This is a genomic window from Pseudomonas sp. G1002 (genome assembly GCF_013385455.1).
In the GTDB taxonomy this organism is placed as follows: domain Bacteria; phylum Pseudomonadota; class Gammaproteobacteria; order Pseudomonadales; family Pseudomonadaceae; genus Aquipseudomonas.
Genome location: NZ_JACAPY010000038.1, coordinates 112,799 through 200,852 on the forward strand (window position 1 = coordinate 112,799; position 88,054 = coordinate 200,852).

Sequence of the window (88,054 nt, forward strand, 5' to 3'; positions counted from 1 at the left end):
TTGCTGGCGATTTTCTTCGGCCTCGGTACCGCGTCCTACACCTGCGTGCTGGCCTGGCTGGCGCCGTACTACGTGGAACAAGGCTGGAGTGAACAGAACGCCGGCCTGTTGCTGGGCTTTTTGACGGCCATGGAAGTGGTCTCCGGCCTGATTACCCCGGCCATCGCCAACCGCCGGAGGGACAAGCGGGGTGTGGTCGCGGTGCTGCTGGTGCTGATCATCGCCGGCTTCTGCGGGCTGATCCTGAGCCCGCAATACCTGAGCCTGCTGTGGCCGTGTTTGCTCGGCCTGGGGATTGGCGGCTTGTTTCCGATGAGCCTGATCCTGTCCCTCGACCACCTCGACAACCCGCGCCGCGCCGGTGGCCTGACGGCCTTTGTGCAGGGCATCGGCTACCTGATCGCCGGGTTGTCGCCGTTGATTGCCGGGATGATCCGCGACCAGCTGGGCAGCTTCGAGTGGGCCTGGTGGTCACTGACGGCCGTGGTGGTGGTGATGCTGCTGATCGTACTGCGCTTCGATCCCCGGCATTACGCGCGGCATATTCGCTGAGGTCGTGTTGTAAACATTATTTGTCCCACCTCAAACAGAGAAAGGTCCGACAGAGCTTTCTATTGGTACGAGCGTTCCGTTAACATTTTGTATTGTCTTGTACCGAGTTCGGTACAAAGCGCTTGCGGACGGAACGGATGCTAAACAGCAACTTGCTTAGAAAGCTCGATATGCAGGACCTGATGGTGTTTGTCGCTGTTTACGACCAAAGCAGCGTCACCGAGGTTTCCGAAACCCTGTTCGTCAGCCAGTCCACCGTGAGCTACAGCCTGAAGAAGCTGCGCACCAGCTTCGAAGACGAGTTGTTTATCAACACCCGGGCGGGCATGCGTCCTACGTACAAAGCCGCCACCATGTACGGGCATGTGCAGAAAATCCTCGAAAGCATCAACCTGTGCCATGCCGGCAGCCAAACGTTCGACCCCACCCAGAAGGCTGTGACCTTCAACGTCTGCGCCCCCGAATACTTCGAACAGTTGATCCTGCCGCGCCTGCTGAAAAACTTCGACCGCGCCGACCTGCCGGTGATCGTCAACGTGCAGAAGCTCGAAACCGAGGTCCCGGCCGACGCCTTGCGCGACGGGCGTCTGGACCTGGTGATTTGCTTCGGGCCGCACTTTCATCGCGAGCACAAGGACATCAAGACCCAGATGCTGCTGGAGGACGACCTGGTGTGCGTGTTCGACAAACACTCGGCGCCCCGGGAACCGGCGTTCAGCCTGCAATCCTTCGTCGCCCGGCGCCATGTGTTCCCCACGCCCTGGAGTTCCGACACCAACATGATCGACGGCTGGCTGGCGCGCCAGTCCCACAAACGCCAGGTGATCGCCCGCGCCAACAGCTACAGCGCGGCGCTGAAGATGATCACCGGCACTGACTTTATCGTCACCTTGCCCCGTCGAGTGCTGAAGCTGCTGGCAGACACGACCGTGTTCGGCCATTGCGAAGCGCCGAACGGTTTGCCGGGGTTTACCCTGGATATGCAGTGGAATGAACACAGCGCGCAGGACAGCGCCAACACGTGGTTCAGGGAGCAGGTGGTGAAGGTGTGTGCGGATCAGGGATTATTATGACCCCCTGTGGCGAGGGAGCTTGCTCCCGCTGGGCTGCGTAGCGGCCCCAAGAATTTTGGGAGCGCTTCGCACTGGAGCGCCAGCCCCGGTCCAGCGGGAGCAAGCTCCCTCGCCTCAGAGTATTGCCCGTCAGCCGATGGTGACTTTGCTGTAGGACTCGCGATCCATATCGACCAGCAAGACACTGAGCTGCACCTGCAGGTCTGCAGGCCAATCGCCTAGGTCCTGCAGCGCCGCCAACAGGCTTTCCGACAATTGCTTCTTGACCTGCGGTGAACGCCCGCTAAGCAGCGACAGCTTGACCGCGATAAAAGCGCGCGGGCTGATGGACGTGCCAACCTGGAATGTCTCCACCTTCAGCGCGCGGCTTTTGATATCGAACTCGGAACCGAACTGCCCGGACGCCATCAGCACGTTGTTGAGCCGCAACAAGGTTTTCTCAACGGCCAGCTCTGTGAGATTGGCGGTGTATTCCAGATGCAGATGCGGCATGAAAGGCTCCGAGTTGTTGTAGGAAAAGAGTCATACATATAGCACGGGGCCGGGCGGAATCAGACCGCTTTCAGTGTGAAACTTCGGTCAGGCTGTGCAGCGAGCGATTTTCCCAGATCGCCACGATCACCAACACCGCCGACGTCAACGCCCCCAGTACCAACGCCGAAAACACCTGCTGCAATCCCAGCGGCAGCAATACCAGCAGCATCAGCAAGCCGCCCAGGTGCGAAAACGGTGGCAACGGCCGGTCGCTCATCACCCACTTGAACAGCGCACTGCCCAGCAGGAACAACCACGGGCCGGCGATGATCGCCACCACGCCCGCCTGGCTGGCATGCCCCGGATGCACCAGCACCAGTTCGTCGGCCACGGCGCTGACGATAATCCCGGCGACGATCAATACATGCAGGTAGGTGTAGGCGATCCGCGCCTGACGGCCCGGGTCGGCAGAGCTGGCAATGCGATGGTGGGCGCGCTCGGCGCCGCTGTCGAAATAGATCCACCACAGGGCGATGCTGCCCACCACTGCCACCAGGAATGCCGCCAGCCCGTCCACGCTCCAGGGCAGTTCGGCGAAGGTCGCGCCGGTCACCAGCAACGACTCACCGAGGGCGATGATCACAAACAGGCCGCAGCGTTCGGCCATGTGGTTGCCTTCCACATTCCAGTCCGCAAGCGTCGAGGGCCCAAGCCCGGGCACCCAGAAATACACCGACGGGGAAATCAACTCGATCAACAGCGCCAGGGCCCAGAAGGCTAAACGCTGCTCGCCTTCGAGCAGCGCACCGGTGATCCAGAACACCCCGGAAAACAGCATCCACGCCAGGATCCGCTGGAAATTGCGGGTCATGTTCAGCGACTCGCCGCGCACCGCCCACAACGCAAACAGCGTGCGTCCTACCTGCATGAACACATAGGCGCCGGCGAACAACAGCCCGCGATCGGTAAACGCCTTGGGGATCGACGAGGACAGCAACAGGCCCGCCACCATCAAACCGAACAGGCCGATGCGGATCGGGATTTTTTCCGGGTCCAGCCAGTTGGTGACCCACGAAGTGAAGATCCACACCCACCACACCGCGACCATCATCAACGCCACCTGCACGGCACCGCCGATGGACAAGTGGGCGAGCAGCGAATGGGACAACTGGGTCACGGCAAACACGAACACCAGGTCGAAAAACAGCTCGACCATGCCAACCTTGCCGCTGTCATGACTGCCGCGCCCACGCAGCAAGGAACGGGATGGGGCCATGCCTGGATCTCCCTGAAGGTTTTATCTCAAGATTTGGGTGCGACCACCGGCAGCATGTCCCGCTCGCTCATGAACGCCTCCAGCCGCGAACGCATCCAGCGCTCCGCCGGATCGGTGTCAACGTGGCTGAGCCAGACCATCGACAAGTCCAGGGTCGGGGTTTCGAACGGGAACGGTTCACAGAACAGATTGCCTCCGGCGGCCATGGCCTGGGCGGTGTAATCCGGCAGGCTGGCGATCATGTCGGTGCCGGCGAGCAGCGCCGGCAATGCGCTGTATTGCGGCACCGAGAGCACCACGTGGCGCTTGCGACCGATTTCCGCCAGCCACTCATCGGCAAACCCGGACACGTTGGCGGTGTGGGACACCAGCACATGGGGCCGTGCGCAATATTCGTCGAGGGTCAGGGGTTTGTCCGAGGCATCCGCCCGCAGCAGGCACGGGCGGATATGCCGCAATAATTTGCGCTTGGCATTGGCCGGCAGGCCGCGGGTCTGGGTGATGCCGACGGTGATATCCCCGGAACCCAGCAGGTCAGGGATGCGCCAGTAATCCACATGCTGCACCACGAACACCACCTGCGGCGCTTCCTGGCGCAAGGCGCGCAGCAGCGGCGGCAGCAGGCCGAACTCGACGTCATCGGACAGGCCGATGCGAAAGGTCATGGTGCTGATGGACGGGTCGAAATCGTGGGTCAGGCTCAGGGCCGACGACAAGGAGTCGAGGGCCGGCGACAGGTGCTTGATGATTTCCTCGGCCCGCGCGGTAGGTTCCATCCGATGGCCGACACGAATGAACAGCGGGTCATTGAACAACGTACGCAGGCGGTTGAGGGCCGAACTGATGGTGGGTTGCCCGAGAAACAGCTTCTCCGCCACCCGGGTCACGTTGCGTTCGAGCATCAAGGTTTCAAAGACCACCATCAAATTGATGTCGGCCTTGCGTAATTCATTGCGATTCATCGGCGACCGCCCCACTGCCCTGGATAAGTCGCAGTTTAGAAACACCCGGGGCCCTGCGTCTATGCGCACACTGTTCAACACGGGCCTTTGGGACTATAAAGCAGCTTCCAAGGCTTGCGAGAACACCATCGTGCTGGTCATTTCTGCCTTGAGCATCCTGGTTGCCGGGATTTTGCTCTGGGCCATCAAATTCATCGCTCATCCCACCGCCAGGACACTGTTACGGGTATTTGTCGGTTTGTGCCTGGCGGCAGTCGTGGCTTACCTGGTGCTGGCTTCGGGGTTTCCTACCTCGTTGCTGGTGTGACCGGGCTCCTGCTCCTGCCCCTGACGCAAACGCAAGGCGGCCAACGCGGCCACCACCAGCACCACGGCAATCACTTTCAAGCCATTCGTGGCATTGCCGGTGCTCATCTCGATCGCGCCCATCACCGACGGCCCGACAAACCCGCCGAGCAATCCGCAGGCATTGACGAAGCCCAGCCCGCCCGCCAGCGCCACGCCCTTGAGGCGCGAGGCCGGGTAGAGAAAGATGATCGACTGCACCACAAAGAACATCACCGCCGACACACAAAAGCCCAGCAGGCTGAACACCGGCCCCGACACCGAGGCAATCCCCAGCCCCAACGCCATGGTCAGCAAACCGGTAATCAACAGCCGCCGGGCACGGGTGGGCGTGGTCGCAAAGCGCGGCAGCAACACAGCGCCGGCCGCTGCGGCAATCCACGGCAATGAGGTCAGCAAGCCGACGCTCATGGTGCTCAATTCACCGTATTTGCTGATGATGCTCGGCAGGAAAAAGATCACGGTGTAGATGGTGATCTGATGGCAAAAATACACAAAGATCGCCAGCAGGATCTGCGGTGTCAGCCAGTTCTTCAGGGAATGCCCGCCCTCGCCTGCGCCCTCTTCGGTCTCCATCGCGATGCGCTGTTCAATCCCGCGCGCCTCTTCGGCCGAGAGCCATGGCGCCTTGCTCGGACGGTCCGGCAACTTGCACCACACCACCCAGGCAAACGCGACTGCCGGCAGCCCTTCGAGCAGGAACATCCACTGCCAGCCGTGCCAGCCGAGCAGCCCGTCCATGCGCATCAACGCCGCGCCCACCGGGCCACCGATGATGTTGGCAAAACACACGCCGAGCAGGAAATACCCGGTAGCCCGCGCCCGTTGCTCGCGGTTGAACCAGTAGGTGAGGTACAGCATCACCCCGGGAAACAGGCCGGCTTCGGCAATGCCCAGCAGCAGGCGCAGGATATAGAACGAGGTCTCACCCTGGACGAACGCCATGGCCGCCGAAATCAGGCCCCAGGTCACCATGATCCGGGCTATCCAGAACCGCGCGCCGACCTTGTGCATGATCAGGTTGCTGGGGATTTCCGACAGCGCATAGGTCAGGAAAAACAGCCCGGCGCCCAGGCCATAGGCCGCTGCTGAAATCCCCAGGTCAACGTCCAGGTGGTGCTTGGCCAAGGCGATGTTGGTGCGGTCCAGGAAGCTCAGCACGTAGGCGATGATCAGCAGGGGCATCAGCTTGACGAACATCAGTTTGTTCAACTCCCGTGGTTCACGGGCGGTGTTGGCAGTCTTCATCGGGCAATTCCTCTTGGCGCCCCGCCAGCGCAACGGCTGGGGGACGCATCGGTGTTGTTCTAGGGTTCGAGTTGCGCAACCAGCGCCGGCGGGCGATGGGAAAACAGTTGCAGCAGCGCCCCGCCCAGGGCACAGCCGGCCATCACGAAGAAGCACACCGTGTAGCCGTGCAAGGTGGTCCAGCCGCCGCCCATGGCAATCAGGCTGCCCATCAGCACCGGCGCCAGGCCGCCACCGATAAACATCGCGGTGGTGATGATGCCGTTGGCGGTGGAGGTCGCCGACGGCTCGGCCGAGTCGCAGGCCACCGCGTAGTAGATCGGCCACACTGCGTTGGCCACCAGGCCGAACAGCAGTTGCACGACGATGATCAGGGTCAGGGTGTTGGCGAAGTAGAACGCACCGACACTGGCGGCCATCCACACCCCGCAGATGATCAGGGTGACGCGCCGGCCAATGATGTCCGACAGCGACGGCCACACCAGTTGCCCGAGAATCCCGGTCAAGGTGAACACCACGCTCATCCCCGCCGACTCGGCCAGGGACAGCCCGGCGATGTTGTACAGGTAGGCCGGCAGCACGATGTTGACGCCCATGTACACGACTTGGGTCAGCATCGTATTACCCGCCGTCAGGGCGATATTGCGGTTGCGCGACGTGGCGATAAAGGTGCGCCAGGCGTGGCCCTTCACTTGGCTGGCCGGTGCGTTGTCCGGCGGGGTCATGCCCTTGGCGGCGATGTCGACGTACAGCGCGGTGATGCGTTCGGCGGTGGAATAGCGCGCCCAGAAAATCATCAGCGGCAACGCCACCACGAACGCGAAGAAGAACACGTAGCGCCAGTTGTCTTCACCGAAGGTGCTGATGACAAAGCTGGCGACGATGCCACTGAGCATGGCGCCGATCGGGTAACCGGTGTGGTGCGCGCCAAGGGCAAAACCACGACGCTCCACCGGCCACCATTCGGCGGTGTTGCTCACGCCCACCGGCTCGCCCCAGCCTGCGCCGAGGTTGACACCGACCCGCAGCGCGATAAAGGTCGCGAGGTTGCCGCTCAGGGCCTTGAACCCGGAGAGGAACGAAATAGCCGTGTAGCCCAGCACCAGCGGCACCTGGAACCGCGCACGTTTCCAGCCACCGCCGTAGCGGTCACTCCACATGGAGCCGGGGATATCCAGCAGGGCCAGGGCCAGCATGATCACCGTGGCCATGGTGCCCCACTGGTCGGCCGACAAATCGAAATGCTTGGAGATGGTCGGCCCCAGGCGCAGCACGATCTCACGGTCGTAGGCGTTGAGGATCCAGATCATCCAGCACACCAGCAGCGACACCCAGGAGTGCCGGTGAATACTGCGCAGCGAGGCTTTTTTCAAGGTTGCCATGGGTTTCTCCAGGCGCGCGAGGGCGCGCACTGACACAAGGTTGCGAAAGGAAAGTGCCTTGTTGAAAAAAACGCGCTAGCTGGCGAACCGTCGCTCGGCTATTCCTTGCACGCCCAGCCCGGTGATCGCAAAAAGCGCCCCGCGCTGCTGACCGTCGGCCGGGAAACGCGGCAACGGTGGCTTGGCCATGGAGGTGACAAACAGGGTGTCCAGGTTCGGCCCGCCAAAGGTCAGGCTGGTGACCTTTTTCACCGGCATCTGGATGATCCGGTCGACTTGGCCGTCGGGTGTGTAGCGCACCAGTTTTCCGGCGTAGACCAGCGCCTGCCACAGGCAGCCTTCGGCATCCACGGTGCAGCCGTCGGCAGCGCCACCGCCGCTGGTATCGACCTTGGCGAAGGTGCGTCGATTGCTCACCGCGCCGCTGGCTGGGTCGTAGTCATAGGCCCAGATCTCGCCGGACCAGGTGTCGCAAAAGTAGAACGTATCGCCCGCCGGGCTCCAGCACGGGCCGTTGGACACGATGATGCCTTCGTCCAGGGTGTGCAGGCTCAGGTCCGCGTCGAGGCGGTAGAGTTTGGCGCTGGCGCTGTCTTCGAGGGTGTCCATGGAGCCGAAGACAAAGCGCCCCTGGCGGTCGACCTTGCCGTCGTTGAGGCGGTTGTTGGGCAGCGCGGGTTCCGGGTCGACCACCAGGGCCAGTTCGCCGCTGTTGAGGTCGAGGAGGTGCACGCCGTTTTGCAGGGCGACGATGGCTTGCTCGCCGCTATGGCGCAGGGCCATGGAGCCGATTTTCTGGCCCACATCCCAGGCCCGCAGTTCGCGGCCATCCTCGGTGCAGCGCAGGATTCGGCCGTCGGCGCTGTCGATCCAGTACAACCGTTGTTGTTCGACGTCCCACACCGGGCCTTCGCCCAGGGTGGTCTTCACGTCCACAAGCACTTCGATACGCATGGTGTTATCCCCTTTTTTGTTGTTGTGCGGGATGGGCATGGCCGCGCCGTGACGCGGCCGGTTTGTCACTTAGAAATTGACCTGGTCGCGCCCCTTGAGCCCGAGGATTTCCCGCGCTTCATCCGGCGTGGCGACCTGATGGCCGAGGGCTTCGATCACTGCGCGAATGCGCCGTACCTGGTCGGCGTTGGACGCGGCCAGTTTGCCCGGGCCATCCCACAGCGAATCCTCCAGGCCGACCCGGGCGTTGCTGCCCATGGACAGGCCCATGGTGGCCAGCGGAATCTGCCCACGGCCGGCGCCGAGGATCGACCACACGTAGTCGTCGCCAAACAGGCGGTCGGCGGTGCGGCGCATATGGGCCAGGTCTTCCGGGTGCCCGCCGATGCCGCCGCGCAAACCGAATACCGACTGGATAAACAACGGTGGTTTCAGCAGGCCGCGCTCCAGGAAATGGGCGGCGGTGTACAGGTGGCCGATGTCGTAGCACTCGATTTCAAAACGGGTGCGGTTCTCGGCGCAGGAATTGAGGATGTGGGTAATGTCGCGGAAGGTATTGCGAAAGATCCGGTCGTCGCTTTCTTCCAGGTACGGACGCTCCCAGTCATGCTTGAACTCGGTGAAGCGGTTGAGCATTTCGTACAGGCCGAAGTTCATCGAGCCCATGTTCAGCGAGGCCAGTTCCGGCTTGAACTGCATCACCGGTTGCAGACGTTCTTCGACGCCCATGGTCGGTGCGCCGCCGGTGGTGATATTGATCACCACGTCGCTGGCGGCCTTGATGTGCGGCAGGAATTCGGCGAACAGTGCGGGGTCCTGGCTGGGACGGCCATCGATGGGATCACGGGCATGCAGGTGGACAATGGCGGCGCCGGCTTCGGCGGCACCGATGGCGGCGTCGGCAATTTCCTGCGCGGTGATCGGCAAATGCGGCGACATCGACGGCGTATGGATGGCACCGGTGACGGCGCAGGTGATGATCACAGGACGATTTTTGGACATGACGATTCTCCGACTTTTATTCTTATGAAAAAAATCCCGGGTGTAACTTGTGTGTTCTTCCCTGGCTAAACGCTGACGCGGCCTACAGGTACTCGACGTTACCGTCGACACTGATCGCCTGGCCGGTGACATTGCGGGCGGCGGGCGAGCAGAGAAACAAGGCCATGGCCGCGACGTCTTCGGCGGTGACCATGCGCTTGAGGGAGATCTTGTTCAGGTATTCCTGGCGCATCTCGGCTTCCGGCACACCGACCTGTTCGGCACGGGCGCGGATCACGCCGTCCATGCGCGGGCCTTCAACGATGCCGGGCAGCAAGGCGTTGACGCGGATGTCGCTTTCGCCCAGCTCCGAGGCCAGGGATTTCATCAGGCCGACGATGGCCCATTTGGTCGCCGCATACGGCGTGCGCCAGGCGTAGCCGAGGCGCCCGGCGACCGAGGCGATATGCAGCAGATGGCCGTGGGACGATTCCTTGAGCATCGGCACCGCGTGGTGGGCAAAGCGGTATTGCGCCGTCAGGTTGATATTGATCGTGGCTTGCCACTCGGCATCGCTGATGGCGTCGATGCCGCCGGTGGGCCCGGCAATCCCGGCGTTGTTGACCAGTACATCCAGCCCGCCGAATTGCTCGCGCTGCACCTGGAACACCGCCTCGATCTGCGTGGCATCGCTCACGTCGGCACGGGTGGCGACAGTGCCCGGGTACTTGTCGCGAAACGCCGCCAGGGCCGGTTCGCTGACATCACACACATGCACCTTGGCACCCGCCTCCAGATAGGCCGCCGCCAACACTTCACCGATGCCGGCAGCCCCGCCGGAAATCAACACACGTAACCCAGGATAGGGCTGCAGCCGCTGTAGGACACTCATGCACGTTTACCTCCTGAAACAGACGACCGCGAACGGTCGTTCTTGACGAGCAGGCGCGCCAGGGAATCGGCGGCCTGCATGATGTCATCGGTCACGGCCGCGCGGGCACCGGCGCCATCGCGGGCGGCCAGGGCTTCGACGATGCGCGTATGCGCCTCCATCGAGCGTTGCAAGTGAGCTTTATCGGGGGCGACCAGGGCAAAACACGGGCCCATGTGCAGCCAGAAGTTTTCCACGGCGGCCATGGTCAATTCGGCCTGGGCGACGGCATAGATCCGACGGTGAAAGGCGAAGTTGGTCCACAGGTAGCGGGAAACGTCGACTTCGTCGGCGGCCTGTTGCATCTGTTGGCAGAGGTCGGAGATTTCGTCGAGGTCGGCTTTTTCCAGGAGCAATACGGCCTTTTCTGCCAGCAAACCTTCCAGGGCGACCCGCGCATCGCGGATTTCCCGCAGGCGTTCGACCGTCATCATGCGTACCCGCAGACGAGAGGTTTCGGTGACTTCAAAGGCGTTTTCGGCGCTGAGGCGCTGGAGGGCTTCGCGCACTGGCATGGGGCTGGAGCCGAGGGCTTCGGCGAGGCCGCGGATGGTGAGTTTCTGGCCGGGCTGGAAACGACCACTCATCAAGGCTTCGCGGATCTGGCGATAGACCTGGTCTTGCAAGGTATCGCGGGACACCTGGCGCAAGGTCGGAAGGAGTAGCGGGCCATCTGTCATGAGTCAAAACCTGTGTTGTCGTTCTTATGGCTCCAATATGTGATCACAAATCAAATATGTCAAATAGTTTCCCGTTGACGGTATGGCTTCAGTCGCCGTCGACTGTATTAATCAGGGATCTATGGCGAGCGGGATACCGGCGACACCACCCTCTGCTTCGCAGGGCGGGATGAACTTCAAGGGCGGCGTGGGGAGGCGCAAAGGTTGTTTCTAGTGTGCGGTGCCCAGATGGCACGCTGGTGGAGTTGGGAATGCCGATTCAGTAAATCGTAATGTGGCGAGGGAGCTTGCTCCCGCTGGACCGGGCTGGCGCTTCAGTGCGAAGCGCTCCCAAAAATCTTGGGGCCGCTTCGCAGCCCAGCGGGAGCAAGCTCCCTCGGCACAGCAAGCTCCCTCGCCACAGTGAATTGCCTGCATCAGGGCTTGAGCGGTCGCTCCTGGTCACGCTCCGACAGCTCGGTGCCATCGTCCGGATGCTTCCAGGTCTGCGGCTTTTCTTCCTCGCGAAGCTTCCTCGCCCGCTCCTGCTCCAACTCTTCGCGCTGCTTCTGTTCGTTGCTCATCCCCACCTCCCATCCGTAAGAATTGGACACACTGGGCAAGCATAGATGAGGGAGCGGTTTTGTGTGCATCCGGCAATTGATAACCACGACGCATCAATACATGTAAACAACTCACTTATCATTTCCAAATGTGTCAGCCACTATCCGCGGTCTTAAGCGAAACAAGCACTTTAAAAAGAACGCTGGAGACACAAGAAAATGCAAAACCCTTCACGGCCTGACTCTGCCCGCTCCAAAGTCGGCGCGGTCTTTCGCGTCACCTCCGGCAACTTTCTCGAACAGTTCGACTTCTTTCTGTTCGGTTTCTATGCCACCTATATCGCCGCCGCCTTCTTCCCTGCCGCTAATGAATTTGCGTCATTAATGATGACCTTCGCCGTGTTCGGCGCGGGCTTTTTGATGCGTCCGCTGGGGGCTATCATCCTCGGCGCGTACATCGATGATGTGGGCCGTCGCAAAGGCTTGATCGTGACCCTGGCGATCATGGCCAGTGGCACCCTGCTGATCGTGCTGGTGCCCGGCTATCACACCATTGGTTTGTGGGCACCGCTGCTGGTGCTGATGGGCCGGCTGTTGCAAGGTTTCTCGGCCGGTGCCGAACTGGGCGGCGTGTCGGTGTACCTGGCCGAAATGGCCACCCCGGGCCGCAAGGGTTTCTATACCAGTTGGCAATCGGGTAGCCAGCAGATCTCCATCGTGGTCGCGGCCGCCCTGGGTTATGGCCTGAACCAGTGGATGGAACCAGCCGTGGTTGCCGATTGGGGCTGGCGCATTCCGTTCGCCATCGGCTGCGTGATCATCCCGTTCATCTTCGTCCTGCGCCGCAACCTGCAGGAAACCGAAGAGTTCGCCAACCGCAAGCATCGCCCGACCATGCGCGAAGTGCTGGCCACCCTGGTGAAGAACTGGACCATCGTGATCGGCGGCATGATGATGGTGGCGATGACCACCACGGCCTTCTACCTGATCACCGTGTACGCACCCACCTTCGGCAAAACCGTACTCAACCTGACCACCGCCGACGCCCTGCTGGTGACCCTGCTGGTGGCCGTGTCGAACTTCATCTGGCTGCCCATCGGTGGCACCCTCAGTGACCGTTTTGGCCGCAAGCCGGTGCTGATCGCCATGACTGCTTTGACCGTGCTGACCGCTTACCCGGCACTTTCCTACGTGGTCAATGCGCCAAGCTTCGCGCACATGCTGGAAACCCTGCTGTGGTTCTCCTTCCTCTACGGCATGTACAACGGTGCCATGATCCCGGCCCTGACCGAGATCATGCCGGTGGAAGTGCGTGTGGCCGGCTTCTCCCTGGCCTATAGCCTGGCGACCGCGATCTTCGGCGGTTTTACCCCGGCGATTTCCACCTGGTTCATCCACGAGACGGGCGACAAGGCATCGCCCGCCTACTGGCTGATGTTCGCCGCGCTGTGCGCCCTGTGCGCGACGTTCGCGCTGTATCGCCGCGCCAGCGCCCGTCTGCAAGTTGCCTGAGGAGTCGCACTGATGAACCCCATGCTGAAAACACTGGCGGCACTGGCGATCGGTTCCCTGGCGATGGTCGCCCACGCCGAAGAGCTGAAAGTCATGACCTCCGGCGGCTTCACCGCTGCCTACAAGGTGCTGGGTGCGCAATACGCCACCCAGAGCGGCGACACCCTCGACACCATCCTCGGCCCGTCGATGGGCAAGGCGCCGGAAGCGATTCCCAACCGCCTGGCCCGTGGCGAACACGCCGACGTGGTGATCATGGTCGGCTACGCATTGGATGAGCTGATCAAGCAAGGCAAGGTCGACAAGGCGTCCCGCGTTGAACTGGCGGACTCGCGCATCGGCCTGGTGGTCAAGGAAGGCGCGGCCAAGCCCTCGATTGCCACCGATGCCGAACTGAAGACCGTACTGACCAACGCCAAATCCGTCGCGTACTCGGACAGCGCCAGCGGCGTCTACGTCGAAAAGGAACTGTTCAAGAAGCTCGGCATGCCGTCCAAGGGCACCATGATCGAACGCATCCCGGTGGCCTCACAGGTGGCCAAGGGTGATTACGAAGTGGGCTTGCAACAGGTGTCCGAACTGCTGCCGATTCCAGGCGTGACCTACGTCGGAAAGATCCCCGAAGACGTGCAGTCCGTCACCCGTTTTGCCGCCGGCATTCCGGTAAATGCGCAGCACCCGGCGCAGGCGAAAAAGCTTCTGCAATTCCTCGCCTCGCCCCAGGCGCAACCCGTGGTGCAATCCACCGGCCTGGATTCGGTCTCACACTGACCGGAACGGCATCTCCCGCGTCAACCGCTCCAGTTCCAGTGCCGCCGGCGTCAACGTACGCCCGCGGCGCTTGATCAATCCCACGTTGCGCACCACCTCCGGCTCCACCAGCGGCACGCTCGTCAGAATCGGATGTTCGCCGCCCGGCATCGCAATCGACGGCACCATCGCCACCCCAAGCCCCGCCTCCACCAGCCCGATCATGGTCGTCACGTGATGGGTTTCGCAGATGCTTGGTTTCTTCACCCGCACGCCGCGCAGGGCCTGGTCCAGCAGGAAGCGGTTGCCTGAGGTCTTGTCCACGGTGATGTAGTCGTGCTCGTACGCCTCGGCCCACGTCACACTGGCGCGGTCCGCCAGCGGATGCTCCCGGCGACAGGCCAGTACATAACGCTCCTGCAACAGCAGCTCGAACTCCACCCCGTCTGCCAGGCTGCCGCTGAAACTCACGCCGAAATCCGCCTCGCCACTTTCCACCGCCGCACACACCTCGCCCGCACTCGCGTCCAGGACCCGCAGGCGAATCTTCGGATAGAGCTTGTGGAATTCGGAGATCACGTGGGGCATGAAGTAGTACGCGGTGGACGGCACACAGGCGATGGTGACATTGCCCATGCGGGTCGAGGCGACGTTGCTGATGCCCATCAGGGCGATGTCCAGGTCATCGAGCATGCGCTCGACTTGCGGCAGGAACGCGCGGCCGACCATGGTCAGGCTGACCCGGCGCGTGGTGCGTTCGAAGAGTTTGACGTCGAGGGCGGATTCGAGCTTCTCGATACGCCGGCTGAGGGCCGGCTGGGAGATACGGATGGCTTCGGCCGCCGCACGGAAACTGCCCTTATCTACGACGGCGCGGAAGGCCTGGAGGTCGTTGAGGTCGAAGTTGATGATCACGGGGGCAGCCATTGGTTGAGCAGATGTGGCGGGCATTATCGTATGGAGGCTGGCGGGATGCTATTGGCGCGGGCCACAGAATCGGGATCAGCCAATAACCCTACGGAAAATATGCGGTCATACATATCAGCAGGGAATTTGCGTGGGTTGGAAACGAGACTTCTGAAAAGCGTCAATACTGACAGCTCTTAGGTACCACCTCACAGGTCTAACATGGGAAAAATAGTTGTCAGCACAACACTGCTGATTTGTCTTACTGGATGCGTAGGGATCCATCTAGCCCTTCCCGATGATAAAGATGCTCACACCAACACCCGACCACAACCTACCAAACGTGAATGGTGCGGAATGACTGTATGGGCTGTAGTTCCACTCCCACTGAAATTGCCTATGTGCAACTCGCCTCCTGCCAAATCCCCGCTGTATGCCTGCGGTCCCTTTATGTTTCTCGCACCACTCATGCATGGGTATAAAGGAAATTCTTTATGCGGGAAAATTCCTACTTAGAGCCTCTTGCAGGATGACGACGACAATCAACCGCAGCGGCAATCTTTTCCACTCACGAATACAGACTGGTAACGCAATCAATGGATGAAACAATAAAAAGGACTTCCAGCCCTGCGCCTCTCTATCGAGCGCTTCGAGCGGGGTTGTGGCTCCTGGGTTTGCTCTGCCTTGCAGCTTTGGGCTTCTTCGCCTGGCAAAGCTTCTACCCGGTCAGTGCAGCCGAAGACTGGAGTGTTCATGTCGTCCACCGAGACGTAGCAAAGGCCGCATCACTGATGCCGATGCCCGACGGTTCGCTGATGGTGAGCCAGGAATTGAGCGATGGGCTTGGCAGTATCGTACGCATCTTGCCCGACGGAAAACGCGAGCTGGTTGTAGGAAAACTATCCAAGCCCGATGGCATGGTCGCCACTCAGGGCGGTTGGGTGTTCAGCCAGGAAGTGGACGGCGCGCCGGTCAGCTTCCTCAAGGACGGCGTCGTCACCGAGCTGTTCAGGGGAGAAAGCGTGCAAGGGCTGTGGGACGACGGCGAGTACCTGTATGCCATCGAAGACCGCAAGGTCGGGGCGCGGATTCTGCGCTATCACTGGAGCGACAGGACCTTGAGCGTCGTGCGTGACCAACTCAGCGAAGGCGAGTCGATTGTTCGCTGCACGGATGGGCGCATGCTCTACACAGAAAAGAAGAAGGGCGTGGTGCGAGAGCTGACCATCGACGGTAGCGACCCGGTGGTACTGAGCCATTTGAACAAACCCACCTTCCTGATGTGCGATGAACGCGGGTTATGGATCAACGAGGATTCAACCCACCGTGCGCGTTTGTTGCTGATCGACAAGCACGGGCGCCAGCAGACGATCCTGTCTTTCCTGAAGGCGCCACAGTCGATTGTGCGTACGACGAAGGGAACGTACCTGGTGGCCGAAGGTGGCCGTGACCGGATCCTGGAACTGGTGCCATCCGTGGCACGAGTAGACCCGGTTACAGCTGAAACCGCGCCACCGCCTCATTGAGCGACACGGCCAAGCGCGCCAGCTCTTGGCTCGACCCGTTGATCTGCCCCGCTCCCGAAGACGACTGCGCAGACAGGTCACGAATATTGACGATGTTGCGATCCACTTCCTTGGCCACCTGCGCCTGCTCCTCGGCGGCGCTGGCGATGACCAGGTTGCGCTGGTGAATCTGGTCGATGGAGTCGGTGATCTGGCTCAAGGCTCCACCGGCGCCTTCGGCCAGGATCAAGGTTTCGCTGGCCCGCTGGGTGCTCGATTGCATTGAGGTCAGTGCCTCGCTGGAGCCACTGCGCATCGCGGTGACCATCTGGTCGATTTCCAGGGTCGATTGCTGGGTGCGATGGGCCAGCGCACGCACTTCGTCGGCCACCACGGCAAAGCCACGCCCGGACTCACCGGCACGCGCCGCCTCGATGGCGGCGTTCAGGGCCAACAGGTTGGTCTGCTCGGCGATGGAGCGAATCACATCGAGCACCTTGCCGATGTCCCGCGATTGATCGGCGAGGTTTTGCACCAGGCTCGAGGTTTCACCGATGTTGGTACTCAACGCCTGAATCGCGCTGACCGTCTCGCCGACGCGCTGCTGGCCATCGCGGGCCGTTTCATTGGAGAGCCGGGTGGATTCGGAAGTGGAGACTGCATTACGTGCCACCTCATCGGCGGCCGAAGTCATCTCGTTGACCGCGGTGGCGGCTTGCTCGATTTCAGCGGTCTGCTTTTGCAGGCTGCGGCTGCTCTGGTCGGTGATGCCGTTGAGGTCGGTGGCCGATGCGGCCATCTGCCCGGCCGACTGGCGAATCAGCTGCAAGGTACTGCGCAGGCTGCCTTGCATGGTCTGCAACGCCACCAGCAGGCGCGTCACTTCGTCATCGCCGGTCACTTCAACGGTTTGCGTCAGGTCGCCTTGGGCGACGTTTTCTGCGGCGCGCACCGCGTGGCTCAGCGGACCAACGATGCTGCGCGTCAGCAACCAGGCCAGGGCCACGGTGCTCAACGCCGCCAGCAGCACGAAGCCGAAGACCATCGTGCGCGAGCGGCTGTACTGCAACTCGGCCGTCTGGCCCTGCAGGTTTATCTGGGCGTTGTAATAGTCGGCCAGGGCATTGAGCTGATTGCCGGAACCGTCGACCACGGTCTTCATGTCCACCAGCAGCAACTTGTTCAGCTCGGCGGTCTGCTGCTTGTCGGCGAGGATGAATGACTGAGTGAGACCTTGCTGATACTGACGCAGGGAGACCTGGAACTGATCATAAAGATTGCGTACCTCGGGGGTATCAATCACCGCATTCAGGTCGGCCAGTTTCTTCGTCAGATCCTGGCTGCGGGTGTCCATCTGGCTACGGTATTGCGAGAGGCTCGCGGGATTGGGATCAAGGGCCATGCGTAGGGAAATGGTGCGGATACGCAGCATGATTTCGCGAATGTCCGAGACCAGGCGCATCTTCGGCACCAGGCCACTTTCAACCTGCACGGCGCTTTCGCGGATGCTTGCCATGTTCGAGAGCGCAAAGAACCCCAACAGCGCCACGAGCAAGGCAATCAAGGCAAAACCGAGACCCGCACGGCGGGCGATGGACAGGCTGCGGAGCGACATGGCGATTGTTCTCATTATGGGCATACGACATCGTATGACAGAGTTTCGGCCAGTCAGGGCGGGACTTTAGGGGTGTCGACCAGAAGTTAAGAGATATAAATTATCGACGTGAAAGGCCCACGGGGCGGACGCGCCTTGAATGTATTTCCAAGGCAGTCCGGGGCGCTTTATTCAGCGGGTTACATCGACCACGCCTGCGCACTTGCAAAAAACGCCTGAGCATTACTGTCCAGCGTTTCCAGGTGATACCCGCCCTCCTGCACGATCACACACGGCAACCCCAATCCACGAATGCACTCCCCCAGCCGCGCAAATCCTTCCCGCGTCACTGCCACTTTGCTCTGTGGGTCCAGCTCGTAGATATCGAACCCCAGCGACAACACCAGCACGTCCGCCGAGAAGTCCTTCACTGCCTTCAATGCCAGTTCCAGCTTTTGGAAAAACACCGCCTCACTCGCGCCATGCGCCATCGGCAGGTTGAGGTTGAAGCCTTCACCCGCAGCAGCGCCGCGCTCTTCGGCAAAGCCTGCAACACCCGGATAGAAGTTGGTCGGGTCGCCGTGAATCGACACGTACAGCACGTCATCACGCTCGTAGAAAATCTCCTGGATGCCTTGCCCGTGGTGCATGTCGGTGTCGAGTACGGCGACGCGCTCGAAGCCAGCGCGCAACGCCTGCGCCGCAACCGCCGCGTTGTTGATATAGCAGAACCCACCGGCTGCATCAAAACGCGCGTGGTGGCCTGGCGGGCGGCATAGCGCGTAGGCCGCGGGTGCGCCGTCGAGGATGTCCCGGGCGGCAGCGACGGCGCTTTGGGCGGACCAATAGGCCGAGCGCCAGGTGAGTTCGCCAATCGGGCAACTGCCGTCGGCGAGGTAGCGCGCCGCCTGGGCAAGGATGCCGCGCAGGGCGTTGGGCTCGCGCACGAAGATGTTGGACATGACTTCGTCGCCCCAGTCTTCGGGGATTTCTTTCCAGCGCTGGTGGGCTTCCTGGAGGAAGGCCAGGTAGGCCGCACCGTGCACAGCCAGCAGTGGATCAAGGCCCTGGTCGTGGGGTTGCTGGATGTCGAAGCCCAGGTTTTGCGCGGCCAGCAGCAGATTGCGGGCGCGCTCCGGGACTTCCTGCGGGGTACGCATCTGGCCACGGGAGTAGTAGCTGCGAGGATGGTGCAGGAGTTGTTCGGGGTGGAAATAAGTACGCATGGGATTTCTCCTGATGGGCACACATCTGCGATTGAACACCGGACCTGTAGGAGCTGGCTTGCCTGCGATTGCGGTGGCTCAGATACAAATTTGTTGCCTGAACCACCGCTATCGCAGGCAAGCCAGCTCCTACATTTTGATCGTGTTCAACCTTGCAGAAATGTTTCGTTAATTAGCCTGGCCGGCACGTTTCAACACGGCATTGAGCAATACATCGGTACCCTGGCGAACGTCCTCGGGCAGCACATCTTCGGCTTCGTTATGACTCAAGCCTCCCACGCACGGAATGAACACCATCGCCGTGGGGCAGAACCGCGCCAGGTGGATGGCGTCATGGCCAGCACCGCTGACAATCGATTGCTGGGCATAACCCAACGCATCCACGGCGGACTGCACACAGGTGACACACTCGGCATCAAACGGTGTCGCCGGGCTGATCCAGTGCGGGCTGACGGTGACGCTCAGACCACGTTGGGCAGCGATATCCTGCAAGCGGGTGCGCACCTGTTGCTCCATGGCTTCTATGTCGGCGTCGCGGTGATGGCGCAGGTCGACGGTAAAATTCAGCAAGCCGGGAATGGTGTTGCGCGACGACTTGGCGATGCTCAATTCACCCACGGTCGTGAGGCCCTCAGGCGCAAAATCAGCCGCCAGGCTTTCCAGCGACTGGATCATCTGCGCGGCGCCGTACAAGGCGTCCTTGCGCAGTGGCATCGGCGTGGTCCCGGCATGGGCGGCCATGCCTTCCACGCGCACGTCGAGCCAGCGAATCGCCTGCCCACCGGTGACCACGCCAATGCTCTTGGCATTGTCTTCCAGAATAGGACCTTGCTCGATGTGCGCTTCAAAATACGCATCCACCGCGCCACCCAAGGGGCGCTGGCCGTTGTAGCCGGTGCTGCGCAACGCATCCGCCACGCTGACACCGGCGACATCCCGGGTGGCCAGCGCGTTATCCAACGCCAAGGTGCCGGTGAACACCGCCGAGCCGAGCATGGCCGGGGTAAACCGGGCGCCCTCCTCGTTGGTCCATACCGCGATTTCCAGTGGTTTGCGGGTCTTGATGCCGTGGTCGTCGAGGCTGCGGATCACTTCCAGTCCGGCCAGCACACCATAGACGCCATCAAAACGCCCGCCTTCCGGCTGGGTGTCGAGGTGGCTGCCCATCATCACCGGCGCAGCTTCAGGGTCGGTGCCAGCCCGGCGGGCGAACAGGTTGCCGATGGCATCGACGCTCAGGGTCAGCCCGGCATCTTCACACCAGCGGCTGAACAGTGCGCGGCCCGCCTGGTCTTCGGCGCTCAACGCCAGGCGGCAACTGCCACCGCGGGCCGTGGCGCCGATTTCGGCCATGGCCATCAGGCTGGCCCACAGGCGCTCGCCATCAATCTTCAACATACACATTCTCCGATCAAACGCTTCAAGCCATTTCAAGACGGTGGGCGGTGGCGTGACGCCGGGACAACGCAAGTACGCACAGCAGCGAAACCGCCGCGATCGCGCTGTAGAACACAGCCATCGGCCACCACTGGCCCTGGTATTCATGGGCCAGCCAGGTGCCGATCAACGGCGTGAGGCCACCGGCCAGTGCGCCGCACACTTGGTAGGCCAGGGAGATGGCGGTGTAGCGCACGCGGGTTTCGAACAAGCCGCTGACGAAGCCTGCAATCACCGCATAAAACGAGGCCATGCACACCACGGCCAGGGCGATGCCGAGGATGATCAATGGCGCCTGGCCGCTGCTGACAAGCACGAACATCGGATAAGGCGAGGCCATCGCAAGCACGCTCATCGCACACAGAAAGCGTGTGGCACCGACCTTCTCCGCCACCCAGGCCGCCAGCGGCTGGACACAGAACTGGATGATGGCCACGACAAACAGGCATTCCAGAATCAACGAGCGCGGCAGGTTAAGTTGCTGGGTGGTGTAGGCAATCATGAAGGTATTGGTGAAATACACCCCGGCAATCCCCAGGGTGTTGGCGCCGATGCACAGCAGCAGCGGGCGCCAGGCCGTTTTCAGCACTTCGATCACCGGGGCCTGATCCTGGGTGATGGCCCGGGCCTTTTCTGCTTTGGCTTTGTCTTCCAGGAACTCAGGCGATTCGTTGACGCCCAGGCGGATTGCCAGACCGACGATCAACAACAAGGCACTGGCCAGGAACGGCACGCGCCAGCCCCAACTGAGCAGGTCGGCCTCCGGCAAACGGGTTACCGCACTGAAGGCCAGCAACGACAGGATCAAACCCGCCGGGCTGCCCAACTGTGCAAAGGAGGCAAAGAAATTGCGACGGCCTTTGGGTGCATGTTCGCCGGCCATCAGCACCGCCCCGCCCCACTCGCCGCCAACGGCGATGCCCTGCACGATGCGCAGCAGCACCAGCAACACCGGCGCCGCGACGCCGATCTGCGCGTAGGTCGGCAACAGGCCGATACATACGGTGACCACGCCCATCATCACCAGCGTGATCACCAGGGATTTCTTGCGACCGATACGGTCACCGATATGCCCAAACACAATGCCGCCCAATGGCCGGGCGAAAAAGCCCACGGCAAAGGTGCCGAACGCGGCCATGGTGCTGAACAGTTTGTCGTCGGAAGGGAAGAACAATTGACCGAACACCAGCGCGGCGGCGGTGGCGTAGATGTAAAAGTCGTACCACTCGATCATGGTGCCGATGAAAGCGGCGGCCGCGGCACGGCGCGGCTGCGGCGAAGCGGAAGGCTTCATGGGGCTGGCTCCTTTGGTTATTTTTTTGGCAGGAGAAAGGTCTGGCGCACGCGCTCTGATGGCGCTGGTTGAGGGTGATTTTTCGTCTCGGCCCTATGATTAGTCAATTTTCTATTTATTATTCCGATTATAAATCCTGCTTATTATCGAGCTGTCGACATGCCTGAAAATCGCCGCGATGTTCATCCGCTGCTCAATGACCGCCTGGACTGGAACCTGTTGCGCACCTTCCGGGTGATCGGCCAGGAGTTGAGCATCAGTCGCGCCGCCGCCCGCCTGCACCTCACCCAGCCGGCCATCAGCCAGGCGCTCAAGCGCCTGGAAGAACAGCTCGACTGCCAGTTGATCGCCCGGCGCGGCCCGCGCTTCGTGCTGACCGAAGCCGGCGAGCAGATTTTCGCGATCGCCGGCGAGATGTATGGCCAGGTCTCGCAGATGAGCAACGCCCTGCAAAAGCCTGGCGACGAGGTGCTTGGCAAAGTGCGGTTGCTGATGATCAGCCGGATCAGTTCGGACACCTTTGATGACTTCCTGGCGGACTTCCATCGCCAGCATCCCCGGGTCGACCTGGACGTTGAGGTGATGCGCAGCTCTGACATCGTCGCCGCCCTGCTGGAGAAAACCGCGACGCTGGGCCTGAGCCTCAATCGCCGGCCGCAACCACGGCTGGAGCAGCACCTGTTCCTGCGTCAGCGTTATGCATTTTTTTGCGGGCGGCATCACCCGTTGTTCGGACGCACCGGGCTGGCGGAGGGAGATTTGCAGTCGGAGAACTTCGTGAGTTTTACCAGCGACCAGATCGGCGGAATGCTCTCGCCGTTGACGATCTTTCGCGACCAGCAGGGCTTCAGCGGGCGCATCGTGGCGTCGTCCTCCAGCCTGGAGGAAGTTCGGCGGTTGGTGATTGCCGGGTTTGGCCTGGGCTGCCTGCCGATTCATGTGGTGGCCGAGGATGTGAAGCATGGGTTGCTCTGGCGCTTGCCGCCAGACGAAGGGATTACCGACGTGGATATCCACCTGCTGTGGAACCGTGAGCAGAAGATGAGCCGGGCGGAGACGGTGTTTATCGAAAGCCTGTCGGCACGGTTGGCCGCAGAATAAAGGGCGTGATATGCAAGTCACTTGGCGGCCTCTTGCTAGTGTATGAGAGAGGCCCGTCGACCATCATTCGTTCACAAGTTACTCCCGCAGTCTCAAACGAAGAGGTGTTCGAATGTCCAGGATATGGTTTATCACCGGCAGTTCCCGCGGCCTCGGCCGCTCGATTACCGTAGCCGCCCTGCGCGCCGGTGATCGTGTGGTTGCCACCGCGCGCAATCCCAAGCAGTTGGATGACCTGGTGGCCGAATACGGCGAGGCGATTTATCCGGTCACGCTGGACGTGACCAATAACCAGCAGGTGCTGGAAGCGGTGGATGCCGCGGTGAAACATTTTGGTCGCCTGGATGTGGTGGTCAATAACGCCGGCTACGGTGACCTGGCGTCGGTGGAAGATGTGACGCTGGAGGATTTTTCCGCGCAGATCAGCACCAACTTCTATGGTGTGGTGCACGTGAGCAAGGCGGTGGTGCCGGTGCTGCGCGCCCAGGGCCGTGGGCATATCTTCCAGGTATCGTCGTTGGGTGGCCGCATCGGCATGGCCGGCCTGGCCGCGTATCAGAGTGCGAAATGGGCAGTCGGTGGATTTTCCACAGTACTGGCACAGGAAGTCACACCACTGGGCATCCAGATGACCGTGCTGGAGCCGGGCGGCATGCGCACGGACTGGTCGGGCAGTTCCATGACGATTCCGGCCATCAGTGAGCCCTACCAACAAACGGTCGGCGCCCTGGTTGAATTGCTCAACTCCCCCGGCATCCTGCCGACGGGTCCGGACCGGGTTGCCGAAATCGTGCTGGAGCTGGCACTGAACAAAGACGCCCCGCTACGCTTGCTGATCGGCAGCGATGCCGTGCAATACGCCGCCCGTGCAGCCGCAGATTTGGCCGAGTCGGATAAGAAGTGGCATGACCTCAGCGTGTCAGCCTCGGATTAATCTCACGCTTTTGAAAAAGGTGCCGCATGCCTGACGTGACCCAACCCCGTTTCAACATACCGGATGTGTTCTGGCTGGCGCTGCAGAGCGTCGGGCTGGAGCCGTCGGTGGTGTTGCGTCAGGCACGCTTGCCCATGACCCTGCATATCCGCGAACGGCGAGACCGGCGGCAGGTGACGACGCTGGAGTTCTTTCGCTTGTGGGAGGCGGTGCGCATACTTAATCCTGATCCGGCTGTCGGGATATTACTGGTGACGCGGCTGGATATCACCGCGCTTCCACCCTCCAGCTTTGCCGCTTTTATCGCCCGGGATTATCGCGATGGCCTGCACCGCCTCGCCCGCTTCAAGCAATTGTGCACACCCGAGCGCCTGCTGGTTTGCGAGGATGGCCGTGCCTGTACGGTGACCATCGACTGGTTGCACACGCCAGAATTACCGCCTGCGCTGCTGGTGGATGCGGCGTTTGCGACGTTTGTTGAATTGGGGCGACGGGGAGCACGGACGCAGATCACTCCCCTGCAGGTCGAACTGGTTCGCCCGGACGATGGCAGCCGTGCACTGGCCGAGTTTTTCGGTTGCTCCGTGCGTTTTGGTGCCGGGCGCAACGCGCTGATACTGGACGCCGCCGATCTGGACCGACCTTTTCCGGGGTACAACCCGCAAATGCTCGAAATGCTGAACCCGGGCCTGGTGACAGCGCTTGCGGAGGCCTCGACACCGGCCAGCATCAGCCATCAGGTCAAGATCACCCTCAAGCGCTTCCTGGCCAGTGGCCGCCCCGAGATGGTCGAGGTAGCGCGGGAGCTGGGCATGAGCGAACGCACGTTGCAACGGCGCATTACCGAGGCAGGCACCAGTTTCAGGCAACTGATGCTGGAAACCCGCCAGGACGTGGTGCGGCATCTGCTCACCGAGCCGTCGATTGAGATAGACGAGATCGCGTGCCTGGTGGGCTATGAAGATACCAACTCGTTTTATCGTGCGTTTCGTTCCTGGGAGGGGACGACGCCGGCTCGGTGGCGGGCGTTGCAGACGCCCTCATCGTCTCATTGAAGCTATGCCGACAAAGCCTTCTCGGCACTGCGCGCCATGATCTGCAAATCCTCGAACGGGTTTCTGCCAATCAACATGAACGCATGGGACGGGCTGGACCAAAACACCACGTTCATGCCCCGGCGCTGTTCGGTGGCCATGGCCACCGCACCTTTTTTCGCCGCCGTAATGCACAGCGCCAGCGGGCCGTGGCGCGCGTCGAGGTAGGTCAGTTGGCCGATCAGTACGCCGTCATAATCGAGGATTTGTGCGCGGCGAAATTCGGCGCCAGGCAGGTGTACTGCATCCGGGTTCAACGGCAGGCCGAGCTGGGTCCCGACCGAACTCAGCTGGGCGATATGGGAGTCGGGATCGGCGCTGAGGTTTTCCAGGGTCTGGGGCGTATACAGCGCCATGTATTCGGCAACCGAGGCACGCCAGCCCGAACCGGGCTCAGGCCGGGGCCAGGTCATGAACAAGCGATCAGCGACCACACCGGCCACCGCAAAGCTTGCTGCTACCGCGAGAAATTTGCGTCGACTCAGGGTGGGTGTTTGTGCCGGCGGCAAGGCATCGAGCATCACCTGCAAACGCTCTGTAGGGGCTTGATCGAGAACCGAATCGAAGGCTGATTTGAACGGCAAGTGGCCGCGCTTGAGCAGCTCCAAGCGGGCGGTCACGGCAGGATCGATCCCCAGCAGGTTATCGATAACCTGACGCTGCTGAGGGTCTAACTCACCGTCCAGGTAAGCCACCAGCAGTTCATCCGACGGTGGTGTATTTTGAGTCATCGTCGTTCTCCGCTCGATTTATCCAACAAGCCGCTTGAGTGCGCAGTTTCAGCCAGCTTCATGCGCGCAGCGGCCAACCGGCTCATCACCGTTCCTACGGGAATATGCAGGACTTCGGCAATTTCCTTGTATGAGAGGCCTTCGACGTAGGCCAGAAAAACAGTCTCCCGCTGCGCTTCGGGCAATGCATTGACGCGCTTGATCACCTGTGCGGCCAGGACCTGGTCCTGAGCCAGGGCTTCACCGTCGAACGACAACGCCTGCTCGGCGTCGACAAACCCCTGCCCTTGCCGTACTCGCTGGGCGCGCAATTCGTTAAGCCAGATCGAATGCATGATCGTCAGCAACCAGCGGTCCAGCCGCGTGCCAGCCACGAACTGGCCTGCACGCTCCAACGCCCGCACGCAGGTGGCTTGCACCAGGTCATCAGCCACATGCTTTTGTCGCGACAGCACCAGCCCGTATCGCCATAAACGTGGCAACAGCTGGCTCAACTCTCGGCGCAACTCAGCGTCTGTGGTGATGGCGCTCTCCCCGCTGTTCGCTCACAGCTTCAAGCCTGAGGCGCGGCGGCGATGGCTTCAGCCAGGTCTTCGTACTCTTCGCAGGTGGTGCTGCACAACGCCTTGATCTTCACCAGTTGCTCCTGGGCCAGGTCCACACGGCCCTTGATGACGTAGGCCTCCCCCAGGTACTCACGGACTTGTGCGTAGTTGGGGTCCAGTGCCACGGACTTCAGGTAGTAGCTGATGCCTTCATCGGTGCGCCCCAGTTTGCGGGTGGCGTAGCCGCGGTAGTTCAGGGCCTTGGCGGTGTTCGGGTTGTGCAGGGTGTCGAGCAGTGACAGGGCTTCTTCGTAACGCCCGTCCTTGGCCAGGCGGTAGGCGTAGTCGGTGCGGTCGGCGTCCGACGTGGCCTTGCTGGTTTGCAGCACGCACTTGCCGGTCTTGGTATCCCAGACCTGGCCTTTGGGGCAGTTGGGCTTGGGCGGCGCCGATTCGTCACCGGAGGCATGGGCCTGGCCGGCCAATAGCGCGGCGGCCATACAGGCGCCGAAGAACAAAGCGGTGCGGTAACCAACGGCGTGCTCGGGACGATTATTCATGGCATTCATGCTCCGTAACGATAGGGAAAGTACAGCAGCAAACTCAGTAGGGAAGATCGCCACGAGGGGCCGGCAGCATGCGGCGCAACGTGCTGTCGCGCTGGATGTAGTGATGCCACAGCGCGGCGCAGGCATGCAGCCCGGCGAGTACGATGATCGCCCAGGCGACATTGTTGTGCAGGCCACCCAGGGTGCCTCGCAATTCGTGATCGACCACAAAAGGCGCTGGCACCGGGAACAGTCCGAAAAAGTTGAAGGGCTCGCCCTGGGCCCAGCGGAACAGGAAGCCCAGGGTCACCTGCGTCAGTAACAACAGGTATAGACAGCCGTGGGCGATTTTGGCGGCCACGTTAAGCGCAGGGTGATTGTCGGCCTTTGGGTGATTGCCGCCGAACACACGCCAGAGGATACGTGCAGCGATCAGCACCGCCATGGCGATGCCCAGGGAGATATGGACCGATTGCAGGCCCTTGCGCAGTGGCGTGCCTTTTTCCAGGTTTTCCCAGACGTGGGCGCTGGCGAACATGAAGATCACCAGGGCGGCGGTCAGCCAGTGGAAGGTGCGGGTCAGGCGGTCGTAGCGGTCGGCGGGATTGTTCATGGGCGTTTCCTGAGTGGTCTGTGTGGTGAACACCGCAGCAGGAAAACTTATTCAGAGGGATGGAAAATTTACAGATTAGACTTGTTTATTTTCCAACCCCGCATCCTTGGTCAAAATATGCGAACTAAATGCTAGAAACTCATCCAGGTGTTTTGTAATGATCGCTACAGTAATCGGCAATTGAAGCGTCTGGTACTCGTGAACAGCAATGTTACGGAACCCGACCATGTTCTTCAGGTTGGTCAGCAACGCAGGATTGACCCAACCGCCCTGACATAACAACTCAAACACGTCACGAGCTCCTTGTGGAACACCCAGGCGCTCACGACGAATCAAGTGTTGGCCCATGTCCAGCGCTGCCTCACAGGCACGCTGAATATTAAAAATCGCCGCATCCTGGCGCGTGAAATCTGTGGCGAAGCTGGTGGGATCTTTATCGTATTCCTGACGGGCGCGAGCAACGCACCGCTCAATGCTGGCTGCTTTATTGATGAGAACATCATCGACCATAAACTTTCCCTTCCTTCTGGATATCCGCCAACAACTCAGCCCTTGCCGTGTCCAGCGCGGTTTTTTCGCTCAGGACGTAGCTCTCGAATAGACCCGCCTGGACGTTCCCGGACCAGAGCCGACGCCCAGTGGTCAATACTTGGTATTGCATTACCGTTGAGGCTGCGCGCAAATCAAGCAAGTCGACGGGAACTCCAACGATATCGGCCAACTCCCCAGAAAGCTGCCATAGCAATAAAGGCTCGACCACTCCCGCAGAAAGGACCGCAACATCCAGATCACTCTCACTACCTGCCTCATCCGTCACTTGGCTACCGAACACATACACAGCCAATAGCTCGGGAACTTCAGCCTGCAAATGCGCCAGTACTTTTTTAAAATTCATGACCGATGTCCGAAGCGCCAATTAACGAAGACCGTAGCAGAATTCATTATGCAGTTTCTGACTGAAAGCAAAAAACCCCCGACAACATTGAAGTTATCGGGGGTTTTTCATTTTTCAATAATGGCGGAGAGATAGGGATTCGAACCCTAGGTACCGGTGAAGGTACAACGGATTTCGAATCCGTCCCATTCGGCCACTCTGGCATCTCTCCAACGGCGCGCATCATAACAGCCTGTTTCCTGGAAGCAAAGCGCAAAAGCGATTTTTTTCCGTGCTATCAGATGCTTGCGTCGATTACAGCGGTACGCCGAGACGGTTGGCGACTTCTTCGTAGGCTTCGATAACGTCACCGAGGCCCTGGCGGAAGCGGTCTTTATCCATCTTCTTGCGGGTGTCTTTGTCCCACAGGCGGCAGCCGTCCGGGCTGAATTCGTCGCCCAGGACGATGGAGCCGTCGTGGAACACGCCGAATTCGAGTTTGAAGTCCACCAGCAGCAGGCCGGCGTCGTCGAACAGTTTGCTCAGGACGTCGTTGACCTTCAGCGACAGCTCCTTCATGCGAGCCAGTTGCTCAGCGGTGCCCCAACCAAATGCCACCACATGGGATTCGTTGATGAACGGGTCACCCTTGGCGTCGTCTTTCAGGAACAGTTCGAAGGTGTAGGGATTGAGCTTGAGGCCCTCCTCCACGCCCAAACGCTTCACCAGGCTGCCGGCCGCATAGTTACGCACGACGCACTCGACCGGGATCATGTCGAGTTTTTTCACCAGGCATTCGTTGTCGCCCAGCAGTTTGTCGAATTGGGTCGGAATGCCGGCCGCTTCGAGTTTCTGCATGATGAAGGCGTTGAACTTGTTGTTCACCATGCCTTTGCGGTCGAGCTGTTCGATGCGCTTGCCGTCGAACGCCGAGGTGTCGTTACGAAACAGCAGGATCAAGCGGTTGGCGTCGTCGGTCTTGTAAACCGATTTGGCTTTGCCGCGGTAGAGTTCTTCACGTTTTTCCATGATGGGCTCCGCTTGCTAAGTAGGTGGGCTAGGCGATGTGTCGCCAGTCGAGCCCTGAATCTTGATCGGCCAGTTGCAGCCAGTCCGGGTCGCACCCAAGGGTGTCGACAAAACATTGCCGGGCCAGCTGCGGCAGGTTGTTCTTGCTGCTCAGGTGGGCCAGGACCAGGTGTTGCAGGTCTTGCCAGCCCAACTCATACACCAGGTACGCCGCCTGGTGGTTGTTCAAATGTCCAAACTGCCCGCCGACCCGCTGCTTGAGAAAGGCCGGGTAGTGGCCACGCGCAAGCAGGTCACGGCAGTGGTTGGACTCGATCATCAATGCGTCGAGGTCCCGGTAACCGTCCAGCACCTTGGCGCAGTACGAACCCAGGTCAGTGAGCAGGCCAAAACGCCGTTCACCGTCACTGAATACGTATTGCGTCGGTTCCTGGGCATCGTGGGCCACTTCAATCACATCGATGCTCAAGGCACCGATCTGCAATTGTTCGCCACCGGCCAGCAAACCTGCGGGCTCAATCGGTTTGCGCATCCCGCGCAAGGTGCCGCGACTCAGGTACACCGGAAGATTGTAGCGCCGAGACAGCAAACCCACGCCATGCACGTGGTCGGCATGTTCGTGGGTCACCAGAATCGCGCTCAGCTGCGTGGGGTGAACCCCCAGGCGCAGCAGGCGCCGCTCGGTTTCCCGCAGGGAGAAACCACAATCCACCAGGACGTACGTGTCGTCGTGGGCTACAAGCGTGCCGTTCCCTTGGCTACCGCTGCCGAGAACGGCAAAACGCATCGGATCAGCCCAGGTTGTCCTGAATCACGCCCAACACTTTGCGCGCCACTTCTGCCGGCGCCACGGTGTTGATGTTTTTCTCGACGGTGACTTGCACGCTTTCGCCTACCTTGCTCAAACGAACCTGGTAACGCTCGGCGCGGGTCTCGATCTCTTCCTTGGTCGGCTTGCTGCCGAACAACTTGCTGAAGAAACCTGGCTCGTCGTCTTTCTTCTCGGCTTTTTCGGCCAGGTTGATGTAGTACAGGCCCAGGCTGCGGTTGATGTCTTCAACGCGCCATTCGCCGTGCTCCAGCGCGCGGCCGACACTCGACCAGGCGCGGTCCAGGTCTTCACCCAGGTTGAGCACCACGTTGCCGCTGCCGTCTTCGCTGAGGCTGACGCGGCTAGGTGTGTCAAAGCTACCGGCGGCGAGCAGGGAGACGGAGCCGCCCTTCTCGGAAATACGGCTCATGCTGGCGAGCATTTCGTCGACCAGGGCAGCGTCCACGCCGGTGTTGACCGAGCGTGGGGTGAAGTCGACGTTGGCGGTGCTGCCGGCAGGACGCTCGGCGCTGACTACGTAGACTTCACTGGTGTTGCGTTGCACGCCTGGCTCGATACGCACGCGGATGCGGGCTTCGCTGTCATTGGCTACACCACCGGCCTGCAGGCGCTTGGCCATGGATGCCGACAGTTCGCTGGTGTGCTGCCACGCGGTGGTGAATTCACCGGTCTGCGGGCGTTGTTCGTCAATGCGGAAACCGTTGTCCTGGAAGAACTGGACCGCCACCGGCCAGACTTCGGCAGGTGGGCGCTGGGCCATGACCCAACGGGTGTCGCCGCTCTTCTGCAGGCTGTAGTCGCTGGCGTCGGCCACGGCCGACAACGGCTGTGGACGCGGCACTTCGTATTCACCCTTGACGGTGTCGTCGGCCACGTTGCGCGGAATCGGCAGCAACGGGTCAAGGCGCTTGGCGACATTGACGTCCGACGGCAATTTCATCGGGGCGGTTTGTTGGGCTTCCAGGTAATCGCTACCGCGGTCGCGGAAGTAGCCTTCCGGGCCCCAGATCCAACCGCAGCCACTGGTGCTGGAGATAATCAAGGCAAGTGCGGAAAGTCCGGCCAATCGCTTCATGCGTAGTGCTTCCTCAATTAAACCAGGACGCCGGACTGGCGCAGGGCCTGTCGCAGCGGTTCGTGACAGGCTTCGCTGAGCCAGGTGAGCGGCAGACGGATACCGTCCGGCATCAGGCCCATCTCATGCAGCGCCCATTTCACGGGGATAGGGTTGGATTCGATAAACAGGGTTTTGTTGAGCGGTGCCAGTTGTTCGTGGATCGCCCGGGCCTTGACCGCATCACCGGCAATGGCCGCGGCACACAGCTCGCTCATGGCGCGCGGTGCGACGTTGGCAGTCACCGAGATGTTGCCTTTACCGCCCAGCAGGATCAGCTCGACCGCCGTGGCGTCGTCACCGGAATACACCAGGAAGTCGCTGCTGACGCCGGCCAGGATGTCCTTGGCGCGCTGCAGGTCACCGGTGGCTTCCTTGATACCGATGATGTTCGGTACGGTGGACAGGCGGATCACGGTCTCGGCCTTCATGTCGCAGGCGGTGCGACCGGGTACGTTGTAGAGGATCTGCGGGATATCGACCGCTTCGGCAACGGCGCGGAAGTGCAGGTACAGGCCTTCCTGGGTCGGCTTGTTGTAGTACGGCGTCACCAGCAGGCAGGCATCGGCGCCGGCTTTCTTGGCGTTGCTGGTCAATTCGATCGCTTCGCGGGTCGAATTGGCGCCCGTGCCGGCGATGACAGCAATGCGCCCTGCAACGCGCTTGACCACGAACTCGATCACTTCGATGTGTTCTTCCACATCCAGTGTGGCCGATTCACCTGTGGTGCCGACCGCCACGATGGCGTTGGTGCCCTCTTGCAGGTGGAAGTCCACCAGTTTGCCCAGGCTGTCCCAGTCGAGATTACCTTGTGCATCCATGGGTGTGACCAGTGCCACCATACTGCCCGCAATCATGCAACCGCTCCTGCCGGAAAAAGAGAGCGGTAATGGTACTGGCGCCAAGATGCTTGTACAAGCGAAGTACCGCCTGAGGATGCGTTCTGGATCAACTTAGTTCGCGGCAGCGCCATCATTCTGCCAAAGCGGGGTTTGATGAAGCTGATTACGTAATGAAAACGCCACCTCCTAGCCCTTGGCGATGGTTTTCGCTACCCTTCATCCTTTGATTGATACCGCTTGCATCGTATCGACCGCTCATCGCTTTAGGAAGGCTGCATGTCCACCCCCACAGTCCGCGAACAATTCCTTGTCATCAGTGCCCTTGGCGCCAACCCCATGGAGCTGACTAACGTCCTGTGCCGCGCCAGCCATGAAAACCGCTGCGCCGTCGTGACCTCCCGCCTGACCCGCCATGGCGAGTGCAGTGCGCTGGTCCTGCAGATTTCCGGGACCTGGGATGCCCTGGCCCGCCTTGAAACCGGTTTACCGGGTTTGGCGAAGAAGCATGACTTCACGGTCAACGTGGTGCGCAGCGCCGCTCTGGAGAACCGTCCACAGGCCCTGCCCTACGTGGCCTATGTCAGTTCGGCCTACCGCTCGGACATCGTCAACGAGCTGTGCCAGTTCTTTATCGACCACAACGTCGAGCTGGAAAACCTGACCTGCGACACCTATCAGGCTCCGCAGACCGGCGGCACCATGCTCAACGCGACCTTTACCGTGACCTTGCCGGCCGGCGTGCAGATCAGTTGGCTGCGCGACCAGTTCCTGGATTTCGCCGATGCCCTGAACCTCGACGCACTGATCGAGCCTTGGCGCCCACAGAACCCTATGTAAGGAAGTCTTCATGTCTGTAGTGATCGACCAACCGGTAGCCGACTTCGAAGCCCAGGCCACCAGCGGGCAAACCTTCAGCCTCGCCGGGCTCAAGGGCAAGCAAGTGGTGATCTACTTCTACCCGAAAGACAGCACCCCGGGCTGCACCACTGAAGGCCAGGGCTTCCGTGACCAGCATGCTGCGTTCAAGGCGGCCAACACCGAGGTGTTTGGCGTGTCCCGGGACAGCGTGAAGTCCCACGAGAACTTCAAGGCCAAGCAGGAATTCCCCTTTGAGCTGATCAGCGACAAGGACGAAGCGGTTTGCCAGCTGTTTGATGTGATCAAGCTGAAGAAGCTGTATGGCAAGGAATACCTGGGTGTTGATCGCAGCACCTTCCTGATCGACAAGAATGGCGTACTGCGCCAGGAATGGCGCGGTGTGAAAGTGCCAGGCCATGTGGATGCAGTGCTCGAAGCGGCACAGGCGCTGAACCAGGCTTGATTCACCTGCTGGCTTTGAAATAGCTATCGCAGCCAAGCCAGCTCCCACCTGTGATCATTGTTCGACAGGACAACTCAGTCAATGTGGGAGCCGGGCTTGCCCGCGATGAGGCCTGCACCGGCACCACAAATATCAGAGTAACGGCGCCACCACCGGCTCCTGCCGAGGCCAGGCATCCAGCACCGCCTTGAACAGCGTCGCCAGGGGAATCGCAAAGAACACCCCCCAGAAGCCCCACAACCCGCCAAACAACAACACCGCACAGATGATCGCCACCGGATGCAGGTTCACCGCCTCGGAGAACAGCAGCGGCACCAGCACGTTGCCGTCCAGCACCTGGATGATGCCGTACACCGCCATCAGGTAGATGAACTGATCACTCCAGCCCCACTGGAACAGCGCGATCAACATCACCGGCACCGTCACCACCACCGCGCCAACATATGGCACCACCACTGAAACACCCACCAGCAGCGCCAACAGGGCAGCGTAGTTAAGCCCCAGCGCGACAAAACCGATGTAAGTGACGCCACCGCAGATAAAAATCTCGATAACCTTGCCGCGGATGTAGTTGGCAATCTGCCGGTTCATTTCCTCGGCGACCCGGGTAATCAGCGCACGCTCACGGGGCAGATAGCCACGCACCCAGCGACCGATCATCTCGCGGTCCTTGAGGAAGAAAAACACCAGGATCGGCACCAGTACCAGGTAGATCATGATGTTGACCAGCAGCGGCAAGCTCGAAAGGGAAAAGGTCAGCGCCCACTGTCCGAACTTTCCGATTTCGCCGCGAGCCACCTCAATGGCCTGCAGGACCTGCTCGTCCGACACCAGGTGCGGATAGCGCTCAGGCAACAGCAGCAGCAATGACTGCCACTTGGCGAGCATGCCCGGTAGCTCGTTGAACAAGGTGATCAACTGGTGCCACAGCAAAGGCACCACGATCACGATAAATACCAGCAACAGCCCCATGAACAAGGCAAACACCAGACCCACCGCTGCCCCACCCGGCAAGCGCAGACGCTCCAGGATGGAGACCAGGCCTTGCATCAGGTATGCCAGCACCATCCCCGCCAGTACCGGCGCCAGCATGCCGCCCAAAGTGAGCACGGCCGTAAAGGCAAGAAACAGCAGGACGGCCAGCACCACGGCTTCTTCGTCGGAGAAGTAGCGCTGAATCCAGTCACGTAACACTTTGAACATCAATAAACCTCAGGCGATAAGGACAGCATATTCAAGCGATTCAGGCCTTGCGCAACCAGTAACGATAGACGCCCGCTTCGTCTTCTTCATGCAGCAGGGTGTGGCCGGCCAGCTTGGCAAACGTACGAAAGTCCCGCTGGGAGCCAGCGTCCGTGGCGATCACCTTGAGCACCGCGCCGCTGGCCAGCCGATTGAGCTCCAGCTTGGCCTTGAGCAAGGGCAGCGGGCAGTTAAGGCCACTGGCATCCAGTTCGGCATCGAAGGCTACAGCGTCGGTCATGGTCTAACTCCGGGTGGGCGTCGAGGGCGCTTAGAATATCTGGTCCGAAGCTCAGTGTCCGGCTACAGTAAGCTCTTTGTCGAAAGGCTTTGTGCATGACTTTTTTGCGCCCTACCCTGCTGACGCTGGCTTGCCTGCTTGCCTCTCCAGGCTTCGCCGACGACCTGCCGTCACTTGGCGACGCCAGTTCTGCCATTGTCTCGCCAAAACAGGAATACGATCTGGGTCGGGCATGGCTGGCCTACCTGCGTGGCCAGGTCTCGCAACTCAACGACCCGCAGCTCAAGGATTACGTCGAATCCAGCGTTTATAAGCTGGTGGAAACCAGCCAGGTCAATGACCGGCGCCTGGAATTCATTCTGATCAACAGCCCGCAGTTGAACGCCTTTGCCGCACCGGGTGGCATCGTCGGGGTCAACGGCGGCCTGTTCCTCAACGCCCAGACCGAAGGCGAATATGCCTCGGTACTGGCCCACGAATTGGCTCACTTGTCCCAACGTCACTTCGCACGAGGCGTGGAAGCACAGCAGCGCATGCAGATCCCGATGATGGCTGCGCTGCTCGGCGGCATCATCGCTGCCGCCGCTGGCGCAGGCGATGCGGGCATTGCCGCGATCGCCGGCAGCCAGGCCGCCGCGATCCAGGAGCAACGGCGCTTTTCCCGGCAAAACGAGCAAGAGGCTGACCGCATCGGCATTCTCAACCTGGAGAAAGCCGGCTACGACCCACGGTCCATGCCAACCATGTTCGAGCGCTTGATGCGCCAGTACCGTTTCGATGCCAAGCCGCCTGAATTCCTGCTGACTCACCCGGTAACCGAATCGCGGATCGCCGACACCCGCAACCGTGCGGAGCAAGCCAAGCTGGGTGGCATTGAGGACAGCCTGCGCTATCAACTGATCCGTGCTCGGGTGCAACTGTATTACGAAGACACCCCGGGGCTGGCCGCCAAACGTTTCCAGGCCCAGCTGGATGAAAATCCGAAGAACGATATCGCGCGTTATGGCCTCGCCATCGCTCAGATCAAGGGTGCCCAGTTCAACCTGGCCCGGGAAAACCTCAAGCCGCTGCTGGCCAAGGCGCCCAACGACATCACCTACAACCTGGCGCAGATCGAGCTGGACATGACCAACAATCGCCTGCCGGATGCCCAGCAGCGTACGGACCGAATGTTGACGCAATATCCAGGCAACTATCCGCTGAACCAGGTTCGTGTGGATCTGCTGCTCAAGCAGAACCGCAACGCTGACGCGGAAAAAGCCCTGGAAGGATTGTTGAAGTCTCGCCCGGACGATCCGGACGTCTGGTACCAGGTTGCGGAAACCCGTGGGTTGTCGGGCAATATCATCGGCCTGCATCAGGCCCGGGCCGAGTACTTCGCGCTGGTGGGAGATTTCAAGCAGGCCATCCAGCAATTGGATTTCGCCAAGCGTCGCGCCGGCAGCAACTTCCCGCTTTCGTCACGTATCGACGCACGCCAGCGTGAACTGATCGACCAGGAACGCATGATCAAAGACATGATGGGCTAAACCTTTCAGCCACAAAAAAGCCCCGCTCTCGAACATCGAGAGCGGGGCTTTTTATTGGACTAGCGGATTACTCGGCCAGTTTGAAGGTAATGAAGCTGGCACGCCCCTGACGCAGGACGCGCATCGACACCGAACGGTTCTTCGGCAGCGCCTTGGCGATGTCGGTGAACTCTTTGGTGGAGTTGATAGCCTGGTTGTTCAGGTGGGTGATGACATCACCTGGTTGCAGGCCGATCAGGGAGGCAGGACCGTCCTGGACTTCCTTGATCACTACACCGCTCTTGAGGTCGAAGCTCTTTTTCTGTTCGTCGGTCAACTCGACTACAGCAATGCCCAGGCGATTGCTGCTGCGCTCGGCACCTGGCTTGCTGTTGCCCAGCGCATCCAGCGCCGCGCCTTCTTCCGGGATCGCACCGACGGTCAGTTCGACGTTCTGGCGCTTGCCGTCACGAATCACTTCCAGCTTGGCCTTGCTACCGGCCTTGAGCGCGCCCACCAGGTGTGGCAAGTCCGCAGACATGACGATCGGCTGGCCGTTCATGCTCAGGATCACGTCACCGACTTGCAGGCCACCTTTGGCAGCAGGGCCATCGTCCTGGATCTGCGCGACCAGGGCACCGGCCGGCTTGTCGAGACCGAAGGATTCAGCCAGGTCCTTGTTCACTTCCTGGATCACCACCCCCAGCCAGCCGCGGCTGACTTTGCCACCGGTTTTCAGCTGGTTCGAAACGTCCATGGCCACGTCGATCGGAATCGCGAACGAAACGCCCATGAAACCACCGGAGCGGGTGTAGATCTGCGAGTTGATGCCAACGACTTCACCCGCCAGGTTGAACAACGGACCGCCGGAGTTGCCCGGGTTGATCGGCACGTCGGTCTGGATGAACGGCACGTAGTTTTCGTTCGGCAGGCTGCGACCGATGGCGCTGACGATACCCTGGGTCACAGTATGGTCAAAACCAAACGGCGAACCGATGGCGACGACCCATTGGCCGGCTTTCAGGTCCTGGGATTTGCCCAGTTTCAGCACCGGCAGGTCCTTGCCTTCGATTTTCAGCAGGGCAACGTCGGAACGTGGGTCGGTGCCCACCAGCTTGGCTTTCAGCTCACTGCGGTCCGCCAGGCGCACCAGGATCTCGTCGGCGTCGGCAATCACGTGGTTGTTGGTGAGGATGTAGCCGTCAGGCGAGATGATGAAGCCCGAGCCCAGGGACTGGGCCTCACGCTGGCCGCCACCACCGCCACGCGGCGTGCGCGGCTGGGGCATGCCGCGTTCGAAGAACTCCCGCAGCATCGGCGGCAGGCCTTCCAGGTCGGGCATCTGCTGGTTGGAGACCTTACGATCCGGCAGCTTCTGCGTAGTACTGATGTTCACCACGGCAGGCGACGCCTGCTCCACCAGCTGGGTGAAGTCAGGCAGCTCGGCCGCTTGCGCGGTAACGGCCTGACCCAGCACCAGCACCGTGGCGACTATGGATAGGTAAGACTTCAAACGTGGTATCGACATACAGCTCCCGTTACGACGAGCAGGGTTGAGCGACAGGGTTCAATAAACGCCGAAAAACTGCGACCGACATTTTTGTTCCGCGAACAAAACAAGGCCAGGGCCGTTAAGCCCTGACCTATAAAAAACATAGGGGATATTAGCAAGTGAAAAAAATGATCCAGACATTTCATGCTCTCGGCAGAGGCAGGCATCGACTATCTCCTGCGCAACATTGAAATATCAGGATGAACATAGGATTAACAACTCAAGGCTTGGCGGGCACGGTGCCACTGCGTAGTGACAGCGCAATTCGCTCGGCGGTGCCAATCGGGATCTCGCCGACGACGGTCACCATCACCTCGCCTTCCAGGGTATTCAACCGCCGTGAAACGGCGACTGTCGGGCCCAACTGGGTGCGGGTCTCGTTTACGGTCGCACCGTTAAGCGGCTCCAGGAATACCGAAAAACGCGCCAGACCATCGTCATACATCAGACTGCTGACGGTTACCTTGGTGTGGGAGTCTTTATGGGCACTGCTGTTGACCAGCTGAAAGCCTGGTGGCAACCAGTCGAGGCGCCAATCCTGAGGGATCTCGACCTCCGGGGCCTTGGCGTTGGTCACCGCCACCGGCGTGCATTCGCCACTGGGCTGCAAATCACGATCGTCAGGCACCGATGTATTGAGCTGGGTGAACTGGAAACGCTCCAGCAACTGGCCCTGGTCGTTAAGCAACAATGACTTCAATGGCAGCGCAGTTTCACGATCCAGATGCAGCTCAAAACCATAACGGTATTGATCGCGGGGGGTCACGGAGACGATCACCGCATTCCGACCGGCCACGCGCGATTTGCCGATGACGGCAAGATCGTAGAACGCTTTGAGTTTTTGCGGATCAAGGGTACGCGCAGAGGTATTGGGGGAGCCCCCAAGCCCGGCAACCAGCGTGCCGCTCACGCATTGGGTACGGCCATCGACGCGCAGAACTTCCTGGGCAGAACCATCGAGCTGCAAAAGCCGCTCACGGACCTGACCATTCTGGACACGATGCCAGATGTCATGGGTAGAAAAACTACCGTTACGCTCGTAGATGAAGGTGCCCTGAAAGCTTTGCTGCTGCTCCGCCCGCCCAAGACGCGTCAGCCAGTCTTGGGCTTCATCGGCATGGGCGGGGACTGCAAACCAGCCACTGAGCAAAAGCGCAAGGAGCGGTATGGCGCGCATAAAGCTCCTTGGCGGACTAGCGGTTTTCCAGGCTTGCAGCGCGAGCGTAAGGCAGAGCGCTTTCAGTGCCTTTCAAGGCCGATTCCTGTGCGTGTTGGCGCAGGTAGCCTGGAAGACGCTGATCCTGCCAGCCGGATTGCCCTTGAAGTACACCGTTGGCCATAGGCCCGGTGGTATCGGAGCTTTCCTTGTAGCCGGCCAGTACGGCTGGACCCTTGACCTGCGGGCCGGCCATGACCGGTTGCTGGGTCTGTTGGGCCAGTTCGGCACCGGCGATTTCGTCCTGGTTGTACAGGCGGACACCTGCCAATACAGCGACGGTCACCGAAGCAGCGACTGCCAGACGGCCCAGGCTACGCCAAGGACCGCGAGCAGCTTTTGCCGGAACGGCTTCATCAGCCAGTGCAGCAGAAACGGCCGCAGCAATATCCAGACGAGGGATTAGAAGATCCTTGTGCATCACCGCCCGAGCGACTTGGTAACGAGACCAGGTATCACGGGTTTCGGCATCATCAAATGCATTAAGCACTCGACGAAGTTCCAGTTCATCCGCTTCGTTATCCATCACTGCGGACAGCGATTCCTGCAGGGCATCACGACTCATGGCGGTTCCTCTCTTGGCTGTCGCCGCTGTCTCAGTTTTCCTGCAACAACGGTTGCAGGGCTTTATCGATGGCTTCCCGAGCCCGGAAGATCCGGGAGCGTACGGTACCCACCGGACATTGCATGACGCTCGCAATGTCTTCGTAACTCAGACCATCGAATTCACGTAAAGTTAACGCCGTACGCAAATCTTCTGGCAGTTGTTGAATAGTGCGATGGACGGTTCCTTCGATCTCGTCGCGCAGCAATGCACGCTCCGGCGACTCGAGATCCTTGAGGCCGTGATCACCATCATAAAATTCAGCATCTTCCGAACTAACATCACTATCCGGCGGGCGGCGACCGCGAGAAACCAGATAGTTCTTCGCCGTGTTAATGGCGATGCGATACAGCCACGTGTAAAACGCACTGTCACCGCGGAAATTACCGAGTGCACGGTACGCCTTGATAAAGGCTTCCTGTGCAACGTCCTGCGCTTCATGGGTGTCGTGCACAAACCGCACGATCAACCCGAGAATTTTGTGCTGGTATTTCAGCACTAGCAGATCAAATGCCCGCTTGTCGCCGCGTTGAACGCGCTCGACCAGCTGCTGATCCTCTTCCTGGGTTAGCATGAACACTCCTCGTTGTACTTGAAGGAGGCTTGCATAACTAATCGATCAGGCTTGCAAACATAGACTCGGACTTTTCGCAAAAGTTCTCCCCCTCCAAGCAAGTTTCCGGCGCGCACTGATTTGGCACACACGAAAAACGCAGCGCGGGCAATGCCGGCTGCGCGAATAATCTGTCGCCAGTTTCCTGACGCGCCTGACACAGACGCGGCTCAGCAAATCCAGCGTGTTCCCAGCTTTCGGGCATCCTGCTATTGAGTCGGGGCCTATGCAAAAAGTTCCCATCCCAATCGCTGTCCGTTTCATGAAAGCCGTGCAGTTCGTTGCCCGTAGTCTCACAATGCCACGAATGCCCGGCTATTGTGCCGCTCCCCCCCTCTATATACTAGTGGGCCGTGTCACCCTTTGATTCGCCGATCCAGGCGTCCTGTTTGCGCCCCCTACGGATCGCTTTTTGCGGAATCCTTCAAATGAGCCAACAGTTTCAACACGATGTCCTGGTGATTGGCAGCGGCGCCGCGGGCTTGAGCCTTGCACTGACCCTGCCGGGCCACCTGCGCATAGCCGTACTGAGCAAGGGCGACCTCGCCAATGGCTCGACGTTCTGGGCCCAGGGCGGTGTCGCCGCGGTGCTCGATGACACCGACACCGTGCAATCCCACGTCGAAGACACCCTGAATGCCGGCGGCGGCCTGTGCAATGAAGAAGCGGTGCGCTTCACCGTCGAGCATAGCCGCGAAGCCATCCAGTGGCTGATCGACCAGGGCGTGCCCTTCACCCGCGACGAACATTCCGGTACCGACGACGGCGGCTTCGAGTTCCACCTGACCCGCGAAGGCGGCCACAGCCATCGGCGGATCATCCATGCCGCCGACGCCACCGGCGCCGCGATCTTCAAGACCCTGCTCGCCCAGGCCCGGCAACGCCCCAACATCGAACTGCTGGAACAGCGGGTCGCCGTCGACCTGATCACCGAAAAGCGCCTTGGCCTGCCGGGCGAACGCTGCCTCGGCGCCTACGTGCTCAACCGGGCCAGCGGCGAAGTCGACACCTACGGCGCGCGCTTCACCATTCTCGCCTCGGGCGGCGCAGCGAAGGTCTATCTCTATACCAGCAACCCCGACGGCGCCTGCGGTGACGGCATTGCCATGGCCTGGCGTTCGGGCTGCCGGGTGGCGAACCTGGAATTCAACCAGTTCCACCCCACTTGCCTGTATCACCCGCAGGCCAAGAGCTTCCTGATCACCGAAGCCCTGCGCGGCGAAGGCGCACACCTGAAGCTGCCCAACGGCGAACGTTTCATGCAGCGCTTCGACCCACGAGCAGAACTGGCCCCGCGGGACATCGTCGCCCGGGCCATCGACCATGAAATGAAGCGCCTGGGCATCGACTGCGTCTACCTGGACATCAGCCACAAGCCCGAAGCCTTCATCAAGACCCATTTCCCGACGGTCTACGAGCGCTGCCTGGCGTTCAATATCGACATCACCAAGGGCCCGATCCCGGTCGTCCCGGCGGCGCACTACACCTGCGGCGGCGTGATGGTCGACCAGAACGGCCGCACCGACGTGCCCGGCCTGTACGCCATTGGCGAAACCAGCTTCACCGGCCTGCACGGCGCCAACCGCATGGCCAGCAATTCGTTGCTGGAGTGTTTCGTGTACGCCCGCTCCGCCGCCGCCGACATCCTTGAACAGCTGCCGCGCATCCCGGTGCCGGCCGCCCTGCCCCGCTGGGACGCCAGCCAGGTGACCGATTCGGACGAAGACGTGATCATCGCCCACAACTGGGACGAGTTGCGGCGCTTCATGTGGGACTACGTGGGCATCGTGCGCACCAACAAGCGCCTGGCGCGGGCGCAGCACCGGGTTCGACTGTTGCTGGATGAGATCGACGAATTCTACAGCAACTATAAAGTCAGCCGCGACCTGATCGAGCTGCGCAACCTGGCCCAGGTGGCGGAACTGATGATCCGCTCGGCCATGGAGCGCAAGGAAAGCCGGGGATTGCATTACACCCTCGACTACCCGCAAATGCTGCCCGAAGCGCGCGACACTATTCTGGTGCCAACCACCTACGGCGGCTGAACTTCAAGCGCACCCGCAGGCGCCGATGCACATCGGTAGCCTGCGAATCCCGTGGCACGCAGATCGAACGCACCCGCCAGTCACCCTGCACCCGAAAGCGCAGCACCACGATCAACGGCAACGCCAGGCTGTCGGGGCGCAGTTGCACGCTGTGCCAGCCACGCGCGGCGCTCCACAACTGCCAGCCATCCTCGTCGCGACGCAGGCCACGGATCGACGAACGGTGAGTCAGCAGGATATGACGCGGCAATACCCAACCGGCATGGGCCAGGCACAACAAGGCGCCAAAGGCTCCGAACCACGGGGACACATCGAGAAACCACAGCGCACCCAGTGCGAACGCCTGGGCGAAAAGATAAGCCGCCAGCAACTGCCCGGAGGCGTGCCAGCGGCATTCGAACGTATTACTTGGGCTGGACACGATCCAGAATCATCCGAACCATGCGCTGCAGCTCCGGGTCTTCCGATTCGGCGCGTTCCATGAACCAGCCGAACATGTCCTGATCCTCGCATTCCAGCAGCTTGCGGTAGCAGTCGCGGTCGACGTCGTTGAGGTGCGGATAGACCTCCCTGACGAACGGTACCAGCAACACGTCCAGTTCAAGCATGCCGCGTCGGCTGTGCCAGTAGAGGCGATTGAGTTCTACATCTTCGACCATGGAGCGCTCCTCAAATAGAGCGCAAGTATACAGGCCGAAGCTGCCTGGAACAGTCGGCTTTGGTCGGCCATACGGAAACTATCCATTTGCCGGGCGCCCCTCTATGATGCACTCATGACTTTTTAACCTGCGATGACCCATGGCTGACTCTGCTTTTTTCTGCCCCCTGTCCCACGAAGGCGTTCTCGCCGTCCGCGGTTCCGACGCTGCCAAGTTCCTCCAGGGACAACTGACCTGCAACCTTAACTACCTGAGTGACACCCAGGCCAGCCTGGGCGCGCGCTGCACCCAGAAAGGGCGCATGCAGTCGAGCTTCCGCATCCTGCTGCAAGGCGATGGCGTGTTGCTGGCCATGGCCACCGAACTGCTGGAGCCACAACTGGCGGACCTGAAAAAGTACGCCGTGTTCTCCAAATCCAAACTCACCGACGAAAGCGCTGCCTGGGCGCGTTTCGGTGTGTCGGATGCCGATCAGGTACTGGCCGGCCTCGGCCTCCAACTACCCGCCGAGACCGACAGCGTGGTGCGCAGCGACGACCTGATCGCCATCCGCGTATCGCCGGGCCGTGCCGAACTCTGGGCCCCCGCCGCCCAAGCTCAAACCCTGCACAGCCAACTCGCCGCACAATTGAACGAAGGTGAACTGAACCAATGGCTGCTGGGCCAGATCCGTGCCGGTATCGGCCAGGTCATGCCCCAGACCCGCGAACTGTTCATCCCGCAGATGCTCAACCTGCAAGCCGTCGGCGGCGTCAGCTTCAAGAAAGGCTGCTACACCGGCCAGGAAATCGTCGCGCGCATGCAGTATTTGGGCAAACTCAAGCGTCGCCTGTATCGCCTGAGCCTGAATGCCGGCGAGCTGCCTGAGCCCGGCACCCCACTGTTTTCCCCGAATCACAACAGCGCCATCGGCGAGGTGGTGCTTGCCGCCCGTGCCGATCAGGCGATTGAACTTCTAGCGGTGCTGCAAGCCGAAGCAGCAGAGAGTGGCGATGTGCATGTAGGCACGCTGGAAGGCCCGGGCCTTCAGTTGCTCGACCTGCCCTACCAACTGGACCGGGATCGCGAGATCCAGCGCTGATCGTCGTACCTTTTTGCTACACCCTAGAGATCTTGAATGAACAAGCTGGCGGAAAAAGTCCAACAGGCGTTGGTTGTGGCCATCGATAACGATGACCTGGTTCTGCCAACGCTGCCTGAAGTGGCCCTGAACATTCGCCAGGCCGCCGAAGACCCGGACATCAGCATCAGCCACCTGAGCAAAGTGATCGGCCGTGACACTGCCTTGTCGGCACGGCTGATCAAAGTGGTCAACAGCCCGCTGTTGCGCGCGACCCAGGAAGTCACCGACCTGCACACCGCCATCACCCGCCTGGGCACCAACTACAGCAGCAACCTGGCGATCGGCCTGGTGATGGAACAGATCTTCCACGCCCGTTCCGAGGTGGTCGAACAGAAGATGCGCGATGTCTGGCGGCGCAGCCTGGAAGTGGCCGGCGTGAGCTATGCGTTGTGCCGCAACCACAGCCAGTTGAAGCCTGACCAGGCGGCGCTGGGTGGGCTGGTGCACCAGATTGGCGTGCTGCCGATCCTGACCTACGCCGAAGATCACTATGAACTGCTGTCCGATCCGGTCAGCCTCGATCACGTGATTGAAAGCATCCACCCGTTGCTGGGGGACAAGCTGCTGCGGCGCTGGGACTTCCCGGAAATGCTGGTGAACCTGCCGGCGCAGTACATGAACCTTGAGCGCGACTCCGAGCGCCTGGACTATATCGACCTGGTGCAGGTCGCCGTGTTGTATTGCCACCGCGACACTGACCACCCGCTGGCCAGCGTGCCGATATTGACGGTACCTGCGATCAAGAAGCTGCGACTCGACCCCTACAGCGACACCTTGCGCGCCGAGCTGGATGAAGCACGGTCGATGTTCTACTGATTACCCCGCGATAAAACTGACCCGCACTTTCAACCCCGCCAACTCTCCGTCATGCAAGCTGATCTGCGCCAGGTGTGCCCGGCAGATCTCGCCAACAATCGCCAACCCCAAGCCCGCCCCCAAGCCCTGCTGGCTGCGCCGATAGAAGCGCTCGAACACTCGGTCCCGCTCATCCAGCGGGATGCCCGGGCCGTCATCTTCCACCTCAAGTACCGCCGGCGCCGTGACCCGCAAGATCACGTTGCCGCCCGGGGGCGTGTGGGCCAGGGCGTTGTCCACCAGGTTGCTCAACAACTCGTTCAACAAGGTGGGCTCGCCCCGCAGCCACACCGGTTCATCCGCCTCCAGCGCCAGGGCCACGCCACGCGCATGGGCCAGCGGCGCCATGGCCATGCCCAGCTCGCGAGCCAACTGGCTCAGGTCCAGCAACTGGGCCCCGCCTTCGGCAATCGCCCGGGCGCCGTTTTCGATGCGCGCCAGCGAGAGCAATTGATTGGCCAGGTGAGTCAGGCGATCAGTGCCCTGGGCTGCGGTTTCCAGGGTGGTGCGCCAGGTAGCCGGATCTTCGGCACGCAGGCCAAGCTCCAAGCGTGCCTTGAGCGCTGCCAACGGAGTGCGCAGCTCATGGGCGGCATCGGCAATAAACTGTGCCTGGCGCTCGAACTGCCCGCGCAGGCGTTCGGTGAAATGGTTGAGCGCATGTACCAGCGGGCCCAATTCATGCTGCACCTCCACCAGCGGCAATGGCCGCAGGTCATCGGGCTGACGCTCTTCCACGGCCGTGCGCAAGCGCTCCAACGGCCGCAGCGCCGCACTCACGGCAAAGAACACCAACAACAAAGCACCGATGGCCAGCATCCCCAGGCGTAGCAAGGTATCGGCCATCAGGCTGCGCGCCATCGCCACCCGCGCCTCGTCGGTTTCGGCCACGCGGATTTCCGCCATGCCGTTCATGTTCGGTTCGGAGACTGCCTTGAGCAGGCTGACCACTCTCACGTTCTGGCCTTGATACCTGGCGTTATAAAAGCGCGCCAGCGCCGGATAGTCATCGGTGCGTGGAGTACCCGGCGGCGGGCCTGGCAGGTTTTCGTAGCCGGAAATCAGCTTCTGGTGAATATCGTTGACCTGGTAGTAGATCCGCCCGGCGCTGTCGTAGGCGAACGTATCCAGGGCGACGTAGGGCACATCGGCACTCAAGGTGCCGTCGCGGTGGGACAGGCCGGCCGCAATGGTCCGCGCCGAGGCCAACAGCGTGCGGTCGTAAGCCGTGTCCGCCGCCTCGCGCCCATTCCAGTAAGCGCTCAAGCCGCTGGCAATCATCAACACCACCAGCAACAGCGCCAGGTTCCACAGCAGGCGCCAGCGCAGGCTGCTGGGCTTATGCATCGCGGGCTTCCAGCAGGTACCCCAGGCCACGGAAAGTGACGATGGCCACAGGCTGGCCATCGAGTTTCTTGCGCAGGCGGTGCACGTAGATTTCGATGGCATCGGGGCTGGCCTCTTCATCCAGGCCAAACACCTGGGAAGCCAGTTGCTCCTTGCTCATGACCCGGCCCGGGCGCGCGATCAGCGCCTCAAGCACCGCCTGCTCGCGGGAGGTCAGGGTCAGCAGTTCACCACCCAGGGTGAAGCGCCGCGTATCCAGGTCGTAAATCAGCACGCCACACGCCTGTTGCCGCTCACCGCCCAGCACGCTACGGCGCAGCAGCGCCTTGACCCGGGCCTCCAGCTCCGTCAGTTCGAACGGCTTGGCCAGGTAGTCATCCGCGCCCAGGTTGAGGCCATGCACGCGGTCCTTCACATCGCTGCGTGCGGTCAACATCAACACCGGCAGATTTTTTCCACGGGCCCGCAGGCGCGCCAACACTTCAAAACCGTCCATGCGCGGCAGGCCCACATCGAGAATCGCCACCGCGTATTCCTCGCTGCTCAAGGCCAGGTCCGCCGCCACTCCGTCGTGCAACACGTCGACGGTCAAACCCGTGCTCTTGAGCGCCTGGGCGACACTTTCGGCTAGCTGCAAATGGTCTTCGACCAGAAGGACACGCATGGGTTTTTACCTCGTTCGGGGGTGGTCGGCGCCACGCTTTGCCGGGGAGTTTACAGGCGCGGCCTGCGCTGTGAAGCCCGAAAACATTGAAAGGCGACTGAAAGGTTAGTGAAAGCTTCGCCCTTTAGCATCCAGCCACGGTGGGTTTCGCCTGCCGAGCTATTTCACCCATAGCGCCCGAAAAACGCCTCGAAGCGTTTTCGCCAAAATAAGAACAATAACGGAGTACACCCACGATGCTGCGCACACAGCCGCCTGCTCGTTCTTCTCGTATCACCCAGACCGCCCTTGCCAGTGCCGCCGCCCTCGCCGGCTTTTCGCCCGCAGGCCAGGCCGCCTTTTTCGAGGACAGCACCGCCACCCTCGAAACCCGCAACATGTACTTCAACCGCGACTTTCGCGACGGCACCAGCGCACAACAATCCAAGCGCGACGAGTGGGCCCAGGGCTTCATGCTCAACCTGCAGTCGGGCTATACCGACGGTACCGTCGGCTTCGGCGTGGATGCGCTGGGCATGCTCGGGGTCAAGCTCGACTCCAGCCCCGACCGCACCGGCACCGGGCTGTTGCCGACCCACGACGACGGCCGCGCCGCCAACGAATATTCCAAACTCGGCCTGACCGGCAAAGTGAAGATCTCCGCCACCGAGCTGAAGATCGGCGCGCTGATCCCCGAATTGCCGATCCTCAAGCCCAACGACGGGCGCATCCTGCCGCAGACGTTTGAAGGCGGCCTGCTCAGTTCCAGGGAATTCAAGAACCTGGTGTTCACCGGCGGCCGCCTGAACAAGGCCAAGGACCGCGACGACACCAACTACGAAGACATCGGCCTCAACAACAAGAACAGCCGCTTCCTCAGCGGCGCCACCGGCAAGCATTTCGACTTCGGCGGCGTGGACTATAAATTCGCCGACAAGATCACCGGCAGCTACCACTTCGCCCAACTCGACGACGTGTACCGCCAGCATTTCCTCGGCCTCGTGGCCTCGCGCCCGATGGGCCCCGGCACCTTCGGCGCCGACCTGCGCCTGGCCGTCAGTGACGACACCGGCGCGGCGCGCGGCGGCAAGATCGACAACACCTCCCTCAACGGCCTCTTCAGCTATGCCCTCAATGGCCATAAGCTCAGCGCCGGTTACCAGCACATGTCCGGCGACAGCGCCTTTCCCTACGTGGACGGTAGCGATCCTTACCTTGTCAACTTCGTGCAGATCAACGACTTTGCCGGCGCCGAAGAACGCTCCTGGCAGGCTCGCTACGACTACGACTTCGCCAAGCTGGGGATTCCCGGCCTGAGTTTCATGAGCCGTTACCTGTCGGGTGACAACATCAAGCTCAAGAACGGCGAGACCGGCAAGGAGTGGGAACGCAACAGCGAGATCCGCTACGTGGTGCAAAGCGGCACGTTCAAGGACGTGGCCGTGCGTCTGCGCAATGCCACCTACCGTTCCAACTATTCGGCCCGTGATGCGGATGAAGTGCGCCTGCTGGTGAGCTACAGCGTCGCACTCTGGTAACAGCAACCTCATAACAACAATGATGGAGATGAACATGACCCTTTCACTGCGTAAATTTGCCCTGACGGCCAGCTGCATGCTGTTCGCCAGCCAACTGCTGGCCGCCGAGCCCAAGCGCCCGGAATGCATCGCCCCGGCGTCCCCCGGCGGTGGTTTCGACCTGACCTGCAAACTGGCGCAGAGCGCGCTGGTCAACGAGAAACTGTTGAGCAAGCCGATGCGCGTGACCTACATGCCCGGCGGCGTGGGCGCGGTGGCCTACAACGCCGTCGTGGCGCAGCGTCCGGCCGACGCTGGCACGCTGGTGGCGTGGTCCAGCGGCTCGCTGTTGAACCTGGCCCAGGGCAAATTTGGCCGCTTCGATGAAAGCGCCGTGCGCTGGCTCGCGGCCGTCGGCACCAGCTACGGCGCCATCGCGGTGAAAAACGATTCGCCCTACAAAAACCTCGACGATCTGGTCAAGGCCCTGAAGAAAGATCCGGGCAGCGTGGTCATCGGTTCCGGCGGCACCGTCGGCAGCCAGGACTGGATGCAAACCGCCCTGATCGCCAAGGCCGCCGGCATCAACCCGCGTGACCTGCGTTACGTGGCACTGGAAGGCGGCGGCGAGATCGCCACCGCCCTGCTCGGCGGCCATATCCAGGTAGGCAGTACCGACATCTCCGACTCCATGCCGCACATCCTCAGTGGTGACATGCGCCTGCTGGCGGTGTTCTCCGACGAACGCCTGGACGAGCCGGAAATGAAGAACATCCCGACCGCCAAGGAACAAGGCTACGACATCGTCTGGCCGGTGGTGCGTGGCTTCTACCTCGGGCCAAAAGTCAGCGACGAAGACTATGCCTGGTGGAAAGACGCCTTCGACAAACTGCTGGCTTCCGAAGAGTTCGCCAAGCTGCGTGACCAGCGCGAGCTGTTCCCGTTCGCCATGACCGGCCCGGAGCTGGACACCTACGTGAAGAAACAGGTGGCTGACTACAAAGTGCTGGCCAAAGAGTTCGGCCTGATCCAGTAATCGCCCCTCTGTGGGAGCGGGCTTGCTCGCGAAAAACTTCAACGATGACGCGTGCTGCCTGTATAAACGCGACGTCCTGGCGTTCTTCGTGAGCAAGCTCGCGCCTACAAGAGTCTCCAAGGAGTTTTCCATGCTCTTACAACGCATTTTCGCCTCAGTGATGTTGCTGGTCTGTGCCGGCCTCGCACTGATGGCCTGGCCATATCAGGCGTCGTTTTCCTACGAGCCGGTAGGGCCTCGGGCCTACCCGCTGCTGATGCTCGGGCTGATGGGCCTGGGCCTGATCTACATGCTGTTTCGTCCACAGCCCACCAAGCACACAGAAGAAGAGCCCGCGCTGGACCGCCAGACCCTGATCAAGATCGGCATCTGCGTCGGGTTGCTGCTGGTGTTTGCCGGCACCTTCGAACCCTTGGGTTTCATCCTCAGCAGCATGCTGATCGGCATTCCGATGGCGCGCCTGTATGGCGGCCGCTGGATGCCCAGCGTGGTGATCGTGACCTTGATGAGCATCGGTCTTTACCTGCTGTTCGACAAGGCCATGGATGTACCGCTGCCGCTCGGCCTGCTTGAAGTTCTGGAGAACTGATATGGATACGTTCAGCTATTTGGGCCAGGGCTTCGGCGTTGCACTGACCCCTTACAACCTGATCACCGCACTGTGCGGCACCTTGATCGGCACCGTGGTCGGCCTGTTGCCGGGCCTTGGGCCGATCAACGGCGTAGCGCTGTTGATCCCCATCGCATTTGCCCTGGGGCTGCCGCCTGAGTCGGCCTTGATCCTGTTGGCGGCCGTGTACCTGGGCTGCGAATACGGCGGGCGCATCAGCTCGATCCTGTTGAACATCCCGGGTGAAGCTTCCACCGTGATGACCACCCTCGACGGCTACCCGATGGCTCGCAAAGGCCTGGCGGGCGTGGCGTTGTCGCTGTCGGCGTGGAGTTCGTTCATCGGTGCGTTTATCGCCACCTGCGGCATGGTGCTGTTCGCCCCGCTGCTGGCCAAATGGGCGATTGCCTTCGGCCCGGCGGAATATTTCGTACTGATGGTGTTTGCCATCGTCTGCCTGGGCGGCATGGCCGGTGACAAGCCGCTGAAGACCCTTGTCGCGGCCTTGATCGGCCTGTTTCTGTCAGCAGTGGGTATCGATGCCAACAGCGGCGTTTACCGATTCACCGGCGATAACATCCACCTGACCGACGGCATCCAGTTCGTGGTGCTTGTATTGGGCCTGTTCTCCATCAGCGAGATCCTGTTGCTGCTGGAAAAAACCCACCGTGGCCAGGAAGCCGTGAAAGCCACCGGACGCATGATGTTCAACCTGAAGGAAGCTTCTGCGGTATTCGTCGTGAATATTCGCTGCGGCCTGCTGGGTTTCATCATGGGTGTCTTGCCGGGCGCGGGTGCCACACTGGCCTCGGCCGTGGCCTACATGACCGAAAAACGCCTGGCCGGTGCCAGCGGTAAATTCGGCCAGGGCGACATGCGCGGCCTGGCGGCTCCGGAAACCGCGATCGGCGCTTCCGCCTGCGGCGCCCTGGTGCCGATGCTGACCCTCGGCGTACCCGGCTCGGGCACCACGGCGGTGATGATCGGCGCCCTGTCGCTGTACAACATCACCCCCGGCCCGCTGCTGTTCCAACAGCAACCGGACATCGTCTGGGGCCTGATCGCCTCGTTGTTTATCGCCAACATCATGCTGGTGATCCTCAACATCCCGATGATCCGCATCTTCACCCGCATCCTTGCCGTGCCGAACTGGGCACTGGTGCCGGTGATCGCCATCATCACTGCGATCGGTGTGTACGCGGTTCACGCCACCACCTTCGACCTGTTCCTGATGGTCGGCATCGGCATCTTCGGCTACATCCTGCGCAAGCTGGATTTCCCGCTGTCGCCGGTGCTGCTGGGCTTTATCCTCGGCGGGTTGATGGAGCAGAACCTGCGTCGTGCGCTGTCGATTTCCAACGGCGAATTGCAGATCCTCTGGTCGAGCCCGATCACCTTCGGCGTGTGGGTACTGACGGCCTTGATGCTGTTGTTCCCGCTCCTGCGCATCTGGCGCAAGCGTTCCCTGCAGCGTCGTGCCGTGGCCGATGTCTGAAGCCACGTTCAGAAACTGGTGGGCAACACCGCTGGTCGGTCTGCTGGGCGGGTATCTCGCCAGCCAGATCGGCTGGCCACTGCCGTACATGGTCGGCTCGTTGCTGGCGATCATCCTGGTGCGCTGCCTGACACCCTGGCAGCTCGCGGAAATTCCCGGCGGCCGCAAATGCGGCCAATGGGTGGTGGGCATCGGCATCGGCCTGCACTTCACCCCGGTGGTGATCGAGCAGGTGATGAGCCACTTCGGCCTGATCTTCTTCGGCGCGCTGGTCACCAGCCTCTCCAGCATCGTGGGTGTGTGGTTGATGCGCCGCAGCGGTGAAGACCGTGCCACGGCGTTTTTCTCGAGCATGCCGGGTGGGTCGGGGGAGATGGTCAACCTCGGCGCACGCAATGGCGCAGTGCTCAGCCGCGTCGCGGCGGGCCAGAGTTTGCGGGTATTGGTGGTGGTGCTCTGTGTGCCGGCGGCGTTCAAGTATTTGCTGGGGGAAGGTGCCCCGCAGTTTCATCCGGCGACGGTGGATTGGACCTGGCTGGCGCTGCTGTTTCCCGTCGGTGCACTGGTGGCCTGGGGCTGGCAACGCTTGCGTCAGCCAAACCCCTGGCTGTTCGGGCCGCTGCTGGTCAGTGCCGCCGCCAGCATTACCTGGGACTTGCACATCGGGCTGCCCGACGGAGGCAGCCAGATCGGCCAGTGGCTGATCGGCAGCGGCCTGGGCTGCCACTTCAACCGGCAGTTCTTCCGGCGCGCGCCGTTGTTCATGGGACGTACGTTGATCGGAACGGCGTTGACCATGTTGATTGCGACGCTGGCGGCTGTGGGCTTGAGTGCACTCACACATCTGGACCTGCGTTCGCTGACACTGGGCATGATGCCAGGCGGAATTGCGGAAATGAGCCTGACGGCGGAAACCCTGCAATTGTCGGTGCCATTGGTGACGGCGATGCAGGTGATGCGTTTGTTGTTTGTGCTGTTTCTGGCGGAGCCGTTGTTTCGGCACTGGAACCGGCAGCCAGACAAAATCTGAAGCCTAAGAGGCATTCAATTGTAGGAGCTGTCGAGCTTTAGCGAGACAGCTCCTACATTGGAGCTATGTCAAACCGGCGGCAATCGCCACTCGATCGGCGTCTCGCCATTCTGCTCAAGAAACTTGTTGGTGCGGCTGAAATGCCCGCAGCCAATAAACCCTCTATAGGCCGACAACGGCGACGGATGCACCGACGTCAGCACCAGGTGCTTGGTGGCGTCGATCAGCTTCTGCTTGCCCTGCGCATGGGCGCCCCACAGCAAGAACACCAGGTGCGGCTGATGCTCGCTCACCACTTCAATAATCCGATCGGTAAAGAACTGCCAGCCCTTGCCCGCATGGGCGTTGGCATTCGCGCGCTCCACGGTCATGGTGGTGTTGATCATCAGCACGCCCTGGTCGGCCCAGCTTTGCAGGTAGCCGTGGTTGGGAATGTCGATGTTCAGGTCACGCTTGAGTTCTTTGTAGATATTGACCAGCGACGGCGGTGCCGGCACGCCCGGTTGCACCGAGAAGCACAAGCCGTGGGCCTGGCCCGGGCCGTGATACGGGTCCTGGCCGAGGATCACCACCTTGACCTTGTCCAGGGGCGTTGAGTTGAGTGCGTTGAAGATCATCGGGCCGGGTGGGTAGATCTCCTTGCCTGCCGCGTGCTCCTGGCGCAGGAATTCCCGCAACTGGGCCATGTACGGCTGGTCGAACTCGTCACGCAGGGCGTGTTTCCAGCTGGGTTCGAGTTTGATACGGTCGTCGGTGGTCATGGTTACGCTGTCTAGTCAAAAGAATGAGGCGAACCCTAGGAAAGCCGACCTTGCTTGTCAATTGATCTGACGCAGATACCGCACTTTCCTGCGAAGCGATCATACTGAACCTTCACTTTCTCGATTGAGGTCATGATGAACCTGCACTTCGAAGAGCTGATTGGCACCGGCGGCGCCCGCGTTGGCATCGCCAGCCTGGACGCGGAAAAATCCCTCAATGCCTTGTCGTTGCCGATGATCCTGGCCCTGAGCGAACGCCTGGACGCCTGGGCCAAAGACCCGCAAATCGTCTGCGTGCTGCTGCGCGGCAATGGCCCCAAGGCTTTTTGCGCCGGTGGCGAAGTGCGCAGCCTGGCCCAGGCCTGCCGTGAACATCCCGGCGAAGTACCGGCGCTGGCCGCGCAATTTTTCGCCGCGGAGTACCGCCTCGACTACCGCCTGCACACCTATCCCAAACCGCTGATCTGCTGGGGCCACGGCTATGTGCTGGGCGGTGGCATGGGCTTGCTGCAAAGCGCCGCCGTGCGCATCGTCACTCCGAGCAGCCGCCTGGCCATGCCGGAAATCAGCATCGGCCTGTACCCGGACGTGGGCGCCAGTTGGTTCCTGTCTCGCCTGCCCGGCAAGTTGGGGTTGTTCCTCGGCCTGACCGGCGCCCATATGAATGGCCGCGACGCCCTGGACCTGGGCCTGGCTGACCGTTTCCTGCTGGATGAACAACAAGACGAACTGCTTGAAGGCCTGCTGCAACTGAACTGGCAGGAACAGACCGACATGCAGCTCAACAGCCTGCTCAAGGCCCTGGCCCAGGAAGCCGCCGGCCAGTTGCCCGAAGCCCAATGGCTGCCGCGCCGTGGGCAGATCGACGAGTGGCTGGACGTGGGGGATGTGCGCTGTGCGTGGCGAGCCTTGAGCCAGTTACGCGATCACACCGACCCGCTGCTCCGCCGCGCAGGCAAGACCCTGAGCGAAGGCTGCCCGCTGACCGCGCACCTGGTGTGGGAACAGATCCAGCGAGCGCGGCACCTGTCCCTGGCCCAGGTGTTCCAGATGGAATACACCTTGAGCCTGAACTGCTGCCGTCACCCGGAATTCAGCGAAGGTGTGCGGGCGCGGTTGATCGACAAGGACCAGCAGCCACACTGGCACTGGCCGGACATCAACTTGATCCCCGAGGCCGTGGTGCAGGCGCACTTCCACAAGGTCTGGGAAGGGCGGCATCCGCTGGCGGACCTGTCTGACTATTGAGCGCCCGTCGGCGCTTTTTTGCCCTCGAACGTGAAGGCACAATTATCGGGTTGGTGGTCGTCGCACTGGAAAATCTGTTGCCCGAAAGCATCGGTGCCCGGTACCCAATGCGTGGTATCTGCCAGCGACATCGCCCCCCCGGCTTGGGCCGTGCCGTACCTCAGGGTGACTGTCTTACCCCTCAGGGTTTTATAAATGCACTTTTCCAGATAGCCATGCTTGCGCTCGTCCTGCTCGCTAGGAGTAAAAAGCGCGCCGACAAAGGTTTCCACGAATTCCCCGTCGCTCATTGCCTGGCTTATCCATGGCGAGTCGCTGTCAGTTCCCTGAAAGTGACCGTCAACGTAGCGTACAGCACTCGGGTAAGGACAGGATTGCGCTGCTGCCAACGTACTGACGCCAAGAAAAGCAAAAAATAACAGGTAGAGCGGGCTGACGTTCATGTCATGGGTTCCATCAGTCGATGCTGGAAGCGATACGCCAAACAGGCGACTGCTCCCAATTAACTACAGGCGTAACCCAGAGGATAGCTGTCAAATATGACAGTGCCGACCAACGGTAAACAAAAACGGCGCCTGAGCGCCGTTTTTCCAATTATTCCTATCAGCGATGACCGCCGCCACGGCCTCCACCCTGACCACCACCCTGGCCATGTCCGCCACCATTACCCCAGTGACTGTTGCCCCAACCCTGGTTTGGGTAAGGCCGATAACCCGCGCGCGGCCCCGCAGGATAATAGCGCGGCGCCGGCTGGTAATAACGCGGCGACGGGTAATAACGCTGCGGTGGCGGGTAGTAACCCTGGCGGTAATGGTAATACGGGCCGCCGCCGTAGTAATACGCCGGCGCGGGCGCCGTGTAGACCTCGGAACCGTAGTAGGCCTGGCCGCCACCGTAATAAGGCGCGCACGCAGAAAGGGTCAAGCCGAGCAAAGCGATGAGAAGCAGTCGACGATACATGGCGGCCTCCTGGACCGCGGAAGAGCACACCCAGCGACGCTGGGGGGCGGCAAACAGCTTTCACTGCCTGACGAAATATCTGACATCAAAAACGGAATCTGGTGCGATTTAGACATAGATTGATACATCTGCCGGTCGCCTCATTGCAGTGCAACCCCGCACCACCACGACGCATATTCACCGCACGTTTCGCCCTCTTCCTCGCGCCAACCCGCGCCATTACTGCACCCGTGCCACTTGGCACGACTCTCGCTTTACCTCTCCCGTGCAGGAGTCATCACAGGTTCGCGGCACCACAATTTGCAATGGCTGACTAGGGTTCCGGCTCGCTAAGGCGAGTGGCTGGTCCGAGAGTCGGCGACCTCCAGTTGAGGTTACACGGCGGGATAAAAGCCCGGGAGACAAGCCACCGTTCACGGTGCCGCGTTGCTCCTGCTCGCCCTTGATCAACTGGAGAAGCATCCATGCCCTCGATACGTTTACCCGCCCTGCTCGCCGCCGCCTTCGCCGCCGTGGTGAGTTTTTCCGCCCAAGCCGCCCCCAAAGACCATTTCAGCGTGTGCTGGACGATCTATGCCGGCTGGATGCCGTGGGAATACGCCGGCAGCCAAGGCATCCTCGACAAGTGGGCCAAGAAGTACGGCATCAAGATCGACATGGTGCAGCTCAATGACTACGTCGAATCCATCAACCAGTACACCGCCGGCCAGTTCGACGGCTGCACCATGACCAACATGGACGCCCTGACCATTCCCGCCGCCGGCGGCGTGGACAGCACCGCGCTGGTGGTCAGCGACTTCTCCAATGGCAACGATGGCGTGGTCATCAAAGGTGAAGGCAAGACCGTCGCCGACCTCAAGGGCATGAACGTCAACCTGGTGGAACTTTCCGTGTCCCACTACCTGCTGGCCCGCGCCCTGGAGTCGGCCAACCTCAGCGAAAAAGACCTGAAAGTGGTCAACACCTCCGACGCCGACATCGCCGCCGCCTTCAACACCGACCAGGTCAAGGCCGTCACCACCTGGAACCCGATGCTCTCGGAGATCAAGGCCAAGCCCGGCGTCACCGAAGTGTTCGACTCCAGCAAAGTGCCCGGCGAAATCATGGACATGATGGTGGTCAACACCCAGACCCTCAAGGACAACCCCAAGCTGGGCAAAGCGTTGACCGGCGCCTGGTTTGAAGTGGTGGCGCTGATGAACGCGAAAAACGCCGTCAGCACCGACGCCCTGGAACACATGGCCAAGGCCTCCGGCACCGACCTCAAGGGCTTCCAGTCGCAACTGGACACCACCAAGCTGTTCGCCACGCCCAAGGAAGCCCTGGCCTTTGCCACCAGCGCGCAGTTGCCCGCCACCATGGACAAAGTCGCCGAGTTCTCGTTTAAACACGGCCTGCTGGGTGAAGGTGCCAAGGACACCAACGCCGTGGGCATGAGCTTCGCCAATGGCGTGACCCGCGGTGACACCGCCAACCTCAAGCTGCATTTCGACCCCAGCTACGTACAGATGGCCGCCGACGGCACGCTGTAAGAGGACCCGGCCATGCGCCTGATCAACCGTCACCCGGAACGCTCCAGTCGCCTGCTGTTGGTGCTGCTGCCCTTCGCCCTGCTGCTGTTCGCCTACTTCGTGGGCTCGGCCGAGCGCCTGGCAGACAACCCCAACGACAAGCTGCTGCCCAGCGCCGCACAAATGGGCGACGCAGTGAAACGCCTGGCCTTCAGCGCCGACACTCGCACCGGTGAATACGTGCTGTGGCAAGACAGCGCCTCAAGCCTGCGCCGCCTGGCGATCGGCCTGGGCATCAGCGCCCTCGCCGGCCTGTGCCTGGGCATTGCAGCCGGCACCTTGCCGCTGTTTGGCGCACCGTTGTCGCCGTTACTGACGGTGCTGTCGATGGTGCCGCCGCTGGCGATCCTGCCGATCCTGTTCATCGTGTTCGGGCTGGGGGAATTGTCGAAAGTGATGCTGATCGTGATCGGTATCACCCCGGCCCTGGCGCGGGACCTGGAACAGCGGGCACGGGAAATTCCCGTGGAGTTGCTGGTGAAGGCACAGACCCTCGGCGCCTCCACCTGGACCCTGATGCTGCGGGTGGTGCTGCCGCAATTGCTGCCACGTTTGCTGATCTCCCTGCGCTTGATGCTCGGCTCGGCGTGGCTGTTCTTGATTGCAGCCGAAGCCATCGCCTCCACCGACGGTTTGGGTTACCGGATCTTCCTGGTGCGCCGCTACCTGGCGATGGACGTGATCCTGCCCTACGTGGTGTGGATCACCCTGCTGGCCTGGCTGATGGACTGGGGCCTCAAGGCCCTGACGCGGCGCGCGTTCCCCTGGTACGAAGGAGCGCGGGCATGAGTTTTATCAGCGTCAACAATGTGTGGCAGCGCTATGGCGACCAGGTGGTATTGGAGCGCCTGAACCTGCACGTGGCCGAAGGCGAATTCTGCACCCTGGTCGGCACCTCCGGTTGCGGCAAATCGACCTTCCTGCGCCTGCTGCTGGGGCAGGAGACCGCCAGCCATGGCGAGATCCTGCTGGACGGTAAACCGCTCGCCGCCGAACCCGATGCCAGCCGTGGCGTGGTGTTCCAGCGCTACTCGGTGTTCCCGCATCTGACGGTGCTGGACAACGTTGCGCTGGGCCTTGAGTTGCCGCGTTCAGCGTTGCTCGGCCGCCTGTTCGGCAGCGCGAAAAAACAGGCCCGGGAACAGGCCGCAGCGCTGCTGCATAAAGTCGGTTTGGGCCATGCCCTGGACAAGTACCCGGCGCAGCTTTCCGGCGGTATGCAGCAGCGGCTGGCCATCGCCCAGGCGCTGATCATGAAGCCCCGCGTGTTGCTGCTGGACGAACCCTTCGGCGCCCTCGACCCGGGCATTCGCAAAGACATGCACCTGCTGTTGCTGGAGCTGTGGCGCGAAACCAGGCTGACGGTGTTCATGGTCACCCACGACCTCAGCGAAGGCTTCAGCCTCGGCACCCGCTTGCTGGTGTTCGACAAGGTGCGCCTCGACCCACACGCCCCCGGCGCCTACGGCGCCCGCATCACCTACGACATCCCTTTGAACAGCGAGCGCCGCAAGGCGATCGCCGCCGAACTTGGAGCCACTTCCAAATGACCGACTCAACTCAATTGTTCAAACCCTTCGCCGAGGAAATGCTCCCCGGCGGCGGCCACCGTTCCTTTGTGCTCAAGCGCGGCCAACTGCTGCGCCTCACCGACATTCGCGGCGGCGCCAACGTCAGCTTGACCCTGCTCAATGCCAATGAAAAAACCGAGCGCCTGAACCTGCCCGACAGCCTCAAATGCCAACACACCGCCAAGCTCACCAACGGCCATTGCCTGTACTCGGACATGGGCCGCGTGCTGGCTGCCATCACCGCCGACACCTGCGGCTGGAGTGACAGTATCGGCGGCGTGTCATGCGCCTCCGAGGTCGCGGAAAAATATGGCAAAGGCCGCTATCAAGAGCTGCGCAACGGCTTCTACCGCAACGGCACCGACAACCTGCTGGTGGAACTGGGCAAGTGGGGCCTGGGGCTGTCCGACCTGCTGATGACCCTCAACCTGTTCAGCAAAGTCACGGTAGATGAAGCTGGCAGCCTGCACTTTGTCCCCGGTCACTCCAAGGCCGGCGACTACATCGAACTCTACGCACCGATGGACACACTGGTGGTGCTCACCGCGCTGCAACATCCCATGGACCCCAACCCCGAGTACGCGCCGCAGCCGCTGAAACTCAGCTGGATGAACGCCGACCCAAGCGTCGCCGAACACTGCCGTACCTCGCGCCCGGAAAACGAGCGCGGCTTTATCAACACCGACCGTCTGTTCGCCTGAGGACCTGCCATGTCTATCGCACTCGCCAAACAACCGGACGCGGCCGTGTACCGCGCGACCATTCCCGCCGGCGAACCCTGGCTGATGGAAGTCAAGGCCGGCCAGACCCTGCGCATCCTCGACCTTGAGGGCAACCAGGCGGTCGACACGCTGTTCTACAGCCTGAAAAACCCCAGGGAACGCTACGACGTGCAGCGCACCCTGCGTCGGCAAAACAGCGTGTACCTGAGCACCGGCAGCGTGCTGTATTCCAACCTCGGCCAGCCGATGCTGACCATCGTCGACGACACCTGCGGACGCCACGACACCCTTGGCGGCGCCTGCGCCCAAGAGAGCAACACCGTGCGCTACGCCCTGGAAAAACGCTACATGCACAGCTGCCGTGACAACTATCTGCGGGCCTGTGCCCACGATGGCCGGCTGGGTAAAAGCGACATCGGGCCGAACATCAATTTCTTCATGAACGTGCCGGTGACCGCCGATGGCGGGTTGACCTTCGAGGACGGGATTTCCGCCCCCGGCAAGTACGTCGACCTGCGGGCCGAGATGGACGTGATCGTACTGATCTCCAACTGCCCGCAACTGAACAACCCGTGCAACGGCTACAACCCAACCCCTGCGGAGTTACTGGTATGGAACTGAAGATCAAGCGGTTGCGCCAGTGGTTGTTCGCCCTGTGCCAGGCCCGGGCCGGGCAGTGCCTGCGAAAACGCTGAAGATCAACTGTGGAGATGACCGGTAGGAGCTGGCTTGCCTGCGATAGCGGTGGATCAGCCGACATATGGGGTGACTGATCCACCGCCATCGCGGGCAAGCCCGGCTCCCACAGTTGATCTCCATTGGTGTTGAAATTTGCGCTGCGGACGACCGCAGCGCCATCCACATTTGCGGGACGACCCGCATCCCAGGACAAGGCCGAGCACTCATCGGCCTGCGGGGTTTTGCCATGTTCGAAAAACTGTTGATCGCCAACCGTGGCGCCATTGCCTGCCGCATCCTGCGCACCTTGCGTGAGCTTTCGGTCAAGGGCGTGGCGGTGTATTCCGAAGCCGATGCCGCCAGCCTGCATATCCAGCAAGCGGATGAGGCCTACAGCCTGGGCGAAGGCGCGGCGGCCGGCACCTATTTGTCGGTGGAGAAAATCCTCGCCACGGCCAAGGCCTGTGGCGCCACCGCGATTCATCCCGGCTATGGCTTTCTATCGGAAAACGCCGCCTTCGCCGAAGCCTGCGAAACAGCAGGCATCGCCTTCGTCGGCCCGACGCCGGAGCAGCTGCGGGTGTTCGGCCTCAAGCACACCGCGCGCGCGTTGGCCAGGCAGCACAACATCCCGCTGCTGGAAGGCACCGAGCTGCTCAACAGCCTCGACGCCGCACTACTGGCCGGGGAAACCGTGGGCTATCCGATCATGCTTAAAAGCACCGCCGGTGGTGGCGGGATCGGCATGCGCGTGTGCCAAAGCGCCGATGAATTGCGCGACTGTTTCGAGGCGGTGAAACGCCTGGGCCAGAACAATTTCAGCGATGCCGGTGTGTTTATCGAGAAGTACATCCAGCACGCCCGGCACCTGGAAGTGCAGGTGTTTGGTGACGGCGGCGGCGAGGTGATCGCCCTCGGCGTGCGCGACTGTTCGGTGCAGCGGCGCAACCAGAAAGTGCTTGAAGAAACCCCGGCGCCGAACCTGCCCGACGGCATGGCGGATGAGCTGTGCCGTGCCGCCATCACCCTGGCCAAGGCAGTGAATTACCGCAGCGCCGGCACCGTGGAATTTATCTTTGATAGCGCCGATGGCCGCTTCTATTTTCTGGAAGTGAACACCCGGTTGCAGGTGGAACATGGCGTCACCGAGCAAGTGTGGGGCGTGGACCTGGTGCGCTGGATGGTGCAATTGGCCGCCGGGGAAATGCCGCCATTGCGGGAACTGCAACTGAAGCCTCACGGCCACGCGATTCAGGCACGCCTGTACGCCGAAGATCCGGGCCGGGAGTTTCAGCCAAGCCCGGGGCTTTTGACGTATGTGGACTTCCCGGTCGCTGAAGGCCTGCGCATCGACACGTGGGTGGAGGCCGGTTGCGAGATTCCGCCCTACTTCGACCCGATGATCGCCAAGCTCATCACCTGGGCGCTGACCCGCGAACAGGCACGCCTGGATTTGCATCAAGCCCTGAGCAACAGCCAACTGTACGGCCTGGAAACCAACCGCGATTATCTGCGCCAGATTCTGCTCGCTACACCGTTCGCCAGTGGCCATCCGTGGACGCGCTGCCTTGAAGATTTGGTGTACCACGCCAACACGTTTGAAGTGCTCAGCGCCGGCACGCAAACCAGTGTGCAGGACTATCCGGGGCGCCTCGGTTACTGGGCCGTAGGCGTGCCGCCGTCGGGGCCGATGGACAGTCGCGCGCTGCGCCTGGGCAATCGCCTGCTGGGCAATGCCGAGGGCACCGCTGCGCTGGAAATCACCATGAGCGGGCCGTTGCTGCGCTTCAATTGTGCGGCGGTGGTGGCGGTGACCGGTGCAGACATTGTGCTGCGCTTGAATGATGAAGCGGTACCGATGAACACCGCGTTGCTGATCCCGGCGGGCGCAACCTTGAGCCTGGGCACCATCGCCGGGGCCGGTGCTCGCAGCTACCTTTGCGTGCGCGGCGGGCTGCAGGTTCCGGATTATCTGGGAAGCAAAAGTACCTTCACCCTTGGCCAGTTTGGTGGGCATGGCGGGCGGGCTTTGCGGGCGGGTGATGTGTTGCACTTACTGCCGTTGGAGGATGTCAGTTGCGGCAATACGCTAGTGCCTGAACCGCTTGGCGAGGTGCGAACACTGCGGGTGATCTACGGCCCCCACGGCGCGCCGGAATACTTCAAGCCCGAGTACATCGAGACGTTCTTTGCCACCCAGTGGGAAGTGCATTTCAACTCCAGCCGCACGGGTGTGAGGTTGATCGGGCCGAAGCCTCTGTGGGCGCGTACGGATGGCGGTGAGGCGGGGTTGCATCCGTCGAATATTCACGACAATCCGTATGCGATCGGTGCGGTGGATTTTACCGGGGACATGCCGGTGATCCTCGGCCCCGACGGCCCGAGCCTGGGTGGGTTTGTATGCCCGGTGACGGTGATCGAGGCGGACTTGTGGCAGTTGGGCCAGCTCAAGGCGGGTGACAAAATCTGCTTCACCCCCGTCGACATCAAGACTGCCCGCGACCTCGCCTTGAAATGGGATCGTTCCCACGCTCTGCGTGGGAATGCCGCCTGGGACGCTCCGCGTCCCGCTGTCGACGCAATGACGCAGAGCGTCACAGGATGCATTCCCACGCAGAGCGTGGGAATGATCAGGTCGCCTGTTGTTCTGGACATCGGCCAGGCCGACACCCGCCTGGTCGCCCGCCTCGCCGGCGACACCCACCTGCTCCTGGAAATCGGCGCTCCGGAACTCGACCTGGTGCTGCGCTTTCGCGCCCACGCCCTGATGCAAGCCCTCGAAGCACAAGCCCTGCACGGCGTCATCGACCTGACACCCGGCATCCGCTCCCTGCAAATCCACTACCAGCCCGAACAACTTACCCTCGCCGACCTCCTGGCGCTGATCACCGCCGAATGGCACGCCGTCTGCGCCAGCCAAAACCTGCAAGTGCCGTCGCGCATCGTCCACCTGCCACTGTCCTGGGACGACCCGGCCTGCCAACTGGCGATCGAAAAATACATGACCACCGTGCGCAAGGATGCCCCGTGGTGCCCGAGCAACCTGGAGTTCATCCGCCGCATCAACGACCTGGCCAACCTCGACGAAGTGCGCCACACCGTGTTCGATGCCAGCTACCTGGTGATGGGCCTGGGCGACGTCTACCTCGGCGCGCCCGTGGCCACGCCGCTGGACCCGCGTCACCGCCTGGTCACCACCAAGTACAACCCGGCACGCACCTGGACCGCCGAAAACTCCGTGGGCATCGGTGGCGCCTACCTGTGCGTGTACGGCATGGAAGGCCCCGGCGGTTATCAGTTCGTCGGGCGTACCTTGCAGATGTGGAACCGCTACCGGGAAGTCGCCGCGTTCGATGGCAAACCGTGGTTGCTGCGCTTCTTCGACCAGATCCGCTTTTACCCGGTGAGCGCCGATGAGCTGGTGCAGATTCGCCGGGATTTCCCCCTTGGGCGGTTTGAACTGAGCATCGAACACAGCCAGTTGAACCTGACGGATTACCAGGCCTTTCTCGCGCAGGAAGCCGAAAGCATCGGCGCGTTTCGCGGGCAACAGCAGCGCGCGTTCAACGCCGAACGCGAACGCTGGATCGCCAGCGGCCAGGCGCATTTCGACAGCGAGGAACTCGCCGCACCACAGGGCGCAGACACGCCCTTGCAGGCCAACGAATACAGCATCGACAGCCACATCGCCGGCAATCTCTGGCAAGTGCAGGTGAGCGCTGGCGAACGCGTGGCGGCGGGGGATGTGCTGGTGATCCTGGAGTCGATGAAAATGGAAATCCCGGTAGTCGCACCGTTCGCCGGTACCGTGCGGGAAATTCCGGTGCAGCCCGGCAGCGGCATTGGCGCAGGCCAACGGGTGGTGGTGCTGGAGCGTGATTTGCAATAACGCGGCGGGGCTGTATCGTGCAAGGCACACCGGGTTTCACCGGGACCTTGTCCGATACAGCCTGAACCGACCGATGACCACGCCAACCCTCTGCCCCGCCTGCGGCGCCCGCAACGATTGCGTCCTGGCCGACCCGCGCACTGCCGACCAGGCGTGCTGGTGCTATTCCGTCAGCATCGACCCCGCAGTGCTCGAAGCCTTGCCGGCGGAACTGCGCAATAAAGCCTGCCTGTGCCCGCGTTGTGCTCAGGTGGACGAACAACTGCGCGGCAACGAGCGGTCGTAATGCGCGTAGATCGTTTCCTCAGCAACCTGCCCCGTTTCAACCGTAAACAGGTTCGCCTGTTGCTGGTGGAGCGGCGGATCAGCGTCGACGGCCAGGCCACCAGCGATCCGCACCACCCGGTAAGCGAGTTCAGCCGTGTGTTGCTGGATGACGAAGTGCTGCAAGCCGGCAAACCCGCGCGTTACTTCATGCTGCACAAACCCCAGGGCTGCGTCAGCGCCACGTCCGACCCGCAACACCCCACGGTGCTCGACCTGCTGGATGAACCTGACAAGCACGAGCTGCACATCGCCGGTCGTCTGGATTTCAACACCACCGGCCTGATGCTGATCACCAACGACGGCCAGTGGTCGCGCCGCCTGACCCAGCCGCAAACCAAACTGCCCAAGGTCTACTACGTCGAGACCGAGCAGGACATCGGCCCGCAATACGCGGCCACCTTCGCCGCCGGCCTGTACTTCGCCTTTGAAGACCTCACCACCCAACCGGCGGAACTGGAACTATTGGGCCCCAGAACGGCGCGCCTGAGCATCATTGAAGGGCGTTATCACCAGGTGAAGCGCATGTTCGGGCACTTCGACAACAAAGTGATGCGCCTGCACCGCGAACGCATGGGACCGCTGGAGTTGGACGCAGCCCTTGCGCCAGGCCATTACCGGGCGCTTACAGAGGCTGAAATCCAACAGGTCTGATGACCGTTCAGCCGATGATGGCAAAAACCCACGCCATCGACTGGCGAACTGGCATCCCTGATGCTTGAATCTACCCAGCCAGCCGCAATCTGACTGGCGAGTCACCCCTACCTACAAGAAACACTTTGCCCGTCCGCACGCTTGACCTGCGGGCCTCTCACGGCAAATTGCCCGCCATAACAACACCCGTCGGCCAGCCAGTACCGGATCGACATGGGCCCTCACTTCCAGGCGTATGCCTACCTGTCACAAAGCTCGTGCAGAGTGATCTGCGCGCATTACCCGCTTGCCAGGAGTCTTACGACATGAGGCCAGAAATCGCTGTGCTGGATATACAGGGTCAGTATCGGGTTTACACGGAGTTCTATCGCGCGGACGCAGCAGCCAAGACCATCATCCTGGTCAACGGCTCAATGGCCACCACTGCGTCTTTCGCCCAGACCGTGAAAAGCCTGCACCCGACGTTCAACGTGGTTTTGTATGACCAGCCCTACGCTGGCCGCTCCAAAATCCACAACCGCCACGAGCATATGCTGACGAAAGAAGTCGAGGGCCAGATCCTTCTGGAACTCATCGACCACTTCGCCGCCGAACACGTGCTGTCCTTTTCCTGGGGCGGCGCCGCGACCCTCGTCGCCCTCGCCCACCGCCCGCGCCGTGTGGAAAAGGCCGTGATCAGCTCGTTCTCCCCGGTGATCAACGCCCCGATGCGCGACTACCTGGAGCGCGGTGTCGACTACCTCGGCAACCTCGACCGCGACCGCGTGGGCCACCTGGTCAACAGCACCATCGGCAAACACCTGCCGTCGCTGTTCAAACGCTTCAATCACAAACACGTGAGCAGCCTGGCCGAGCACGAGTATGGGCAGATGCACTTTCACATCAGCCACGTGCTCAACAGCGACCGGCTGTGCTACCTCAAGGCCGCTAAGCAGATTGATATACCGGTGTTGTTCTTGAACGGCGAATGGGACGAGTACACCAGTGCCCAGGATGCCAAGCTGTTTGGGCAACATATTGCGAAAAGCAGCTTCGGCACGATTCAGGCGACCGGGCACTTTCTGGATATGGAGCACAAGGCCGCGTGCCGGGATAGCCGGGAGGCGTTGATGGGCTTTTTAAGACCGGAGCAGCAGCCAAGCCGGTTGCGGTACCACGCGTCACAGCCACAGCATGCGTTTGCCGTATGAGCGGTGGGGTTGTGGGCGGGCCGGATTTCCCAGGGGGGCCGCCTGCCCACGATCGACCGTTGGCACGTAAAACACAGAATTTTCGAAGAAAAACTTCAAATCCGCGAGCACATCTGGTACAAAGTCAGCCGCTCTGAGCGGGTATAGTTTAGTGGTAGAACGAAAGCTTCCCAAGCTTTAGATGAGGGTTCGATTCCCTCTACCCGCTCCACTCAGATTTTGCTCCTGCGTCAGGCTGGTTTTGACGGGGGATGTGTAAAAAAACCGGTCCTTGGTGTCCGGTTTTTTTATGGGTGGCGTTTAAGTCCGCTGCGGCCTACTGATAGCTGACGTCCAGGGCGTTGTACGCCACAATCGCGGCCCCGCCGTCCTGCTCAGCGGTCTGGTTGTAATTCCCGGCCTTGAAATACAGATTGATGCCCTGCCAACCCGATGGCGGAATATCGAACTCCCGGCTGGCCTGCCTGCCATTCGCCGCAGCCGAAACCAGCAGCACCATGCCGCCCTCGGAGCCCTTGACCTCAATCTTGTAATTGAGCTTGTCATTAACCTTCAGCCCCGTCAGCAAGACTGTCCGTTGCTCCTTCTGCCCGTAGCGTGTCTTGGTCCCGGCGACGATCGAGCCATCTTCCCAGCGAAGCTTCAGCAGCTCCGAACCTCCCGCCTTGTCGCCATGTATCTGGGCAAAAATGATCGATTTTGTGCTTGGATTTTGCACCACATAAAGCTCGCCGGACTGGGTATTATCAAACACCCCACCTGCGGTGAACTCTCTTTTTGCCCGCAGCTCAACACGGGGGTAGTGACTGTTGGGCGTCGCGTCAAGACCCGAGGGTGTGTTGAATACCAGCGCTCCTTCAGGCACGCCTTGATGGCATCCCGATGTGCGATAACAGTTTGTGTAGAAATAGGCGTTCTGAAGATTTTCGCCGATCGCGATTTCTTCTGCCTGACCTTGCGCATTGAAATCCTGAAGCACGTAGGCACGGCTCAGGTTGGACAGGTTGTCGCCTGGGGGTTTTGTGGCATCCAGGGCAAAGGCATTTCCACCGTTAAAAATCGCTCCGATGGCCACTACCGACACCGCGATAACTCTAGCGCCAAACACTTTAAATGCGTGCATCACCGTCACCAATTATTCGTCAAAGCCCCAACTCCAACGCCAGCAGATCCGATAGCTGTTGCGGGTGTCGAATCAATGTAATGCGCCTTACTGCCGAAAGAGAAAAAAATATTGGAGGGCTGCCCTTCCCTTGGTATGTGCGGCCTGGAAGGGAAAGCCTTTTACAGAATCAAGAAACCCGATCCACTCGGTCCTGCACGGCTTCTACCAGTAAAAGCCCCAGTTCAATCATTTGCTGAATCGCCAAGGCCAGACTGCGATGCTTATCTGGCAGGTTATCGGCAAATTCGTTGGTCATTGCGCCAGCGCCGGCAATGGTTTCGTAAGCGTTGGCGAGCAATGCATCGGTGCCGATTTCGGGACGTACGCTGAAGATTCTTACGGGTGAGTTATACGAGTCAGTACACATCTGTTGATCCTCAAGAAGGACCACCACCCAGTACTACGGAGATAGGGTGGCAGCTGTACGCAGGTTAGTAGACCGGGAAGTTTCAGAACCGGCGCGCCCGAAGACGCCCTGCGCACAGCTACCATTAGGCACAGGCAATAAGATGCCTGACCGATAGAACAGCCGTACGCCAAAACTTCACCGGGCTACTAAACCCGACCGCTGATGGGCAGCGGCTGACGAACCTTAAAGAGGTTGCCCAAGGCGTACAACCGGGACGATTCTGATGGTTGTGTAGGCAATGGAGCAAGGTTCAAATATTCAGGCCAATCCGCGCTTCAGCCTTCAGTTCCCTCCAACTGCGCAAGATCCGCAAGCAACCCCGGCCCCACCGGTTCCCATCCCAACTTCTTGCGCGTGATCGCACTGGATGCAGGCATATCGTGAGCGGTAAACCTTGCCAACCAACCAAAAAAACCCTGAGCCTCTTGCGCCGAAATGGATTTAACCGGCAACCCTAGCCGCGTCCCCAACACCTCGGCAATCTCCCGTTGCGACACACCCTCCTCCGCCACCGCGTGATACCTCGTGCCCGGCTCGGCCTTTTCAATCGCCAGCCTGTAGAGCCGAGCCACATCCAGAATATGTGCCGCCGGCCAACGGTTTTTCCCGTCGGCGATGTAAGCGCAAACGCCCTTCTCGCGATACAACTCGATCACCGGGCTAACCAGCCCCTGCCTGACGGTGTCGTGTACTTGAGGCAAACGCATCACCGACACATTCACCCCCGTCGCGGCTACAGCGTTAGCTGCTTCTTCCGACGCTGCACGAGGAATCTGCGCTGAGGTAACCACCGCACCATCCTCCGTCGCCAACTGCCCCGGCACGGTGCTCGCAATTCCGACACCGGAGGTAATGATCAGCGGTCGATCCGACCCGGCAAGTGCCTCTCCCAGCGCCTGGATAACCCGGCGGTCGTCCTCGCAGTTCGCGACGAATTTCGAGAAGTCGTGATTGAACGCCAGGTGAATCACGCCATCCGCCTGGGTAACACCAGACTTGAGGCTTCCCAGGTCCTCAAGCGACCCACGATGTACCTGAGCCCCGGCGGCCTCCAGCGCTGCCACCTTGTCATCCGAGCGGCACAACCCCAGCACCTGATGGCCCGCCGAGATCAGTTCCTTGACGACAGCCGACCCGATAAATCCGCTGGCACCCGTTATAAATATGCGCATGAACCGTATCTCCGTGTGTATTCAGAGACTAATCTGTGCGCTTGCCCTATACGGGTAAAGTAGTGAAGTTATCAGGGTATAGAGGCTAACAGGCTATGAGCGCAAACCAGTTGGGCAGCTATCTGAAAGACCGACGTACCCGGCTTGATCCGGCGGCATTCGGCTTCTCATCGGCACGACGGCGTACGCCAGGTTTGCGCCGCGAAGAGGTGGCCCAACGCGCGAACATCAGCCCTACCTGGTACACCTGGCTCGAACAGGGCCGTGGCGGCGCGCCGTCGGTGGAAGTGCTGGAGCGGATTGCCCATGCGCTGATGTTGACCGATATCGAACGCGAGCATCTGTTCCTGCTGGCCTTCGGACGCCCACCCGAAGTGCGCTACCAGCAAAACGAAACGGTGACGCCACGCCTGCAACGGGTACTGGATGCCTTGAACCCCAGCGCCGCGATCCTGCGTACGGCGACCTGGGATGTGGTGGCCTGGAACCAGGCGGCGACGGTGATGTTGATGGACTACGGATCCCAGGCGCCGGAACAGCGAAATATCCTGCGGTTCATGTTCCTTGATCCCAATTCCCGCGCGGCCCAATACGACTGGGAAAGCGTGGCGCGGTTTGTGCTGGGGGCTTTCAGGATTGATACGGCGCGCTCAGGCGCGGCGGAGCAGGTGCAGCCGCTGGTGGATGAACTGTGTCGACGCAGCCCTGAATTTAAGGCGATGTGGAGCGAAAACGATGTTCAGGGCGCCCATGGTGATCGCATCAAGCGGATACGCCATTCGGTGTTGGGGCCGATCGAATTTGAGTATTCAGTGTTTGCGGTCGATGGGCGCAAGGATCTGAATATGGTGGTGTACAACCCGGCGACGCCGGAGGATGCGCAGCGGATCGCATCCTTGATGGATTAGGCGCCAGCAACTGCAAGAGACTTCGACACTGCAATCGCTCGCAACAAGAGACCATTTGAATCCTTAGCCTTACTCACATCATTCTCCTGCGCCTAACCGCGCCGCGCGCACGTGCTCATGCCTATTGCCAGCCAGTATCCATATGGATACAGTGAGAACCCGTGAACTATCATGTCCAGCAAACGCAGACCTTCATTACCTGGCATTCAGCAATACGTGATTTACGCGCAAAAATCGCCATCGCCCGGCGCATCGATCGCGCATCTGCTGGCAATCTGGGCGATATAAAGACGGTAGGCAATGGGGTCTCGGAAATGCGCGTAGATATCGGTCTGGGTTATCGAGTGTATTTCACGCAGCGAGGAAGAACCGTCATCGTCTTGCTGGCCGGTGGCGACAAATCCTCACAAGACGCCGACATCCGGCGAGCAAAAAAACTGGCAAAGGAAGTTTGATCATGAGCCAAACACTGACGACATTTGATATGGCGGCACTGCTCGACAGTGATGAAGCCATCAGCGAATACCTTTCTCAAGTTCTGGCCGACGGCGATAACGAGGAGTTCCTCAGGGCCGTCGGGTACGTGGCCAAAGCTCGCGGGATGGCGCGGGTCGCGACCGATACCGGCATGGGCCGTGAGAGTCTGTACAAGGCATTTGCCCCTGGAGCAAAGCCCCGCTTCGAAACGGTACTCAAGGTGCTTCACGCACTGGGTATCGATCTGCAAGCACAGCCGGGGCATGTCGCCAATCATTCGATTATTTGAGTGAGCAGCCCTGCTGCACCACCCACGCCAACGGCAACGTCAGCAACAACATCCCCGCCAGCACCATCACCGCCACCGGCACGCCCATCAAGTCCCCCAGCCCGCCAAACAGAACCGGCGCCAACGCGCCACCTCCGATGGTGCCGGTGTAGAACACGGCAAACGCCTGCTCTCGTTTACCTGCGCCAGCGAGATCCGGCACCGCGCCGTACAGCACCGAAGAGGTGCCATTCAACGCCAGCCCCAACACCGGCAATATCACCATCAACCCGCTCAACGGCAGGTACACCGCCGCGACGATCAACAGCGCCGTGACGGTTTCCGTCAGCCACACGGTTTTCATCATGCCGATGCGTGCGCCGAGGTAGCCGCAGAGCAATTTGCCGAAGGCGCCGCCGATAAACAGCATGGTCAGCGCGAGACCGATGCCCGCAGTGCCGGCGCCTTTAGCTTGCAGAAGAAAGGGCAGAAACGTGAGAAAGCCCATGCGCACGGCACTGTCGAGTGTGCCCGTGACGATCAGCGCACGCAGGCCGCTGACGGAGCCGCTTCCTACCAGTGTCCTGGCGGTTTTCCCGGAAGCAGACGCCGCTGCCTGCGTTGGGATCAGCCACCACAGCAACCCCGCCGCGGCCAATCCCAGCACTCCAAGAAGCGTGACGCTCGCGCGCCAGCTGATGACGGTCAGCAACAGGCCGACCAGCCCGGGAACCAGGGTTTTGCCAATGTCCCCGGAGAAGTTGTATTGAGACAGCGCTTCCTTGACCCCACCACCGCTCTCGTAGGTGTCGGTGATCATCGAAGAAGCCAGCGGATGCTGGGTACTCGCCCCCAGCCCGCCCAACAGCAGCGCCAGCAACAACATGCCCAACCCGGTCGCCTGCCCCACCAACAGATAGGCAACACCGGCAAGCGCCGTGCCGCCCACCAGCATCGGCGTGCGTCCCCAGCGTTTGGCGGCACGACTGGCCATCAACTGAAACACCGCCATCATCCCGGAATAGGCACCGCGCAGCAGGCCGACCTGGGCGTAGGTCATGCCGAACTGCGCTTGCCAGATCGGCAGCAGCACGTAGATCACATCGGTCAGGCCATCGTGAATCGCGTGGGCGCTGCAGCCGGCGATCAACGAGCGGCGACGGGCGGAAGTCTCGGGTACCGGCAGGGCAACGGCATCGCTCATGAGGTCTTGCTCAGTTCAGGTTGGAGGGGCTTCCAGCCCGCCAGGGCGATCAGCAACGACAGTAGCTGGAAACCGATGATCAGCGCCACACACCCCACCCAACCCCAACGCCCCCAGATCAGCGCCGGGACGATGGCGCCGAAGCTGCCGCCCAGGTAATAGCAGGTGAGGTACAGGCCCACGGCGCCGGCCTTGTTGTGGCGGGCGGTGGCAGTGGTAAAGGCGCTGGCCGCGGCCTGGGCGAGGAACACGCCCGTGGAGCTGAGGGCCAGGCCCAATACGATGCACCACAGGGATGGCAGCAAGGTCAGGCCCGAGCCACAAACGCCAAGCACCGCAGCCGCCGTCAGCAGTTCGCATTGCGGGCGGGATTTGCTCAGGCGCCCGGCAACGGGAATGACCACCAGGGCCAGCAGGAACACCATATAGATCGTGCCCAGCGCCGCCGGGCCAAGGTCGAACGGGGCTTGGCTGAGGTAAAGGCCAGCGTAGGTAAACGTCGCCACTTGGGAGAACAGCACGCAAAATCCTACGGCGTAGGCTGCCAGCAACGGCGTGCCGAGCACATCGGCCCAGGTGGTTGAAGGTCGCGCAATTCGGGGTGGATTGCCCGGCAGCAGGAACTGGATAAACCCGCCCACCATCAGGCTCAACACTGCCAACAGCTCGAAGGCTTCACGCCAGCCGACGTACTCGGTCATTACACCGGTGACGAAGCGCCCGGCAAACCCGCCGAGCACGGTGCCGGCCACATAGAGGCTGGTGACTTCGGTGACGGTGCCGCCGCGCCAGCGATCACCGATGTAGGCCACGCTGGTGGCGAACACCACGGGGATCAGCATGCCTTCGATAAAGCGCCACACCAGCAGTTCGGCAAAGCTGCTGGCATAGGCAGTCATCAGCGCCGGCAACGCCAGCAACAGCGCGGCCGCCGAGATCACCGTGCGTTGCTCAAAACGCCCGGTCAGGCGGCTGACAAAGGGCGCGGTCAGCGCTACCGCCAAGGTGGTGACGGTAATGCTCCAACCGGCCGCCCTGGCGCTCACTTCAAAGTTGGCGGCAAGGGTCTGCAAAATGCTCTGGGTGGCGTAGAGGTTGAGAAACGCCGCGCAGCCACACAGGAACAGGGCAAGACGGGCACAATGCAAGCGCGGTTTCATGAAACCTCTCGTTTTATTATCTGAGGCCTTTATAGAATGACCCGCACACCCGAGACCAATACCGATTTCGAACCGATCAATACCCTGGGGCCAGGATGCTCGACCTACGCAAGCTGCGTTACTTTCTGACCGTCGCCGAAGAATTGCACTTCGGCCGAGCGGCCATTCGCCTGCACCTGGCCCAGCCGCCGTTGACCCGGCAGATTTCCGCGCTGGAGACTGAGCTGGGATTTCGCCTGTTCGACCGCACCAGTCGCACGGTTTCGCTCACTCCCCAGGGGCGCGCGTTCCTGCCCTACGCACGGGCGGTGCTGGAGCAGGTCGACCTCGCTGAAGTCATCGCGGGCAAACTGGCGGCGGGTGCCGCCGGGCAACTGGCGCTGGGTTACGTCAGTTCGATAGCCCTGTCGGACTTGTTCAGCCAGGCGATTCAAGCCTTCGCCCAACGCTTTCCCGATGTGCAACTGACGCTGGTGGAATGCGCCTCCGGCAGCCTGGGCGCACAGGTGGCTGATGGCCGCCTGGATATCGGCTTGAGCCGGTTACTGCCCCAGGACGGTCAGACTGAGGTGCAAGCGTTGTCGTTGGGTGAGGAGCGGCTGGTGGCGGCGGTGTCCAGCGACAGCCCGTTGGCCAACCAGGCCGAGGTCAGCCTGGCGCAGTTGAGTGGGTACCCGTTGATTCTGTTCCCAGCCGATTATGGCTCGGGGCTTAACCAGTCCATTGAGCAGCTTTATCGGCACAAAGGTTTGCCACTGAGGGCCGGGCCGTCGGGACGGCAAATTACCTCGATCATTGCACTGGTGGCGGCGGGACAAGGTGTGGCGCTGGTGCCGGAATGTACGCAGAGTTTGATGAACAAAGGCGTGACGTATCGGCCGTTGGTGGACGCGGAAGCGTATGCACGGCTGCTCGTTCTTACGCGCAGCGGCGCAAGCAGCTTGATGGTCACGGCATTTCTCACGGTAATTGATGAGTTGCTGCAGGCTCGTCAGAAAGCCTGATTGTTCTCTCGAAAAACCTCGCAATACCTCCGTCGGGCACCGTCCCCATGCGCTCATACACTGCATACAGCCCCTACAGAAACACCGGTCATCGACCGCTGGTAGGTAGAGTGTTGATAATTTATTTTCAGTAGTTATAGTCTCCACCAACACACACCACAAGGAGGTGCTGTGGACAGCCGATATTTGATAGGTCACATCGTTGCGGATGGCTGGTATCTGGTGCGAATCAGAGGCAGCCATCATCATTTCAAGCACCCGACAAAGCCGGGGCTCGTGACGATTCCCCATCCTAAAAAGGACCTGCTGGACAAGACCGCAAAGAGCATTTTGAAACAAGCTCTGCTCAGCTAACACGTTCGTGGAGGACAACAAACATGCTGTACCCAATCGCAATTTCAACCGGTGACGAGGACCATGCCTGGGGTGTGGAAGTCCCGGACATTCCCGGTTGCTTCTCAGCTGGAGATGATCTGGACGACGCCATGGCCATGGCCCGCGAAGCGATCGAAGGCCACTTCGAGATCCTCGCAGAAGACGGTGCGCCCATTCCTACAGCACAGAAAGTCACCCTCCATGCCGCCAACCCGCAATATGCCGGCTGCACGTGGGCGGTGGTGGATATTGATGTGACCAAGTACCTGGGCAAGGCACAGAAACTCAATATCACGTTGCCCGGCTATCTGCTGAACCGCATTGACGAATACGTCCTGCATCATCCGGAAGAAAAAAGCCGTTCGGGCTTTCTTGCGTCTGCTGCCCTCAAGGTATTGCAACAAGACCGGTAACAGCACTTCAAGGAACCGCGCAATGCTCCCTCCCTCACACCGCACGCCCAGCCCCGTACTGCGCAAGGTACTGGGCTGGGTGCTGATCGCTCCTCTGCTGCTCTCGTTCCTCAGGCTGCCCTTTGCGCTGGGACTCGTGTTGGTGCTGGCGTCCATCACCGCCTCCGTTTATGGCGCCCGGTTTGCCCAACTGCATGCCAGTCGGCGTGTAACCGTATTTGCCGTGATCATCACGCTGCTCAACATCGCTTCATTTTTTGTCATTGGCACGGCATCGGTACTCAAGGCGCTGTACTGGTTCTCGTGGTTTTATTGGTATCCGTATTACGCCGATTGGGTTTACTGGAACTTCTAAGTCGTTCGCGAATTCGACCGCAAGAAACGTAGTTCCACCCTGGGTCGGCCCATCTACAGTAGAGCCATACCCACTCAAGGAGCCCGACCATGTCCTACGAATACAAATACATGCCCTCCCCCGTCGGCCAACTGACCCTCGTGGCCCGTGACGGAAAACTCACCGCCATCCTCTGGGAAAAAGAGCGGCCCAATCGCGTTCGCCTGGGTGCCCTGCAAGAAGCCAGCAACAGCCCGGTACTGCTGGAGACCGAGCGACAGTTGAAGGAGTACTTCGCCGGTGCCCGCAACCGTTTCGAGCTGGAACTGGACTTCGCCGGCACCGACTTCCAGAAGAAAGTCTGGCAGGCGCTGTTGACCATCCCGTTCGGAGAGACCCGCAGCTACAGCCAGATCGCTGCGCAGATAGGCAACCCCAAGGCCGTGCGTGCCGTCGGCGCCGCCAACGGGCGCAATCCGATTTCGATTGTTGCGCCGTGCCATCGGGTGATTGGTGCGTCGGGTGGCTTGACCGGGTTCGCCGGCGGGCTTGAGGCCAAGCAGTATCTGCTGGCGCTGGAGGATCACGGCTGACCCCCAGCAGGAAAACGTACAACTTTGTTCAGATCCTCAATTGTAAAAAGAAATTTCAGAGCGCGCCTGCGGTCAGTATTTTCATCACCCACCCTTATAGGAAAACGGTCATGAAATTCTCCGCCATCTCACAATCCCTGTCCCGTTGGGCAGGCAGCGCCCGCACGTTCTACGCGGCGGTGGGATTGATCCTCCTGTGGAGTCTGAGCGGGCCTTATTTCCACTACAACGACACGTGGCAGCTGATCATCAACACCTCCACCACCATCATCACCTTCCTGATGGTGTTCCTGATCCAGAACACGCAAAACCGCGACAACGACATTTTGCATATCAAGATTGACGAGTTGCTGCGCGCCACCAAGGATGCACAAAACGCCGTATTGAGCCTGGACGGCCTGGACCGCAAGGAACTGGAGAAACTGCGCAAGGAATACAAGACCATCGGCGACAGTGAAACCATCACTGTGACGACGCTGGTTACCGAAACAACGGATGACAATGGTCGGTCCAAGACAGACCTGAACCAGGCATAAAAAAACGGCGGCTGGATCACTCCAGCCACCGTTTTTCATGGGGTACTCAAGGCAATCAACCGTCGCCCTGGTGACCCTTACCGTACGTCGACGCCAGCGCCCGGGCTTTCTCCAGGCGCTCTTCCAACTTGGGCAAGGTCTCATCCACCAAAGCCTTTATTTCCGGGATATCGGACTCGGCGCCCTCCTGCTTGAACAAGGCGATCGCGTCTTCGTTGGCCTTGATCTGCTGGGCGGTGTAGGCGGCGTCAAAGGAGTCGCCGTCATTGAGCTCGGGCATCAGCGATTCGGCCTTGTCGACAATCTTGTCCCGTGGGGCCACCGGCAAGTCGAGCTTCTTGGCGATGGCCGCCAGGTGCTGATTGGCCAGGGTGCGTTCATTGATGACTTCGATGGTGTAGTCCTTGATCTCCTGGGACGAAGTCTTGGCGTGTGCCATGCGGCTGGTCTCGATATCGGCCATGCCCTTGGCCGAAGCCTGCTCGATGAAATCGGCAGGCGACTGGGCGAAAGCATTGCTGGCGCCGAGGCCCAGCAGCATCGCGAAACTGGCGGTGCGTAACCGGATAGCCATGCGGCTCATGATGGGTTCCTCCAGGTAATAAACAGGTGCAGGGAAACGAGCCCCGCTCTGAATCTGAATTTTCAGGGCGGTAAAGGTTTAGAAAAAACTTGTTAGTGCGACGAACGGTCGTCAGGGCTTACTGAGGAGCAGTCCTGACGAACGGGACACAACGATGCAACGGTGACAATGTAGTATGTTGTATTACACATCACTACATCGAGGCACTTATGTCGGTCATGTCATTACGTCTACCTGAAGACATCTCCGAAACACTCGCCAGCCTTGCCAAGGCCACCGGGCGCAGCAAATCGTTCCTCGCCGTCGATGCGTTACGCGAATACCTGACGCGTGAAGCATGGCAAATCGAGGAAATTCAAAAGGCGTTGAAAGAAGCCGATGCGGGTGACTTTGCAACTGCCGCCGAAGTAGACGCAGTGGCAAACAAATGGCGTGCCAATGCGCGTTGAGTGGCTGAAGGCAGCACTCAAAAATCTTGATGATGAAGCAGCTTTCATCGCTCAGGAAAACCCCAAAGCGGCTTATGAGTTTGTTCAGGCCATCCGGACGGGGCTTGAGCATGTTGCTGAGTTTCCGGCGATGGGTCGAGAAGGACGCGTTCCTGGTACACGTGAGTGGGTGATGCCACGCTGGCCCTATCTCGTGCCATATCGTATTCGCGAGGGACGGTTACAGGTTCTTCGAATATTTCACACACGGCGCCAACCACCGAACAGTTGGTAACGCCGATCAACCCTGTATCACAACCTGCACCTGCCCATTCAACCACTGCAACGCCGCGTCCCCACCCCGCCGCGAATGCCACGCCAGCACAAACGCAAACGACGGAATGTGAAACGGCGGCGGCACCGCCAACAACTGTTCGTGATCAATGTTCAGCAGCCCGCGAGACGACACGGTAAGAATCAGGTCCGTGCCCTGGATCAACTGCGGCGCAACACCCCAATGAGGCAAGCTGATAGCCACGTGTCGGCGCTCGCGAATCGCCGTCAGCGCCCGTTCGATTTCCGGTGTTCCGCTGCCACGCATTTCCAGTAACACGTGGGGCCGCGCCAGGTAGGTGGGCAGATCAAGCACGCCGTTTTCAGGCAGGCTGTCGCGGTCCACCAGGCACACGTAATGCTCTTCAAACAGCGGCGTGCTGCGCAGCTCGGCAGGCATGTCGGGAAACACCCCGGCCGCCAGGTCGATATCGCCATTGAGCACACCGTCAAGCATGCCTTCGCGACTGGCCTGGATAATCTGCAAATCAATCCCCGGCGCTTCCCGGCGCAAGGTGCGCACCAGTCCCGGCAAGAAAATCGCCGCACTGTAGTCCGACATGGCGACCCGGAAGGTGCGCTTGGCCGACGCCGGATCAAAACGATTGGGCTCCAGCAGCGCCTGTACCTGGGCCAGCGCTTCCGCCAGCGGCATGGCCAGTTCCAGAGCACGAGCAGTGGGCACCAGCGAGCTGCCCTGGCGCACCAGCAACGCGTCTCCGAGCAAATCCCGCAACCGCGCCAGCGCGTGGCTCACCGCCGGCTGGCTCAGGTGCAGGCGCTCGGCGGCACGGGTCACGTGTTGCTCGCTGAGCAAGGCATCAAGGATCACCAGCAGGTTAAGGTCGATGCGTCGTAGATCATTCATCAGCTGCATGTTCTGCATAAGAACTTGGAATTTAAATTTGCGCGACGAATAGCCTAGAGTCCAGCAAAACCTCTGGGAGATTGATCATGACGACGTTGCATTGGGTAGGTTTGTTGCTGTTGGCCGCGTTCGCCGGGGCAGTGGTGCCGTTTCAAAGCGCGATCAACGCCAACCTGGGACGCGGCCTGGGGCATCCGCTGTGGGCCACCCTCGCCTCGCTGCTGGTGAGCATCGTCGTGCTGCTGCCGGTGATCCTGGCCCTGCGCCTGCCGCTGCCCAACCTGGGTTTTATCACCAAGGCGCCGCTGTGGATGTGGAGCGGCGGCGCGTTCGGCGTGTGCTTCATTTCGCTGGCGTTGATCCTGATGCCCAAGCTCGGCGCCTCGGGGTTTATCGCCCTGGCGATGGCCGGGCAAATCGTCGCCTCGTTGATGCTGGACCACTTTGGCTTGTTCGGGCTGGTGGAGCGCCAATTGACCGCGCCCCGGTTGATCGGGGCGCTGATGTTGATTGGCGGTGTGGCCCTGATTCAATTCAGTGCCGCACCCACCCGCTCGCTGGTGACCGCCGGCTGATCAGCGCTTGTCGAGGGTGCGCAGCTTCTGCGGCAAGCCCCACAGCAACAGCGCCGCCGCCAGCAACGCACACACGCCGATGACATACAGCGCCGGCGTGGTGCTGCCAGTGAGGTCCTTGATCCGGCCGACCATCACCGGGCTGACGATGCCGCCGAACTGGCCCAACGTGTTGATCACCGCGATCCCGCCAGCAGCGCCCGCGCCGGCACCGGCCAACAACTTCGGCGGCAGCGTCCAGAACGTCGGGATCGAAGCGATGATCCCGGCGCCCAGCAAGCTCAGGGCGACGATCAGGAACGTGGTGTGATCGGCAAAGATCCCGGCACAGAAGAACCCCACCGCCCCCAGCGCCACCAGGCCGCTGACGAACTTGCGACGTTCGCCGGTGGCGTCGGACAAGCGTCCGATCACCACCATGCTGATGGCGCCGCAGACGTAGGGAATCGCCGTCAGCAAGCCGATCATCACCGGGCTCTGGGTGCCGGCGCTGCGGATCAGTTGCGGCGCCCAGAAGTTCAGGCCGTAGGACGCCACCTGGATCAGGAAGTAGATAAAACCCAGCATCAGGAAGCCTGGGATACGCAATGCAGCCAGCAACGAGCCACCGCTCTTGTGGGGTTCATGCACGGCAATGCGGCTGGCCAGCAACGTCTTCTCCGCCGAGGTCAGCCAGTGGGCGTCCTCGATACGGTCCTTGAGCAGCTTGAGCACCAGGAACCCCAGGCCCACACAGGGCAAGCCACCGAGCAAGAACAACCAATGCCAGCCGCGCATTTGCAGCACGCCATCGAGGTGTTCCAGCACCAGCCCGGAGAACGGCGCGCCCACCAGCCCGGCAAACGCCGACGCCAGGAACAGCATCGAGGTGATGCGCCCACGGTAGTGCTGCGGGAACCACAACGTCAGGTAATACAGCACCCCCGGAGCAAACCCCGCCTCCATCGCACCGATGATGAAACGCAGCACGTAGAACTGCCATTCGGCCGTGACGAACACCATAGCGGCCGTCGCCAGCCCCCACGACATCATGATGCGAGCGATCCAGCGGCGGGCGCCGACCTTGTACAGCATCATGTTGCTCGGCACTTCAAAGATCACATAGCCCACCACAAACAGCCCGGCGCCGAGACCATAGGCGGTGTCACTCAGGCTCAGGTCGGCCTGTAGCTGGAACTTGGCGAAGCTGATGTTGATGCGGTCAAAAAACGCGAACAGGTAGCAGACCATGATCAGCGGCATCAGGCGCCAGGCGACCTTGCTGACCAAGGCTTTTTCGGCATCGTGTTCAGCGGCCGGGCGCACGCCGGCCTCCAACGTATTAAGGCTCATCGATTCTCTCCAGCGGACTGCTCGCAGGCGTCCGATTGTTTTTGTTGTCTGGTTACGGCTTACAAGGTGGCGATGTAGGCCGGTGGCGGATGCAGGTCGCAATTGCGCCCGGCCTTGGCCACCTGGCCCGGCAATTCGTGGCCCAGCAAGGCTGGCAATTGCCGCGACATTTTCAGCAGGTGCGGCAGGTCGATGCCGGTGTGGATCCCGACTTCATCACACAGGTTGACCAGGTCTTCAGTGCAGATATTGCCCGACGCGCCGGGCGCAAACGGGCAACCGCCGAGGCCGCCCAATGCCGCATCAAACCGTCGCGCACCGGCCTCGTAGGCGGCCAGCACATTGCACAAACCCAGGCCGCGAGTGTTGTGGAAATGCAGGGTCAGGTCGCTCGCCGGAACACATTCGAGCACACGCTTGACCAGGCGCTCGACCTGACGCGGATTGGCCATGCCGGTGGTGTCGGCCAGGCTGATGCCCTGGATGCCCAGCCCGCGGTAGGCGTCGACCAATTGCAGCACGCGGTCCTCATCGATCTTGCCCTCGAACGGGCAGCCGAAGGTGGTCGCGATGCTGCCGTTGAGGCGCACCGGGTGCTCGGCAGCAAAGCTCACGATATCGCCGAACGCCGCCAACGAAGCCTCGCAACGCATGCGCATATTCGCCAGGTTGTGGGTCTGGCTGGCGGACATCACCAGGTTCAACTCATCGGCCCGGGACTCGATAGCACGCTGGGCGCCCTTGAGGTTGGGGATCAACGCCACGTAGATAACCCCGGGATGACGGGTGATGCCCTGGAACACCTGCTCACCATCGCGCAACGCGGGAATGGCCTTGGGCGACACGAACGAGCCGGCTTCGATCCGGGAAAACCCGGCCATGGACAGTTGGTCTATCAACGCGATCTTGTCGACCGTCTCGACCCAGGTCGGCTCGATTTGCAGGCCGTCCCGAGGCGAGACTTCCTGCACGATCAAGGCATCGGAATAGCTTTTCATTGCACCACTCCCGAGGTTTTCAGGCGATGAATATCGGCCCCGCTCAAGCCCAGGTCGCCGAGGATCGAATCGGTGTGCTGGCCCAGGCTTGGGCCCTGCCAGTTCACGGCGCCGGGGGTTTCCGACAGTTTGGGCACGATGCCGGGCATCTTCACCGTGAGGCCGCCGGGCAGGTCGGCGCTGAGCAGCATGTCGCGGGCCTGGTAGTGCGGATCGGCGACGATATCAGCCACTGAATAGATGCGCCCCGCCGGTACTTCGGCGGCTTCCAGGGCACTGAGCACCTCGTCGATGGGCAGGCTGCTGGTCCAGTGGGTGATGGCGGCGTCCAGCAGGCCGCTTTTCGCGGCGCGGCCATCGTTGTGGGCAAACTCCGGCGCTTCGGCCAGGTCGGCGCGGCCGATGGCGAGCATCAGGCGCTTGTAGATCGGGTCGCTGTTGCCGGCGATCACCACATAGGCGCCATCGGCGGTCAGGTAGGTGTTGGACGGTGCGATGCCGGGCAAGGCGCCGCCGCTGCGTTCGCGCACATGGCCGAGCATGTCGTATTCCGGCACCAGGCTTTCCATCAGGTTGAACACGCTTTCGGCCAGGGACACGTCGACAATCTGGCCGTCGCCCTGGCCGGTCTTGACCCGCAGCAGCGACATCAGCGCGCCGATCACACCGTGCAGCGACGCCAGGGAATCACCGAGGCTCACGCCGACCCGCGCCGGTGGTGAATCCGGGTTGCCGGTGGTGTAGCGAATCCCGCCCATGGCCTCGCCGATGGCACCGAAGCCCGGGCGGTCGCGGTAAGGGCCGGTCTGGCCGTAGCCGGAGATGCGCACCAGGGTCAGCTTGGGGTTGAGGGCGTGCAGCACGTCCCAGCCCAGGCCGAGTTTTTCCAGGCCGCCGGGGCGCAGGTTTTCGATCAGCACGTCGGCATCGCCCAGCAATTGCTTGACCAGGTCCAGGCCTTCTGCCGACTTGAGGTCCAGGGCCAGGGACTTCTTGTTGCGCGATTGCAGGTACCACCACAGCGACGTGCCTTCGTGCAGCTTTCGCCATTTGCGAAGCGGATCGCCCTGCCCCATGGCTTCGATCTTGATCACCTCGGCGCCAAACTCGGCCATCAGCCGGGCGGCGAAGGGCGCGGCAATCAGGGTGCCGATCTCGATCACCTTGATACCGCTCAGGGGAGCCGTCATGGGGTGTACCTCTTGTTCTTGGAATGTGGGGCCAAGGCTAGAGGACGCAGGCAGTAGAAATCCAACCGTCAGTTGGCAACGAGCGTTCGCCAAATGCGAACGCTTGAGTAAGGACTGGTTGTGGCGAGGGAGCTTGCTCCCGCTGGAGTGCGTAGCGCTCCCGGCTTTTTTGGGGCTGCTACGCAGCCCAGCGGGAGCAAGCTCCCTCGCCACAGCAAGCTCCCTCGCCACAGCAAGGGCCCTCGCCACAGGGTTTGCTTACGCCTGCTCCCGCCGCAGGTAATCGAACAACAACCGGCTCACCGGCGACAGCTGCGCCTCGTCACGCACCACCAGGATCAGGCTGCGGTCCGACCAGGCATCCGTCAGCGGCACCGCGTGCAAGCCCAACGCCCGGCCAAACAGTTCATAGGCTTTTTGCGGCAGGATGCCGATGCCCATGTTGGCCTGGACCATCCGGCACATGGCATCGAAGCCCGGCACATGGATCCGCAAGCGCAGCATCTTGCCCGCCTCCCGCGCCGCCGCATGGGTGCGCATGTTTATCGAACTGGCGGAATGCAGCCCCACGTAGTCGCTGTCCAGCGTCTCGGCGAACGTCAGGGTCTTGCGCGACGCCAACGGGTAATCCGCCGGCATCAGCACCACCAGCTTGTCCCGGCGATAGGTCACGCCGGGCAGGCCTTTGGTATCGGTGTCGCTGGAACAGATGCCCAGGTCCGCAACGCCGTCAATCACACCCTGGACCACGCCATTGCTGGGCCGCTCTTCCAGGTCTGCCTTCACCTGTGGATGCAGCGCGGAAAAGTCGCGCAAGTCTTCGGGCAGGAACTGAATGATTGCCGAGAGGTTCGCCAGCATCCGCACATAACCGCGCACGCCGTGACTGTGTTCGCCCAGCTCCAGGCCCATCTTCTCGACATTGAACAGCATCTGCCGTGCATGGTGCAGCAAGGTCTCGCCGGCGGCCGTGAGCTGCATGCCCTTGGCCTGGCGCACAAACAGGCTGACGCCCAGCACCTGTTCCAGCTCCATCAAGCGCTTGCTGGCCGCCGAGACCGCGATAGCTTCACGGGCGGCGGCGCGGGTCAGCGTGCCTTCCTCATGCACTGCCACAAACAATTGCAGGGTGATCAGGTCAAGGCGGCGAACCAGGCTTTTGTGCAGCATCTAGGCGCGCTCGGTGGCCAGGCGATTGATATCGGCCTGCTCCACCACCGGCAGAGGTGCACCGTGCCGGACGGCCGAGAGCATTGCGCGGCCAACGGTTTCCGTGCTCACCACCCAGGCCGGTCGCACATGGCGCAGCAGCGACAACAACGGGCCGACCACGGTGTAGATGGACTGGTAGAGCGGGGTTTTCGAGCGCACGCCGTGCAACGGCTGGATCACCCCGGGACGGAACAGGTACACCGCCTTGAACGGCAGGCGCAGCAACGCATTCTCGGTCTTGCCCTTGATCCGTGCCCACATGGTTTTGCCGGTTTCGCTGCTGTCGGTACCGGCGCCGGACACGTAGATAAAGGTCATCTGCGGGTTGAGCCGCGCCAGGGTGCTGGCGGCCACCAGCGTCAAGTCGTAGCTCAAATGGGTGTACTTGGCTTCATCCATGCCCACCGAAGAAACGCCCAGGCAAAAGAAGCAGGCATCGAAACCTTGCAGCAGATGCTCCAGGGGCTGGAAATCGAACATGTCGGCATGCAGCACCTGGTGCAGCTTGCCGTGTTCCTGGGTCAGCGCGGTACGGCCGACGGCGACAACTTCCTGCACGTCACTGGCCAGCAGGCACTCGCGCAACACGCCTTGGCCGACCATGCCGGTGGCGCCGAATAATAGAACTCTCATAAGGTTGGTTCCTAAGCGACAAGCGGTTAGCTTCATGCTGCAAGGTAGAGACAAACCCACTGGCAACTTGTAGCTTGCGGCTTGCAGCTTACTGCTCAACAGGATCTTTTGCCCCTTGAAAAGCACCACGACCCTCACCATTGCCTGCAGCGCGGCCTTTTTGTCCCAGGTTGGCATCAGCAGTTATCTGCCCGCCGTGCCGGCGATTGCCTTGTCATTGACCGCTGCAGAGGACCAGGTGGCACTGGCCCTGGCGGTGTATTTGATCGGCATGGCGTTGCCGATGCTGCTCTGGGGCAGCCTCGGTGAGCGCCTGGGTAGAAAGCCGGTGTTGCTGGCAGCGTTGGCGTTGTATGCGCTGGCCAGTGCGGCGATTCCGTCCGCCTACAGCCTCGAATCGTTCCTCGGCCTGCGCCTTGTTCAAGGCCTCGGTGCGGGCGGTGTGTCGGTGATGGCGCGGGTGCTGGTTCGTGACAGCTTCAGCGGTGCCCTGTTGGCCAAAGGTTTGTCGTGGCTGGGCATGACGTTCGTGATCGCCCTGGGCATCGGGCAGTTTGTGGGCTCGCTGTTGCAAGTGGCGTTTGGTTGGGAGGCGATCTTTTATGGGCTGGCGGTCGCGGCTGTCGGCTTGATGATTGCGCTGCAACGGGTGGTGTTTCCAAGATTGGAAAAAGCCTCTGGACACGTCTCGGCCTGGCGCATCTACGGCACGATCCTGCGCCATCCGGCGTTCCTGCGGCCTGCGTTGGCGGGCGGTTTGGGTTACGGGGTGATCATCGCGTTCAACACCTGCGCACCGTTGATTTTGCAGGGGCATTTCGAGTGGAGCGCGGCGCAATATGGCTGGCTCGGCTGGCCAATCAGCGGGGCGTATCTGGCGGGGGCGTTGATGGTCAATCGCCTCGTCGCCCGCACCGGGCGCCTGTCGATGATGAGTTGGGGCGTGGCGTTGGTGATGTGCGGCAGCGCGACGATGTTGCTGGGCAGCCTGTTTGCCAATGGGCTGGCGATCCTGCTGTGGCTGCCGTATTGCCTGGCGGTGTTCGGCCAATCGATGAGTTATCCCATCAGCCTGTCGCTGGCCAATGATGAATCACCGGTGAGCGGCTCCTACGCCATGGCCTTGAGCGGCTTTATGCATCAGTTGATGGCTGCGGCGATCGGTGGCGTGGCCAGCCTGCTGGCGAGTCAGCAGGCCTGGCCGTTGGCGGTGTTATGCGTGACGCTGGCGGGCGGCGCACTGCTGTGCGTCGCCATGGCCAGGACTGATCAGAACGCGCTGCGGAAGATCTCTTCAATCTGACGCTGATCCGCCCGCCGTGGGTTGGTCAGGCCGCAGGCGTCCTTCAGGGCGTTGGACGCCAGCAGCGGGATGTCCTGCAACTTGGCGCCCAGCTCCCGCAACCCGGCAGGAATTTCCACATCCTGGGACAGGCTGCGAATCGCCGCGATGGCCGCCTGGGCGCCCTCTTCCACCGACGTACCCTTGATATCTGCGCCAAGGGCCCGTGCCACATGGCTCAGGCGCTCGGCGCTGACGCTGGCGTTGAAGCTTTGCACATGGGGCAACAGCACCGCATTGCACACGCCGTGAGGCAAGTCATACAGCCCGCCCAACTGGTGCGCCATGGCGTGCACGAACCCCAGGGACGCGTTGTTGAAGGCCATGCCGGCAAGGAACTGCGCGTAGGCCATGTTCTCCCGGGCGGCCAGGTCTTTACCGTCGCGCACCGCAATCCGCAGGTTGGCGCTGATCAGCTCGATGGCCTTGATCGCGCAGGCATCGGTGATCGGGTTGGCGGCGGTGGACACGTAGGCTTCGATTGCGTGGGTGAGCGCGTCCATGCCGGTGGCGGCTGTCAGGCCCTTGGGCATGCCGACCATCAGCGCCGGGTCGTTGACCGACAGCAGCGGCGTGACGTTACGGTCGACGATGGCCATTTTCACGTGGCGGGTTTCGTCGGTGATGATGCAGAAGCGGGTCATTTCGCTGGCCGTGCCGGCGGTGGTGTTGATGGCCACCAGCGGCAGTTGCGGCTTGGCCGACTGATCGACGCCTTCGTAGTCGCCGATGTGCCCGCCGTTGGTCGCACACAGGGCAATGCCCTTGGCACAGTCATGGGGTGAGCCACCGCCCAGTGACACCACGAAATCACAGGCACTCTGTTGCAGCAGCGCCAGGCCTTTTTCGACGTTCTCGACGTTCGGGTTGGGCTTGGCGCCGTCATAGATCACCGAGTCGATGTCTTGCATCGCAAGCTTCTCGGCGATCATGCTGGCCACACCTGCCTTGGCCATCCCGGCGTCAGTGACGATCAGCGCCTTGCGAAAACCGTAGTTGCGAATCGCGGTCATGGCTTCGTCGAGGCAGTCGAGGCCCATGATGTTGACGGCGGGAATGAAGAAGGTGCTGCTCATGGTGGCTAATCCTTTAAAGTCGTTATGCCTACAGCATCGACCTCGATTGCCTGCGGCATCTTGACCAGGATCAACGCCCGCTCGTGATAAAGTCACCGCCCAGCCGATTTCGAGTAGACCCGCCGCAATGAAGGATTCCCAGGATTTTGATGCCCACCTAGAAGACTGGAACGCCTTGCGCAGCAGTACCGCCATCAGCGGGATCCTGATCGGCAACGGCGCCAGCCGCGCAGTGTGGGAAGATTTTGCCTACGACTCACTGTTCGAAAACGCCCGCACCGTGGAAGAAAAACCCCTGAGCCAGTCCGAACTCAGCGTGTTTGACGCGATGCAGACCCGCAGCTTCGAGCAGGTGCTGGGTGCACTGAAAACCACCAGCCGGGTCAACAAGGCCCTGGCGGTCAGCTCGGCCGCGCCGCGTAATCGCTATTACGCGATCAAGGAAGCGCTGATCAATACGATCCACAGCGTGCATATTCCGTGGCGCCTGGTGAAGCCGTCGACACTGGCGACCCTCCATCAGGAGCTGGCGAGTTACCCGACGGTGTTCACCAGCAATTACGACTTGCTCAACTACTGGGCGATCCTGCAGGCGCCGGGCATCGATGATCTGTTTCGCAGTGCCGATGCGAGCTTTGACCTGCGCAATACTGCCTGCGACACCACGCGCATTTTGTATCTGCATGGTGGCCTGCACCTGGTGCGTAACCTTGATGGTACGGCGCGTAAATTGCCGACCACTGACAGCACGTTGCTCAGCAGTTTTGCGATCAACAACACGATCAAGACGCTGGATGATGTGCCGTTGTTTGTCAGCGAGGGCAAGGTTGAGGAGAAGCTGAAGACCATTCGCAGTTCTGACTATTTGTCGTTCTGTTATGAGCAGTTGTTGGGCCATGAAGGTGGGCTATGCATCTTTGGGCATCACCTCGGCGCGCAGGATGTGCATCTGGTGCAGGCGATTCGACAGGCGAAGATCAGCACGTTGGCGATTTCGGTGTTTGGCCGCAGTGCAGGGTTTATCCAGCAGCAGAAGCGGCGTTTTGCGGAGTTGTTTGAGGGGATGGAGGTGGAGTTGCGGTTTTTTGATGCGCGTAGTCATGCGCTTGGGAATTCGGGGCTTTCGGTGCCCGTGGAGCGGTGATGGTAGTTGGGGTGAGGTGGGGTGGGGTGGGGTGGGGTGTACATATCCGTTGCTGCGGTAACGGCCACTTATGGTTCCGCTCTTACAGCGAGTCACTTTTTTACAAACGCCTAAAAAAGTAACCAAAAAACGCTTTGCCCCACCACTCGGTGCCTCGCTTAGGCTCGGCATGCCCGCACTCCGGCACGGCTCCGCGGGCCGCCGCGACGGGCCATC

General features: G+C 61.1%; 95 protein-coding genes, 2 tRNA genes, 1 pseudogene and 1 riboswitch (1 of these 99 only partly in view). Of the genes and pseudogenes, 45 read left to right on the forward strand and 53 right to left on the reverse strand.

The window, feature by feature from the left end; translation table 11 throughout:
• Together HX801_RS25415 and HX801_RS25420 are read left to right on the forward strand one after the other, a co-directional pair.
• Nucleotides 1-552 carry the 3' end of a cyanate transporter gene (locus HX801_RS25415; protein WP_177022950.1) on the forward strand. Its footprint begins 636 nt before the window's first position, so only the last 552 of its 1,188 coding nucleotides appear in the window; the start codon falls outside the window, past its left edge; its stop codon occupies nucleotides 550-552.
• Between the two features lie 137 nt (nucleotides 553-689).
• Nucleotides 690-1,625 (forward strand): LysR family transcriptional regulator, encoded by a 936-nt coding sequence (locus HX801_RS25420; protein WP_023659100.1) that lies wholly within the window; start codon nucleotides 690-692, stop codon nucleotides 1,623-1,625.
• A gap of 129 nt (nucleotides 1,626-1,754) precedes the next feature.
• On the opposite strand, the gene HX801_RS25425 is transcribed toward HX801_RS25420, so the two are convergent.
• The 3 genes from HX801_RS25425 to HX801_RS25435 form a co-directional block, all read right to left on the reverse strand.
• Nucleotides 1,755-2,117 (reverse strand): 5-carboxymethyl-2-hydroxymuconate Delta-isomerase, encoded by a 363-nt coding sequence (locus tag HX801_RS25425; protein ID WP_102368307.1) that lies wholly within the window; start codon nucleotides 2,115-2,117, stop codon nucleotides 1,755-1,757.
• A gap of 70 nt (nucleotides 2,118-2,187) precedes the next feature.
• Nucleotides 2,188-3,375, reverse strand: a complete 1,188-nt coding sequence (locus HX801_RS25430) for a low temperature requirement protein A (protein ID WP_008437907.1) — start codon at nucleotides 3,373-3,375, stop codon at nucleotides 2,188-2,190.
• 26 nt (nucleotides 3,376-3,401) lie between these two features.
• Nucleotides 3,402-4,337 (reverse strand): LysR substrate-binding domain-containing protein, encoded by a 936-nt coding sequence (locus HX801_RS25435; protein ID WP_003211897.1) that lies wholly within the window; start codon nucleotides 4,335-4,337, stop codon nucleotides 3,402-3,404.
• A gap of 61 nt (nucleotides 4,338-4,398) precedes the next feature.
• Here HX801_RS25435 and HX801_RS25440 point away from each other — a divergent pair, with 61 nt between their 5' ends.
• Nucleotides 4,399-4,644, forward strand: coding sequence for a hypothetical protein (locus tag HX801_RS25440; protein ID WP_166742145.1), 246 nt, complete (start codon nucleotides 4,399-4,401; stop codon nucleotides 4,642-4,644).
• Here HX801_RS25440 and HX801_RS25445 read toward each other — a convergent pair.
• From HX801_RS25445 to HX801_RS25475, 7 genes are all read right to left on the reverse strand, one after another.
• Nucleotides 4,599-5,930, reverse strand: a complete 1,332-nt coding sequence (locus HX801_RS25445) for an MFS transporter (RefSeq protein ID WP_008437906.1) — start codon at nucleotides 5,928-5,930, stop codon at nucleotides 4,599-4,601. The two genes, HX801_RS25440 and HX801_RS25445, sit on opposite strands and share 46 nt — an antisense overlap.
• Nucleotides 5,931-5,989: 59 nt before the next feature.
• A complete protein-coding gene (locus tag HX801_RS25450; protein WP_177022951.1) occupies nucleotides 5,990-7,312 on the reverse strand; it encodes an MFS transporter in 1,323 nt (440 codons plus the stop codon).
• A gap of 75 nt (nucleotides 7,313-7,387) precedes the next feature.
• Nucleotides 7,388-8,266 carry an SMP-30/gluconolactonase/LRE family protein gene (locus HX801_RS25455; RefSeq protein ID WP_177022952.1) on the reverse strand — a complete coding sequence of 293 codons (879 nt, stop codon included), beginning with the start codon at nucleotides 8,264-8,266 and terminating at the stop codon, nucleotides 7,388-7,390.
• Between the two features lie 69 nt (nucleotides 8,267-8,335).
• Complete coding sequence (locus HX801_RS25460) at nucleotides 8,336-9,268, reverse strand: 3-keto-5-aminohexanoate cleavage protein (RefSeq protein ID WP_177022953.1); 933 nt, start codon at nucleotides 9,266-9,268, stop codon at nucleotides 8,336-8,338.
• Nucleotides 9,269-9,350: 82 nt separating this feature from the next.
• A complete protein-coding gene (locus HX801_RS25465) occupies nucleotides 9,351-10,139 on the reverse strand; it encodes an SDR family oxidoreductase (RefSeq protein WP_008437903.1) in 789 nt (262 codons plus the stop codon).
• Entirely contained in the window at nucleotides 10,136-10,858 is a 723-nt protein-coding gene (locus tag HX801_RS25470) for a GntR family transcriptional regulator (RefSeq protein ID WP_003211913.1), read from the reverse strand. Before HX801_RS25470 ends, HX801_RS25465 begins: the two co-directional genes overlap by 4 nt.
• A gap of 416 nt (nucleotides 10,859-11,274) precedes the next feature.
• Nucleotides 11,275-11,421, reverse strand: coding sequence for a hypothetical protein (locus HX801_RS25475; RefSeq protein WP_166742144.1), 147 nt, complete (start codon nucleotides 11,419-11,421; stop codon nucleotides 11,275-11,277).
• 198 nt (nucleotides 11,422-11,619) lie between these two features.
• Here HX801_RS25475 and HX801_RS25480 point away from each other — a divergent pair, with 198 nt between their 5' ends.
• Complete coding sequence (locus tag HX801_RS25480) at nucleotides 11,620-12,912, forward strand: MFS transporter (protein WP_003211917.1); 1,293 nt, start codon at nucleotides 11,620-11,622, stop codon at nucleotides 12,910-12,912.
• A 12-nt stretch (nucleotides 12,913-12,924) separates the two neighbouring features.
• A complete protein-coding gene (locus HX801_RS25485) occupies nucleotides 12,925-13,683 on the forward strand; it encodes a substrate-binding domain-containing protein (RefSeq protein ID WP_008437882.1) in 759 nt (252 codons plus the stop codon).
• On the opposite strand, the gene HX801_RS25490 is transcribed toward HX801_RS25485, so the two are convergent.
• The gene (locus HX801_RS25490; RefSeq protein ID WP_008437881.1) at nucleotides 13,675-14,577 is read right to left on the reverse strand and encodes a LysR family transcriptional regulator; all 903 of its coding nucleotides are present in this window, start codon (nucleotides 14,575-14,577) and stop codon (nucleotides 13,675-13,677) included. The two genes, HX801_RS25485 and HX801_RS25490, sit on opposite strands and share 9 nt — an antisense overlap.
• 665 nt (nucleotides 14,578-15,242) lie before the next feature.
• On the opposite strand from HX801_RS25490, the gene HX801_RS25495 reads away from it, so the two are divergent.
• Complete coding sequence (locus tag HX801_RS25495; RefSeq protein ID WP_177022954.1) at nucleotides 15,243-16,094, forward strand: hypothetical protein; 852 nt, start codon at nucleotides 15,243-15,245, stop codon at nucleotides 16,092-16,094.
• Here the strand turns inward: HX801_RS25495 and HX801_RS32325 are convergent.
• The 5 genes and pseudogenes from HX801_RS32325 to HX801_RS25515 form a co-directional block, all read right to left on the reverse strand.
• Entirely contained in the window at nucleotides 16,063-16,926 is an 864-nt protein-coding gene (locus tag HX801_RS32325) for a methyl-accepting chemotaxis protein (protein ID WP_371316151.1), read from the reverse strand. The genes HX801_RS25495 and HX801_RS32325 overlap by 32 nt on opposite strands.
• Nucleotides 16,921-17,712: pseudogene (locus HX801_RS32330) on the reverse strand (MCP four helix bundle domain-containing protein); the annotation flags it as partial. The gene HX801_RS32325 and the pseudogene HX801_RS32330, both read right to left, overlap by 6 nt.
• A 155-nt stretch (nucleotides 17,713-17,867) precedes the next feature.
• Nucleotides 17,868-18,893: a histone deacetylase family protein gene (locus tag HX801_RS25505; protein WP_177022956.1), complete on the reverse strand. Its 1,026-nt coding sequence runs from the start codon at nucleotides 18,891-18,893 to the stop codon at nucleotides 17,868-17,870.
• A gap of 168 nt (nucleotides 18,894-19,061) precedes the next feature.
• On the reverse strand, nucleotides 19,062-20,291 hold the full coding sequence (locus HX801_RS25510; protein WP_177022957.1) for a Zn-dependent hydrolase: 1,230 nt from the start codon (nucleotides 20,289-20,291) through the stop codon (nucleotides 19,062-19,064).
• Nucleotides 20,292-20,313: 22 nt separating this feature from the next.
• The gene (locus tag HX801_RS25515) at nucleotides 20,314-21,624 is read right to left on the reverse strand and encodes an MFS transporter (protein ID WP_003211933.1); all 1,311 of its coding nucleotides are present in this window, start codon (nucleotides 21,622-21,624) and stop codon (nucleotides 20,314-20,316) included.
• 159 nt (nucleotides 21,625-21,783) lie between these two features.
• On the opposite strand from HX801_RS25515, the gene HX801_RS25520 reads away from it, so the two are divergent.
• The 3 genes from HX801_RS25520 (at nucleotide 21,784) to HX801_RS25530 (ending at nucleotide 24,714) form a co-directional block, all read left to right on the forward strand.
• On the forward strand, nucleotides 21,784-22,725 hold the full coding sequence (locus HX801_RS25520) for a LysR family transcriptional regulator (RefSeq protein ID WP_003211934.1): 942 nt from the start codon (nucleotides 21,784-21,786) through the stop codon (nucleotides 22,723-22,725).
• Between the two features lie 112 nt (nucleotides 22,726-22,837).
• Entirely contained in the window at nucleotides 22,838-23,659 is an 822-nt protein-coding gene (locus tag HX801_RS25525) for an SDR family NAD(P)-dependent oxidoreductase (RefSeq protein WP_177022958.1), read from the forward strand.
• 26 nt (nucleotides 23,660-23,685) lie between these two features.
• On the forward strand, nucleotides 23,686-24,714 hold the full coding sequence (locus HX801_RS25530; RefSeq protein WP_177022959.1) for an AraC family transcriptional regulator: 1,029 nt from the start codon (nucleotides 23,686-23,688) through the stop codon (nucleotides 24,712-24,714).
• A 2-nt stretch (nucleotides 24,715-24,716) separates the two neighbouring features.
• On the opposite strand, the gene HX801_RS25535 is transcribed toward HX801_RS25530, so the two are convergent.
• The 11 genes from HX801_RS25535 to dapA form a co-directional block, all read right to left on the reverse strand.
• Nucleotides 24,717-25,484 carry an anti-sigma factor gene (locus tag HX801_RS25535; RefSeq protein WP_008437868.1) on the reverse strand — a complete coding sequence of 256 codons (768 nt, stop codon included), beginning with the start codon at nucleotides 25,482-25,484 and terminating at the stop codon, nucleotides 24,717-24,719.
• Nucleotides 25,481-25,978: an RNA polymerase sigma factor gene (locus HX801_RS25540; RefSeq protein ID WP_003211943.1), complete on the reverse strand. Its 498-nt coding sequence runs from the start codon at nucleotides 25,976-25,978 to the stop codon at nucleotides 25,481-25,483. The genes HX801_RS25535 and HX801_RS25540 overlap by 4 nt, the downstream gene beginning before the upstream one ends.
• Nucleotides 25,979-26,037: 59 nt before the next feature.
• A complete protein-coding gene (locus tag HX801_RS25545; protein ID WP_008437863.1) occupies nucleotides 26,038-26,589 on the reverse strand; it encodes a tetratricopeptide repeat protein in 552 nt (183 codons plus the stop codon).
• 43 nt (nucleotides 26,590-26,632) lie between these two features.
• Nucleotides 26,633-27,190, reverse strand: a complete 558-nt coding sequence (locus tag HX801_RS25550) for a cytochrome b (RefSeq protein WP_008437861.1) — start codon at nucleotides 27,188-27,190, stop codon at nucleotides 26,633-26,635.
• 75 nt (nucleotides 27,191-27,265) lie between these two features.
• The gene (locus HX801_RS25555; protein ID WP_008437859.1) at nucleotides 27,266-27,700 is read right to left on the reverse strand and encodes a DUF86 domain-containing protein; all 435 of its coding nucleotides are present in this window, start codon (nucleotides 27,698-27,700) and stop codon (nucleotides 27,266-27,268) included.
• A complete protein-coding gene (locus tag HX801_RS25560) occupies nucleotides 27,690-28,085 on the reverse strand; it encodes a nucleotidyltransferase domain-containing protein (protein ID WP_008437856.1) in 396 nt (131 codons plus the stop codon). Before HX801_RS25560 ends, HX801_RS25555 begins: the two co-directional genes overlap by 11 nt.
• A 121-nt stretch (nucleotides 28,086-28,206) precedes the next feature.
• Nucleotides 28,207-28,296 (reverse strand) — tRNA-Ser (locus HX801_RS25565).
• A gap of 83 nt (nucleotides 28,297-28,379) precedes the next feature.
• Nucleotides 28,380-29,093 carry a phosphoribosylaminoimidazolesuccinocarboxamide synthase gene (gene purC, locus HX801_RS25570; RefSeq protein WP_003211975.1) on the reverse strand — a complete coding sequence of 238 codons (714 nt, stop codon included), beginning with the start codon at nucleotides 29,091-29,093 and terminating at the stop codon, nucleotides 28,380-28,382.
• A 28-nt stretch (nucleotides 29,094-29,121) separates the two neighbouring features.
• Nucleotides 29,122-29,880: an MBL fold metallo-hydrolase gene (locus HX801_RS25575; protein WP_008437853.1), complete on the reverse strand. Its 759-nt coding sequence runs from the start codon at nucleotides 29,878-29,880 to the stop codon at nucleotides 29,122-29,124.
• A gap of 4 nt (nucleotides 29,881-29,884) precedes the next feature.
• Nucleotides 29,885-31,000 carry an outer membrane protein assembly factor BamC gene (bamC, locus tag HX801_RS25580; RefSeq protein WP_102604223.1) on the reverse strand — a complete coding sequence of 372 codons (1,116 nt, stop codon included), beginning with the start codon at nucleotides 30,998-31,000 and terminating at the stop codon, nucleotides 29,885-29,887.
• Between the two features lie 17 nt (nucleotides 31,001-31,017).
• Nucleotides 31,018-31,896 carry a 4-hydroxy-tetrahydrodipicolinate synthase gene (gene dapA, locus HX801_RS25585; RefSeq protein ID WP_003211981.1) on the reverse strand — a complete coding sequence of 293 codons (879 nt, stop codon included), beginning with the start codon at nucleotides 31,894-31,896 and terminating at the stop codon, nucleotides 31,018-31,020.
• Nucleotides 31,897-32,157: 261 nt separating this feature from the next.
• Here dapA and HX801_RS25590 point away from each other — a divergent pair, with 261 nt between their 5' ends.
• Nucleotides 32,158-32,718 (forward strand): glycine cleavage system protein R, encoded by a 561-nt coding sequence (locus HX801_RS25590; RefSeq protein ID WP_003172487.1) that lies wholly within the window; start codon nucleotides 32,158-32,160, stop codon nucleotides 32,716-32,718.
• A gap of 10 nt (nucleotides 32,719-32,728) precedes the next feature.
• On the forward strand, nucleotides 32,729-33,202 hold the full coding sequence (locus HX801_RS25595; RefSeq protein ID WP_003211984.1) for a peroxiredoxin: 474 nt from the start codon (nucleotides 32,729-32,731) through the stop codon (nucleotides 33,200-33,202).
• Between the two features lie 132 nt (nucleotides 33,203-33,334).
• On the opposite strand, the gene HX801_RS25600 is transcribed toward HX801_RS25595, so the two are convergent.
• Entirely contained in the window at nucleotides 33,335-34,405 is a 1,071-nt protein-coding gene (locus HX801_RS25600; protein WP_003211986.1) for an AI-2E family transporter, read from the reverse strand.
• A gap of 40 nt (nucleotides 34,406-34,445) precedes the next feature.
• Nucleotides 34,446-34,685, reverse strand: coding sequence for a sulfurtransferase TusA family protein (locus HX801_RS25605; RefSeq protein WP_003211989.1), 240 nt, complete (start codon nucleotides 34,683-34,685; stop codon nucleotides 34,446-34,448).
• A gap of 95 nt (nucleotides 34,686-34,780) precedes the next feature.
• Between HX801_RS25605 and HX801_RS25610 the strand changes: the two genes are divergently transcribed.
• A complete protein-coding gene (locus HX801_RS25610) occupies nucleotides 34,781-36,214 on the forward strand; it encodes a M48 family metalloprotease (protein WP_087692605.1) in 1,434 nt (477 codons plus the stop codon).
• Between the two features lie 67 nt (nucleotides 36,215-36,281).
• Here HX801_RS25610 and HX801_RS25615 read toward each other — a convergent pair whose 3' ends face one another.
• From HX801_RS25615 to rpoE, 4 genes are all read right to left on the reverse strand, one after another.
• Complete coding sequence (locus tag HX801_RS25615; protein WP_003211993.1) at nucleotides 36,282-37,721, reverse strand: DegQ family serine endoprotease; 1,440 nt, start codon at nucleotides 37,719-37,721, stop codon at nucleotides 36,282-36,284.
• A gap of 244 nt (nucleotides 37,722-37,965) precedes the next feature.
• Nucleotides 37,966-38,922: a MucB/RseB C-terminal domain-containing protein gene (locus tag HX801_RS25620; RefSeq protein WP_003211995.1), complete on the reverse strand. Its 957-nt coding sequence runs from the start codon at nucleotides 38,920-38,922 to the stop codon at nucleotides 37,966-37,968.
• 16 nt (nucleotides 38,923-38,938) lie between these two features.
• Entirely contained in the window at nucleotides 38,939-39,526 is a 588-nt protein-coding gene (locus tag HX801_RS25625) for a sigma-E factor negative regulatory protein (protein ID WP_003172479.1), read from the reverse strand.
• Nucleotides 39,527-39,557: 31 nt separating this feature from the next.
• Nucleotides 39,558-40,139 (reverse strand): RNA polymerase sigma factor RpoE, encoded by a 582-nt coding sequence (rpoE, locus tag HX801_RS25630; RefSeq protein WP_003172477.1) that lies wholly within the window; start codon nucleotides 40,137-40,139, stop codon nucleotides 39,558-39,560.
• A gap of 467 nt (nucleotides 40,140-40,606) precedes the next feature.
• Between rpoE and nadB the strand changes: the two genes are divergently transcribed.
• Entirely contained in the window at nucleotides 40,607-42,223 is a 1,617-nt protein-coding gene (gene nadB, locus HX801_RS25635; protein WP_003211997.1) for an L-aspartate oxidase, read from the forward strand.
• On the opposite strand, the gene HX801_RS25640 is transcribed toward nadB, so the two are convergent.
• Nucleotides 42,192-42,644 (reverse strand): protein YgfX, encoded by a 453-nt coding sequence (locus tag HX801_RS25640; RefSeq protein ID WP_008437845.1) that lies wholly within the window; start codon nucleotides 42,642-42,644, stop codon nucleotides 42,192-42,194. The two genes, nadB and HX801_RS25640, sit on opposite strands and share 32 nt — an antisense overlap.
• Nucleotides 42,628-42,882: a succinate dehydrogenase assembly factor 2 gene (locus tag HX801_RS25645; RefSeq protein WP_003212000.1), complete on the reverse strand. Its 255-nt coding sequence runs from the start codon at nucleotides 42,880-42,882 to the stop codon at nucleotides 42,628-42,630. The genes HX801_RS25640 and HX801_RS25645 overlap by 17 nt, the downstream gene beginning before the upstream one ends.
• Nucleotides 42,883-43,021: 139 nt before the next feature.
• Between HX801_RS25645 and HX801_RS25650 the strand changes: the two genes are divergently transcribed.
• Nucleotides 43,022-43,963: a folate-binding protein YgfZ gene (locus HX801_RS25650; RefSeq protein ID WP_087692607.1), complete on the forward strand. Its 942-nt coding sequence runs from the start codon at nucleotides 43,022-43,024 to the stop codon at nucleotides 43,961-43,963.
• A 36-nt stretch (nucleotides 43,964-43,999) separates the two neighbouring features.
• Nucleotides 44,000-44,821, forward strand: coding sequence for an HDOD domain-containing protein (locus tag HX801_RS25655; protein WP_134325888.1), 822 nt, complete (start codon nucleotides 44,000-44,002; stop codon nucleotides 44,819-44,821).
• On the opposite strand, the gene HX801_RS25660 is transcribed toward HX801_RS25655, so the two are convergent.
• Nucleotides 44,822-46,207 carry a sensor histidine kinase gene (locus tag HX801_RS25660; protein ID WP_003212006.1) on the reverse strand — a complete coding sequence of 462 codons (1,386 nt, stop codon included), beginning with the start codon at nucleotides 46,205-46,207 and terminating at the stop codon, nucleotides 44,822-44,824. It lies immediately after the preceding gene.
• A complete protein-coding gene (locus HX801_RS25665; protein ID WP_003212008.1) occupies nucleotides 46,200-46,871 on the reverse strand; it encodes a response regulator in 672 nt (223 codons plus the stop codon). The genes HX801_RS25660 and HX801_RS25665 overlap by 8 nt, the downstream gene beginning before the upstream one ends.
• 236 nt (nucleotides 46,872-47,107) lie before the next feature.
• Here HX801_RS25665 and HX801_RS25670 point away from each other — a divergent pair, with 236 nt between their 5' ends.
• From HX801_RS25670 to HX801_RS25690, 5 genes are all read left to right on the forward strand, one after another.
• Entirely contained in the window at nucleotides 47,108-48,388 is a 1,281-nt protein-coding gene (locus HX801_RS25670) for an OprD family porin (RefSeq protein ID WP_008437839.1), read from the forward strand.
• Between the two features lie 28 nt (nucleotides 48,389-48,416).
• Nucleotides 48,417-49,403 carry a tripartite tricarboxylate transporter substrate binding protein gene (locus HX801_RS25675; protein ID WP_166742143.1) on the forward strand — a complete coding sequence of 329 codons (987 nt, stop codon included), beginning with the start codon at nucleotides 48,417-48,419 and terminating at the stop codon, nucleotides 49,401-49,403.
• A gap of 130 nt (nucleotides 49,404-49,533) precedes the next feature.
• Nucleotides 49,534-49,992 carry a tripartite tricarboxylate transporter TctB family protein gene (locus HX801_RS25680; RefSeq protein ID WP_008437838.1) on the forward strand — a complete coding sequence of 153 codons (459 nt, stop codon included), beginning with the start codon at nucleotides 49,534-49,536 and terminating at the stop codon, nucleotides 49,990-49,992.
• A 1-nt stretch (nucleotide 49,993) separates the two neighbouring features.
• On the forward strand, nucleotides 49,994-51,508 hold the full coding sequence (locus tag HX801_RS25685) for a tripartite tricarboxylate transporter permease (protein WP_177022960.1): 1,515 nt from the start codon (nucleotides 49,994-49,996) through the stop codon (nucleotides 51,506-51,508).
• On the forward strand, nucleotides 51,501-52,538 hold the full coding sequence (locus HX801_RS25690; protein WP_003212018.1) for an AbrB family transcriptional regulator: 1,038 nt from the start codon (nucleotides 51,501-51,503) through the stop codon (nucleotides 52,536-52,538). The genes HX801_RS25685 and HX801_RS25690 overlap by 8 nt, the downstream gene beginning before the upstream one ends.
• A gap of 68 nt (nucleotides 52,539-52,606) precedes the next feature.
• Here HX801_RS25690 and ung read toward each other — a convergent pair whose 3' ends face one another.
• The gene (gene ung / locus HX801_RS25695; protein ID WP_003212020.1) at nucleotides 52,607-53,299 is read right to left on the reverse strand and encodes a uracil-DNA glycosylase; all 693 of its coding nucleotides are present in this window, start codon (nucleotides 53,297-53,299) and stop codon (nucleotides 52,607-52,609) included.
• Between the two features lie 135 nt (nucleotides 53,300-53,434).
• Between ung and HX801_RS25700 the strand changes: the two genes are divergently transcribed.
• The gene (locus HX801_RS25700; RefSeq protein WP_008437835.1) at nucleotides 53,435-54,547 is read left to right on the forward strand and encodes an enoyl-CoA hydratase/isomerase family protein; all 1,113 of its coding nucleotides are present in this window, start codon (nucleotides 53,435-53,437) and stop codon (nucleotides 54,545-54,547) included.
• On the opposite strand, the gene HX801_RS25705 is transcribed toward HX801_RS25700, so the two are convergent.
• Both HX801_RS25705 and HX801_RS25710 read right to left on the reverse strand, forming a co-directional pair.
• Nucleotides 54,541-54,990, reverse strand: a complete 450-nt coding sequence (locus HX801_RS25705; RefSeq protein WP_008437833.1) for a DUF3757 domain-containing protein — start codon at nucleotides 54,988-54,990, stop codon at nucleotides 54,541-54,543. The two genes, HX801_RS25700 and HX801_RS25705, sit on opposite strands and share 7 nt — an antisense overlap.
• A gap of 160 nt (nucleotides 54,991-55,150) precedes the next feature.
• Nucleotides 55,151-55,507: a hypothetical protein gene (locus HX801_RS25710; RefSeq protein WP_003212026.1), complete on the reverse strand. Its 357-nt coding sequence runs from the start codon at nucleotides 55,505-55,507 to the stop codon at nucleotides 55,151-55,153.
• Nucleotides 55,508-55,809: 302 nt separating this feature from the next.
• Nucleotides 55,810-55,910: riboswitch (guanidine-I (ykkC/yxkD leader) on the forward strand.
• Nucleotides 55,911-55,971: 61 nt separating this feature from the next.
• Here HX801_RS25710 and HX801_RS25715 point away from each other — a divergent pair.
• From HX801_RS25715 to HX801_RS25760, 10 genes are all read left to right on the forward strand, one after another.
• Nucleotides 55,972-57,039 carry a putative urea ABC transporter substrate-binding protein gene (locus HX801_RS25715; protein ID WP_177022961.1) on the forward strand — a complete coding sequence of 356 codons (1,068 nt, stop codon included), beginning with the start codon at nucleotides 55,972-55,974 and terminating at the stop codon, nucleotides 57,037-57,039.
• A gap of 12 nt (nucleotides 57,040-57,051) precedes the next feature.
• Nucleotides 57,052-57,867 (forward strand): ABC transporter permease, encoded by an 816-nt coding sequence (locus HX801_RS25720; RefSeq protein ID WP_003212030.1) that lies wholly within the window; start codon nucleotides 57,052-57,054, stop codon nucleotides 57,865-57,867.
• Nucleotides 57,864-58,628: an ABC transporter ATP-binding protein gene (locus tag HX801_RS25725; RefSeq protein WP_003212032.1), complete on the forward strand. Its 765-nt coding sequence runs from the start codon at nucleotides 57,864-57,866 to the stop codon at nucleotides 58,626-58,628. Before HX801_RS25720 ends, HX801_RS25725 begins: the two co-directional genes overlap by 4 nt.
• Nucleotides 58,625-59,350, forward strand: a complete 726-nt coding sequence (locus HX801_RS25730; protein WP_177022962.1) for an urea amidolyase associated protein UAAP1 — start codon at nucleotides 58,625-58,627, stop codon at nucleotides 59,348-59,350. Before HX801_RS25725 ends, HX801_RS25730 begins: the two co-directional genes overlap by 4 nt.
• 9 nt (nucleotides 59,351-59,359) lie before the next feature.
• A complete protein-coding gene (locus HX801_RS25735; protein WP_003212037.1) occupies nucleotides 59,360-59,992 on the forward strand; it encodes an urea amidolyase associated protein UAAP2 in 633 nt (210 codons plus the stop codon).
• A gap of 304 nt (nucleotides 59,993-60,296) precedes the next feature.
• Nucleotides 60,297-63,938 (forward strand): urea carboxylase, encoded by a 3,642-nt coding sequence (gene uca, locus HX801_RS25740; RefSeq protein WP_177022963.1) that lies wholly within the window; start codon nucleotides 60,297-60,299, stop codon nucleotides 63,936-63,938.
• 73 nt (nucleotides 63,939-64,011) lie between these two features.
• Nucleotides 64,012-64,224, forward strand: coding sequence for a cysteine-rich CWC family protein (locus HX801_RS25745; protein WP_008437822.1), 213 nt, complete (start codon nucleotides 64,012-64,014; stop codon nucleotides 64,222-64,224).
• Nucleotides 64,224-64,916, forward strand: coding sequence for a pseudouridine synthase (locus HX801_RS25750; protein ID WP_177022964.1), 693 nt, complete (start codon nucleotides 64,224-64,226; stop codon nucleotides 64,914-64,916). The genes HX801_RS25745 and HX801_RS25750 overlap by 1 nt, the downstream gene beginning before the upstream one ends.
• 305 nt (nucleotides 64,917-65,221) lie before the next feature.
• Nucleotides 65,222-66,106: an alpha/beta fold hydrolase gene (locus HX801_RS25755; RefSeq protein ID WP_003212046.1), complete on the forward strand. Its 885-nt coding sequence runs from the start codon at nucleotides 65,222-65,224 to the stop codon at nucleotides 66,104-66,106.
• Nucleotides 66,107-66,243: 137 nt separating this feature from the next.
• Nucleotides 66,244-66,317, forward strand: a tRNA-Gly gene (locus HX801_RS25760).
• A gap of 105 nt (nucleotides 66,318-66,422) precedes the next feature.
• On the opposite strand, the gene HX801_RS25765 is transcribed toward HX801_RS25760, so the two are convergent.
• The 3 genes from HX801_RS25765 to HX801_RS25775 form a co-directional block, all read right to left on the reverse strand.
• On the reverse strand, nucleotides 66,423-67,229 hold the full coding sequence (locus HX801_RS25765) for a polysaccharide lyase family 7 protein (protein WP_177022976.1): 807 nt from the start codon (nucleotides 67,227-67,229) through the stop codon (nucleotides 66,423-66,425).
• 169 nt (nucleotides 67,230-67,398) lie between these two features.
• Nucleotides 67,399-67,638 carry a DUF6124 family protein gene (locus HX801_RS25770; RefSeq protein WP_003212057.1) on the reverse strand — a complete coding sequence of 80 codons (240 nt, stop codon included), beginning with the start codon at nucleotides 67,636-67,638 and terminating at the stop codon, nucleotides 67,399-67,401.
• A gap of 317 nt (nucleotides 67,639-67,955) precedes the next feature.
• The gene (locus tag HX801_RS25775) at nucleotides 67,956-68,852 is read right to left on the reverse strand and encodes an SDR family oxidoreductase (RefSeq protein ID WP_177022965.1); all 897 of its coding nucleotides are present in this window, start codon (nucleotides 68,850-68,852) and stop codon (nucleotides 67,956-67,958) included.
• Nucleotides 68,853-68,947: 95 nt separating this feature from the next.
• Here HX801_RS25775 and HX801_RS25780 point away from each other — a divergent pair, with 95 nt between their 5' ends.
• The 3 genes from HX801_RS25780 (at nucleotide 68,948) to HX801_RS25790 (ending at nucleotide 70,526) form a co-directional block, all read left to right on the forward strand.
• Entirely contained in the window at nucleotides 68,948-69,760 is an 813-nt protein-coding gene (locus HX801_RS25780; protein WP_008437810.1) for a helix-turn-helix transcriptional regulator, read from the forward strand.
• Between the two features lie 161 nt (nucleotides 69,761-69,921).
• Entirely contained in the window at nucleotides 69,922-70,215 is a 294-nt protein-coding gene (locus HX801_RS25785) for a type II toxin-antitoxin system RelE/ParE family toxin (protein ID WP_087692619.1), read from the forward strand.
• Between the two features lie 2 nt (nucleotides 70,216-70,217).
• Nucleotides 70,218-70,526: an addiction module antidote protein gene (locus tag HX801_RS25790; protein ID WP_003212064.1), complete on the forward strand. Its 309-nt coding sequence runs from the start codon at nucleotides 70,218-70,220 to the stop codon at nucleotides 70,524-70,526.
• Here the strand turns inward: HX801_RS25790 and HX801_RS25795 are convergent.
• Together HX801_RS25795 and HX801_RS25800 are read right to left on the reverse strand one after the other, a co-directional pair.
• Complete coding sequence (locus HX801_RS25795; protein ID WP_177022966.1) at nucleotides 70,519-71,709, reverse strand: MFS transporter; 1,191 nt, start codon at nucleotides 71,707-71,709, stop codon at nucleotides 70,519-70,521. The two genes, HX801_RS25790 and HX801_RS25795, sit on opposite strands and share 8 nt — an antisense overlap.
• Nucleotides 71,706-72,869 carry an MFS transporter gene (locus HX801_RS25800; RefSeq protein ID WP_177022967.1) on the reverse strand — a complete coding sequence of 388 codons (1,164 nt, stop codon included), beginning with the start codon at nucleotides 72,867-72,869 and terminating at the stop codon, nucleotides 71,706-71,708. Before HX801_RS25800 ends, HX801_RS25795 begins: the two co-directional genes overlap by 4 nt.
• A gap of 95 nt (nucleotides 72,870-72,964) precedes the next feature.
• Here HX801_RS25800 and HX801_RS25805 point away from each other — a divergent pair, with 95 nt between their 5' ends.
• From HX801_RS25805 to HX801_RS25830, 6 genes are all read left to right on the forward strand, one after another.
• Nucleotides 72,965-73,873, forward strand: a complete 909-nt coding sequence (locus HX801_RS25805; RefSeq protein ID WP_087692622.1) for a LysR family transcriptional regulator — start codon at nucleotides 72,965-72,967, stop codon at nucleotides 73,871-73,873.
• Nucleotides 73,874-74,044: 171 nt separating this feature from the next.
• Nucleotides 74,045-74,227 (forward strand): type II toxin-antitoxin system HicA family toxin, encoded by a 183-nt coding sequence (locus HX801_RS25810; RefSeq protein WP_003189411.1) that lies wholly within the window; start codon nucleotides 74,045-74,047, stop codon nucleotides 74,225-74,227.
• Nucleotides 74,228-74,250: 23 nt separating this feature from the next.
• The gene (locus HX801_RS25815) at nucleotides 74,251-74,661 is read left to right on the forward strand and encodes a type II toxin-antitoxin system HicB family antitoxin (protein WP_003212074.1); all 411 of its coding nucleotides are present in this window, start codon (nucleotides 74,251-74,253) and stop codon (nucleotides 74,659-74,661) included.
• 22 nt (nucleotides 74,662-74,683) lie between these two features.
• A complete protein-coding gene (locus HX801_RS25820) occupies nucleotides 74,684-75,016 on the forward strand; it encodes a hypothetical protein (RefSeq protein ID WP_003212076.1) in 333 nt (110 codons plus the stop codon).
• A gap of 89 nt (nucleotides 75,017-75,105) precedes the next feature.
• Nucleotides 75,106-75,588 carry a methylated-DNA--[protein]-cysteine S-methyltransferase gene (locus tag HX801_RS25825; RefSeq protein WP_003212078.1) on the forward strand — a complete coding sequence of 161 codons (483 nt, stop codon included), beginning with the start codon at nucleotides 75,106-75,108 and terminating at the stop codon, nucleotides 75,586-75,588.
• Between the two features lie 110 nt (nucleotides 75,589-75,698).
• Entirely contained in the window at nucleotides 75,699-76,124 is a 426-nt protein-coding gene (locus tag HX801_RS25830) for a low affinity iron permease family protein (RefSeq protein ID WP_003212079.1), read from the forward strand.
• A gap of 55 nt (nucleotides 76,125-76,179) precedes the next feature.
• Here the strand turns inward: HX801_RS25830 and HX801_RS25835 are convergent, their stop codons facing one another.
• The gene (locus tag HX801_RS25835; RefSeq protein ID WP_177022968.1) at nucleotides 76,180-76,707 is read right to left on the reverse strand and encodes a DUF4142 domain-containing protein; all 528 of its coding nucleotides are present in this window, start codon (nucleotides 76,705-76,707) and stop codon (nucleotides 76,180-76,182) included.
• 209 nt (nucleotides 76,708-76,916) lie between these two features.
• Here HX801_RS25835 and HX801_RS25840 point away from each other — a divergent pair, with 209 nt between their 5' ends.
• The gene (locus HX801_RS25840; protein WP_008437804.1) at nucleotides 76,917-77,156 is read left to right on the forward strand and encodes a CopG family ribbon-helix-helix protein; all 240 of its coding nucleotides are present in this window, start codon (nucleotides 76,917-76,919) and stop codon (nucleotides 77,154-77,156) included.
• A complete protein-coding gene (locus HX801_RS25845; RefSeq protein ID WP_008437803.1) occupies nucleotides 77,146-77,430 on the forward strand; it encodes a type II toxin-antitoxin system RelE/ParE family toxin in 285 nt (94 codons plus the stop codon). Before HX801_RS25840 ends, HX801_RS25845 begins: the two co-directional genes overlap by 11 nt.
• 6 nt (nucleotides 77,431-77,436) lie before the next feature.
• Here the strand turns inward: HX801_RS25845 and HX801_RS25850 are convergent, their stop codons facing one another.
• Nucleotides 77,437-78,354, reverse strand: coding sequence for a LysR family transcriptional regulator (locus HX801_RS25850; RefSeq protein WP_177022969.1), 918 nt, complete (start codon nucleotides 78,352-78,354; stop codon nucleotides 77,437-77,439).
• Between the two features lie 68 nt (nucleotides 78,355-78,422).
• Here HX801_RS25850 and HX801_RS25855 point away from each other — a divergent pair, with 68 nt between their 5' ends.
• Nucleotides 78,423-78,911, forward strand: a complete 489-nt coding sequence (locus tag HX801_RS25855; protein ID WP_177008904.1) for a DMT family transporter — start codon at nucleotides 78,423-78,425, stop codon at nucleotides 78,909-78,911.
• Here the strand turns inward: HX801_RS25855 and HX801_RS25860 are convergent, their stop codons facing one another.
• From HX801_RS25860 to HX801_RS25880, 5 genes are all read right to left on the reverse strand, one after another.
• Nucleotides 78,912-80,243, reverse strand: a complete 1,332-nt coding sequence (locus HX801_RS25860) for an MFS transporter (RefSeq protein WP_177022970.1) — start codon at nucleotides 80,241-80,243, stop codon at nucleotides 78,912-78,914. It abuts the gene before it with no gap.
• A 59-nt stretch (nucleotides 80,244-80,302) separates the two neighbouring features.
• Nucleotides 80,303-81,241 (reverse strand): hydroxymethylglutaryl-CoA lyase, encoded by a 939-nt coding sequence (locus HX801_RS25865; RefSeq protein WP_177022971.1) that lies wholly within the window; start codon nucleotides 81,239-81,241, stop codon nucleotides 80,303-80,305.
• Nucleotides 81,238-82,431 carry a CaiB/BaiF CoA-transferase family protein gene (locus tag HX801_RS25870; protein WP_177022972.1) on the reverse strand — a complete coding sequence of 398 codons (1,194 nt, stop codon included), beginning with the start codon at nucleotides 82,429-82,431 and terminating at the stop codon, nucleotides 81,238-81,240. The genes HX801_RS25865 and HX801_RS25870 overlap by 4 nt, the downstream gene beginning before the upstream one ends.
• A 258-nt stretch (nucleotides 82,432-82,689) precedes the next feature.
• Entirely contained in the window at nucleotides 82,690-83,601 is a 912-nt protein-coding gene (locus HX801_RS25875; RefSeq protein ID WP_177022973.1) for a LysR family transcriptional regulator, read from the reverse strand.
• Complete coding sequence (locus HX801_RS25880; protein ID WP_102604145.1) at nucleotides 83,602-84,276, reverse strand: NAD(P)H-binding protein; 675 nt, start codon at nucleotides 84,274-84,276, stop codon at nucleotides 83,602-83,604. It abuts the gene before it with no gap.
• Nucleotides 84,277-84,391: 115 nt separating this feature from the next.
• On the opposite strand from HX801_RS25880, the gene HX801_RS25885 reads away from it, so the two are divergent.
• Nucleotides 84,392-85,579, forward strand: a complete 1,188-nt coding sequence (locus tag HX801_RS25885) for an MFS transporter (RefSeq protein ID WP_177022974.1) — start codon at nucleotides 84,392-84,394, stop codon at nucleotides 85,577-85,579.
• On the opposite strand, the gene yiaY is transcribed toward HX801_RS25885, so the two are convergent.
• Complete coding sequence (gene yiaY, locus HX801_RS25890) at nucleotides 85,546-86,694, reverse strand: L-threonine dehydrogenase (protein WP_008437790.1); 1,149 nt, start codon at nucleotides 86,692-86,694, stop codon at nucleotides 85,546-85,548. The two genes, HX801_RS25885 and yiaY, sit on opposite strands and share 34 nt — an antisense overlap.
• Before the next feature lie 127 nt (nucleotides 86,695-86,821).
• Here yiaY and HX801_RS25895 point away from each other — a divergent pair, with 127 nt between their 5' ends.
• Nucleotides 86,822-87,838, forward strand: coding sequence for a DUF4917 family protein (locus HX801_RS25895; RefSeq protein WP_087692628.1), 1,017 nt, complete (start codon nucleotides 86,822-86,824; stop codon nucleotides 87,836-87,838).
• Nucleotides 87,839-88,054: the final 216 nt, after the last annotated feature.

What these genes read in the sequence shown, in the direction of transcription:
- HX801_RS25520 (WP_003211934.1), top strand. Translation starts at nt 21,784, where the DNA reads ATGCCTGAAAATCGCCGCGATGTTCATCCGCTGCTCAATGACCGCCTG.
- HX801_RS25440 (WP_166742145.1), top strand. Translation starts at nt 4,399, where the DNA reads ATGCGCACACTGTTCAACACGGGCCTTTGGGACTATAAAGCAGCTTCC.
- HX801_RS25690 (WP_003212018.1), top strand. Translation starts at nt 51,501, where the DNA reads ATGTCTGAAGCCACGTTCAGAAACTGGTGGGCAACACCGCTGGTCGGT.
- HX801_RS25880 (WP_102604145.1), bottom strand. Translation starts at nt 84,276, where the DNA reads ATGAGAGTTCTATTATTCGGCGCCACCGGCATGGTCGGCCAAGGCGTG.
- HX801_RS25535 (WP_008437868.1), bottom strand. Translation starts at nt 25,484, where the DNA reads ATGACTCAAAATACACCACCGTCGGATGAACTGCTGGTGGCTTACCTG.
- HX801_RS25875 (WP_177022973.1), bottom strand. Translation starts at nt 83,601, where the DNA reads ATGCTGCACAAAAGCCTGGTTCGCCGCCTTGACCTGATCACCCTGCAA.
- HX801_RS25745 (WP_008437822.1), top strand. Translation starts at nt 64,012, where the DNA reads ATGACCACGCCAACCCTCTGCCCCGCCTGCGGCGCCCGCAACGATTGC.
- HX801_RS25660 (WP_003212006.1), bottom strand. Translation starts at nt 46,207, where the DNA reads ATGCATAAGCCCAGCAGCCTGCGCTGGCGCCTGCTGTGGAACCTGGCG.
- HX801_RS25610 (WP_087692605.1), top strand. Translation starts at nt 34,781, where the DNA reads ATGACTTTTTTGCGCCCTACCCTGCTGACGCTGGCTTGCCTGCTTGCC.
- HX801_RS25685 (WP_177022960.1), top strand. Translation starts at nt 49,994, where the DNA reads ATGGATACGTTCAGCTATTTGGGCCAGGGCTTCGGCGTTGCACTGACC.
- HX801_RS25420 (WP_023659100.1), top strand. Translation starts at nt 690, where the DNA reads ATGCTAAACAGCAACTTGCTTAGAAAGCTCGATATGCAGGACCTGATG.
- bamC (WP_102604223.1), bottom strand. Translation starts at nt 31,000, where the DNA reads ATGAAGCGATTGGCCGGACTTTCCGCACTTGCCTTGATTATCTCCAGC.
- HX801_RS25870 (WP_177022972.1), bottom strand. Translation starts at nt 82,431, where the DNA reads ATGACGGCTCCCCTGAGCGGTATCAAGGTGATCGAGATCGGCACCCTG.
- HX801_RS25815 (WP_003212074.1), top strand. Translation starts at nt 74,251, where the DNA reads ATGCTGTACCCAATCGCAATTTCAACCGGTGACGAGGACCATGCCTGG.
- HX801_RS25765 (WP_177022976.1), bottom strand. Translation starts at nt 67,229, where the DNA reads ATGCACGCATTTAAAGTGTTTGGCGCTAGAGTTATCGCGGTGTCGGTA.
- HX801_RS25710 (WP_003212026.1), bottom strand. Translation starts at nt 55,507, where the DNA reads ATGTATCGTCGACTGCTTCTCATCGCTTTGCTCGGCTTGACCCTTTCT.
- HX801_RS25525 (WP_177022958.1), top strand. Translation starts at nt 22,838, where the DNA reads ATGTCCAGGATATGGTTTATCACCGGCAGTTCCCGCGGCCTCGGCCGC.
- HX801_RS25700 (WP_008437835.1), top strand. Translation starts at nt 53,435, where the DNA reads ATGAACCTGCACTTCGAAGAGCTGATTGGCACCGGCGGCGCCCGCGTT.
- HX801_RS25650 (WP_087692607.1), top strand. Translation starts at nt 43,022, where the DNA reads ATGGCTGACTCTGCTTTTTTCTGCCCCCTGTCCCACGAAGGCGTTCTC.
- HX801_RS25645 (WP_003212000.1), bottom strand. Translation starts at nt 42,882, where the DNA reads ATGGTCGAAGATGTAGAACTCAATCGCCTCTACTGGCACAGCCGACGC.
- HX801_RS25575 (WP_008437853.1), bottom strand. Translation starts at nt 29,880, where the DNA reads ATGCGTTTTGCCGTTCTCGGCAGCGGTAGCCAAGGGAACGGCACGCTT.
- HX801_RS25430 (WP_008437907.1), bottom strand. Translation starts at nt 3,375, where the DNA reads ATGGCCCCATCCCGTTCCTTGCTGCGTGGGCGCGGCAGTCATGACAGC.
- HX801_RS25850 (WP_177022969.1), bottom strand. Translation starts at nt 78,354, where the DNA reads ATGCAGAACATGCAGCTGATGAATGATCTACGACGCATCGACCTTAAC.
- HX801_RS25460 (WP_177022953.1), bottom strand. Translation starts at nt 9,268, where the DNA reads ATGTCCAAAAATCGTCCTGTGATCATCACCTGCGCCGTCACCGGTGCC.
- rpoE (WP_003172477.1), bottom strand. Translation starts at nt 40,139, where the DNA reads ATGCTAACCCAGGAAGAGGATCAGCAGCTGGTCGAGCGCGTTCAACGC.
- HX801_RS25435 (WP_003211897.1), bottom strand. Translation starts at nt 4,337, where the DNA reads ATGAATCGCAATGAATTACGCAAGGCCGACATCAATTTGATGGTGGTC.
- HX801_RS25725 (WP_003212032.1), top strand. Translation starts at nt 57,864, where the DNA reads ATGAGTTTTATCAGCGTCAACAATGTGTGGCAGCGCTATGGCGACCAG.
- HX801_RS25615 (WP_003211993.1), bottom strand. Translation starts at nt 37,721, where the DNA reads ATGTCGATACCACGTTTGAAGTCTTACCTATCCATAGTCGCCACGGTG.
- HX801_RS25780 (WP_008437810.1), top strand. Translation starts at nt 68,948, where the DNA reads ATGAGCGCAAACCAGTTGGGCAGCTATCTGAAAGACCGACGTACCCGG.
- HX801_RS25825 (WP_003212078.1), top strand. Translation starts at nt 75,106, where the DNA reads ATGTCCTACGAATACAAATACATGCCCTCCCCCGTCGGCCAACTGACC.
- HX801_RS25605 (WP_003211989.1), bottom strand. Translation starts at nt 34,685, where the DNA reads ATGACCGACGCTGTAGCCTTCGATGCCGAACTGGATGCCAGTGGCCTT.
- HX801_RS25595 (WP_003211984.1), top strand. Translation starts at nt 32,729, where the DNA reads ATGTCTGTAGTGATCGACCAACCGGTAGCCGACTTCGAAGCCCAGGCC.
- HX801_RS25730 (WP_177022962.1), top strand. Translation starts at nt 58,625, where the DNA reads ATGACCGACTCAACTCAATTGTTCAAACCCTTCGCCGAGGAAATGCTC.
- HX801_RS25560 (WP_008437856.1), bottom strand. Translation starts at nt 28,085, where the DNA reads ATGAATTTTAAAAAAGTACTGGCGCATTTGCAGGCTGAAGTTCCCGAG.
- HX801_RS25475 (WP_166742144.1), bottom strand. Translation starts at nt 11,421, where the DNA reads ATGAGCAACGAACAGAAGCAGCGCGAAGAGTTGGAGCAGGAGCGGGCG.
- HX801_RS25770 (WP_003212057.1), bottom strand. Translation starts at nt 67,638, where the DNA reads ATGTGTACTGACTCGTATAACTCACCCGTAAGAATCTTCAGCGTACGT.
- HX801_RS25835 (WP_177022968.1), bottom strand. Translation starts at nt 76,707, where the DNA reads ATGAGCCGCATGGCTATCCGGTTACGCACCGCCAGTTTCGCGATGCTG.
- HX801_RS25840 (WP_008437804.1), top strand. Translation starts at nt 76,917, where the DNA reads ATGTCGGTCATGTCATTACGTCTACCTGAAGACATCTCCGAAACACTC.
- HX801_RS25625 (WP_003172479.1), bottom strand. Translation starts at nt 39,526, where the DNA reads ATGAGTCGTGATGCCCTGCAGGAATCGCTGTCCGCAGTGATGGATAAC.
- HX801_RS25550 (WP_008437861.1), bottom strand. Translation starts at nt 27,190, where the DNA reads ATGAACAATCCCGCCGACCGCTACGACCGCCTGACCCGCACCTTCCAC.
- purC (WP_003211975.1), bottom strand. Translation starts at nt 29,093, where the DNA reads ATGGAAAAACGTGAAGAACTCTACCGCGGCAAAGCCAAATCGGTTTAC.
- HX801_RS25480 (WP_003211917.1), top strand. Translation starts at nt 11,620, where the DNA reads ATGCAAAACCCTTCACGGCCTGACTCTGCCCGCTCCAAAGTCGGCGCG.
- HX801_RS25895 (WP_087692628.1), top strand. Translation starts at nt 86,822, where the DNA reads ATGAAGGATTCCCAGGATTTTGATGCCCACCTAGAAGACTGGAACGCC.
- HX801_RS25675 (WP_166742143.1), top strand. Translation starts at nt 48,417, where the DNA reads ATGAACATGACCCTTTCACTGCGTAAATTTGCCCTGACGGCCAGCTGC.
- HX801_RS25470 (WP_003211913.1), bottom strand. Translation starts at nt 10,858, where the DNA reads ATGACAGATGGCCCGCTACTCCTTCCGACCTTGCGCCAGGTGTCCCGC.
- HX801_RS25845 (WP_008437803.1), top strand. Translation starts at nt 77,146, where the DNA reads ATGCGCGTTGAGTGGCTGAAGGCAGCACTCAAAAATCTTGATGATGAA.
- HX801_RS25510 (WP_177022957.1), bottom strand. Translation starts at nt 20,291, where the DNA reads ATGTTGAAGATTGATGGCGAGCGCCTGTGGGCCAGCCTGATGGCCATG.
- HX801_RS25795 (WP_177022966.1), bottom strand. Translation starts at nt 71,709, where the DNA reads ATGAGCGATGCCGTTGCCCTGCCGGTACCCGAGACTTCCGCCCGTCGC.
- HX801_RS25530 (WP_177022959.1), top strand. Translation starts at nt 23,686, where the DNA reads ATGCCTGACGTGACCCAACCCCGTTTCAACATACCGGATGTGTTCTGG.
- nadB (WP_003211997.1), top strand. Translation starts at nt 40,607, where the DNA reads ATGAGCCAACAGTTTCAACACGATGTCCTGGTGATTGGCAGCGGCGCC.
- HX801_RS25720 (WP_003212030.1), top strand. Translation starts at nt 57,052, where the DNA reads ATGCGCCTGATCAACCGTCACCCGGAACGCTCCAGTCGCCTGCTGTTG.
- HX801_RS25455 (WP_177022952.1), bottom strand. Translation starts at nt 8,266, where the DNA reads ATGCGTATCGAAGTGCTTGTGGACGTGAAGACCACCCTGGGCGAAGGC.
- HX801_RS25735 (WP_003212037.1), top strand. Translation starts at nt 59,360, where the DNA reads ATGTCTATCGCACTCGCCAAACAACCGGACGCGGCCGTGTACCGCGCG.
- HX801_RS25620 (WP_003211995.1), bottom strand. Translation starts at nt 38,922, where the DNA reads ATGCGCGCCATACCGCTCCTTGCGCTTTTGCTCAGTGGCTGGTTTGCA.
- dapA (WP_003211981.1), bottom strand. Translation starts at nt 31,896, where the DNA reads ATGATTGCGGGCAGTATGGTGGCACTGGTCACACCCATGGATGCACAA.
- HX801_RS25505 (WP_177022956.1), bottom strand. Translation starts at nt 18,893, where the DNA reads ATGCGTACTTATTTCCACCCCGAACAACTCCTGCACCATCCTCGCAGC.
- HX801_RS25600 (WP_003211986.1), bottom strand. Translation starts at nt 34,405, where the DNA reads ATGTTCAAAGTGTTACGTGACTGGATTCAGCGCTACTTCTCCGACGAA.
- HX801_RS25680 (WP_008437838.1), top strand. Translation starts at nt 49,534, where the DNA reads ATGCTCTTACAACGCATTTTCGCCTCAGTGATGTTGCTGGTCTGTGCC.
- uca (WP_177022963.1), top strand. Translation starts at nt 60,297, where the DNA reads ATGTTCGAAAAACTGTTGATCGCCAACCGTGGCGCCATTGCCTGCCGC.
- HX801_RS25820 (WP_003212076.1), top strand. Translation starts at nt 74,684, where the DNA reads ATGCTCCCTCCCTCACACCGCACGCCCAGCCCCGTACTGCGCAAGGTA.
- HX801_RS25830 (WP_003212079.1), top strand. Translation starts at nt 75,699, where the DNA reads ATGAAATTCTCCGCCATCTCACAATCCCTGTCCCGTTGGGCAGGCAGC.
- HX801_RS25670 (WP_008437839.1), top strand. Translation starts at nt 47,108, where the DNA reads ATGCTGCGCACACAGCCGCCTGCTCGTTCTTCTCGTATCACCCAGACC.
- HX801_RS25860 (WP_177022970.1), bottom strand. Translation starts at nt 80,243, where the DNA reads ATGAGCCTTAATACGTTGGAGGCCGGCGTGCGCCCGGCCGCTGAACAC.
- HX801_RS25705 (WP_008437833.1), bottom strand. Translation starts at nt 54,990, where the DNA reads ATGAACGTCAGCCCGCTCTACCTGTTATTTTTTGCTTTTCTTGGCGTC.
- HX801_RS25465 (WP_008437903.1), bottom strand. Translation starts at nt 10,139, where the DNA reads ATGAGTGTCCTACAGCGGCTGCAGCCCTATCCTGGGTTACGTGTGTTG.
- HX801_RS25715 (WP_177022961.1), top strand. Translation starts at nt 55,972, where the DNA reads ATGCCCTCGATACGTTTACCCGCCCTGCTCGCCGCCGCCTTCGCCGCC.
- HX801_RS25750 (WP_177022964.1), top strand. Translation starts at nt 64,224, where the DNA reads ATGCGCGTAGATCGTTTCCTCAGCAACCTGCCCCGTTTCAACCGTAAA.
- HX801_RS25425 (WP_102368307.1), bottom strand. Translation starts at nt 2,117, where the DNA reads ATGCCGCATCTGCATCTGGAATACACCGCCAATCTCACAGAGCTGGCC.
- HX801_RS25805 (WP_087692622.1), top strand. Translation starts at nt 72,965, where the DNA reads ATGCTCGACCTACGCAAGCTGCGTTACTTTCTGACCGTCGCCGAAGAA.
- HX801_RS25545 (WP_008437863.1), bottom strand. Translation starts at nt 26,589, where the DNA reads ATGAATAATCGTCCCGAGCACGCCGTTGGTTACCGCACCGCTTTGTTC.
- HX801_RS25445 (WP_008437906.1), bottom strand. Translation starts at nt 5,930, where the DNA reads ATGAAGACTGCCAACACCGCCCGTGAACCACGGGAGTTGAACAAACTG.
- HX801_RS25855 (WP_177008904.1), top strand. Translation starts at nt 78,423, where the DNA reads ATGACGACGTTGCATTGGGTAGGTTTGTTGCTGTTGGCCGCGTTCGCC.
- HX801_RS25800 (WP_177022967.1), bottom strand. Translation starts at nt 72,869, where the DNA reads ATGAAACCGCGCTTGCATTGTGCCCGTCTTGCCCTGTTCCTGTGTGGC.
- HX801_RS25450 (WP_177022951.1), bottom strand. Translation starts at nt 7,312, where the DNA reads ATGGCAACCTTGAAAAAAGCCTCGCTGCGCAGTATTCACCGGCACTCC.
- HX801_RS25515 (WP_003211933.1), bottom strand. Translation starts at nt 21,624, where the DNA reads ATGAAGCCTTCCGCTTCGCCGCAGCCGCGCCGTGCCGCGGCCGCCGCT.
- HX801_RS25555 (WP_008437859.1), bottom strand. Translation starts at nt 27,700, where the DNA reads ATGGTCGATGATGTTCTCATCAATAAAGCAGCCAGCATTGAGCGGTGC.
- HX801_RS25755 (WP_003212046.1), top strand. Translation starts at nt 65,222, where the DNA reads ATGAGGCCAGAAATCGCTGTGCTGGATATACAGGGTCAGTATCGGGTT.
- HX801_RS25790 (WP_003212064.1), top strand. Translation starts at nt 70,218, where the DNA reads ATGAGCCAAACACTGACGACATTTGATATGGCGGCACTGCTCGACAGT.
- HX801_RS25655 (WP_134325888.1), top strand. Translation starts at nt 44,000, where the DNA reads ATGAACAAGCTGGCGGAAAAAGTCCAACAGGCGTTGGTTGTGGCCATC.
- HX801_RS25485 (WP_008437882.1), top strand. Translation starts at nt 12,925, where the DNA reads ATGAACCCCATGCTGAAAACACTGGCGGCACTGGCGATCGGTTCCCTG.
- HX801_RS25865 (WP_177022971.1), bottom strand. Translation starts at nt 81,241, where the DNA reads ATGAAAAGCTATTCCGATGCCTTGATCGTGCAGGAAGTCTCGCCTCGG.
- yiaY (WP_008437790.1), bottom strand. Translation starts at nt 86,694, where the DNA reads ATGAGCAGCACCTTCTTCATTCCCGCCGTCAACATCATGGGCCTCGAC.
- HX801_RS25590 (WP_003172487.1), top strand. Translation starts at nt 32,158, where the DNA reads ATGTCCACCCCCACAGTCCGCGAACAATTCCTTGTCATCAGTGCCCTT.
- HX801_RS25775 (WP_177022965.1), bottom strand. Translation starts at nt 68,852, where the DNA reads ATGCGCATATTTATAACGGGTGCCAGCGGATTTATCGGGTCGGCTGTC.
- ung (WP_003212020.1), bottom strand. Translation starts at nt 53,299, where the DNA reads ATGACCACCGACGACCGTATCAAACTCGAACCCAGCTGGAAACACGCC.
- HX801_RS32325 (WP_371316151.1), bottom strand. Translation starts at nt 16,926, where the DNA reads ATGCAAGGCAGCCTGCGCAGTACCTTGCAGCTGATTCGCCAGTCGGCC.
- HX801_RS25665 (WP_003212008.1), bottom strand. Translation starts at nt 46,871, where the DNA reads ATGCGTGTCCTTCTGGTCGAAGACCATTTGCAGCTAGCCGAAAGTGTC.